General features: G+C 33.0%; 105 protein-coding genes (1 of these 105 running past the window's edge). 69 read left to right on the top strand and 36 right to left on the bottom strand.

Annotated features, from left to right (window positions below; genetic code table 11):
- The 5 genes from GKZ86_RS03670 to GKZ86_RS03690 form a co-directional block, all read left to right on the top strand.
- Nucleotides 1-2,020, top strand: a 2,020-nt coding sequence (locus tag GKZ86_RS03670; RefSeq protein ID WP_154781762.1) for a gliding motility-associated C-terminal domain-containing protein, incomplete at its 5' end; no start/stop codon positions are given.
- Nucleotides 2,021-2,066: 46 nt separating this feature from the next.
- Nucleotides 2,067-2,999, top strand: coding sequence for a type IX secretion system membrane protein PorP/SprF (locus GKZ86_RS03675; RefSeq protein ID WP_154781763.1), 933 nt, complete (start codon nucleotides 2,067-2,069; stop codon nucleotides 2,997-2,999).
- Between the two features lie 11 nt (nucleotides 3,000-3,010).
- Nucleotides 3,011-4,951 carry an OmpA family protein gene (locus GKZ86_RS03680; RefSeq protein ID WP_154781764.1) on the top strand — a complete coding sequence of 647 codons (1,941 nt, stop codon included), beginning with the start codon at nucleotides 3,011-3,013 and terminating at the stop codon, nucleotides 4,949-4,951.
- A 240-nt stretch (nucleotides 4,952-5,191) separates the two neighbouring features.
- Nucleotides 5,192-7,210 carry an NAD-dependent DNA ligase LigA gene (ligA, locus tag GKZ86_RS03685; protein ID WP_154781765.1) on the top strand — a complete coding sequence of 673 codons (2,019 nt, stop codon included), beginning with the start codon at nucleotides 5,192-5,194 and terminating at the stop codon, nucleotides 7,208-7,210.
- A complete protein-coding gene (locus tag GKZ86_RS03690) occupies nucleotides 7,200-7,895 on the top strand; it encodes a hypothetical protein (RefSeq protein ID WP_154781766.1) in 696 nt (231 codons plus the stop codon). The genes ligA and GKZ86_RS03690 overlap by 11 nt, the downstream gene beginning before the upstream one ends.
- On the opposite strand, the gene GKZ86_RS03695 is transcribed toward GKZ86_RS03690, so the two are convergent.
- Entirely contained in the window at nucleotides 7,881-8,792 is a 912-nt protein-coding gene (locus tag GKZ86_RS03695) for a bifunctional UDP-sugar hydrolase/5'-nucleotidase (RefSeq protein WP_154781767.1), read from the bottom strand. The genes GKZ86_RS03690 and GKZ86_RS03695 overlap by 15 nt on opposite strands.
- Before the next feature lie 104 nt (nucleotides 8,793-8,896).
- Nucleotides 8,897-9,676 (bottom strand): 5'-nucleotidase C-terminal domain-containing protein, encoded by a 780-nt coding sequence (locus GKZ86_RS03700; RefSeq protein ID WP_154781768.1) that lies wholly within the window; start codon nucleotides 9,674-9,676, stop codon nucleotides 8,897-8,899.
- Nucleotides 9,677-9,722: 46 nt separating this feature from the next.
- Between GKZ86_RS03700 and GKZ86_RS03705 the strand changes: the two genes are divergently transcribed.
- From GKZ86_RS03705 to GKZ86_RS03785, 17 genes are all read left to right on the top strand, one after another.
- Nucleotides 9,723-10,235: a hypothetical protein gene (locus GKZ86_RS03705; protein WP_154781769.1), complete on the top strand. Its 513-nt coding sequence runs from the start codon at nucleotides 9,723-9,725 to the stop codon at nucleotides 10,233-10,235.
- Between the two features lie 15 nt (nucleotides 10,236-10,250).
- Nucleotides 10,251-11,144, top strand: coding sequence for a 4-hydroxy-tetrahydrodipicolinate synthase (gene dapA, locus GKZ86_RS03710; RefSeq protein WP_154781770.1), 894 nt, complete (start codon nucleotides 10,251-10,253; stop codon nucleotides 11,142-11,144).
- A gap of 124 nt (nucleotides 11,145-11,268) precedes the next feature.
- Entirely contained in the window at nucleotides 11,269-12,063 is a 795-nt protein-coding gene (locus tag GKZ86_RS03715) for an outer membrane protein assembly factor BamD (protein ID WP_154781771.1), read from the top strand.
- A gap of 8 nt (nucleotides 12,064-12,071) precedes the next feature.
- Nucleotides 12,072-12,389 carry a DNA-directed RNA polymerase subunit omega gene (locus tag GKZ86_RS03720; protein WP_007807938.1) on the top strand — a complete coding sequence of 106 codons (318 nt, stop codon included), beginning with the start codon at nucleotides 12,072-12,074 and terminating at the stop codon, nucleotides 12,387-12,389.
- Nucleotides 12,390-12,406: 17 nt separating this feature from the next.
- Complete coding sequence (gene coaBC, locus GKZ86_RS03725) at nucleotides 12,407-13,615, top strand: bifunctional phosphopantothenoylcysteine decarboxylase/phosphopantothenate--cysteine ligase CoaBC (protein ID WP_154781772.1); 1,209 nt, start codon at nucleotides 12,407-12,409, stop codon at nucleotides 13,613-13,615.
- A 72-nt stretch (nucleotides 13,616-13,687) separates the two neighbouring features.
- Nucleotides 13,688-14,575, top strand: coding sequence for a DUF4835 family protein (locus GKZ86_RS03730; protein ID WP_154781773.1), 888 nt, complete (start codon nucleotides 13,688-13,690; stop codon nucleotides 14,573-14,575).
- 57 nt (nucleotides 14,576-14,632) lie between these two features.
- Nucleotides 14,633-16,285, top strand: coding sequence for a DNA repair protein RecN (gene recN, locus GKZ86_RS03735; RefSeq protein WP_154781774.1), 1,653 nt, complete (start codon nucleotides 14,633-14,635; stop codon nucleotides 16,283-16,285).
- A 9-nt stretch (nucleotides 16,286-16,294) separates the two neighbouring features.
- Complete coding sequence (locus GKZ86_RS03740; protein ID WP_154781775.1) at nucleotides 16,295-16,816, top strand: hypothetical protein; 522 nt, start codon at nucleotides 16,295-16,297, stop codon at nucleotides 16,814-16,816.
- Between the two features lie 19 nt (nucleotides 16,817-16,835).
- Complete coding sequence (gene fabV, locus GKZ86_RS03745; protein ID WP_154781776.1) at nucleotides 16,836-18,026, top strand: enoyl-ACP reductase FabV; 1,191 nt, start codon at nucleotides 16,836-16,838, stop codon at nucleotides 18,024-18,026.
- A gap of 123 nt (nucleotides 18,027-18,149) precedes the next feature.
- On the top strand, nucleotides 18,150-19,148 hold the full coding sequence (locus tag GKZ86_RS03750) for a glycosyltransferase family 2 protein (protein WP_154781777.1): 999 nt from the start codon (nucleotides 18,150-18,152) through the stop codon (nucleotides 19,146-19,148).
- A gap of 1 nt (nucleotide 19,149) precedes the next feature.
- Entirely contained in the window at nucleotides 19,150-19,746 is a 597-nt protein-coding gene (gene coaE, locus GKZ86_RS03755) for a dephospho-CoA kinase (protein ID WP_154781778.1), read from the top strand.
- 59 nt (nucleotides 19,747-19,805) lie between these two features.
- A complete protein-coding gene (locus tag GKZ86_RS03760) occupies nucleotides 19,806-21,392 on the top strand; it encodes a sensor histidine kinase KdpD (protein ID WP_154781779.1) in 1,587 nt (528 codons plus the stop codon).
- A 3-nt stretch (nucleotides 21,393-21,395) separates the two neighbouring features.
- Nucleotides 21,396-22,112 (top strand): response regulator transcription factor, encoded by a 717-nt coding sequence (locus tag GKZ86_RS03765; protein WP_154781780.1) that lies wholly within the window; start codon nucleotides 21,396-21,398, stop codon nucleotides 22,110-22,112.
- A gap of 730 nt (nucleotides 22,113-22,842) precedes the next feature.
- Complete coding sequence (locus tag GKZ86_RS03770; protein ID WP_154781781.1) at nucleotides 22,843-24,234, top strand: RtcB family protein; 1,392 nt, start codon at nucleotides 22,843-22,845, stop codon at nucleotides 24,232-24,234.
- Nucleotides 24,235-24,246: 12 nt separating this feature from the next.
- Nucleotides 24,247-24,852, top strand: a complete 606-nt coding sequence (locus GKZ86_RS03775; protein ID WP_154781782.1) for a hypothetical protein — start codon at nucleotides 24,247-24,249, stop codon at nucleotides 24,850-24,852.
- The gene (gene prfH / locus GKZ86_RS03780; RefSeq protein ID WP_154781783.1) at nucleotides 24,840-25,529 is read left to right on the top strand and encodes a peptide chain release factor H; all 690 of its coding nucleotides are present in this window, start codon (nucleotides 24,840-24,842) and stop codon (nucleotides 25,527-25,529) included. The genes GKZ86_RS03775 and prfH overlap by 13 nt, the downstream gene beginning before the upstream one ends.
- A 75-nt stretch (nucleotides 25,530-25,604) precedes the next feature.
- Nucleotides 25,605-26,138, top strand: coding sequence for a hypothetical protein (locus GKZ86_RS03785; RefSeq protein WP_154781784.1), 534 nt, complete (start codon nucleotides 25,605-25,607; stop codon nucleotides 26,136-26,138).
- Between the two features lie 176 nt (nucleotides 26,139-26,314).
- Here GKZ86_RS03785 and GKZ86_RS03790 read toward each other — a convergent pair whose 3' ends face one another.
- The 8 genes from GKZ86_RS03790 to GKZ86_RS03825 all read right to left on the bottom strand — a co-directional run bounded on the left by GKZ86_RS03790 (nucleotide 26,315) and on the right by GKZ86_RS03825 (nucleotide 33,734).
- Nucleotides 26,315-27,061 carry an acyl-[acyl-carrier-protein] thioesterase gene (locus GKZ86_RS03790; RefSeq protein WP_154781785.1) on the bottom strand — a complete coding sequence of 249 codons (747 nt, stop codon included), beginning with the start codon at nucleotides 27,059-27,061 and terminating at the stop codon, nucleotides 26,315-26,317.
- A 58-nt stretch (nucleotides 27,062-27,119) separates the two neighbouring features.
- Nucleotides 27,120-28,040, bottom strand: coding sequence for a tRNA (adenosine(37)-N6)-dimethylallyltransferase MiaA (gene miaA / locus GKZ86_RS03795; protein WP_154781786.1), 921 nt, complete (start codon nucleotides 28,038-28,040; stop codon nucleotides 27,120-27,122).
- 153 nt (nucleotides 28,041-28,193) lie between these two features.
- A complete protein-coding gene (locus GKZ86_RS03800) occupies nucleotides 28,194-29,033 on the bottom strand; it encodes an ion transporter (protein WP_154781787.1) in 840 nt (279 codons plus the stop codon).
- A gap of 30 nt (nucleotides 29,034-29,063) precedes the next feature.
- The gene (locus tag GKZ86_RS03805; protein WP_154781788.1) at nucleotides 29,064-30,425 is read right to left on the bottom strand and encodes an exonuclease domain-containing protein; all 1,362 of its coding nucleotides are present in this window, start codon (nucleotides 30,423-30,425) and stop codon (nucleotides 29,064-29,066) included.
- Between the two features lie 84 nt (nucleotides 30,426-30,509).
- On the bottom strand, nucleotides 30,510-31,187 hold the full coding sequence (locus tag GKZ86_RS03810; protein ID WP_154781789.1) for a YggS family pyridoxal phosphate-dependent enzyme: 678 nt from the start codon (nucleotides 31,185-31,187) through the stop codon (nucleotides 30,510-30,512).
- Nucleotides 31,184-31,771 carry a hypothetical protein gene (locus GKZ86_RS03815; RefSeq protein ID WP_154781790.1) on the bottom strand — a complete coding sequence of 196 codons (588 nt, stop codon included), beginning with the start codon at nucleotides 31,769-31,771 and terminating at the stop codon, nucleotides 31,184-31,186. Before GKZ86_RS03815 ends, GKZ86_RS03810 begins: the two co-directional genes overlap by 4 nt.
- 18 nt (nucleotides 31,772-31,789) lie before the next feature.
- Entirely contained in the window at nucleotides 31,790-32,677 is an 888-nt protein-coding gene (locus tag GKZ86_RS03820) for a 3-hydroxyacyl-CoA dehydrogenase family protein (RefSeq protein WP_154781791.1), read from the bottom strand.
- Nucleotides 32,678-32,768: 91 nt separating this feature from the next.
- Nucleotides 32,769-33,734, bottom strand: coding sequence for a Gfo/Idh/MocA family protein (locus tag GKZ86_RS03825; RefSeq protein WP_154781792.1), 966 nt, complete (start codon nucleotides 33,732-33,734; stop codon nucleotides 32,769-32,771).
- 143 nt (nucleotides 33,735-33,877) lie between these two features.
- Here GKZ86_RS03825 and GKZ86_RS03830 point away from each other — a divergent pair, with 143 nt between their 5' ends.
- Nucleotides 33,878-34,519, top strand: a complete 642-nt coding sequence (locus GKZ86_RS03830; RefSeq protein ID WP_035680659.1) for a protein-L-isoaspartate(D-aspartate) O-methyltransferase — start codon at nucleotides 33,878-33,880, stop codon at nucleotides 34,517-34,519.
- Nucleotides 34,520-34,547: 28 nt separating this feature from the next.
- Here the strand turns inward: GKZ86_RS03830 and GKZ86_RS03835 are convergent, their stop codons facing one another.
- The 3 genes from GKZ86_RS03835 to smpB form a co-directional block, all read right to left on the bottom strand.
- Nucleotides 34,548-35,597 carry a Fic family protein gene (locus tag GKZ86_RS03835; protein ID WP_194632443.1) on the bottom strand — a complete coding sequence of 350 codons (1,050 nt, stop codon included), beginning with the start codon at nucleotides 35,595-35,597 and terminating at the stop codon, nucleotides 34,548-34,550.
- A gap of 83 nt (nucleotides 35,598-35,680) precedes the next feature.
- Nucleotides 35,681-36,319 carry a hypothetical protein gene (locus GKZ86_RS03840; RefSeq protein ID WP_154781793.1) on the bottom strand — a complete coding sequence of 213 codons (639 nt, stop codon included), beginning with the start codon at nucleotides 36,317-36,319 and terminating at the stop codon, nucleotides 35,681-35,683.
- 65 nt (nucleotides 36,320-36,384) lie between these two features.
- Nucleotides 36,385-36,840 carry an SsrA-binding protein SmpB gene (gene smpB, locus GKZ86_RS03845; RefSeq protein ID WP_154781794.1) on the bottom strand — a complete coding sequence of 152 codons (456 nt, stop codon included), beginning with the start codon at nucleotides 36,838-36,840 and terminating at the stop codon, nucleotides 36,385-36,387.
- A 137-nt stretch (nucleotides 36,841-36,977) separates the two neighbouring features.
- Here smpB and GKZ86_RS03850 point away from each other — a divergent pair, with 137 nt between their 5' ends.
- Nucleotides 36,978-37,616 (top strand): outer membrane beta-barrel protein, encoded by a 639-nt coding sequence (locus GKZ86_RS03850; protein ID WP_154781795.1) that lies wholly within the window; start codon nucleotides 36,978-36,980, stop codon nucleotides 37,614-37,616.
- A 95-nt stretch (nucleotides 37,617-37,711) separates the two neighbouring features.
- Nucleotides 37,712-37,939 (top strand): VF530 family DNA-binding protein, encoded by a 228-nt coding sequence (locus tag GKZ86_RS03855; RefSeq protein ID WP_154781796.1) that lies wholly within the window; start codon nucleotides 37,712-37,714, stop codon nucleotides 37,937-37,939.
- Here GKZ86_RS03855 and GKZ86_RS03860 read toward each other — a convergent pair whose 3' ends face one another.
- From GKZ86_RS03860 to GKZ86_RS03870, 3 genes are all read right to left on the bottom strand, one after another.
- Nucleotides 37,940-38,494, bottom strand: a complete 555-nt coding sequence (locus GKZ86_RS03860) for a DUF3575 domain-containing protein (RefSeq protein ID WP_154781797.1) — start codon at nucleotides 38,492-38,494, stop codon at nucleotides 37,940-37,942. It abuts the gene before it with no gap.
- A gap of 134 nt (nucleotides 38,495-38,628) precedes the next feature.
- Entirely contained in the window at nucleotides 38,629-39,177 is a 549-nt protein-coding gene (locus GKZ86_RS03865; RefSeq protein ID WP_154781798.1) for a GNAT family N-acetyltransferase, read from the bottom strand.
- An 8-nt stretch (nucleotides 39,178-39,185) separates the two neighbouring features.
- Entirely contained in the window at nucleotides 39,186-40,037 is an 852-nt protein-coding gene (locus GKZ86_RS03870; protein ID WP_154781799.1) for an aldose 1-epimerase family protein, read from the bottom strand.
- A gap of 188 nt (nucleotides 40,038-40,225) precedes the next feature.
- Between GKZ86_RS03870 and GKZ86_RS03875 the strand changes: the two genes are divergently transcribed.
- The 11 genes from GKZ86_RS03875 to argH all read left to right on the top strand — a co-directional run bounded on the left by GKZ86_RS03875 (nucleotide 40,226) and on the right by argH (nucleotide 53,938).
- Nucleotides 40,226-42,496 carry a M1 family metallopeptidase gene (locus GKZ86_RS03875; RefSeq protein WP_154781800.1) on the top strand — a complete coding sequence of 757 codons (2,271 nt, stop codon included), beginning with the start codon at nucleotides 40,226-40,228 and terminating at the stop codon, nucleotides 42,494-42,496.
- 599 nt (nucleotides 42,497-43,095) lie between these two features.
- Nucleotides 43,096-43,743 (top strand): GNAT family N-acetyltransferase, encoded by a 648-nt coding sequence (locus GKZ86_RS03880; protein ID WP_154781801.1) that lies wholly within the window; start codon nucleotides 43,096-43,098, stop codon nucleotides 43,741-43,743.
- Between the two features lie 56 nt (nucleotides 43,744-43,799).
- Nucleotides 43,800-44,993, top strand: a complete 1,194-nt coding sequence (locus GKZ86_RS03885; RefSeq protein ID WP_056205911.1) for an argininosuccinate synthase — start codon at nucleotides 43,800-43,802, stop codon at nucleotides 44,991-44,993.
- Nucleotides 44,986-45,963: an N-acetyl-gamma-glutamyl-phosphate reductase gene (gene argC / locus GKZ86_RS03890; RefSeq protein WP_154781802.1), complete on the top strand. Its 978-nt coding sequence runs from the start codon at nucleotides 44,986-44,988 to the stop codon at nucleotides 45,961-45,963. The genes GKZ86_RS03885 and argC overlap by 8 nt, the downstream gene beginning before the upstream one ends.
- 80 nt (nucleotides 45,964-46,043) lie before the next feature.
- Nucleotides 46,044-47,177, top strand: coding sequence for an aspartate aminotransferase family protein (locus GKZ86_RS03895; protein WP_154781803.1), 1,134 nt, complete (start codon nucleotides 46,044-46,046; stop codon nucleotides 47,175-47,177).
- A gap of 89 nt (nucleotides 47,178-47,266) precedes the next feature.
- On the top strand, nucleotides 47,267-48,460 hold the full coding sequence (locus GKZ86_RS03900) for a glutamate-5-semialdehyde dehydrogenase (RefSeq protein WP_154781804.1): 1,194 nt from the start codon (nucleotides 47,267-47,269) through the stop codon (nucleotides 48,458-48,460).
- A 163-nt stretch (nucleotides 48,461-48,623) separates the two neighbouring features.
- Nucleotides 48,624-49,382 carry a glutamate 5-kinase gene (gene proB, locus GKZ86_RS03905; RefSeq protein ID WP_154781805.1) on the top strand — a complete coding sequence of 253 codons (759 nt, stop codon included), beginning with the start codon at nucleotides 48,624-48,626 and terminating at the stop codon, nucleotides 49,380-49,382.
- A gap of 84 nt (nucleotides 49,383-49,466) precedes the next feature.
- Nucleotides 49,467-50,414, top strand: a complete 948-nt coding sequence (locus tag GKZ86_RS03910; protein WP_154781806.1) for an N-acetylornithine carbamoyltransferase — start codon at nucleotides 49,467-49,469, stop codon at nucleotides 50,412-50,414.
- Nucleotides 50,415-50,507: 93 nt separating this feature from the next.
- Nucleotides 50,508-51,281 (top strand): acetylglutamate kinase, encoded by a 774-nt coding sequence (gene argB, locus GKZ86_RS03915; RefSeq protein ID WP_154781807.1) that lies wholly within the window; start codon nucleotides 50,508-50,510, stop codon nucleotides 51,279-51,281.
- Nucleotides 51,282-51,494: 213 nt separating this feature from the next.
- Nucleotides 51,495-52,565: a M20 family metallo-hydrolase gene (locus GKZ86_RS03920; RefSeq protein ID WP_154781808.1), complete on the top strand. Its 1,071-nt coding sequence runs from the start codon at nucleotides 51,495-51,497 to the stop codon at nucleotides 52,563-52,565.
- A 92-nt stretch (nucleotides 52,566-52,657) separates the two neighbouring features.
- Nucleotides 52,658-53,938 carry an argininosuccinate lyase gene (argH, locus tag GKZ86_RS03925; protein ID WP_154781809.1) on the top strand — a complete coding sequence of 427 codons (1,281 nt, stop codon included), beginning with the start codon at nucleotides 52,658-52,660 and terminating at the stop codon, nucleotides 53,936-53,938.
- A 75-nt stretch (nucleotides 53,939-54,013) separates the two neighbouring features.
- On the opposite strand, the gene GKZ86_RS03930 is transcribed toward argH, so the two are convergent.
- Complete coding sequence (locus GKZ86_RS03930) at nucleotides 54,014-55,075, bottom strand: polysaccharide lyase family 1 protein (RefSeq protein ID WP_154781810.1); 1,062 nt, start codon at nucleotides 55,073-55,075, stop codon at nucleotides 54,014-54,016.
- Nucleotides 55,076-55,296: 221 nt separating this feature from the next.
- On the opposite strand from GKZ86_RS03930, the gene GKZ86_RS03935 reads away from it, so the two are divergent.
- Nucleotides 55,297-56,298 carry a DUF2157 domain-containing protein gene (locus tag GKZ86_RS03935; RefSeq protein WP_154781811.1) on the top strand — a complete coding sequence of 334 codons (1,002 nt, stop codon included), beginning with the start codon at nucleotides 55,297-55,299 and terminating at the stop codon, nucleotides 56,296-56,298.
- Nucleotides 56,295-57,458 carry a hypothetical protein gene (locus GKZ86_RS03940; RefSeq protein ID WP_154781812.1) on the top strand — a complete coding sequence of 388 codons (1,164 nt, stop codon included), beginning with the start codon at nucleotides 56,295-56,297 and terminating at the stop codon, nucleotides 57,456-57,458. Before GKZ86_RS03935 ends, GKZ86_RS03940 begins: the two co-directional genes overlap by 4 nt.
- A gap of 64 nt (nucleotides 57,459-57,522) precedes the next feature.
- On the opposite strand, the gene GKZ86_RS03945 is transcribed toward GKZ86_RS03940, so the two are convergent.
- Both GKZ86_RS03945 and ytxJ read right to left on the bottom strand, forming a co-directional pair.
- Nucleotides 57,523-58,065: an HD domain-containing protein gene (locus GKZ86_RS03945; protein ID WP_154781813.1), complete on the bottom strand. Its 543-nt coding sequence runs from the start codon at nucleotides 58,063-58,065 to the stop codon at nucleotides 57,523-57,525.
- Between the two features lie 17 nt (nucleotides 58,066-58,082).
- Nucleotides 58,083-58,475 carry a bacillithiol system redox-active protein YtxJ gene (ytxJ, locus tag GKZ86_RS03950; RefSeq protein ID WP_154781814.1) on the bottom strand — a complete coding sequence of 131 codons (393 nt, stop codon included), beginning with the start codon at nucleotides 58,473-58,475 and terminating at the stop codon, nucleotides 58,083-58,085.
- Between the two features lie 208 nt (nucleotides 58,476-58,683).
- Between ytxJ and clpB the strand changes: the two genes are divergently transcribed.
- From clpB to GKZ86_RS03975, 5 genes are all read left to right on the top strand, one after another.
- On the top strand, nucleotides 58,684-61,287 hold the full coding sequence (clpB, locus tag GKZ86_RS03955) for an ATP-dependent chaperone ClpB (RefSeq protein WP_154781815.1): 2,604 nt from the start codon (nucleotides 58,684-58,686) through the stop codon (nucleotides 61,285-61,287).
- Between the two features lie 347 nt (nucleotides 61,288-61,634).
- On the top strand, nucleotides 61,635-62,525 hold the full coding sequence (locus tag GKZ86_RS03960; protein ID WP_154781816.1) for a DUF808 domain-containing protein: 891 nt from the start codon (nucleotides 61,635-61,637) through the stop codon (nucleotides 62,523-62,525).
- A 173-nt stretch (nucleotides 62,526-62,698) separates the two neighbouring features.
- On the top strand, nucleotides 62,699-62,944 hold the full coding sequence (locus GKZ86_RS03965) for a hypothetical protein (protein ID WP_154781817.1): 246 nt from the start codon (nucleotides 62,699-62,701) through the stop codon (nucleotides 62,942-62,944).
- Nucleotides 62,945-62,963: 19 nt separating this feature from the next.
- Nucleotides 62,964-63,230 carry a type II toxin-antitoxin system RelE/ParE family toxin gene (locus GKZ86_RS25595; protein ID WP_194632463.1) on the top strand — a complete coding sequence of 89 codons (267 nt, stop codon included), beginning with the start codon at nucleotides 62,964-62,966 and terminating at the stop codon, nucleotides 63,228-63,230.
- A gap of 106 nt (nucleotides 63,231-63,336) precedes the next feature.
- Entirely contained in the window at nucleotides 63,337-64,224 is an 888-nt protein-coding gene (locus GKZ86_RS03975; RefSeq protein ID WP_059117304.1) for a carbon-nitrogen hydrolase, read from the top strand.
- A gap of 76 nt (nucleotides 64,225-64,300) precedes the next feature.
- Here GKZ86_RS03975 and GKZ86_RS03980 read toward each other — a convergent pair whose 3' ends face one another.
- A complete protein-coding gene (locus GKZ86_RS03980) occupies nucleotides 64,301-65,560 on the bottom strand; it encodes an OmpA family protein (RefSeq protein WP_154781818.1) in 1,260 nt (419 codons plus the stop codon).
- A gap of 232 nt (nucleotides 65,561-65,792) precedes the next feature.
- Nucleotides 65,793-67,316, bottom strand: coding sequence for a choice-of-anchor I family protein (locus GKZ86_RS03985; RefSeq protein WP_154781819.1), 1,524 nt, complete (start codon nucleotides 67,314-67,316; stop codon nucleotides 65,793-65,795).
- Between the two features lie 189 nt (nucleotides 67,317-67,505).
- Here GKZ86_RS03985 and GKZ86_RS03990 point away from each other — a divergent pair, with 189 nt between their 5' ends.
- Together GKZ86_RS03990 and GKZ86_RS03995 are read left to right on the top strand one after the other, a co-directional pair.
- Nucleotides 67,506-68,546 (top strand): agmatine/peptidylarginine deiminase, encoded by a 1,041-nt coding sequence (locus GKZ86_RS03990; RefSeq protein WP_154781820.1) that lies wholly within the window; start codon nucleotides 67,506-67,508, stop codon nucleotides 68,544-68,546.
- Between the two features lie 288 nt (nucleotides 68,547-68,834).
- Nucleotides 68,835-70,019, top strand: a complete 1,185-nt coding sequence (locus GKZ86_RS03995) for an endonuclease/exonuclease/phosphatase family protein (protein WP_154781821.1) — start codon at nucleotides 68,835-68,837, stop codon at nucleotides 70,017-70,019.
- Nucleotides 70,020-70,347: 328 nt separating this feature from the next.
- Here GKZ86_RS03995 and fahA read toward each other — a convergent pair whose 3' ends face one another.
- Nucleotides 70,348-71,631 (bottom strand): fumarylacetoacetase, encoded by a 1,284-nt coding sequence (fahA, locus tag GKZ86_RS04000; protein WP_154781822.1) that lies wholly within the window; start codon nucleotides 71,629-71,631, stop codon nucleotides 70,348-70,350.
- A 108-nt stretch (nucleotides 71,632-71,739) separates the two neighbouring features.
- Between fahA and glyA the strand changes: the two genes are divergently transcribed.
- The 4 genes from glyA (at nucleotide 71,740) to GKZ86_RS04020 (ending at nucleotide 75,538) form a co-directional block, all read left to right on the top strand.
- Nucleotides 71,740-73,014, top strand: coding sequence for a serine hydroxymethyltransferase (glyA, locus tag GKZ86_RS04005; protein ID WP_154782435.1), 1,275 nt, complete (start codon nucleotides 71,740-71,742; stop codon nucleotides 73,012-73,014).
- A gap of 131 nt (nucleotides 73,015-73,145) precedes the next feature.
- Nucleotides 73,146-73,739 carry a tRNA-(ms[2]io[6]A)-hydroxylase gene (locus GKZ86_RS04010; RefSeq protein ID WP_042564406.1) on the top strand — a complete coding sequence of 198 codons (594 nt, stop codon included), beginning with the start codon at nucleotides 73,146-73,148 and terminating at the stop codon, nucleotides 73,737-73,739.
- Between the two features lie 238 nt (nucleotides 73,740-73,977).
- On the top strand, nucleotides 73,978-75,018 hold the full coding sequence (locus GKZ86_RS04015; protein WP_154781823.1) for a GMP reductase: 1,041 nt from the start codon (nucleotides 73,978-73,980) through the stop codon (nucleotides 75,016-75,018).
- Between the two features lie 22 nt (nucleotides 75,019-75,040).
- Nucleotides 75,041-75,538, top strand: coding sequence for a GNAT family N-acetyltransferase (locus GKZ86_RS04020; protein ID WP_154781824.1), 498 nt, complete (start codon nucleotides 75,041-75,043; stop codon nucleotides 75,536-75,538).
- A 78-nt stretch (nucleotides 75,539-75,616) separates the two neighbouring features.
- Here GKZ86_RS04020 and GKZ86_RS04025 read toward each other — a convergent pair whose 3' ends face one another.
- Nucleotides 75,617-76,342 (bottom strand): hypothetical protein, encoded by a 726-nt coding sequence (locus GKZ86_RS04025; RefSeq protein ID WP_154781825.1) that lies wholly within the window; start codon nucleotides 76,340-76,342, stop codon nucleotides 75,617-75,619.
- Between the two features lie 250 nt (nucleotides 76,343-76,592).
- Between GKZ86_RS04025 and GKZ86_RS04030 the strand changes: the two genes are divergently transcribed.
- Nucleotides 76,593-77,114 carry a hypothetical protein gene (locus GKZ86_RS04030; protein ID WP_154781826.1) on the top strand — a complete coding sequence of 174 codons (522 nt, stop codon included), beginning with the start codon at nucleotides 76,593-76,595 and terminating at the stop codon, nucleotides 77,112-77,114.
- Nucleotides 77,115-77,268: 154 nt separating this feature from the next.
- Here the strand turns inward: GKZ86_RS04030 and GKZ86_RS04035 are convergent, their stop codons facing one another.
- Complete coding sequence (locus GKZ86_RS04035) at nucleotides 77,269-77,850, bottom strand: pentapeptide repeat-containing protein (RefSeq protein WP_154781827.1); 582 nt, start codon at nucleotides 77,848-77,850, stop codon at nucleotides 77,269-77,271.
- 193 nt (nucleotides 77,851-78,043) lie between these two features.
- Here GKZ86_RS04035 and GKZ86_RS04040 point away from each other — a divergent pair, with 193 nt between their 5' ends.
- From GKZ86_RS04040 to GKZ86_RS04060, 5 genes are all read left to right on the top strand, one after another.
- Nucleotides 78,044-79,312, top strand: coding sequence for a BamA/TamA family outer membrane protein (locus tag GKZ86_RS04040; protein WP_154781828.1), 1,269 nt, complete (start codon nucleotides 78,044-78,046; stop codon nucleotides 79,310-79,312).
- Between the two features lie 153 nt (nucleotides 79,313-79,465).
- A complete protein-coding gene (locus tag GKZ86_RS04045; RefSeq protein ID WP_154781829.1) occupies nucleotides 79,466-80,140 on the top strand; it encodes a response regulator transcription factor in 675 nt (224 codons plus the stop codon).
- Nucleotide 80,141: 1 nt separating this feature from the next.
- The gene (locus GKZ86_RS04050) at nucleotides 80,142-81,545 is read left to right on the top strand and encodes a HAMP domain-containing sensor histidine kinase (RefSeq protein ID WP_154781830.1); all 1,404 of its coding nucleotides are present in this window, start codon (nucleotides 80,142-80,144) and stop codon (nucleotides 81,543-81,545) included.
- A gap of 77 nt (nucleotides 81,546-81,622) precedes the next feature.
- Nucleotides 81,623-82,342 (top strand): universal stress protein, encoded by a 720-nt coding sequence (locus tag GKZ86_RS04055; protein ID WP_154781831.1) that lies wholly within the window; start codon nucleotides 81,623-81,625, stop codon nucleotides 82,340-82,342.
- 38 nt (nucleotides 82,343-82,380) lie between these two features.
- Nucleotides 82,381-83,328 (top strand): bestrophin family ion channel, encoded by a 948-nt coding sequence (locus GKZ86_RS04060; RefSeq protein WP_154781832.1) that lies wholly within the window; start codon nucleotides 82,381-82,383, stop codon nucleotides 83,326-83,328.
- Between the two features lie 91 nt (nucleotides 83,329-83,419).
- Here GKZ86_RS04060 and GKZ86_RS04065 read toward each other — a convergent pair whose 3' ends face one another.
- Nucleotides 83,420-84,841 carry a PLP-dependent aminotransferase family protein gene (locus GKZ86_RS04065; RefSeq protein WP_154781833.1) on the bottom strand — a complete coding sequence of 474 codons (1,422 nt, stop codon included), beginning with the start codon at nucleotides 84,839-84,841 and terminating at the stop codon, nucleotides 83,420-83,422.
- Between the two features lie 102 nt (nucleotides 84,842-84,943).
- Between GKZ86_RS04065 and GKZ86_RS04070 the strand changes: the two genes are divergently transcribed.
- Nucleotides 84,944-85,852 (top strand): EamA family transporter, encoded by a 909-nt coding sequence (locus GKZ86_RS04070; RefSeq protein WP_194632444.1) that lies wholly within the window; start codon nucleotides 84,944-84,946, stop codon nucleotides 85,850-85,852.
- A 295-nt stretch (nucleotides 85,853-86,147) separates the two neighbouring features.
- Nucleotides 86,148-88,406, top strand: a complete 2,259-nt coding sequence (locus tag GKZ86_RS04075; RefSeq protein ID WP_154781835.1) for an acyl-CoA dehydrogenase — start codon at nucleotides 86,148-86,150, stop codon at nucleotides 88,404-88,406.
- Between the two features lie 90 nt (nucleotides 88,407-88,496).
- Here GKZ86_RS04075 and GKZ86_RS04080 read toward each other — a convergent pair whose 3' ends face one another.
- Entirely contained in the window at nucleotides 88,497-89,243 is a 747-nt protein-coding gene (locus GKZ86_RS04080) for an NUDIX domain-containing protein (RefSeq protein ID WP_154781836.1), read from the bottom strand.
- A 308-nt stretch (nucleotides 89,244-89,551) separates the two neighbouring features.
- Between GKZ86_RS04080 and GKZ86_RS04085 the strand changes: the two genes are divergently transcribed.
- Nucleotides 89,552-92,002: a glycoside hydrolase family 3 N-terminal domain-containing protein gene (locus GKZ86_RS04085; RefSeq protein ID WP_154781837.1), complete on the top strand. Its 2,451-nt coding sequence runs from the start codon at nucleotides 89,552-89,554 to the stop codon at nucleotides 92,000-92,002.
- Nucleotides 92,003-92,153: 151 nt separating this feature from the next.
- On the opposite strand, the gene GKZ86_RS04090 is transcribed toward GKZ86_RS04085, so the two are convergent.
- Nucleotides 92,154-92,498 (bottom strand): 5-carboxymethyl-2-hydroxymuconate Delta-isomerase, encoded by a 345-nt coding sequence (locus tag GKZ86_RS04090; RefSeq protein WP_154781838.1) that lies wholly within the window; start codon nucleotides 92,496-92,498, stop codon nucleotides 92,154-92,156.
- A gap of 200 nt (nucleotides 92,499-92,698) precedes the next feature.
- On the opposite strand from GKZ86_RS04090, the gene GKZ86_RS04095 reads away from it, so the two are divergent.
- The 4 genes from GKZ86_RS04095 to GKZ86_RS04110 all read left to right on the top strand — a co-directional run bounded on the left by GKZ86_RS04095 (nucleotide 92,699) and on the right by GKZ86_RS04110 (nucleotide 98,826).
- Entirely contained in the window at nucleotides 92,699-94,327 is a 1,629-nt protein-coding gene (locus tag GKZ86_RS04095; RefSeq protein WP_228526529.1) for a DUF6377 domain-containing protein, read from the top strand.
- Between the two features lie 208 nt (nucleotides 94,328-94,535).
- Nucleotides 94,536-96,752: a glycoside hydrolase family 3 C-terminal domain-containing protein gene (locus tag GKZ86_RS04100; RefSeq protein ID WP_154781840.1), complete on the top strand. Its 2,217-nt coding sequence runs from the start codon at nucleotides 94,536-94,538 to the stop codon at nucleotides 96,750-96,752.
- Between the two features lie 201 nt (nucleotides 96,753-96,953).
- Nucleotides 96,954-97,604, top strand: coding sequence for a DUF1349 domain-containing protein (locus GKZ86_RS04105; protein ID WP_154781841.1), 651 nt, complete (start codon nucleotides 96,954-96,956; stop codon nucleotides 97,602-97,604).
- Nucleotides 97,605-97,701: 97 nt separating this feature from the next.
- Nucleotides 97,702-98,826 carry an acyltransferase gene (locus GKZ86_RS04110; protein WP_154781842.1) on the top strand — a complete coding sequence of 375 codons (1,125 nt, stop codon included), beginning with the start codon at nucleotides 97,702-97,704 and terminating at the stop codon, nucleotides 98,824-98,826.
- Between the two features lie 215 nt (nucleotides 98,827-99,041).
- Here GKZ86_RS04110 and GKZ86_RS04115 read toward each other — a convergent pair whose 3' ends face one another.
- Nucleotides 99,042-100,148, bottom strand: a complete 1,107-nt coding sequence (locus GKZ86_RS04115) for an NADH:flavin oxidoreductase (RefSeq protein ID WP_154781843.1) — start codon at nucleotides 100,146-100,148, stop codon at nucleotides 99,042-99,044.
- Between the two features lie 6 nt (nucleotides 100,149-100,154).
- Nucleotides 100,155-100,457 carry a helix-turn-helix transcriptional regulator gene (locus tag GKZ86_RS04120; RefSeq protein WP_059117276.1) on the bottom strand — a complete coding sequence of 101 codons (303 nt, stop codon included), beginning with the start codon at nucleotides 100,455-100,457 and terminating at the stop codon, nucleotides 100,155-100,157.
- Nucleotides 100,458-100,791: 334 nt separating this feature from the next.
- Here GKZ86_RS04120 and GKZ86_RS04125 point away from each other — a divergent pair, with 334 nt between their 5' ends.
- The 3 genes from GKZ86_RS04125 (at nucleotide 100,792) to GKZ86_RS04135 (ending at nucleotide 102,292) form a co-directional block, all read left to right on the top strand.
- On the top strand, nucleotides 100,792-101,283 hold the full coding sequence (locus tag GKZ86_RS04125; RefSeq protein ID WP_154781844.1) for a TlpA disulfide reductase family protein: 492 nt from the start codon (nucleotides 100,792-100,794) through the stop codon (nucleotides 101,281-101,283).
- A gap of 173 nt (nucleotides 101,284-101,456) precedes the next feature.
- Nucleotides 101,457-101,798, top strand: a complete 342-nt coding sequence (locus GKZ86_RS04130) for a lysozyme inhibitor LprI family protein (RefSeq protein ID WP_194632445.1) — start codon at nucleotides 101,457-101,459, stop codon at nucleotides 101,796-101,798.
- Nucleotides 101,799-101,818: 20 nt separating this feature from the next.
- Entirely contained in the window at nucleotides 101,819-102,292 is a 474-nt protein-coding gene (locus tag GKZ86_RS04135) for a hypothetical protein (protein WP_154781846.1), read from the top strand.
- Nucleotides 102,293-102,428: 136 nt separating this feature from the next.
- Here GKZ86_RS04135 and GKZ86_RS04140 read toward each other — a convergent pair whose 3' ends face one another.
- The 5 genes from GKZ86_RS04140 to GKZ86_RS04160 all read right to left on the bottom strand — a co-directional run bounded on the left by GKZ86_RS04140 (nucleotide 102,429) and on the right by GKZ86_RS04160 (nucleotide 106,913).
- The gene (locus GKZ86_RS04140) at nucleotides 102,429-103,181 is read right to left on the bottom strand and encodes an SDR family oxidoreductase (RefSeq protein WP_154781847.1); all 753 of its coding nucleotides are present in this window, start codon (nucleotides 103,179-103,181) and stop codon (nucleotides 102,429-102,431) included.
- A gap of 102 nt (nucleotides 103,182-103,283) precedes the next feature.
- Nucleotides 103,284-104,690, bottom strand: coding sequence for a dihydrolipoyl dehydrogenase (gene lpdA, locus GKZ86_RS04145; protein WP_154781848.1), 1,407 nt, complete (start codon nucleotides 104,688-104,690; stop codon nucleotides 103,284-103,286).
- Between the two features lie 185 nt (nucleotides 104,691-104,875).
- Complete coding sequence (locus GKZ86_RS04150; protein WP_154781849.1) at nucleotides 104,876-105,376, bottom strand: hypothetical protein; 501 nt, start codon at nucleotides 105,374-105,376, stop codon at nucleotides 104,876-104,878.
- A 59-nt stretch (nucleotides 105,377-105,435) separates the two neighbouring features.
- Entirely contained in the window at nucleotides 105,436-106,302 is an 867-nt protein-coding gene (locus tag GKZ86_RS04155) for a chromate resistance protein ChrB domain-containing protein (protein WP_154781850.1), read from the bottom strand.
- A 227-nt stretch (nucleotides 106,303-106,529) separates the two neighbouring features.
- Nucleotides 106,530-106,913 carry a hypothetical protein gene (locus tag GKZ86_RS04160; RefSeq protein ID WP_154781851.1) on the bottom strand — a complete coding sequence of 128 codons (384 nt, stop codon included), beginning with the start codon at nucleotides 106,911-106,913 and terminating at the stop codon, nucleotides 106,530-106,532.
- A gap of 224 nt (nucleotides 106,914-107,137) precedes the next feature.
- Between GKZ86_RS04160 and galA the strand changes: the two genes are divergently transcribed.
- Together galA and GKZ86_RS04170 are read left to right on the top strand one after the other, a co-directional pair.
- Entirely contained in the window at nucleotides 107,138-109,966 is a 2,829-nt protein-coding gene (galA, locus tag GKZ86_RS04165; RefSeq protein ID WP_154781852.1) for a beta-galactosidase GalA, read from the top strand.
- A 288-nt stretch (nucleotides 109,967-110,254) separates the two neighbouring features.
- On the top strand, nucleotides 110,255-111,829 hold the full coding sequence (locus GKZ86_RS04170) for a Na+/H+ antiporter (protein WP_154781853.1): 1,575 nt from the start codon (nucleotides 110,255-110,257) through the stop codon (nucleotides 111,827-111,829).
- Between the two features lie 188 nt (nucleotides 111,830-112,017).
- Here the strand turns inward: GKZ86_RS04170 and GKZ86_RS04175 are convergent, their stop codons facing one another.
- Together GKZ86_RS04175 and GKZ86_RS04180 are read right to left on the bottom strand one after the other, a co-directional pair.
- The gene (locus GKZ86_RS04175) at nucleotides 112,018-113,049 is read right to left on the bottom strand and encodes an MBL fold metallo-hydrolase (protein ID WP_154781854.1); all 1,032 of its coding nucleotides are present in this window, start codon (nucleotides 113,047-113,049) and stop codon (nucleotides 112,018-112,020) included.
- 169 nt (nucleotides 113,050-113,218) lie between these two features.
- Nucleotides 113,219-113,803, bottom strand: a complete 585-nt coding sequence (locus tag GKZ86_RS04180) for a Crp/Fnr family transcriptional regulator (RefSeq protein ID WP_154781855.1) — start codon at nucleotides 113,801-113,803, stop codon at nucleotides 113,219-113,221.
- A gap of 214 nt (nucleotides 113,804-114,017) precedes the next feature.
- Between GKZ86_RS04180 and GKZ86_RS04185 the strand changes: the two genes are divergently transcribed.
- Nucleotides 114,018-114,890: an AraC family transcriptional regulator gene (locus GKZ86_RS04185; protein ID WP_154781856.1), complete on the top strand. Its 873-nt coding sequence runs from the start codon at nucleotides 114,018-114,020 to the stop codon at nucleotides 114,888-114,890.
- Between the two features lie 184 nt (nucleotides 114,891-115,074).
- A protein-coding gene (locus GKZ86_RS04190) for a cupin domain-containing protein (RefSeq protein ID WP_154781857.1) crosses the window boundary here: on the top strand, nucleotides 115,075-115,343 show its 5' portion. It continues 148 nt past the right edge of the window; only the first 269 of its 417 coding nucleotides appear in the window; it begins with the start codon at nucleotides 115,075-115,077; its stop codon lies off the right edge, out of view.

Raw genomic sequence — 115,343 nt, forward strand, 5'->3', positions numbered from 1 at the left:
CAATATTCAGGTAAATGAACCAAATGTGGTTTGGTATAGTGCAGCGACAGGCGGAACAGCAATTCCTGCAACAACAGTCTTGGCAAACGGAATATATTACGCGGCCATTTTAGACCCAACAACAGGTTGTGAAAGTTCAATAAGATTAGCGGTTACTGTTACGGTAAATGATCCGGGCACACCAACAACTACAGATAACACTCAGGATTTCTGTTTAATAAATGCTTCTACGGTTGCCAATATTCAGGTAAATGAGCCTAATGTAGTTTGGTATAGTACAGCAACAGGCGGAACTGCCATTGCACCAACAACAGTACTTACAAACGGAGTTTATTACGGAGCTATTGTAGATCCTGTAACAACTTGTGAGAGTGCAGTAAGATTAGCCGTTACAATAAGCGTAACAGATCCGGGCACACCAACAACTACAGATAATACACAGGATTTCTGTATTACCAATTCACCAACAGTTGCCAATATTCAGGTAAACGAAGCAAATGTAGTTTGGTATAGTACAGCAACAGGCGGAACAGCCATTACACCTACAACTGCATTAGCAAACGGAGTTTATTACGGAGCGATTGTAGATCCGGTAACAGGTTGTGAAAGTAAAACAAGATTGGTAGTAACAGTAACGATAAATAACCCTACTGCAACACCAACAACAAATGCACCAACACAAAACTTCTGTTCAATAAATGCACCAACAGTTGCTAATATTCAGGTAAACGAAGCAAATGTAGTTTGGTATAGTACTCCAATAGGAGGAACAGCAATACCTGCAACAACAGCTTTAGCAACAGGTACATATTATGGAGCTATTGCAAGCATTATAGGATGTGAAAATGCTTTAAGATTAGTCGTAACAGTAAATGTAAATACACCAGGTATCGTTACAACAACAAGCACAACACAAACATTTTGTTTATCAAAAGCACCAACAATTGCAGATATTCAGGTAAATCAGCCAAATGTGGTTTGGTACACTACTGCAACAGGAGGAACTCCATTAGCAGCAAATACATTACTTACTGCAACTACTTATTATGCAACCTTACTTAGTAATACAACAAATGGTTGTGACAATGCTACACGTTTAGCAATAACAGTTGGATTTGAAAATGATGCATTGTATCAAATTACTGCAAGTGATAATACACCATGTGTTTTCCAAGGAATTACCTATTCAATTGCAAACGGAAAATCAAATTATGTTTGGTCTGTTAGCACAACAGGAACTATAACTTCTGGTGGAGGTAATGCAGATGGAACAGTAACAGTTTCATGGGGAGATGTTGGAGCCGGAACAGTATCGGTAACATACATCAATACATGTGACGAAACGACTACCAAAACATTAAATGTTACAGTAGCTACCTGTTCAGATCTTACAATAACCAATACAGTTAGTAACCCAACTCCTAATTTTGGAGATGAAATAGTCTTTACAGTAACAGTAAACAACGTTGGTCAGGGAACTATCATTAACACACTTGTTAGTGATTTAATACCAAGCGGATATACTTTAGTATCATCTTCAACATCAGCAGGAGTTTACGATCCTAATACGCAAGTTTGGACAATTCCAACATTAAATGGAGGACAAAGCGAAACACTTCAAATTAGAGTTATTGTATTGCCAAGCGGTAATTATACAAACGTAGCAACAATAGAAATTTCAACTCCTTTAGATGTTGATCCAACAAATAATTCAGCTTCGGCTTTTGTAGAACCAATTTGTTTAACCGTTTATAACGAGTTTACTCCAAATAGCGACGGTGCAAATGATCTTTTCAGAATTGACTGTATCGAATCATATCCAAACAATGAACTAAAAGTTTACAACAGATATGGTGCTTTAGTATACAGCCAAAAGAAATACGAAAATGATTGGGACGGAACAGCCAATGTATCAGGAGTTATAAATAGAGGAGATATGTTGCCTACTGGTACTTATTTTTATGTGATAGACATTGGAGACGGAACGGTTAAAAAAGGATGGTTATCTATAATGAGATAAGCACCATGATTAATCATCTAATTAATTAAACTAAATAAGTATCGTTATGAAACTATATATAAAATCATTAGAAACGTATTTAATCTTAATATGTTCTATTATAACATTTAGTGCGAGTGCACAACAAGATCCCGAGTATACACAATATATGTATAACACAATGGTAGTCAATCCGGCTTATGCCGGGTCTACCGGTAATTTAGAAGCAGCACTTTTGTATCGCTCACAATGGATTGGTATTGATGGCGCTCCCGAAACACAGTCATTTTCTATTCACGGACCACTTTTAAATGAGAATATCGGTTTGGGATTAAGTGTCGTAAATGACAAAATCGGGCCATCAAATGAACTATACCTAGATGGAAATTTTGCCTATTCAATACCGCTTGGATATGAAAAAAGATTAGCATTTGGTCTTAAAGCCGGTATGCGTATGTTAAACGTAGACTGGTCGAAAGGAAGATACTACAACAACAACGACGTTTTATTAAACCAAAACATCGATAACCAAATGAAATTGGCCGTTGGAGCAGGGATTTATTACTATACAAATAGATGGTATTTAGGAGTTTCGATTCCTAGTTTTATAGAAAATAGCTATTATGATGATGTGCAGGAATCGATAGATTATGATCGTTTGCATTATTATTTAATGGGAGGATATGTTTTTGATTTGAGTCCGAATTTAAAATTCAAACCTGCATTCTTAGTAAAAGCAGTAAGCGGTGCTCCGCTTACTGCTGATGTATCGGCGAATTTTATGATTGCAGAGAAATTTGTAATTGGTGGAGCATACAGAACAGATGATTCTGTAAGTTTCCTGGCAGGTTTTCAAATCTCCAGAAGTTTTTACATCGGATATGCATTTGATTATACCGTGAGCGACCTGAATAAATACAACGACGGTTCGCACGAAATCATATTGCGTTATCAGTTTAACAAAGGTGAAAGCAAAATTAAATCTCCTCGATTCTTCTAAAAAACAATCCTATGAAAAAATTATATATACTTAGTTTAGTATTGAGTTTTACGATTTGTTTTGCTCAAAAGACTAATTTAAAAAAGGCCGATGCATTGTTCAAAAACTATGCTTACGCAGATGCTTCTAAAGATTACGAAGAAATTTTACAAAACATAAAAAATCCTTCGACACAAACTTTAAAGAACGCCGCTGACTCGTATTATTTTATTTCTGATTCCAGAAATGCATTGAAATGGTACAGAAAATTATACGAAGCACAAGGAAATAACTTAACTGATATTTACTATTTGCGCTATATTCAATCGATGAAAGCCGTAATGGACTACGATGAAGCGAATCGAGTGACTAAAGAATATCTGGATAAAAAAGGAGATAAAAATGAGATCAACCGATATCTTATTCAAAAATTCCAATTAGATAGTCTCTCTAAATCAAAATCGCTTTATGACATAAAAAATCTAGCCATAAATAGCAGTAAATCTGATTTTGGAGCTACATATTTTCAGGAACAAGTTGTTTTTACCTCGGCAAGAGATACAACAAAGTTTAGCGAAAAATTATACACCTGGAACAATCAGCCTTTTCTGAATTTATATGTTGCCGAAAGAAATCCGGCCGATGCAAGTTTATTCAATGAAAAAGTATTTCTGTCAAATGTAATGACAAAATATCACGAAGCCACAGCAACTTTTGATGCCAGCGGAAAAACAATTTATTATACAACCAACATTGTTAAAAAAAACAAATTGGTCGTAGATCAAACAAAAACCAATAATTTTCAAATTGTAAAAGGTTCAATAGTCGACGGTAATAAATTAGAAAATCCACAAAAAGTGTTTTTTGATAACGATGATTATTCCGTTGGGCATCCGGCATTAAGTGAAGATGGAAAATGGCTCTTCTTTGCATCAGATATGCCTGGTGGATTAGGTGAAACCGATTTATATGTAGTGAAAATTGCCGCTGACGGAACAATGAGTTCTCCACAAAATCTGGGACCAAAAATTAATACTATCGGTAATGATCTTTTTCCATTCTTTAGTAAAGGAACGCTTTATTTTTCTTCAGATGGACATTACGGGTTAGGAGACCTGGATATTTATGAAAGTAAATTTTTATCTGATGGAAGTTTTTCAGACCCAAAAAATCTTGGAGCACCCATAAACAGTAATAAAGATGATTTTGCTTTTGTAATTGATAAAACAGGTCATGCCGGTTATATGTCTTCAAATAGAGAAGGAGGGAAAGGCGATGACGATATTTACTCATTTACAAAAGGAGATCCGGTTTGTAACCAGACTATTTCCGGAATGGCATTAGACAGAAAAACTCGAAAACCGCTTACTGATGTTGTTATTATGGGATATAACTCTTTTAATGATATTCTTGGTCAAACAAAAACCAATTATGAAGGTAAATATGCTTTAGTGGTTCCATGCGGAAAAACAGTTAAAATGATCGCAGCAAAACCGAACTACAGCAGCGATGAAAAAACAGTAGAAACCACAAAAGAAAATGAAGGTGAAATTCCGAATATTAATTTTGAACTAAGCAATTATGATGATTTAGTAGTGAAGAAAAAAGGAGTAGAAAAAGTAGATGTCAATCCAATTTATTTTGATTACGACAAATATGCTATAACACCTTTGGCAATAGAAGAATTGACAAAAGTAGTTTTCATCATGCAAAAATTTCCAAACATCAGAATCAAAATTGAGTCTCATACAGATTCTCGCGGAAAAGATGCCTACAACCTGAAACTTTCAGATAACAGAGCAAAATCAACACGTGATTATATTATTTCACAAAACATTGATGCCTCAAGAATAGAAAGCGCGATAGGCTATGGTGAAAGCCGATTAATAAATAAATGTAAAAATGGCGTAAAATGTACAGAAGAAGAACATTTGCTAAACAGACGTTCTGATTTTATAATAATTCAAAAATAAACATGACTAAATTAACCAACATTATTGTGGGCCTAAATATGAATGTTAAAACCATTTGGAAGTTGGTTTTTGTTTAATTCTTTTTAAGAATATGGACAAGAAGAAAATCAAGTTGCATCTTTTTGCAGCTTGATTTTTGATTTTTTAAAACTTTACGTTTTATTTACTTTTCATTAAAAATAATCTTAATTTTGAGGAGCAGTTTTCTAAATGACAATATCCGCACTATTTTAATATTTTATGAGTATTCAAGAAAAAATTCAGGCCTTACGCGACGAACTTAATCAGCACAATTACAACTATTACGTACTTGATAATGCCACAATTTCAGATTATGATTTTGATATTAAATTAAAAGAACTACAGGATTTAGAAAGCAAACATCCCGAATTTTTCGATGAAAATTCCCCAACGCAAAGAGTAGGTAGTTCTGTTGTTAATAAATTTCAAACTTTTCCACATGAGAATAGAATGTATTCTTTAGAAAATTCATATTCAAAAGAAGATTTATTTGAATGGGAAAAGAGAAATAAGAAATTTTTAGGTATTGATTCAGAATTATCATACGTATGTGAATTAAAATATGACGGAGCATCAATAAGTATTACTTACATTGATGGAAAACTGCATCGAGCATTAACTCGTGGAGACGGATTTCAGGGAGATGATGTTACGAATAACATTCGGACTATAAAAACGGTACCTAAAACACTAAAGGGTAATGATTACCCTTATAAATTTGAGATTAGAGGTGAAATTATTTTACCATTTGCTGGTTTCGAAAAAATGAATAAAGATTTGATTGAAATTGGAGAAACACCTTATTCAAATCCAAGAAACACAGCTTCCGGAAGTTTAAAACTGAAAGATAGTGCTGAGGTAGCTAAGCGACCTTTAGAATGTTTATTATATTTTTTAACAGGAGCTACAAGTGAAGATATGTGTTGGAATACACAGGAACAAGCTTTAAAATGTGCAGGTAGATGGGGATTTAAAGTTCCTAAAGAATTTGAATTTGCATCAAACATGGATGGGGTACTTAAGTTTATTGAAAAATGGGATGAAGCAAGATATAATTTGCCATATGAAACAGACGGTGTTGTAATTAAAGTTAATGATTGTTATTATCAAAATGAATTAGGATATACTGCAAAATCGCCACGTTGGGCAATCGCTTATAAATTTAAATCAGAACAAGTTTCGACCAAATTAAATTCGATAACCTATCAGGTTGGCCGTACCGGAGCCATTACGCCAGTTGCCAATTTAGCGCCAGTACAATTGGCAGGAACAATTGTAAAAAGAGCATCATTGCACAATGCAGATCAAATCGAAAAATTAGATATTAGAATAAATGACACCGTTTTTGTTGAAAAAGGAGGTGAAATCATTCCAAAAATTATAGCAGTAGATTTAGAAAAACGTCCTGAAAATTCAGAACCTACCCAATATATTTCATATTGCCCGGAATGCCATACAGAGCTGGTTAGAAATGTAGGCGAAGCCAATCATTATTGTCCTAATTTTTATGGATGTCCTCCGCAAATTATAGGCAGAATTCAGCATTATATTTCAAGAAAAGCAATGGATATTGAAGGTCTTGGCGGCGAAACAGTGGCACTGCTTTTCAATAACAATTTAGTTCATAATTATGCAGATCTTTATGAATTAAAAGTTGATGATATTTTGCATCTTGAAAGAATGGCAAAGAAATCAGCAGAAAATTTAGTGAATGGCGTAGAGAAATCAAAAGAAATTCCGTTTCAAAGTGTATTGTTTGCACTCGGAATTCGTTTTGTTGGCGAAACCGTAGCTAAAAAATTAGCCAAACATTACAAGAATATCGATGCGCTAAGTCAGGCTTCATTAATGGATTTAATTCTTGTAGATGAAATAGGCGAAAGAATTGCAAAAAGCGTAATTGAATTTTTTGAAAACGAAGAAAATAAAATAATAATAGAACGTCTAAAAAGTTATGGTGTTCAATTTGAAATTGTCGAAAACATAAATCCAGATGCTACAGAAAAATTTATCGGAAAAACATTTGTAGTTTCAGGAGTTTTTGCTCAATTCTCAAGAGACGAATTAAAGAAAACAATTGAAGATAACGGAGGAAAAGTAGGAAGTTCAATTTCTACAAAAACAGATTTTGTCGTTGCCGGAGATAATATGGGACCTGCCAAACTAGAAAAAGCCAGTAAATTGAATATCCCAATATTGTCTGAAGAAGATTTTATAACCAAATTGAATGAAAGCTAATAAGCCGTCGTTAATTCTTTATTTTTTAGCGTTACTGTTTACCATTATTTTTGATTGTATGCAGCACGACTTCTTGGCAGTTTATGCCAAAACAATAGTATTGCCTGCTATTTTCTTCTATTTCTTAGTTAGCAACGATTATAAAATGGGAAAAACTGAAGGATTAGTTTTTCTGTTTTGTTTTACAGGACAAGTTTTCGAATTAATGGATGTAGAGATTTCTGAGATTGGCGGTGTTTTAAGTTTCTTAATTGTCTATATGTTGCTCTTAAGAATTATAATTGTCGACCACGAAAAAATAAAATTCAGCAAAAAAAATATTCTGCCAATTTCAATAGTAATTATTTTTATAGTCTACCTATTAATTTCCGTATTAAGCCTGCAATCAGACAATATGAAAAAGTTTAATTTTATTTATACTTTTTACGGAATTGTACTCAGTCTTTTAAGTTATTATGCCTTTGTAAGTTACATCACCAAAGGCACATACGTCTCTTTTTTAATGAGTTTAATGGCAATTAGTTATATATTTTCAGATATATTCTACATCTTCAACGAATATTTCGCCTATTCGATTGTATTAGTTTTAATTCGCGACGTAACTCAAATTTTGGCCTATTACTTTATGGTCGCTTACTTTCTCGAAAAAGCAAAATCGCATAAAAAACTATTACACGATAATTGATTTTCCTTCATTAGTATGCGCTTTATTTTTGTCAAAATAAAAATCTATTCTTCCTAAATTAATTCCATAACACCCAACCTGATTTACAAGTACTTTTTCACCCGCTTTGTTAGTTACAATAGTTGGTTTATCAAGAAATGTGTGCGTATGTCCGCCAATAATAAGATCAATATCCTGAGTTAATTCAGCTAATTTTAGATCACAAATTTTAGAATCTTCATTACCATATTTATAACCCAAATGCGAAAGACAAATAACCAAATCACATTTTTCATCCTTTTTCAATAACCGCGTCATATCCTGAGCGATTTCAACAGGATTATTATAAACCGTTTCCTTATACATTTGTTTGTCAACCAAACCATCAAGCTCAATTCCCAAACCAAAAACACCAACCTTAATTCCGTTTTTATTGAAGATTTTATACGGTTTCACAAGACCGTTCATTACAGTGTTTTTAAAATCGTAATTAGAATTTATAAATTCAAAAGTAGCATGTGGCATTTGAGCATGCAAACCATCAAGACCATTATCAAAATCATGATTTCCAATCGTAGATGCATCATATTTCATCATGCTCATTAATTTAAACTCAAGTTCTCCACCATAATAGTTGAAGTACGGAGTTCCCTGAAAAATATCTCCCGCATCAAGCAAAAGTACATTCGGGTTTTCTTTACGAATAGCTTCAATAAGTGCAGCACGACGTGATACACCACCTTTATTCGCATTACGAGGATCATCAGCCGGAAAAGGATCAATATGGCTGTGAACATCATTCGTATGTAAAATAGTTAAATGCTTAATATCGTTAGTTTCAAAACTGCTTAATGACAAACCTAAACTTAATAAAGCAGTACTAGCAGCAGTTTTTTCGATAAATTCTCTTCTTTTCATTTTATATATTTTTTGCCGAAACAAGAATGTATTTTGTCGGTAGATTATTTTTTAGCACACACAGAATTGGTGTAAATTACTGTAATTCGTGGCAAACTTATTTTTTATTCCTCAGTAATACGAACATCTTTCGCTACAGGAATTGTATCAACTTCTTTAAAATAATCAATTAATACATCTCGAAGTTTATAGTTCAAATCAAATTTCTGAACACTTTTAGAGAAAAAATTCATGCTGTCGCCGCCGTTAGCCAAATAATCATTTGTAGCAACATAATAAATCTTATTAATGTCGAGAGGTTTTCCCTGAATTAAAATGTTTTTTGCAATTTTATCTTTACCTATTGTAAAAGTCATTCCGGATAATGGCTGCGCTTTTTGTGCCTTAATAATATAAGAAGCGATTTCAAGAATTTGATCTCCTTTTAAAGCCATTACAACCAAGCTGTTTTCAAAAGGCATAATTTCAAAAGCTGTTCTGCTGGTAACATTTCCTTTAGGTAAAATAGCTCTTATACCGCCATGATTCAATAAACACAAGTCGATACTTTTTTTCTCACGTGCGTTAAAAATCAGATTTCCTCTTTCTACACAAACATCAGCCATTAAATTACCAATGGTAGTTTGCCATTTTCCCGTACTTTTGTCTAAAGTTTCAGGACAATATGCCAAAACGCTATCTAGATCTTTATTAATATGCTCGCGATACGGAGCAATAAATTTTTCGATTTCTGGGGTTTCTTGTGCCTTTTCTGTTACCGGAAGCTGCTTTCCTTCTATCTTCGTAAGATTATAATTTTTGGGACTGCAAGAAACTATAAAAAAAAGTGTTAAGAATATAACAAAAAGTTTTAAAACTCCGTTATACTTTTTTAGTTTTACCATTTTAAATGCGACTTAAATAATTAATTTTGTAATTAGTAAAAGTACTATGTTTTTAAATTATACAAAGGAATTTTTTGTAAAAAAATCATTAAAAAATAACTTACATAATGTAAAAAGAGAAGTTTTTACTAGCCGTATACAAACAGTTGGTTTATTGGTAGATGAGAGTAAGTTTAGGCATTCAAAAGAGTTAATCAACGAATTAACCCTGCAGGGAATTGCTCCTGAGAACATAAAGATTGTTGCGTATAGAGATAAATTTGACAAGAAAAAAACGTATTCAAGGCCTACTTTTGGTAAAAAACACATCAATTGGAGAGCTGAGATTGCAGAAGATTTCTTAACTGAATTTATTGAGACAGAATTTGACCTTTTGATTAGTTATTATGAAATTGAAAAATCATTTCTAATGTTAATAACAAGTAAATCAGAAGCGAAGTTTAAAATCGGATTTGCCGCCGTTGATAAAAAATTAAATCGATGGATGATAGATACCGATATAGAGAATTATAAACTTTTCATTTCTGAATTGTTTAAGTATTTAAAAAGTTTAAAATAAAATATAAATTATAATATGCAATCATTAATAGGAACAGGCGTTGCACTTGTAACACCATTTAAAAAAGATTTCTCAATTGATATTGAAGCACTACAGCGAATTGTAAATTTTTCTGTTGATGGAGGAGTAGAATATCTTGTAGTTATGGGGACAACAGCAGAAAATGCAACCCTGACACAAGCCGAAAAAGAATTGGTTATAAAAACAGTAATCGATACCAATAAAGGAAGATTGCCTTTAGTATTAGGTGTTGGAGGAAATAACACAATGCAGGTTGTTGAAGAATTAAAAACAAGAGATTTTTCAGCTTTTGAAGCAATTCTTTCCGTTTCACCTTATTATAATAAACCAACACAAGAAGGAATATATCAACATTTTAAGGCCGTTGCCGAAGCTTCACCAATTCCGGTAATTTTATATAACGTTCCCGGAAGAACTTCAAGTAATATGTTGCCATCGACAGTAATTCGTCTGGCAAAAGATTTTGATAATGTTGTAGCTATAAAAGAAGCGGCAGGAGATGTTGTGCAGGCAATGCAATTGATAAAAAATGCACCAAAAGGTTTTCTTGTAATTTCAGGAGATGATATGATCGCATTACCGATTGTTTTAGCCGGTGGAGCAGGAGTAATTTCAGTAATCGGACAAGGTTTTCCGAAGGAATTTTCAGAAATGATACGTTTAGGTCTGAATAAAAAAGTAACAGAAGCATTTAAAACCCAATACTTTTTATCAGATTGTATTGATATGATTTTCGAGCAAGGAAACCCTGCCGGAATCAAGCAAGTTTTTCAAGCCCTTGGTATTGCTGACAATACAGTACGTTTGCCATTGGTTTCTGTTGACGATTCGTTAGCTAAAAGGCTGAATGAATTTGTTAAAAGCAGCATAAGAGTAGAGCAGGATTAAGGGTATTTTAATATACCAAAAAATATTTTGTAGTAGCTAAATTAATAACTAAATTTGCCACCGGAACTTCGGTGTGATTTTGCTTTGGCATAATTGTCTAAGAAATCATAATAAAAGTAAGAAAATGAAAAAAATAGTATCTCTATTAATTGTTGTTGTCCTTTTTTGTTCTTGTAGTGATTACCAGAAAGCATTAAAAAATGAAGATGTTGCGGCAAAGTTTGAAATTGCAACAAAAATGTACGAAGCAGGCAAATACAATAAAGCCATTCGTCTTTTTGAACAATTAGCACCTACTTATAGAGGTAAACCTCAGGCTGAAAAATTATTTTATATGTTTTCTCAGTCCTATTATAAAACAAAACAATATTACTTAGCAGGTTATCAATTTGAAAGCTTTGTTTCAGGATATCCTCGAAGCGAAAAAGTTCAGGAAGCTGCATATTTAGGAGCATACAGTTATTCTAAATTATCTCCTGTTTATAGTTTAGATCAAACCGATACAGTTAAGGCTTTAGAGAAATTACAGGCTTTTATAGATAATTATCCAAATTCAGAATACATTGTTCAGGCGAATGCGACTGTACAGGTTTTAAACGGAAAACTGGAGAAAAAAGCATTCGAAAATGCAAAAGGATACAATACGATTTCAGATTATAAATCAGCATTAATTGCTTTTGATAATTTCATTGCAGATTTCCCTGGAACACCTTTTAAAGAAGACGCATTGTTTTATAAATACGATTCGGCATACAAATTGGCAATAAACAGTATTCCATCAAAAATGCATGATCGTTTAAATGTTGCCAAAGTAGCGTACAATAACTTATTAAAGTTTAAAAGCGATACAAAATATAAAAAAGAAGCAGACGAAATGAATGCTAAAGTTGAAACAGATTTACAAAAATTTACTAAATAAATAAAGTCATGGATTTAAAAAAGACGAATGCTCCTGTTAATACAATAACTTACAATAAAACAGTTATTGAAGAACCAACAGGAAATGTGTATGAGGCAATTACCATTATGGCTAAAAGAGCAAACCAAATTAATTCTGAGATTAAAAAAGAATTAACTGAGAAATTAGAAGAGTTTGCTACTTATAATGACAGTCTTGAAGAAGTTTTTGAAAATAAAGAACAAATTGAAGTTTCTAAATTTTACGAAAAATTACCAAAACCACACGCTTTAGCCGTTCAGGAATGGTTAGATGGTAAAACTTACCACAGAGGTTCAAACAAATAATAAATAATATAGTATAAATGTCAGTTTTAAACGGGAAAAAAATTTTACTGGGAGTTTCTGGTGGAATTGCAGCCTATAAAACAGCCTCATTAGTACGACTTTTTATAAAAGCAGGTGCACATGTCCAAGTGATAATGACACCTGCTTCTAAGGATTTTGTAACTCCATTAACGTTATCTACGTTATCAAAAAATCCTGTACATTCCAGTTTCTTTAATCAGGATGATGAAGATGCAGTTTGGAACAATCATGTTGAATTAGCACTTTGGGCTGATTTAATGTTAATTGCTCCAGCAACTGCTAATACATTATCTAAAATGACAACAGGAAACTGTGATAATCTTTTAATAGCTACTTACTTATCAGCTAAATGTCCTGTTTATTTTGCTCCGGCAATGGATTTGGATATGTACAAGCATCCTTCTACAATATCAAGTTTTAATGCCTTAAAGCAATTTGGAAACGTAATGATTCCTGCTGAAAGCGGCGAATTGGCAAGCGGTTTGTCCGGAGAAGGCCGAATGGCAGAACCGGAAAATATTATTGCTTTTCTTGAGGCTGATTTAGAAAGTAAACTACCATTAAAAGGAAAAAAAATACTAATTACTGCCGGGCCAACATACGAAGCAATAGATCCTGTTCGTTTTATAGGAAATCATTCTTCGGGAAAAATGGGATTTGATATTGCAAATGCTGCTGCAAATTTAGGAGCAAATGTTATTCTGGTTTCTGGACCAACACATTATAAGGTAAAAAACGCTGCAATTAAAGTTATAGATGTAGTCTCTGCGCAAGATATGTACGATGCCTGTCATTTGTATTTTAACGATGTTGATGTTGCAATTGCAGCCGCAGCCGTAGCAGATTATAAACCAAAAGTTGTAGCTTTACAAAAGATTAAAAAAGCAGCAAATGATTTTTCTATTGAACTTGAAAAAACAAAAGACATTTTAGCTTCTTTAGGAACAATTAAGCAAAATCAATTTTTAGTAGGATTTGCTTTAGAAACTGAAAATGAAATTGAAAATGCTAAGTTGAAAATTCAGAAAAAAAACTTAGATTTGATAGTTCTTAATTCACTGCAGGACGAAGGTGCCGGTTTTAAAAAAGAAACCAATAAAGTTACTTTTATTGACAAAAATTTTAAGATTGAACCAATGGAATTAAAAACAAAAGAATCTGTTGCTGTTGATATTATTAACAAAGTGATTTCTCATTTTTCATAAGCAGCAATAGTCTTAAATCAAAAGTGAAATAAATAGCTGAATCGTATTTCGATAAAGCAAATAGTATCTGATATGAATAATAAAATAGTTACTCTTTTAGTATTTTTAATTTTTGGCTTTACACAAGCACAACAGCTAAATTGTATTGTAACTATAAATACAGAGAGACTTCCAAATCCTAATCAGCAAGTATTTAAAACACTTCAAACATCATTGTCTGAGTTTGTAAATAAAACAGACTGGACAGGATCAGTTTTAAAACAAAACGAACGAATCAATTGCTCAATGTATATTACATTGTCATCTAATAGTTCAGATCAGTTTTCGGGTACAATTCAGGTACAATCTTCAAGATTAATTTATAATTCAACTTATTCATCACCGGTTTTTAATTTTAATGATAAAGATTTCAATTTCAACTATACTGAATACGAACCTTTATTGTTTAATCCCACTACTTTTGAGTCAAATTTAGTATCTGTAGTTTCTTTTTACAGTTATATGATTTTAGGAATAGATGCAGATACGTTTCAAATGGGCGCGGGAAGTCCTTATTTTGAAACTGCACAAAATATTGCCAATGTTGCTCAACAAGGAGGTTCAAAAGGATGGACTCAATCTGATGGCGTTCAAAACCGTTATTTTCTAATAAACGATATGGTTTCACCAACGTATACTGATTTACGTCAAACTATGTTTTTATACCATACAGGTTTAGACGGAATGAGCAATGATCTAAAAGTATCAAAAGAAAAAATTAAATCTTCAGTAATACTTTTAGCCAAATTAAATTCGGTTAAACCCAATGCTTTTTTAACCCGTGTATTTTTTGATGCAAAATCAGATGAAATCGTTTCTATTTTTTCCGGCGGACCAAGTATTTCGGTTACTGATTTAACTGATGTTCTAAATAGGGTTTCTCCATTGAATTCTACTAAATGGTCTCAGATTAAATTTTAATTGATTTTATTCTAATTTTCACTTTCTTCATTAATTTTATATTTACATATTAATTCTATGATTACTTCACTGTCGATTAAAAACTATGCTCTGATAGAAAAATTATCAATAGATTTTTCAAGAGGTTTTTCTATAATTACAGGTGAAACTGGTGCTGGTAAATCTATTATCCTTGGTGCTTTAGGATTGGTATTAGGAAAAAGAGCCGACTTAACTTCATTAAAAAATAAAGAAGAAAAATGTGTAATCGAAGCACATTTTGAAATTTCTAAATATAATCTGAAAGAGTTTTTTGAAGCGAATGATCTTGATTACGAAGATGAAACAATTATAAGACGTGAAATTTTGCCTTCAGGAAAATCGCGCGCGTTTATTAATGACAGCCCTGTAAATCTTCAGGAATTGCAAGATTTAAGTTTGTTTTTGATTGATATTCATTCGCAACAGCAAACACAGGAATTATCAGATGAAAATGTTCAGTTTAAAATAATTGATGCCATTGCAAATAACTTTGATACAATTGCAACCTATCAAAAATTATTAAAAAGCTATAAATCAGAAAAATCAAAACTAAATGCTTTGCTAAAAAAGCAAAGTGATTCAGGAAAAGAGCAGGAATACAATACTTTTTTATTGAACGAATTGGTTTCGGCTAAATTAAAATCAGGAGAACAAGAAGAATTGGAAGCTGATTTTGAAAAGCTGAATAACGTTGAAATTATAAAAGAATCAATAGATAAATCGTTGGTAATTGCAAATGAAGAGCAATTTGGTGTATTTCATAATTTAAATGAAATCAAAACTTCGCTACAAAAAATAGCACCGTTTTCAGTTGAATATCAAACTTTATTTGAAAGAATTACAAGTGTAGCAATAGAATTTGATGATGTTTCAAGAGAACTGCAAAACGCTTCTGAAAAATTATTAAATGATCCTGAAAAATTAGAATTAACCAATCAGAAATTGCAATTGATTTACAATTTGCAAAAGAAACATCAAGTTACTTCTGTAGACGAATTAATTCAGATTCAGGCAAATTTAGAAAATGCGGTTATCGAATTAGGAAATATCGAAGAAGAAATTGCTTCATTATTAAAATCAATCGAAGACAAAACAATAGAATTAGATGCTTTTTCAGCAACAATTCACCAAAACAGAGAAAATGCCATTCCGGTTTTATCAAATCAGTTAATTTCGATTTTAGAAACCTTAGGAATGCCAAATGTTCGTTTCAATATGGAACTTTTACCATCTGAAACCTATTTTCAAAATGGAAAAGACGAATTACAATTCTTATTTTCAGCCAATAAAGGAACTGATTTTGGATTGTTGAAAAAAGTAGCTTCAGGAGGAGAAATGTCCCGTATAATGTTAGCTGTAAAAGCGATTTTAGCACAATATTCAAAACTGCCAACCTTAATTTTTGATGAAATTGATACAGGAGTTTCAGGAGAAATTGCTATTAGAATGGGCGAAATCATGAAAGAAATGAGTACTAAAATGCAAATATTTGCCATTACGCATTTACCTCAGATAGCCGCAAAAGGCGATTCGCATTTTAAAGTTTTCAAATCTACCGTTGGCGATGATACACAATCAGAATTGAAACTTTTATTTCCTAATGAAAGAATTACAGAAATAGCACAAATGCTTTCTGGAGCCAATATTTCTGATTCAGCATTAAATCACGCAAAAGAATTATTAAATTAAGCTATAGATATGGAAAGTTTAAGCTTCTACGAAAATCAATTTATTAAAGCAGATTCGTTAATATCTGAAGGAAATATTGCTGATGGTAAAGAAATGCTTGAGGAAATTTTATCTCAATATCCTGATTTTGGAAAGGCTCACAATCATTTAGGATGGATCTATTATAATAAGTTAAGCAATTATGATAAAGGAATTTATCATTATAAACTGGCTATGAAATTTGATCCTAAATATCCAGCGCCTTATTTAAACTACACTTATTTGTTAATTGATATTGGAAGATATGCTGAAGCAAAAGAGCATATTGAATTTACGTTTAAGAATTTAGAAAACGTTGATTACTCATCATTTAACAGTGAATTAGGTAGAATGGCAGAGTACGAAAGCGAATATACTCCTGCTTATAACTATTATAAATTAGCCAAGAAAAATGCGTTAAACCCAAATTTTATTGACAATATGAATGCCAACATGAAAAGGGTTAAAGATAAAATGAGTATTTTTGAAAAATTAAAACTGAAACTGAATTAATACGATAAATAATTACAAGATGATTATAGAACCTAGAATGAGAGGATTTATTTGTTTGACTGCTCACCCAAAAGGAAGCGAACAAAACGTAAAAAATCAAATAGAATATATAAAATCAAAAGGTCCAATTCAAGGAGCTAAAAAAGTACTGGTTATTGGTGCTTCTACAGGTTTCGGATTGGCTTCAAGAATCACAAGTGCTTTCGGATCTGATGCAGCTACAATTGGAGTGTTTTTTGAAAAACCGCCAGTTGAAGGAAAAACAGCTTCTCCGGGTTGGTATAATTCAGCAGCTTTTGAAACAGAAGCTCATAAAGCAGGTTTATATGCAAAAAGTATCAATGGAGATGCTTTTTCAAATGAAATAAAGAGACAGACTTTAGATTTAATAAAAGCTGATTTAGGTCAGGTTGATTTAATTATTTACAGTTTAGCTTCGCCAGTTCGTCAACATCCTGTAACAGGAGTTTTGCACCGTTCTGTTCTAAAACCAATCGGACAAACGTTTACGAACAAAACAGTAGATTTTCATACAGGAAACGTTACTGAAGTTTCTATTGCACCGGCAAATGAAGAAGATATTGAAAATACTGTTGCAGTAATGGGCGGTGAAGACTGGACAATGTGGATTGATGCTTTAAAAGCTGAAAATTTATTGGCAGAAGGAGCTACAACAGTTGCTTATTCTTATATCGGGCCATCATTGACAGAAGCAGTTTACCGTAAAGGTACAATTGGTCGTGCAAAAGATCATTTAGAAGCTACAGCATTCTCTATTACAGATAGTTTAAAATCTATTGGTGGTAAAGCTTATGTTTCTGTAAACAAAGCTTTGGTAACACAAGCAAGTTCAGCAATTCCGGTAATTCCATTATATATTTCTCTTTTATATAAAATTATGAAAGAAGAAGGAATTCATGAAGGTTGTATCGAGCAAATTCAACGTTTGTTTCAAGACAGATTATACAATGGATCTGAAGTTCCTGTTGATGAAAAAGGAAGAATCAGAATCGACGATTGGGAAATGCGCGAAGATGTCCAGGCAAAAGTGGCTAAACTTTGGTTAGAAGCAACTACAGAAACCCTACCGGCAATTGGAGATTTGGCAGGATATAGAAATGATTTCCTTAATTTATTTGGATTTGAATTTGCAGGAGTTGATTATAAAGCTGAAGCAAATGAAGTTGTTGAAATTGAAAGCATAAAATAATTATAAATTAGTGCCATATATGAAAACCATTCGTCTCTACGAATGGTTTTTTTATGAATATAACATATCTTTGTTAAAATTTTAAAGTTTAAAACAACTGCTACTTAATACGCATATTCCACTATGATTTTTTCTTTAATTATACCCGTGTATAATCGCCCGGATGAAGTTGATGAACTATTAGAAAGTTTGTCAAAATCTGATTATAATGAAGCTTTTGAAATTGTTCTAATAGAAGATGGTTCGTCAATTCCTTGTAAAGATGTTGTAATGACATATCAGGGAAAACTGAATATTGCCTATTATTTTAAGGAAAATTCAGGACCAGGAGATTCAAGAAATTTTGGAATGCAGAAGGCGAGAGGTGATTACTTTATCATTTTTGATTCAGATTGTATCATTCCGCCAAATTATTTGACAGAAGTTTACAAGGAATTGAATAGAAAATATGTTGATTGTTTTGGTGGCCCAGACAGAGCGCTGGCCAGTTTTTCGAATATTCAGAAAGCGATTAATTTTGCTATGACTTCATTTTTGACTACAGGCGGAATTCGTGGAGGATCAGAAAAGATTAATAAATTTCAGCCACGAAGTTTTAATATGGGAATTTCGAAAAAAGCTTTTGAAGCTTCAAAAGGTTTTGGCAACATTCATCCGGGCGAAGATCCCGATTTATCTATTCGTTTATGGAATCTTGGGTTTGAAACAAGACTGTTTCCAGAGGCTTTTGTGTATCATAAACGCAGAATTGACTGGGAAAAATTCTCTGTTCAGGTAAATAAATTTGGCAAGGCAAGACCTATATTAAATAGCTGGTATCCAGAACACAATAAGCTTACTTTTTTCTTTCCGACTGCTTTTTTATTAGGCTTATTATTAGCTTTTTTACTGTTAATTTTCAATATTGATATATTATTACAATTATATTTCGTATATTTCGTTATAATTTTTCTTACAGCAAGTATTCAAAACAGAAGTTTAAGAATTGGGTATTTGTCTGTAATAGCAGTTTGGAAACAATTTTATGGTTACGGAACGGGATTTTTAGAATCATTTATAAAAATTATCCTTCTAAAGAAAAAACCACAAGAAGCTTTTCCTCGTATGTTTTTTAAAGTATAATATGACAAAAGTTATTGGCTTAACGGGCGGAATTGGCAGCGGAAAAACAACAATTGCCAATTATTTTAGTGAATTGGGAGTTCCTGTTTATATTGCTGATGATGGAGCCAAAAAAGTCATGCAGTCTGAAAGTATTATAAATGAAATAAAAAAAGTATTTGGCGAAGGTCTTTTTGAAAATGATATTTTAAACAGAGCTAAGCTTGCCGAAATTGTTTTTAATGATAAAGATAAACTTGCACAATTAAATGCAATCGTTCATCCGGCAGTAAAAAATGATTTTGAGGTATGGTTATTGCAACATAAAAATTACGAATATATAATATATGAAGTTGCTATTTTATTTGAAAGTGGCAGATATAAAGATTGCGATCTTATAATAACAGTTACTGCCCCGGAAGAAACTAGAATTGAAAGAGTCTTAAAGCGCGACAATACCACACGTGAGCAGGTTTTAAGCAGAATGCAAATGCAATGGAGTGATGAAAACAGAATTTCCAGAAGCAATTTTGTTATTAATAACGATAATCTTAAAAATGCCAGAAAAGAAGTTGTTAAAATTCTTAAAATATTGAATATTAAACAAAATCAGTCTTAAATGTTAATATTTGGTTAATGTATTATTTAGTATATTGTTAAAATATTAATTTTGTTTCGATGAATAAATTATTTTTTAGAATACTTGTTTTGTTGATGAGCTTGTCTTTAATCGGGATAATTCTTGTCCAGGTATTTTGGTTCAACTCTTCGTTCAAAAATAATGACGAACAATTTAAATACCACGTTACACAGGTTATTGGCAATGTTGCTGATAAACTTGAACAGCAGGAAGAATACAGTTTTTACGATAAATACAACCGTATAAAAGACAGTACTGGCAAAATTCCTAAAAAAGAAGATCTACTAGAGGTTCTTTATGTTCAGAGAAATACAAAAACAAATAAAACGATTGTATATTCTAATACACTTACTTCTGAAGATTATGATATAAGCGGATCGCTTTTTAATAAAAAATTCAGCAGTGAGAGATTTAAAAATTTCAGTTCAAAACGAGTAACAGAAGTTTACAATAATAATAACGGTATCGATAATAATGCTTTGGGACAAAGTATTATACCAGACTTAAAGATAGAAAAATCCGGTAGTTTAGATATTTTAAATAAAGTTCAGCAACAGATTCAGTATAAGGATATTGCTTCTCTAACTCCTATCGAAGGGAGAATTACAAAAGATAAGCTACATAAACTATTACGTAAAGAGCTGGAAGAATATGGTGTAAAAACCAAGTTTGAATTTGGAGTTCTTAATAGCGGTTTGGCAACAAAGATAAAATCTGATGGTTTTCATTATGATAAAGATGCGAGTTACCATATACCAATATATACTGATAATGAAGGAAATAGTAAATATGAATTATTCATTACGTTCCCTCATAAAAAGAAGTTCTTATTATCAGAATTATTAAGCATAACTATATTATCAATCATTTTTACACTGATTATAATTATAGCTTATACAAGTGCATTGAACCAATTATTACGTCAAAAACATATTTCTGAAATCAAAACAGATTTTATAAATAATATGACGCATGAGTTTAAAACTCCAATTGCGACAATAAATTTAGCGCTTGATGCGATAAAGAATCCAAAGATTATTGAAGATAAAGAAAAGGTTTATCGATATCTTCAAATGATTAGGGATGAAAACAAAAGAATGCACGCTCAGGTTGAAAACGTTCTTCGTATTTCTAAATTAGAAAAAAGAGAACTTGATATTACAAAAGAACCTACTGCAATTCATGATATTATTGATGATGCAATTGAGCACGTAAATTTAATTTTAGAAGACAGACAAGGAACTGTTGTAAAGCACTATAATGCTGCCAGAACAACATCTTTGATAAATGAAGTACATTTTACGAATGTCTTGGTTAATATTTTAGAAAATGCCATAAAATATTCTCCGGATGTTCCTGAAATTGAAATTTTTACAGAGAATGTTAAAGACATGATTCTGATAAAAGTTAAAGATAATGGCCTAGGTATGAGTAAAATTGCTCAAAAAAGAGTTTTTGAGAAATTTTACAGAGAACACACAGGAGATTTACATAACGTAAAAGGGCACGGTTTGGGTCTTGCGTATGTAAAAAGGATAGTTGAGGATCACAATGGTCAAGTATATGTTGAAAGCGAAAAAGGAAAAGGTAGCACCTTTATAATAAAAATACCATTAATAAATTAAAATATGGAAAATAATAACAAAAGAATACTTTTAGTAGAAGATGACCTTAATTTTGGGGCAGTTCTTAAAGATTATCTAATGTTAAATGACTTTGAAGTTACTTTAGCTAAAAACGGTATGGAAGGTTTCGAGAAATTCAAGAAGGACGTATATGATTTATGTATTCTTGACGTAATGATGCCTTATAAAGATGGTTATACTTTAGCAAAAGAGATTAGAGAAAAAAATAGCGAAGTGCCAATTATTTTCTTGACTGCAAAATCTATGAAAGAAGATGTGCTAAAAGGATACAAAGCGGGTGCTGATGATTATTTGAATAAACCTTTTGATTCAGAAGTTTTATTGATGAAAATCAAAGCGATCATTCAAAGAAAATCTGCAGATACAAAAGCAGAACAAGTTCAGTTTGAGTTTAATATTGGTAAATTCCACTTAAATTCTAAACTTAGATTTTTAACTTTCGAAAATGATGAGCCAATAAAATTATCTCCAAAAGAGAATGAATTGCTTAAAATGTTGATTCTTCATGAAAATGATTTAATGCCAAGAGAATTAGCATTAACAAAAATCTGGAGAGATGATAACTACTTTACTTCAAGAAGTATGGACGTTTACATTGCAAAATTAAGAAAATATCTAAAATCTGACGAAGATGTTGAAATTTTAAACATTCACGGTGAAGGTTTCAGATTAGTTGTTAAAAGCAAAGTAACAGAATAAAACAGAAACAAACTAGTTCATCCAAAAAATCAAAAAGCTCTGAGAAATCAGGGCTTTTTTTTTGTGCTTAAAAATGTTTTGCATTTTGTGTCATTTCGACGAAGGAGAAATCACACTAGAAACTCCGCACAGGTTGTCGCCAATCTTTGTAGATATACGAGTGTGATTTCTCCCTTCGGTCGAAATGACACAGATAATGTGGAATTTTAAAAGCCATTTCTTGCTGTCTGAATAATTTTTTTTCTTGGTGAAGAAAAAAAAAAGATATTACTTTTTTAAAGTATAAGTATTTGGTTTGTAGATTTATAATGTGTTTTTTCGAACTCAAAAAACACCTCATTTATTTTTTTACACGAATTTTTTTAATAATAATTTGGAAAATCAAAAAACTATTCTGAATATTTGCAGACGAAAAAAATAATAATAACCCTTTAATAACGAAGAAAATGTTTGTATTTACATCATCATCTCAAAGCTTCACACCAAACGAATTTTGTGCAGCGCTTCTTCGTGGCTTATTTCAATCTTAGAAATTCATTTTTAGATATATAAAAAAGCCCGAAGACATTTAGTTTCGGGCTTTTTTTATTCTAGACACTTCAAATTTTCCCGAATAATCGATTTATTATTTATCCCAAAAGGATAAAAGATTCCGCACGCTTATCTTATTCAAACTATTCAGTTTTGGAAAGCATCAGCTTGCACAACAACAAGAATAATTAAACAATTTATGGGAAATAAATTATCCGGAAAAGACCTGATTAAATTAGGCTTTCCTAAAAACAATTCAATAAACATAGCCTTAGGGCAAATAAACAGATATAGAAAAAGAGAAAAAAAAGAATCTATTCTAACAGAAGCAAAAGAGGTTTTACTGCACCCTGAAAAATTTGAAGGAGACGGAACCTGGGGAAAAGTTGCCGAAGGTTTAATAAAGCCGGTTCAGGTAAGGATGCATCAGCTTAAAACAACAAGAGTTCCTTTTACGATTTTTGGAGAAAATGAAATTGACGAACAAGCTAAGTTTCAATTGTATGATTCATTAAAATTACCAATTTCAGTTGCAGGCGCTTTAATGCCGGATGCACATTCAGGTTACGGATTACCAATTGGTGGCGTATTAGCAACAGATAATGCTGTTATTCCATACGGAGTTGGAGTAGATATTGGCTGCCGAATGAGTCTGTCAATTTTTGATATACCGGCTTCTTATTTCAAAGGAAAAGAGCATCAATTGCAGGCAATTTTAAAAGATAATACCAAATTTGGAATGAATGAAACTCACGCGACAAAAGCAGATCATGATGTTTTTTATAAAAGTGAATTTCAGGATATTCCACTCTTAAAGAACCTTTTACCAAAAGCCTATAAACAATTGGGAAGTTCCGGCGGAGGAAATCATTTTGTTGAGTTTGGTATTGCAAAGATTGATAATCCTGAAAACGAATGGAAGTTGGGAGCAGGTGAGTATTTTGCTGTATTGTCACACAGTGGTTCTCGTGGTTTAGGTGCAAACATTGCTAAACATTACACGTATTTAGCCACTAAACAATGCCCGTTGCCAAGAAATGTGCAGCATTTGGCCTGGCTTGATTTGAACACACATGACGGACAAGAATATTGGCTGGCAATGAATTTAGCAGGAGAATATGCTAAAGCGTGTCATGATGATATTCATAGAAGAATCGCCAAAGCAATAGGAAAAAGAGTAGTGGTAACGATAGAAAACCATCACAATTTTGCCTGGAAAGAAATGGTCGACGGCAAAGAATGTATTGTACACAGAAAAGGCGCAACGCCCGCTGCTGAAGGTCAGCTTGGCATAATTCCGGGTTCTATGACGGCTCCGGGATATATTGTGAAAGGAAAAGGAAATGCAGCAAGTTTAAATTCGGCCTCGCATGGGGCAGGACGTTTGTTTTCGAGATCAAAATGCAAAAGTACTTTCACGCAAAGTGATATTAAAAAAGTATTGAAAGCGAATGATGTAACCTTAATTGGGGGAAATATAGACGAAGCTCCAATGGCTTACAAAGACATTACAAAAGTAATGGGAAATCAAACGGATTTGGTTGAAGTTTTGGGAACTTTTACACCGAGAATTGTTAGAATGGACCGATAAAAGATAAAGATTATGGAAAGATTTCAAGATGAAAACAAATGGTTGGCAAGCTTTGGAAATATTGTAAATATTAAGTGCCCTAAATGTACTTTACAAGCAGTTGTAAAAAGAACATTTGAATCTGAATTTTATTATAGAGATAAAAAAATTTTAGAATGTAAAAATTGCCATTATTCAGTAAAAGAAGGTATAGTAAAATACAGAGCATATGTAGATGCCTATTGTTGTAACAATGAAGATAAAATAAAGTTTAAGTCGCAATTGCTAAATGAAAAGCCACATAAAATTAAATTAAAATGCTTGATATGTAATGAGATTAAAGAGTTTACACCTTATATTGAGGAGGTTCGTTTTGTTTTAAATTCAGATACTGCAGTAGTCAGGGAAGGTTGTTTTAATGCTGAATTATGGTATCAGAAAGAATTTGATGAATCAATTTTTTGGGCATTTAATTTAGAGCATATTAATTATCTGGAAAGATATATTAAAGCAGAATTACGTGAGAGAAGCAATAAAGGAAGTTCTAGCGGAAGCCTAATTTCAAGACTTCCAAAATTTGTAAAAGAAGCAAAAAATAGACAAAAGCTTCTTAAAATTATAGAAAGATGGAAAAAATAATTCAGATAACAGCGGGTCGCGGACCTGCAGAATGCACTTGGGTTGTCGCCCAAGTGCTTAAAAAAGTTTTGGAGGAAGCGCAAGAACAACATTTAGAAGTAATTCTGCTTCAAAGAGAAGTAGGTGACGAAAACGGAACTATTGAAACAGCAACTATCTCTGTAAAAGGAAAAAATGTGGATCAGTTTGTGAGTTCATGGGTTGGAACAATTCAATGGATTGGTCAGAGTCAGTTTAGAAAAATGCACAAACGTAAAAACTGGTTTATTGGCATTTTTGAAATTGAACCGCAAAAAAACGCATCAATTTTAGAAAATGATATTCAATATCAGGCCATGCGTAGTTCAGGCGCGGGCGGACAACATGTTAACAAAGTGAGTTCTGCGATTAGAGCAACTCACATTCCCACAGGAATTGCAGTTGTTTCTATGGACAGCCGTTCGCAACATCAAAACAAAAAACTGGCGACAGAAAGATTATTAAAAAAATTAGAAGACGAAAAATTAATTCAACTTAAGAATCACGTTGGAAAACAATGGGAAAATCAGCTCAATATTGAACGGGGAAATCCGGTTAGGGTTTTTACCGGAAGTGATTTCAAAAAGAATAAAGTTGAGAAAAACTACAAAGGAACTCGTCAGAAATTAAAAAACGATTTACGAAATGAGCATAATTAAAAACTTGGTCACAAAAAACAATGATGATATGCGAATTATATGTGACCAAAAAAACAATAAATATCGACACATAAAATGAAAACAATTGATAAATACCTTTTTCAGGCTTTGGATAACTATCCATATTCGCTTGAAGAAACGATTGAATCTTTAGATTATGCTTTTTCTTATGATGCAAAAAATACAATGGTTTTGTGTTTGTACGGAAGAATTCAGGCAGAACAATTAATGAATTATGAAGAGGCAAAAACCTATTTTCAGGAAGCTTTAGCGATTAATATTCATGCTCTTGAAGTGTATCCGTACTATTTAAAGACATTGATTTTAAATGAAGATTACGAAGAAGCACAAAAATTAATCGATTTTGCTTTGACGGTGAAAGGAATCAATAAATCAGAAATTTATATTAAGAAAGCAATTCTTTTAGAAGCGCAAAACGAATTTAAAAAAGCATTGAAAGAAATTAAAAATGCGAAACTTCATTTGTTGCAATTTAATTATGAATCTGATATTATAGATGTTGAGAAGAGAATTGAAAATAAAATTGATTTGCTTAAAAAGAAGAAAGAGAAGAAATCTAAAAAAGGTTCTAAAAAGAAATCGAAATGATTTTAATAAAAAAACGATGCAAATTGCATCGTTTTTTTATTGATTGCAATTTCCTGCAAGGTTTTCAAAACCTTGTAGGTTTGCCATTTAAATTGTGATATCGAAATTTAAATCAAATGCTTACAAATGTAAATACCTACAAGGTTTTGAAAAACTTGCAGGAATGGGATCGGAATTTATTTCCAATGTAATTCTAAGGCAAAACACGTTTTCTCGCCTTTTGTAATACTGAATATTGCAGTCGTATGATCGTCGTCTTCACTTTCATGAATTACGACATTATCTTTTAAAGAAAGCTCTTTCATGAAATTCATTTCAAAGCTTTTAACTTCTTGTTTTAGAATTCTTTTTGGTTCTACATGATCTAGACACCACTCTAAATATTTTACATTATTAACGTGATTTACAATGTCTAAATCTGATAAATAAACTATTTTTTCAAAAACAGCTTCTTTTTCATGATTGATGTTTATTTTCGAAAACCCTTCTGTTGTAGCTCTTTTTTCAGGAAATAATTCGAAATGTTCGTATGGTAAAGCTAATGCTTCGGGGCGACGAATTTGGGTATTAAATACTGCCCAATACGTTTCGCAGCCTACAATTTTCTTTCCGTTTACATACATTTCAAGCGCACGTACAGAACGTGAATTTTCTAAACTGTTGATCCATGTTTTTACGGTTACAACATCCTGCCATTTTGGTAAAGCGGTGATTTCGACACGCATTCTGCTTAAAACCCAGGCTTGATGAAATTCCTGCATATCAAAAAAACTAATGCCTCCAACTTCAGAATGTGCCGCTGCTGTTAATTGTAAAATATTACATAAATCGGTATATTTTAAATAACCGTTTGGTGTGCATTGCGTGAAATTGATTTCCCAGTCTTTACTTAAAACGGACGTGAAATTTGGAGATATTGGCATTTTTTAATTTTTTTTTTAGAGAATAGAAGATAGAATAAAGAGGATAGATTTTTGATTTTTACTTTAGAATATTTTCTATGTAAGCTATTATTTCTTTTCTGTCTGTCGCGTAATCAAACCATTTTGTGTTTTCGTTTCTTTTGAACCACGTTAATTGCCTTTTGGAGAATCTTCTTGTATTTTTTTTAATTTCTTCTATGGCAAATGGCAACGTGAATTCTTCGTCAAAATAACTAAATAATTCTCTATAACCAACGGTTTGAAGCGCATTTAACGCTTTATTTGGATATAAAGATTTTGCTTCTTCCAGCAATCCTTCGTTCATCATAATGTCAACGCGTTGGTTAATACGGTTGTAAATGATTTCTCTGTCAGCATCAAGACCAATTAGAATAGGAGTGAAGTTTCTATTGTTTTTCTTCTGATTTAGAAATGATGAATACGGTTTTTGAGTTCCGATGCAAACTTCTACAAAACGCATCATTCGTTGTGGGTTTTGAAGTGTTTGTGGATTTTCTACTTTAATTTTTTGATAATATTCCGGATCTAAGTGTTGCAATTGTTCCTGAAGATATTCAATTCCGAGTTTTTCGTAATTTGAATTTACTTCTGATCGTATTTCGGGATCTATTTCAGGAAATTCATCAAAACCTTTTAAAATAGCATCAACATACAAACCGGAACCTCCAATTAAAATTGCAAAATCATTATTTTGATATAATTCTTCTAATTTTAAAAGTGCTTCTTTTTCGTAATCGCCAACGGTATAATTTTCAAAAATCGATTTATTTTGAATGAAATGGTGTTTTGCTGAGTTTAATTCTTGGTGATTGGGAACTGCAGTTCCAATGGTCATTTCTTTAAAAAACTGACGGCTGTCACAAGATATTATTTCGCATTTAAAATGCTGTGCCAAAGCAATACTTAAGGCAGTTTTGCCTATAGCTGTTGGTCCGACAATAGTGATTAAGTACTTCATATTTTTTTAGCCCAGATGGAAGCGAAAACCCCGGACTTATGTTTGTTAGTTTTTTTGGTATAAAAGAGCGACTTTAGAAGCTCCTTTTATGGCTTAAAAAAACAACAAAGATAAGGAGGAGTTGGAGCGTACAGCTGGAAATAGCTCCTTAAATTAATTATTTGGTAGTTCGGTTCCGCATTGATAACAATATTTTGCATTATCAAAATGGAGTTGAGAATTACATTTTTTGCATTGTTTTTTTCCACTTACAGCATTGTTTTTAAGACTGCTTTTTGCGAATTCAGCCGTTACAATTCCGGTTGGAACGGCAATTATTCCGTAACCCAAAATCATGACTAAAGAAGCAACGAATTGTCCGAGTGGTGTTTGTGGCGAAATGTCTCCGTAACCAACTGTTGTTAAGGTTACAATTGTCCAATAAATGCTCATTGGAATACTTGTAAAACCTGATTCCCGGCCTTCAATTAAATACATTATTGAGCCAATTATTACGGTGCTTATAAGTACAAAATAAATGAATACAAGAATTTTTTCTTTACTGGCTTCAATTGCTTCGCGCAGTTGTACTGATTGATGTGATATTTGTGGTATATGCAAGATTTTGAATAACCTGAAAAAACGTAACGCTCTTACTATAGAAAGTATACTTGCTCCGGGAAAAAATATTGATAAATACATGGGTAAAACGGCAAGTAAATCGATAATTCCGTAGAAACTAAAGATGTATTTTACTGGTTTTTGTATTGAAATGATTCGTAAGATATATTCGATCGTAAAAAATACGGTAATAATCCATTCGCAAATAATAAGTTGAGTGTGGTATTTTTGGTTGATTCCCTGAACGGTTTCCATCATTATCAAAATGACACTCAAAAGTATTAATCCCAACAAAACCAAGTCGAACATTCGGCCTAAAATAGTATTAGTACCGTAAAGAACGACTTTGATTTTCTCTCTAAAAATTTCGTATTTCGATTTCATTTTTCTCATAATAACAAAGATAATGAAAGTTTAGGTGTGTTAAAAATGAAGAATTTTAAGCGATTTGCTTTTACGAATGTGATTTTGAATAATGTTCTTAACATCACGATTATTCTGCATCGGAATTAAAATATTCTTCAGAATATCAATATTTGTAATTTGATAATTCAAATCGTAATATGCATAACCTTTATAAACACCGTTTTCGATTAGAATTGCACTTCTTTCGTTTACATTTCTGCCTCTGTCCAACAAAATCATGCTTTTATTTTCAAAACTGTTTTCAGCAATAAATTCCTGTACTCTGGCATTGTAGATTTCCTTGGTAATTTCGCCAATACAAGCGCCGTCACATTCTTTAATTTTATATTGAAAGCATTCTTTTTTAGTCTGGTAAAGCCCGGTTAACTTTTGGCACAAATGGTATTTTGCAGTAAACTTAAATAATGCATTTTTACCTTCTTGTAAGCTGGTGTAAGAAGTAATTTCTTTTTTACGTCCATCTGCTTTTTCCAGCTTTAAGTTTAAATAACCATTGGCATCTTTCTCAACATATAACGCAAACGGAAAATTAGTTTTTCGTTGTGAGCGATTGTATTTTGGCCTGTTTATTTTTATTTCTTCGCTTTCTTTTAATAATGCGAGTAATTCACTGCCGGTTTCATCATAAGTAATGGTAAAAACTTCGGCTTGTATTTTTTTACTTTTGGTTGTAATTCCGGTAAAATGCTGATTGACTCTTTTTTTGATATTTTGACTTTTGCCAATGTAAATTAAAGTTCCACTTTGGTTATGTATATAATATACACCGGTTTTAGCGGGCATTTGACCTACCAAATCGAGTAATTTTGGAGCAATTCCTTTTTCGACTTCTAACTTTATAAAATCTTTTACAATAGTTTTTTCTAAGTCTTTTTCAAGAAGCATCTTGAACAACTTTGTAGTTGCCATAGCGTCTCCGCTGGCACGATGTCTGTCTGCCATCGGAATTCCTAATGCACGAACTAATTTTCCTAAACTATAGGATGGCTGCTCCGGAATTAATTTTTTGGCAAGTTCTACTGTGCAAAGTGTTCTGGCTTCGAAATCATAACCTAAACGTCTAAATTCAGTTCGTAAAATTCGGTAATCGAAAGAAGCGTTGTGGGCTACAATAATACAATCTGAAGTGATTTCTATAATTCGTTTGGCTACTTCAAAAAATTTAGGTGCAGAATGCAACATAGCATTATTTATCCCGGTTAATTTCACCACGAAAGGCTGAATCGGAATTTCAGGATTAACGAGGCTAATAAATTGATCCACTACTTCGTGACCGTCAAATTTATAAATGGCGATTTCTGTAATTCCCTCTTCATTAAACTGGCCTCCAGTTGTTTCTATGTCTAGTATTGCGTACAAATTCAGTATTCAGTCTCAGTTTTAGTAATCAGTTTTGCGTATAGATTCACCGAAGTGTCTCTTACTATAAGTGGTCTTTGATAATCAACGACCTCCAAAAATGCTGCTTCCAATGCGAACCATTGTACTTCCAGATTCTATTGCTAATTGGTAATCTCCTGACATTCCCATTGAAATTGTCGAAAAATTATCTAATGCAGGGGATTGCAGTGTGCTTTTTTGTTGTTCTATTGAATCAAAAATAGATTTTAAATGTGTAAATTCTTTTTTAATCTGGTTTTGGTTTTCTGTGAAGGTCGCCATTCCCATTAAACCTAAGATACGAATGTTTTTCAATTCTATCAACTCTGATGAAGATAATAATTCATTTAATTCATTTTCATCCAAACCAAATTTAGATTCTTCTTCAGCAATATATATTTGAAGAAGGCAATCTATTGTTCTGTTGTTTTTTAAAGCTTGTTTGTTGATTTCCTGTAATAATTTCAAACTGTCAACTCCGTGAATCAAATTTACATAAGGCGCCATAAATTTGACTTTATTTGACTGTACATGACCAATCATATGCCATTGAATGTCTTTTGGCATTTGTTCCCATTTCTCCGTCATTTCCTGGATCTTGTTTTCTCCAAAAATGCGCTGCCCGGCTTCGTAGGCTTGCATTAAGTCTGAAACTGGTTTGGTTTTAGAAACTGCAACTAGAGTTACGTGTTCAGGAAGTGCTGATTTTATTTGAATCAGATTTTGCTTTATTGCACTCATTTTCGATTGTAAATCTTTAATATTTCATTATTTTTTTCGTTCACCCAGCTTTTTACATTAATGAAAGAACTTTTTATTTCTTTTGGATCGTCTAATTCTGCAAGACTCAAGCTGAATGTTTCTGAAATATCTTCTTTATTCTTTTCTGATTTAATAATTCTAATTTTTACATAAAAAAGCGATGTTTTAAAATAATAAAACTCACCATAAATATTTTCAGTATATGCATTTTCGTAGTGAATTCCCTGATGAAATTCTCCTTTTATTAAATTAGTGTATTTATCAAAATTATATCTTCTCTGTTCTATTTGTGATAATGCATTGTATTTCTCTTCATTAAAATGATGCTGATAAAGATCGTATGAGAAACCTCCGCTTCCGTTTAAAATTTTTGTTTTTTTTCTCTTTTCTTTAATTTCTAAAGTTGCGCCTATTTTTCCTTCAGAAATTATATATCTGCCATTTTTTTCAGAGATGCTATCAATTTCATGAATTGTAAACTGTTTATTAGAATTTGGATCTGTGTTTTGAGATATACAAATTGTTACTGTAAAATACACAAAAATTAAAAACAGATTCCTCATAATTGTTTAGATTATTTTCTAAATAAACTGCTTCGAAATTTTCTCTGCTTTTTTGCTTTCGCTGTAATCGTAAAAACCTTCACCAGATTTTACACCCAGCTTTCCGGCTCTAACCATATTTACTAAAAGTGGGCAAGGAGCGTATTTTGGATTTTTGAAACCTTCGTACATTACATTTAAAATAGCAAGACAAACATCAAGACCAATAAAATCAGCCAACTGAAGCGGTCCCATTGGGTGTCCCATTCCTAATTTCATTACGGTATCAATTTCATAAACACCAGCAACTTTGTTGTATAATGTTTCGATTGCTTCATTAAGCATTGGCATTAAAATTCTGTTGGCAACGAATCCTGGATAATCATTTACTTCAACAGGTGTTTTACCTAATTTTTCAGATAAATCCATGATGATTTTAGTGACTTCATCGCTGGTATTGTATCCGCGAATAATTTCAACCAATTTCATAATTGGCACCGGATTCATAAAATGCATTCCGATAACACGTTCAGGATGTGCAACAACGGCTCCAATTTGTGTAATGGAAATTGAAGAAGTATTGGTTGCTAAAATTGTATTGTGAGAACAAGCTTCGTTTAATTGTTTAAAAATGTTCAGTTTTAACTCTACATTTTCTGTAGCAGCTTCAACTACTAGATCAACACCAACAACACCATCTTTTATATCTGTATAGGTAATAATATTGGTGATTGTTTTGGCAACATCTTCTTGGGTAATTGTTCCTTTAGACAGCATTCTGTCTAAGTTTGCGGCAATAGTTGCCATTCCTTTATCTAATGATTTCTCAGAAACATCAATTAGTTTTACAGTAAAACCACTTTGTGCAAAAGTATGAGCAATTCCGTTACCCATTGTTCCTGCACCAATTACAGCTATAGTTTTCATTTGATTTTGGTATTTTAATTTTAAAAGTTAAGGTTTAAAGTGACTTTTTTGCCAACTTTAAACCTTAAAAATAATGAGTTATATTTTTGTATTATTTATCGAAGCAATCTATAATTTGATAGGCTACTCGTAAGGCATCTGTAGCTTGTTCAAGCGTTACAACCGGAGTTGTATTTGTATTTATTGCATGTGCAAAAGATTCTAATTCGTCAAGAATTGCATTGTTTTGCTCTACGTCAGGATTTGTAAAATAGATTTGTTTTTTTACACCTTCCGCATTTTGCAGGATCATATCAAAATCTCCAGGAACTTCCGGAGCATCTTTCATACGAACAACTTCACATTTTTTCTCCAGAAAATCTACTGAAATGTAAGCGTCTTTTTGAAAGAAACGTGTTTTACGCATGTTTTTCATCGAAATTCTGCTTGCCGTTAAATTGGCAACACAACCATTTTCGAATTCAATTCTTGCATTGGCAATATCAGGAGTTTCACTAATAACTGAAACACCACTTGCGTTAATATTTTTAACTTTTGAATTAACAACACTCAAAATAGCATCAATATCATGAATCATTAAATCCAGAACTACAGGAACATCAGTACCACGCGGATTAAACTCGGCCAAACGATGCGTTTCTATAAACATCGGATTTTCGATCATGTTTTTTGTTGCAATAAATGCTGGATTAAATCGCTCGACATGACCAACTTGTCCTTTTACGTTGTATTCTTTTGCTAAAGCAATAATTTCTTCTGCTTCTTCAACGGTATTGGCAATTGGTTTTTCTATAAAGATATGTTTACCTGATTTGATTGCTACTTTGGCACATTTGTAGTGTGAAAGTGTTGGCGTTACAATATCGATGACATCGACAGCGTGTATTAATTTTGCAATTGTGCTGAAGTTTTTATAACCAAATTCTTTTGAAATTCTTTCGGCATTTTCCTGATTTTCGTCGTAAAATCCAACTAATTCGTATTTGTCAGATTGTTGTAATAAGCGTAAATGTATTTTACCAAGATGACCAGCACCTAAAACTCCTACTTTTAACATGAGAATGTATTTTAAACAAAAATAGAATTTATTTGTTGAATGTAAAAATGAATGCAATAAAGATTTAGCGATTTAATAATTAAAAATCAATATTTGATTTCTTTTTTAGTTTCTTATTTTTGCAAAAATAAAACCTGCCCATTTTGAAAGATACCGCAAAACATCAAGGACTTCGTAATCAATTAGTAAGCACTTTAGAACAAAAAGGAATTACTGACAGAGCGGTTTTGGACGCCATAAAAAAAATCCCAAGACACCTTTTTTTAAATTCAAGTTTTGAAGATTATGCTTATCAGGATAAGGCATTTCCCATTGGCGCAGGACAAACTATTTCTCAGCCTTACACAGTTGCTTTTCAATCTCAGTTATTAGAAGTTAAAAAAGAACATAAAATTCTGGAAATAGGAACAGGTTCAGGTTATCAAACTGCTGTTTTGTGCATGTTGGGCGCTAAAGTTTATAGCATTGAAAGACAAAATGAATTGTTTAAACAAACCTCAAATTTGTTTCCGAAATTGAATATTCGTCCAAAACATTTGTCTTTTGGAGACGGTTATAAAGGATTACCAAGTTATGCACCGTTTGATAGTATTATCGTTACGGCTGGCGCTCCTTTTATTCCGCAACCATTAATGGCGCAGTTAAAAATTGGCGGAAGGCTTGTTATTCCGTTAGGAGAAGATGTTCAGATTATGACTTTATTAATCAGGAAAAACGAAACTCAATTTGAAAAACATGAGTTTGGAGAGTTTCGATTTGTTCCTTTATTAGAAGATAAAAATTAAAAAGAAAAGCCCATTGAGTTGGGCTTTTTTATTGTGTCAGCATTGCAATGTATTTTTCTAAACTTTCTTTCTCAGTCTGAGCAATAAAAAGCAAAAAATCTTCTTTATCTTTTTTGGTTTGAGCTGTTTCTAATGCTTGATAATATCGCATTCGATTTTCATAATCTCCTTTTATATTAGCAATTACATAACCTTTTTGCATTAAAATTAAATTCATTATTAATCGGGAAGTTCTTCCGTTTCCATCAATAAAAGGATGAATTGTAACTAATCTTTCATGCATTTCTGCAGCTAAAATTACCGGATGTAATTTGTTTTTATTGATTTCGTACCAAATAAAATATTCTTCTATTTCCTGAGTAACCATCAAAGGTTGTGGAGGCATATAGTTGCTGCCCTGAATCATAACCTGAACTTTACGATAACGACCTGCGTCTTCGGGAATAATTCCTCTCAAAATTAAATTATGAATAGATAGAAGATCACGTTCGTTTAAAGAATTGTTTTTATTCATTAAATCTTTAATAAAAGCAATAGCTTCGTGATGATTTATCGCTTCCAGATGCTCTCTCATACTTTTTCCTGAAATAGTCAAACCTTCATTAATGACCATATCAGTTTCGCGAAGTGTCATTGTATTTCCTTCAATTCTATTGCTTTCAAAGGTATATTCAAGTTCGAATACCTGCTTAATTTTGTCACTGTCAAATTGCTTATAAGAATCTAGTTTATCTTTTAAGGCATCGATCTCTTTTAGGATTTTTTCTAAAGATGTTGATAATTTTAAATTTGATGCAGCTTTGTTGTATTTAATTTCATCTTCTGCAAGTTTTAGTGCTTTCAAAGCAAACTCATCATTGCCAATTTCATAAAGAATTTTTTCTTTAAGCCATGCAATCATCAGAGTTTCATAATCGATTTCTAGAAGTTGAGAAAGTTTAGAAATTTGCTCTCGGGTTGGTTTTCTTGTTCCGGATTCAAATTTGCTAATTAATGCCTGATCAATGCCAAGTATTTGTGCGACTTCACGGGTTTTTAAACCTTTTTGCTCCCGTCCATTTTTTAAAAGTGATTTCACGATGGTAATTTAAGTCTTGACAAAATTAGTCATTATACGATTTCAAAAAAAAGCAATATTCTAGATATTGCTTTTCTATTCTGTTATTTTTTAGGCAAAGAACCGTCTTTTCTCATTTCTGCCACAACTGCCTGCATAATAGCATCTACAGTTTGACCAACATCTGTTACATATTCAGATTTTGTAGTTCCCGTCCAGATAAGCTTATTCTCTTTTAATGAAAATATATTTGTTTCTACCATATATGATGTAGTTTCCTGATAATATCCCGGGTCATAAAAAGTTGGAGAATACATGCCGTACCAATTTCCAAAACCATAACCATACATACCTGTGTACATTCCATCAAAACCTCCATAATACATTCCGGTATATGTTCCTGGAACATAGTTGGTTTCCTTGTCGATACTTACTAATCGCATTGTAATAACGCCATCAAAATTTTCGTCTTGTAAAATTTTTAATTTTTGTTCCTTAGTAAGATTTGAAGTGGTTTCGTTTAAATACTGATAAGATGTTTTGAATATAGCATTACCGGCGGCAATTCTATTTTCAGCGACTCTTCTTGACGCTTCATCTTTTAATAAAACAACAACTAATACTTTTTTAAAATGTTCCTGAGCTACTGTAATTTTAGGATCTCTCCAACTGCTAACAATAGAAGTATTACTGCCGCAACTCAAAAACATAAGAAATACTAATAAAATTAAATACCTTTTCATATCCTATACAATTAAATTGTAGTAAAAATAAGTGTAAAATTCTAAAATACAGGCTGTTGAGTAAATTAATTGTATGCCTTCTTAATTCGGTCTAAGTCGCGTTTAGTGTCTTGTTCTTTTAGAGATTCGCGTTTGTCGTAGTTTTTCTTTCCTTTACAAAGTCCGATTTGCAATTTTGCAAGACCTTTTTCATTTGTAAATAATTTCAAAGGAACAATAGTTAATCCTTTAGCCTGAACACTTTTATGAAGGCTTTTCAATTCTTTTCTATTTAGAAGCAATTTTCTTTCGCTTCTTGATTTATGATTGAACTGGTTTCCAAACGAATATTCTTCGATATAAGTATTTATCGCAAAAAGTTCAAGATTACTAAATTCACAAAAGCTTTCAGTAATATTAGCTTTCCCTAATCTTATAGATTTAATTTCAGTTCCGGACAAAACGATTCCGGCAGTATAGGTGTCGATTATCTCATAATCAAATCGAGCTCTCTTATTAAGTATATTGACTGTTTTTAACATAAGTACAAATGTAAACAAAATTGAAAAACTTTTCAGTTTAAGATAATTAAAGATTTTTATCAATCTATGATTTTAATCATTCTGAAGAAAAAACCTTACTACTAAGTTTGTTAAATAATTTAAAAAATAAAACAGAAATGAAAAAGATTTTAACATTTATTAGCTTTGTATTGGTAGGTTTAACGATGAATGCCCAAGATACAAATCAAGGTCTAAAAGGAGCATGGTTTGCAACATCGCAATTTGGTTATCAGCAGACAAAATCTCCTGAATTAAAAAGTACAAATTTAGCTGTTCTTCCAATAGTTGGTACGTTCATAACTCCATCGGTAGCAGTTGGTGCTGGTATTGGTTATATTAATATTAAAGCAGATTCTGAAGTAGGAACAGTTGCTAAAACAGATTTATTCGTTTTTCAACCCTTGGCAAGAAAATATTGGAATGTAGCTGGTTCATTATACTTCTTCGGACAGGCAGCAATACCAGTAATTACCGGAAAAGAAAAAGAAAGCGGATTAAAAGTTAATCAGGTAGGATTGTCAGTATCAGGAGGTTTTGACTATTTTGTAACAAAAAACTTCTCAGTTGAGTTCTCTTATGATTTGGCCAATTTTACTTCAACAACTCTTAAACCTGAGAATGGGGAAAAAACAACGGTTACAAATTTTGGACTGGCTCATGTTGCAAATGTAGATCCATTTTATAATACGGCTATGGCAGGAAGTAATCCAAACTTAACATCTCCGCTTTCTTTTGGATTTAAATTTATATTCTAATTAATTCCAATTGATTTAGAATTCAATTTACTAATTTTGTAAAAAAACAAAGACCATACTTTTTTGAGTATGGTCTTTTTAATATTATTTATAAAATGCAAAATCAATCTAAAGATCCTTTACACGGAATTACGCTTCAATCTATATTAGAAAAATTAGTAGCGCATTATGGTTTTGATACTTTGTCAGAATTAATTCCGATAAAATGTTTTACATCAAATCCCAGTGTAAAATCGAGTCTTACTTTTTTAAGAAAAACCGATTGGGCACGCAAGAAGGTTGAAGAGTTGTATGTAAAATCTCTTCCTAAACTGACCAATTAATTATAATTTATACGAAAGCATTACGCCGCCACGGTACGGAAGCCATTCGCCGCTTTTGTTCCAATTAGGAGCTTTTTCATACCTTCCGGGAGTTCCATCGTTATAAAGACCATGATAAAAACCTTGGTGCCAGCCGCCGCCTGCAAAAATATCTAACAAGAATTTATCGTTTATTTTAATATTGTATCCTATTGTAACCCCTAATCTGTAACCAAAACCGTGTTCGTACATATTTGAGTTAAAATAATTCCATTTTTGTAATTCATAGACATCAGGACCTGCATGGCCACCTACATAAAATCCGTTGTATTTTTCTTTAAAATGATAACGAACTTCAGGAGTTAAAGTATAAAGTTTCATAGGATGGTGCCCATTGAAAGATTCCCAAAAAGAAGCCATAACATCAACACTAAAAGTGGTTTTTTCTCCAATACTTGTTTCAATTCCTATATTCGGTATTGCAATAAGAGCAGTAGCGGCATTAAATTTTAGATAAGTTTGACTTTGTAATTGAATAGAAAATAAAAGTATAAAGAGAATAGATAATTTTTTCATAAGGTGGATTTTCACTGCAAAAAAATAAGTTTTTAGTTACTTATTTAGCTACAAATATAACGCAAAATGAAAGCTTCTATTGTGAAAAAAGAAGATTTAATAGTCTTTCTACTCTATTAAAAAGTATAAAAATTTTATTTATCTAACAATGAGTAAATTACTTTATCTAAAAAACGGCCTTCGTAAAATTCAGATTCTTTAAAATGAGCTTCTTTTACAAAACCACACTTTTGTAATACTTTTTCTGATGCAAAATTTTCAGGATCAATTACAGCTTCGATCGAATGTAATTTTAAATCATCAAAACCATATCGAATTAATCTATTAACAGCTTCAGGAATAATTCCTTTACCATGAAATTCCGGTAATAACATATAACCAATTTCTGCACGATAATTTTCAGGCTGCATTCTGTAATAACCAATAATACCTAATAATTTCGGATTATCTTTTAAAGTAATTCCCCAATTGATACCAACGTTTGTTACGATTTTATCTTCAATCATAGCGATATGTTCCAAAGCATCTTCAGTATTTTTTACCAAAGGTCTCGGGATATATTTCATGGTTTCAGGATTCGAGCGTAATTCAAAAATTTCGTTTACATCTTCAGTAGTAATTCTTCTTAAAAGTAAACGTTCAGTTTCTATAATTGGGAATGGTGTAAAATTGAATTCTAACATCTTAAATCTTATAATATTTGTATACTGAATTTTGAATTGAATTCCTGGTTGGCATCCAAAAGTAAAACTCCTTCTTTTTCGAATAAATCTCCTGAATTATTGGCTGTATCTGAATAACCGAGCCAAGGTTCAATACATATAAACGGAGCTTGTTCTTTTGTCCAGATTCCCAAACTCGGAAAATCTTCAAAATCTACCTTAATATATGGTTTAGAGTTTTCAAGAATAGTAAGCGAATTCGATTCTAGAGTTTTAAAAATTAAAGCATCATTCTCAAATAATTTATAATCTAATGGAACTAAATTATTAGTAGTTTCTAAAACTTTTGTTTTGTCAGATATTAAATCATTCTCCAAAAGATAATACTTCAGCGTTTCTTCCTTTTCAAATTCAAAAGCATAATCTTCAAAATTTTCAGGCAAAGCAATTGCCGGATGCGCTCCAATCGAAAAAGGCATTTTAGTTTTACTCTTGTTAATTACTTTATATTGAATATCTAAAGTAGTTTCTTGAAGTGTGTAAATAAGCTGCAATTCAAATTCAAAAGGATATTTTTTTAAAGTTTCTTCATTCGATTGTAATGAAAAAACGGCACGATTTTCTGTTTTTTCAATCAATTCAAATTCCATATCACGAGCAAAACCATGTCTTGGCAACTGATATTTTTTTTCATTAATTTTATAAGTGTTGTTTTTCAAAGTCCCAACAATAGGAAAAAGAACAGGCGAGTGTTTTCCCCAGAAATCAGGATTACCTTCCCAGATATATTCTTTGTTTTGATTGTCTTTTAAAGAAAATAATTCGGCTCCCGCATGTTTTATAGAAGCTTTAAGTCTTGAATTTGTTATAGTTGTGTTCAAAATAGTATTAATTGAAAAGAATTAGTTTATTATCCTGATGTAAATATATTTTATAAATTTTATTTTTTTAGGAAAATGGCTTAAATTATTTTTTTGATAAAATTTTGCTAAAACTCAATATAAGCTTTAGTTTTTCTCTGTAAATAGCTTTTTTTTTCATTAATTTGCTACATAAACAGCTAAAAAATATGAAAAAACAATCCTCGAAAGCCTTATTAACCATGGCTTTGTTTGTAGGGATTTCTTCTGTTTGGGCGCAACAAACGCCAGCTACAACAGCAGTAAATCCAGTTAATAATTATAATTATCATGATGCATTTGCACCTCATTTTTATACAAAAAACGGAACTCCAACGCGATCAGCAAGTGGTCAGCCAGGAGTTGAGTACTGGCAAAACAGAGCTGATTATCAGATATCGGCAAAATTAAACGGAACATCTAATGAAATTGTTGGTACAGATGAAATTACCTATACTAATAATAGCCCTGATAAATTAGGATTTGTTTGGTTGAATTTAGATCAGAATTTATTCAAGGAAGATTCAAGAGGAAACGCTGTTGTGCCTTTAACAGGAAGCCGTAACGGTGCACAAGGACAGGTTTTTGATGGTGGAAATAAAATCAAATCTGTAAAAGTTATTTCTGGAGGAAAAAACAAAGTTGAAACCAATGCAAAATTTATAGTTACAGATACCAGAATGCAAATTTTTCTTCCGGAAGAATTAGCTTCAAAAGGAGGATCTGTAAAAATTAAAATAGAATTTTCATTCATTGCTCCATTTGAAGGATCAGACAGAATGGGAGTTTTAGAAACTAAAAACGGTAAAATATTCACAATTGCACAATGGTACCCGCGCATGTGTGTGTATGATGACGTAAGAGGATGGAATACAGCACCATATTTAGGAGCATCTGAGTTTTATTTAGAATACGGTAATTTTGATGTAAAACTTACAGTTCCTGCAAATCATTATGTAGTAGGTTCAGGAGAATTATTAAATGGAGCAGAAGTGTTGCCTGCTGAGCAATTTAAACGTTATAAAGAAGCTTCTCAAAGCGATAAAACAGTTATAATTCGTTCTGCGGAAGAAGTTGCTGCAACTGCAAATACAAATGCTACAGCAGAAAAAACATGGCATTATCAAATTAAAAATGCCCGTGATTTTTCTTGGGCATCTTCTCCGGCTTTTATTTTAGACGGAGCAAAAATAAACCTGCCAAGCAGTAAAAAATCATTGGCATTATCTGCTTATCCTGTAGAAAGTGCCGGTAATGATGCTTACGGACGTTCGACAGAATATGTAAAAGCATCGATCGAAAATTACTCAAAAAGATGGTTTGAATATCCTTATCCGGCGGCTACAAACGTTGCTGGAAACGAAGGTGGAATGGAATATCCCGGAATTGTTTTTTGTGGATGGAAATCTAAAGGAGATGATTTATGGGGCGTAACAGATCACGAATTCGGACACATTTGGTTTCCTATGATTGTTGGTTCAAACGAGCGTTATTTTGCCTGGATGGATGAAGGTTTTAATACGTTTATTAATTCTATCAGTTCTTATGATTTTAATAAAGGGGAATACAAACAAAAACCGACTGATTTGCATGAAGATGCAGAATATTATACAAGTCCAAAATTAGAAACTATCATGAGTTCTCCTGATAATATGAAGGAAGCTAATATTGGTGTTTTATGTTATGCTAAACCAAGTTCAGGATTAATAATTTTAAGAGAACAAGTTTTAGGAGAAGAACGTTTTGATAAAGCATTACGCACTTATGTAGAGCGTTGGGCTTACAAACACCCAACTCCTGATGATTTCTTTAGAACGATAGAAAATGTTGCCGGAGAAGATTTAAGCTGGTTCTGGAGAAGCTGGTTCGTAAACAACTGGAGATTTGATCAGGGAATTAATTCTATTAAATATGTAAAAAATGACCCTGCAAAAGGAGTTATTATTACAGTAGAAAATTTTGATAAAATGCCAATGCCAATTGTTTTGGATGTAAAAACAAAAAGTGGAAAAGTAACCAGAGTAAAATTGCCTGTAGAAATTTGGCAACGTAACAATGATTGGTCTTTCAAACACAATTCTACAGAAGAAATCGAAAGTATAACATTAGATCCTGATCATGCTTTTCCTGATTATAACGAAAGTAATAATGTATGGACAGCGGGAAAGGGAAAAGTTGAAAAAGATATCATTTTAGATGGTTATTTAGGGAAGTTTTCAACTGATAAAGCACCCTTAAAAATTGAATTTACAGAGAAAAATAGTGTTCTTAATGCAGAACTTACAAATTATCCAAAGTTTGCTGTTGAACCTGTAGAAGGAGAAAAAGATACTTTTCAATCGAATAGAGCTGGATTAAAATTCAAATTTAACGAAGCTAAAAATGGTTTTGATATGATTCTTTTAGGAAATGGAAAAGTAATTCCGTTTAAAAGAGACTAAAACTAAAAAATAATAAAATTTTAAAAACCCGATAGTTATTTATAGCTATCGGGTTTTTCTTTTTGGTTTGTTTAAAGTTTCAGGTTTAAAGTTTAAAGTCTTGAAAACGCTAGATTTTTAAAGTTTTTAAACTTTAAATAAAACCCAGAAATTAAAAACCTTAGCACCTTAGCACCTCAGAACCTTTGCGCCTTCAAAAAACAACATTACATTAAAAAAATGTTAGATTTTTATTTTTTTGTATTGTAAATAAAAAAATAGTGTACTTTTGCAACCGATGAATAAAATAAGTTTACATATAACTTCTTTGTCACGGACAAACTCTCCTGTAACTTCTCCCGAAGTACGGATACTATCTCTATAGTATTCACAGAGTTTTTCGCCGCGTATTTATTTATATTCATTTTTCATTTTGAAATCATACAATTTGTCCATTGGGCAAACATATCCTAAAACTACATACTATTTTGTGAATTTTCTGAATCAAGTTTTTGATTTTGAGAATGTTACTTCTATTTTGTTTAATTTTATTGGATTGATTTTTAGATTTCAAACTAAACAGCACGTTTTAATTTATAACTCTAACTTCAACTATTGAAATGAAAATCTCTATTGTTGTTACTCAGGAAGAACACTTCAAATTCGCGCAGGAAATTTGCGATACGATAGAATCATCTGCCTTATTAAGAGGTACGGGGATTGCTAAAAGAACTCCTGAATACATTCAGAAAAAAATGTCGAACGGTGATGCGATGATTGCTCTGGCAGATGGAAAATTTGCAGGTTTTTGTTATATCGAAAGTTGGCAACACGGAAAATTCGTGGCCCATTCCGGCTTAATTGTACATCCGGATTACAGAAGTTTAGGTCTGGCAAAAAAGATAAAATCAAAGGTTTTTGATTATTCTTTGGAAAGATATCCGGAAGCTAAAATATTCGGAATTACAACTGGTTTGGCTGTAATGAAAATCAACTCTGATTTAGGATATAAGCCTGTGCCTTTCTCAGAACTAACAACAGATCCTAGTTTTTGGTCTGGTTGTAAAACATGTACCAATTACGAAATTCTAAAAAGTAAAGAGAACAAAATGTGTTTGTGTACAGGAATGTTATACGATCCGAAAGACAAACCAAAAGGTCCGCCAAGACATCCTTTTAACGAAGCTGTCTTGAACAGATTGAAAAAAATAAAGCAAGCATTATTCCTAAATAAAATATTGTCTTTTATTTTTTTATTTAAAATTTAATCAAAAAGAAATCTCAAACTTGCTATATACGAAAGTATTAGCCTAAATTATAAAAAATGAAAAAAGTTGTATTAGCTTATAGCGGAGGATTAGATACCTCGTATTGTTTGAAATATTTAAAAAATGAAAAAGGATACGAAGTTCACACCGTACTTGTAGATACAGGAGGATTTGATGCTGAAGAATTATCAGCAATTGAAAAAAGAGCTTACGAATTAGGAAGTGCACAACACGCAAACCTGACAATCGTAGATAAATATTATGACAAAGCTATAAAATATTTGATTTTCGGAAACGTATTAAAAAACAATACATATCCGTTATCAGTAAGTGCAGAACGTGTTTTTCAGGCAATTGAAGCAATAAAATATGCTAAAAAAGTAGGAGCAAGCGCCATTGCACACGGAAGTACAGGTGCAGGAAATGACCAAATTCGTTTCGATTTAATTTTCCAGACTATTGCTCCGGAAATCGAAATTATTACTCCAATTAGAGATTTAAAACTTTCAAGACAAGAAGAAGTAGATTATTTAGCACAAAACGGAGTTCATTATTCTTGGGAAAAAGCACAATATTCTATCAATAAAGGACTTTGGGGAACAAGCGTTGGAGGAAAAGAAACCTTAACTTCAGGACAGCCATTGCCAAGTGAAGCTTATCCATCTCAATTAAAAAAAGAAGGCGAAGAAAAAGTAACACTACATTTTGAACAAGGAGAATTAGTTGGAATAAATGGTAAAACAGATAAACCATCAAACAATATAGTTGCCCTTGAAAAACTGGCAAATGCTTACGCAATTGGTAGAGATATTCATGTTGGAGATACCATTATCGGAATTAAAGGAAGAGTTGGTTTTGAAGCCGCTGCTCCGTTAATTATCATCAAAGCGCACCATTTATTAGAGAAACATACGCTTGGAAAATGGCAGCAATACTGGAAAGAACAACTAGGAAACTGGTACGGAATGTTATTCCACGAAGGTCAGTTCTTGGATCCGGTGATGAGAAACATTGAAACTTTCCTGCAAGACACACAAAAAACAGTAAACGGAACGGTAACAGTTTCATTAAAACCATATCATTTCTCACTTGACGGAATAGAATCTAAAAACGATTTGATGAACACAGGTTTTGGTCAATACGGAGAAATGAACAATGCATGGACATCTGATGATGCAAAAGGATTTATTAAGATTCTTGGAAATGCACAAAACATATTTTCATCTGTAAATCAATTAGATCATGATTAATGTCGGAATAATTGGTGGTTCAGGCTATACGGCCGGAGAACTCATCAGAATTTTAATGTATCACCCAAAAGTAAACATCGATTTTGTTTACAGTACCACAAATGCCGGAAAACCACTTTCTGTGGCGCACCATGATTTGATGGGCGATATCGAAATGAATTTTACTGATGTGATAAATCCTGACGTAAATGTGGTTTTTTTATGTTTAGGTCACGGAAAATCTATTTCATTTTTACAGGAAAATCAATTCGCTAGTCACACTAAAATCATCGATTTAGGAAATGATTTTAGATTGAATGCAGCTGCTCATTTCGAAGGAAAAGATTTTATTTACGGTCTGCCTGAATTGAATAAAGCAGATATTAAAAAAGCAAATTATATCGCAAATCCGGGTTGTTTTGCAACCGCTATTCAATTGGCTTTGTTGCCATTGGCTAAAAATAATTTGCTAAATAATGACGTTCATATTAATGCTACAACAGGAAGTACAGGCGCAGGAGTGAGTCTTTCAGAAACTTCTCATTTCAGTTGGAGAAATAATAATATGTCACATTATAAAGCTTTCGAACATCAACATTTGGGTGAAATCGGAGAAAGTTTGGTGCAATTGCAAGACGATTTTGAAAGTGAATTGCTTTTTATTCCGAATAGAGGAGATTTTCCAAGAGGGATTTTTGCAACATTATACACACTTTCTGATGATAGTTTGGAGCAATTAGTTGCTAAATACCAGGATTTCTACAAAGATGAACCTTTTGTAACCGTTACAACGACAAACATCAACATGAAACAAGTGGTGCAAACGAACAAATGTATCATTAGTTTATTGAAAAAAGGAAACCGGGTTTTAATAACTTCAATTATAGATAACTTAACCAAAGGTGCTTCAGGACAAGCGATTCAAAACATGAATCTAATGTTCGGATTAGAAGAAACTACAGGTTTACATTTGAAACCAAGCGGATTTTAAATTGTTGGTTAAGTGGTTAATCGTTTATTCGGTTAATCGATTAAACAAACCAACGATTAAACAATTAAACAAAACAAAAAATGAACTTATTCAACGTTTACCCATTATATAACATAACTCCAGTAAAAGCAGTAGATTGTACAATTACAGACGATAAAGGAGTAGAATATTTAGATTTATACAGCGGACATGGTGTGATTTCTATCGGACACACGCAGCCGGATTATGTAGCAAAACTGAAGAATCAATTAGACCATTTAGGATTTTATTCAAATGCAATACAGAATCCTTTACAGGTTGAATTGGCTCAAAAATTAGGAAAGCTTTCAGGTTTAGAAGATTACGAATTGTTTTTATGCAGTTCTGGTGCCGAAGCCAATGAAAATGCTTTAAAATTAGCTTCTTTCCATAATGGAAAATCGAGAGTTGTTGCTTTTGATAATTCTTTCCACGGAAGAACTTCTGCAGCCGTTGCTGTTACAGACAATAAAAAAATCGTTGCACCTATTAACGCACAGCAAGTCGTTACTTTTTTACCACTTAACCAAATAGAATTAGTTGAAGCTGAATTAGCTAAAGGTGATGTTACGGCAGTAATTATTGAAGGAATTCAGGGAGTTGGAGGTTTAGATCAAGGAACAACTGAATTTTTTCAGGCTTTAGAAAAAGCATGTAAAAAACACGATGTTGTTTTGATTTTAGACGAAGTACAATCAGGATATGGAAGAAGCGGAAAATTCTTCGCGTTTCAACATCACGGAATCAACGCTGATATTATCTCAGTTGCAAAAGGAATGGGGAATGGATTTCCGGTTGGAGCTATTTTAATTTCTCCAAAATTTGAAGCAAGTTTAGGATTATTAGGAACTACTTTCGGCGGAAGCCATTTATCTTGTGCAGCAGGAATTGCAGTTTTGGATGTAATTGAAAAACTAGATTTACAAAAGAATGTAAACGAAGTTTATGAATATTTCTTAGAGAAAATCAAAGAAGTTGATGGCATCAAACAAGTAAAAGGGAAAGGCTTAATGCTTGGCGTTGAATTTGATTTTGATGTTGCAGCTTTAAGAAAAAAACTGATCATCGAAAAACACATTTTTACAGGAAGCGCCAACAACAAAAATCTGTTAAGAATTTTACCACCGCTTACAGTGAAAAAAGCTGATATTGATACGTTCGTAAAAGCTTTAAAAGAAAGTTTAGAAGAGCTATAATGTTAATTCGTTTAATCGTTTAATTGGTTAAGCAAATTAACGATTAACCAGTTAAACGATTAAACCAACTAACCAATTAAAACAAAAAAATGAATCCATTATCAATTGAAAAACGCAATCTCGTTTTGCGGTCTATGGCAAATCTGGTTGAGCAGGAGCGGAATCAAATTATCCTGACCAATCAGGAAGATCTTGCCGATTACGACGGTTCAGATTTAGCGATGGAAGAACGCTTAAAAGTAGATGATAAAAAAGTTGATGAAATGATTTTATCACTAAACCAATTGGCTTCGCAGGAAGATCCGGTTGGAGTGGAGCGTTTTCATTTTACTCATGATAATGGAATTAAAGTTATAAATAAAACCGCTGCTTTCGGAACGATTTTAATTATTTACGAATCTCGTCCCGATGTAACAATCGAAGCAGGTGGAATTGCTTTTAAATCCGGAAATAAGATTTTATTAAAAGGAGGAAAAGAATCTCTAAAATCAAATTTGAAGATCGTAAGTCTTTGGCACAAAGCTTTAGAAGAAAACGGGGTTTCGAAAGACTGGGTTGAATATTTGAATTATAACCGAACGGAAACTCAGGCATTTTTAGAAAAACCAACTCAAAAAGTTGATTTAATAGTTCCAAGAGGCGGAGAAAAACTAATTGAATTTGTAAAAGCACACGCCACTTGTCCCGTAATTGTAAGCGGACGAGGAAATAATTTTGTTTACGTTCATAAAGATGCTGATACAGATTTAGCTTTAAAAGTAATTTTAAATGCTAAAACATCTAAAATATCAGCTTGTAATGCTTTAGATAAAGTTTTAATTGATTCAAAACTGCCAAATTTTGAAGGTTTCACAGCAATGCTGGTTGAAGCTTTAATAGAAGCAAAAGTGGAAGTTATTGTTGATAAATCTTTAGAGAATTTCGAAAATACGGAGACGCTCCAAAACGAAGATATTTGGTACGAAGAATTTCTAGATTATAAAATCGTAATTGGAACAATCGATTCTCAGGAAAATGCGATCGAGAAAATCAATAAATATTGTGGCGGACATTCTGCAGCAATTATTTCAAGAGATAATGATGTAGCACAACAGTTTATGGAAGCGATAGACGCAGCCGCAGTTTACCAAAATGCCTCAACCCGTTTCACAGACGGCGGACAATTTGGTCTTGGTGGAGAATTAGCGATAAGTACGGATAAATTGCATCAACGTGGTCCAATTGGACTTCAGCATCTCGTAACAAACAAATGGTACGTGTATGGAGAAGGACAGGTAAGATAATTTTTGATTTTAGATTGATGATTAACGATTTTTGATTTAAGATTTTAAAGATAAAGCTTTGCGAACTTAGCGTTTGTAAACACAAACAATATAAAAAACCTTGCGCACTTTGCGGTTAAAAAAAACTTAGTGCCTTCGAGTCTTCGTGGCAAAAACAGTAACAATGAAAAAAAGGATTTTATTAAAAATAGGAAGTAATACTTTAACCAAAGAAACCAATCATATTTCGCGGGGAAAGATTGAAGACCTCGGAATGCAAATTGCAGCTTTAAACAAAGATTACGAATTTGTAATTGTAAGTTCCGGAGCAATCGCAGCAGCAAAACAGTTTGTAAAGCTTGAAAGTAAAGGAAAAGAAATTGCGTTGAAACAAGCATTAGCTTCAATTGGCCAGCCACATTTAATGCGGATTTTCCATGAAAATTTCAGCGATTTAGGTTTATTGACATCGCAATGTTTATTGTCTTATTCAGATTTTGAAAAAGAACAATCCAAAGTAAACATTGTCAATACGATAAACGTTTTGGTTGAGAACAATTATATTCCGATTATTAATGAAAATGATACCGTTGCCACAGATGAGATTCGGTTTGGAGATAACGATAAATTAGCGGCTTTGACTGCAGTTCTTTTAAATGTTGATATTCTGATAATTGCTACCAATACAAACGGGATTTACACGAAAGATTCTATTCATGATGAAATTCCGGAAACGATTAAATTAGTTAGTGATTTAAAGACGTTAGAAAAAGAAATAGGAGAATCAAAATCATCACACGGAACTGGTGGAATGCAATCAAAAATAGAAGCTGCAGCAATTGCAAAAGCAGCCAACATCGAAACCTGGATTGTCAACGGATTAAATGATAATTTTATTCTAAAAGCATTAAAAGACGAAATTCCATTTACGAAAATTGTGTAGAAATGTTTATTTGTTTAACCGTTAATTCGGTTAATCGATGGAGCAAATAAACAGTTAAACAAATAAACGATTAAACAAAAAGACATGAATTATATTTCAATAAAAGATATCGACTCATTATCAAAATGGGTAAAAAGCGCGATCAAGATCAAAAAAGACCCGCTTAAGAATAAAAAATTAGGGAAAAACAAAACCTTAGGAATGTTATTCTTCAATCCGAGTTTAAGAACGCGTTTGAGTACTCAAAAAGCAGCTTTAAACTTAGGAATGAACGTTATGGTAATGAACTTTACCAACGAAGGGTGGACATTAGAATTCGAAGACGGAGCTGTAATGAATTCCGGTGCTTCAGAACATATAAAAGAAGCAGCAGAAGTAGTTTCTCAATATTGCGACATTATCGCAATTCGTGCTTTCGCAGGTTTAGTAGACAAAGAAAAAGATTATGCTGAAACCGTTATTTCAGGATTTTTGAAATACGCAACAGTGCCAATCGTCAACATGGAAAGTGCAGTTCGTCACCCGATGCAATCTTTGGCAGACGCTATTACGATGGAAGAACATAAAACAAAGCACAAACCAAAAGTAGTACTTTCGTGGGCGCCACATCCAAAAGCTTTGCCACAAGCCGTTGCAAATTCATTCGTAGAAATGATGCAAATGCAAAAAGATATGGATTTTGTGATTACACATCCGGAAGGCTATGAATTAAGCCCGGAAATTACAAAAGACTGCAAAATAGAATACGATCAAAACAAAGCTTTCGAAAATGCCGATTTCGTTTACGTAAAAAACTGGAGTAACTTCAACGATTACGGAAAAGTAACCAACAGCGATCCGAACTGGACCGTTACAGCCGAAAAAATGGCTCTAACCAACAACGGAAAATTCATGCACTGTCTTCCGGTTCGTCGTAACGTAATTGTAAGCGACGAAGTTTTAGACGGAGAAAATTCAATCGTAATCGAACAAGCGAATAACAGAACTTATTCAGCACAATTAGTTTTACAAAAGATTCTTAAAAAAATGTAATTTTTGAGGTACTAAGGTTCTAAGTTTCTAAGATACTAAGAAACTATGAGTAAAAAACCTTAGTCCCTTAGAACCTTAGCAACTTAGAACCTCATGGAAGTTACCGTAATAAAAATAGGTGGAAACATCATCGACAATCCAGAAGAATTAGAACAATTCTTAACTGATTTTTCTAAAATCGAAGGACATAAAGTTTTAGTTCACGGTGGTGGAAAATCAGCTACAAAAATGGCGCAGAGTATTGGTTTAGTTCCGCAAATGATAGACGGACGCCGAATTACAGATGCTCCAATGCTTGATGTTGTAGTAATGATTTACGCCGGACAAATCAACAAACATATTGTAGCACAATTGCAGGCCAAAGACAATAATGCAATTGGTTTTTCTGGAGCTGACGGAAATTTAATTCAGTCCGTAAAAAGAAATCATCCAACAATTGATTATGGCTTTGTAGGTGATGTAAAACAGGTAAATACCAAATTATTGGCAACTTTATTAGAAACAGGAATTGTTCCCGTTTTCTGTGCCATTACACACGACAAAAACGGACAATTATTAAACACAAATGCTGACACAATTGCGAGTGAATTATCAATTGCATTATCGGAGGTTTTTGATGTTACGCTAACATATTGTTTTGAAAAACAAGGAGTTTTGCAAGATTCAGAAGACGATTCATCTGTAATAACAGCAATAAACGAAACATTATACAATAAACTAAAAGAAGAAAAAGTAATCCATTCCGGAATGATCCCAAAACTAGATAATTGCTTCAACAGTTTATCAAGAGGCGTTCAGAAAATCAAAATTGGGCATCATAAAATGCTTCAGAATCCTGATATTCTGCATACAACGATTACATTATAAAAATGGTCGCCACGAATTTCACGAATTATAATTAATCAAAATAAAAAAATTAGAGAAAATTCGAGTAATTCGTGGCAAAAAAATACAACTACGTAAGTTAGTTAAATATTAATTTAAGAAATTTGCGCAAATTAAAATTGTCACAGATTAATTAAAAACTTTGTGACTTCGTCCCGATAGTTATCGGGATCGTGGCAAAGAACCTACACACCTATGAAAAATATTGCAACGCTTACCCAGGAAGCAATTAGTTTATTAAAAAGCCTAATCGAAACACCTTCATTTTCAAGTGAAGAAGATCAAACGGCACTTTTAATCGAAAATTGGTTCAATCAAAACGAGATTCCTTTCAAAAGAGAAAACAATAATGTGTGGGCTTTCAACAAGTATTTCGACGAAAATAAACCAACACTTTTACTTAATTCACATCACGATACCGTAAGACCCAATCAGGCTTACACCAACGATCCTTTTAAAGCAATTGAAAAAGACGGGAAATTATTCGGATTAGGAAGTAATGACGCAGGCGGTTGTCTCGTTTCATTATTAGCAACGTTTGTACATTTTTACGAAAATCAAAATCTGTCACACAATATTGTAATTGTAGCTTCTGCCGAAGAAGAAAGCAGCGGAAAAAATGGTTTAAACAGTGTTTTACAGCATTTACCAGAATTAGATTGTGCTATTGTGGGCGAACCAACTTTAATGCAATTAGCAGTTGCAGAAAAAGGTTTATTAGTCCTTGACGTAAAAGTAAAAGGAACTGCAAGCCATGCTGCACATCAAAATGACGATAATTCATTATACAAATCAATTCCGGTAATGGAATGGTTTAAAAACTATAAATTCGACAAAATCTCAGACGTTTTAGGTCCTGTAAAAATGACCGTAACGCAAATCAGCGCAGGGAAACAACATAATGTTGTGCCGTCAGAATGTGATTTGGTTGTAGATATTCGCGTAACAGATCGTTACTCAAATACTGAAATTCTTGAAGTTGTAAAAGCAAATGTAGATGCCGAAGTTTCACCAAGATCAATGCATTTAAATGCATCTTCTATTCCAATTGCACACGGTTTAGTTCAGGCCGGAATCGCTTTAGGAAGAACAACTTATGGTTCGCCAACACTTTCAGATCAATCTGTTTTGAGTTGTCAGTCTTTAAAACTTGGACCAGGAGAAACGTTGCGGTCACATTCAGCAGACGAATTTATTTTTGTAAATGAAATTGAAGAAGGAGTCGATTTGTATATCAAAATACTAACCGATTTCTTTAAATTATAAGAAAAGAAAAACCGCCACGAATTCACGAATTTATATATTCAAAGATTATCAAAAATAATTCGTGAATTCGTGGCGAAAAAAAAACATAACCTATGAAACTTTGGGAAAAAGGAATACCAACAGATAAACAAATCGAACAATTCACCGTTGGAAACGATCGTGAACTGGATTTAGTTTTAGCAAAATACGATGCTTTAGGATCAATCGCTCATGCTAAAATGTTGGGTCAAATTGGTCTTTTAACTACTGAAGAAACAACCTCTTTAGTAGAGGCATTAAACGAAATCATCGCTGATATTGTAATTGGAAATTTCGAAATCGAAGACAGCTTTGAAGACGTGCATTCTAAAATCGAATATCTTCTAACAGTAAAACTTGGCGATGCAGGAAAGAAAATCCACACCGCCCGTTCCCGTAACGATCAGGTTTTAGTAGACGTTCATTTGTATTTAAAAGACGAATTAAAAGCAATAAAAGAACAAGTAAAAACCTTGTTTGATTTGTTAATGGAATCAGCAGAAAAACATCAAAATGTATTATTGCCAGGATATACACATTTACAAATCGCGATGCCATCGTCATTCGGAATGTGGTTTTCGGCTTATGCTGAAAGTTTAATTGATGACATTACCATGTTGAACGCAGCTTCAAAAATTGTAGATCAAAATCCGTTAGGGTCTGCTGCAGGTTACGGAAGTTCGTTTCCAATCAACAGAACATTTACAACGCAGGAATTAGGTTTTGAAACCTTAAAATACAATGCTGTTGCTGCACAAATGAGTCGTGGAAAAGCTGAGAAAACAGTTGCTTTTGCCATGAGCAGCGTTGCGGCAACATTATCAAAATTTGCAATGGACGTTTGTTTGTACATGAGCCAGAACTTTGATTTTATTGGTTTGCCGGCACATCTTACAACAGGTTCAAGTATTATGCCTCATAAAAAAAATCCGGATGTTTTCGAATTAATCAGAGGAAAATGCAATAAAATTCAGGCGCTTCCTTATGAAATTACTTTAATTACAAATAATTTACCAAGCGGGTATCACAGAGATTTACAACTTTTAAAAGAAGGATTGTTTCCAGCAATTCAAACCTTAAAATCGTGTTTAGATATTGCCATTTTCTCCGTAAAAGATATTACTGTAAAAGAAAATATTTTAAAAGATAAAAAATACGATTATTTGTTTACCGTAGATACTTTAAACGAAATGGTTGTTGCCGGAATGCCATTTAGAGACGCATACAAAGCCGTTGCAGAACAATTAGAAGCCGGAACGTATCAATCTCCAAAAGAAACAAAACATACGCACGAAGGCAGTATCAATAATTTATGTTTAGCTGCGATTAAAGATAAAATGAAAGCCGCTTTATAAAAACATTTTCATTAAATAAAAAACCGATTTGTATCGAAATACAAATCGGTTTTTTTATGCAATTTGAATTTGCAATTAGCTTTTATTACTGCAACCCGAAGATATAATACCAGTAGAAGTAACCTGAAGTGTTGCTCCCGCACCACATGATTTATTCGCTACAAATTCTTCCACTTTATTAAGAGGAATAGTTGTATAACTGTAATTAGGTTTACTTACTGTTGTACCAAAATCTGCCGGACCTTTACGACAATGATCGAATGCAATGCCAACAGTTCCTCCATCAGTGTCAATATATTCTTTAAATACTTTATCAATTTTTGCAAAATCAGTACCTTCAACATAACAAGTTGCATTTTTTGCTCCTCCGCCTAAACCAATAGCCAAAGAACCAGATTCTGACGTGTTATAATAACAGTTTAAAATATGAATTTCTGCGTTTCTCGCACGTGGCATTCTTTGTTTACAGCCATCTGCCCAATAACAATTTTTAAATGTTATACTATAATGTCCGTCAACAGGAAAATCATTTTTGCCAGAACCAATTAAATCACTAAATCGATGATCTGCAGCTCCGCCTGAACCGCCTGATTTTGGCTCTTTTAGATACGTAAATTTGCACCAGGAAATAGTAACGTTATCTGTTTTTCCTTTATTATCATAATTTCCGTCCTGACCATCCTGAAATTCGCAGTGATCAACCCAAAGATTCGTACAATCAGCCGTTAAATTATCCTGACCATCAATATCATAAGCACCTGGCCCAACAAAAATAAGGTTTCTTATAATTACATTATTAGAACCCGTTTTTAGATATAAAATTCCGGCTCCCGGATTTGATTGGTTTTCGTTTACAAGTTTTGCGCCCGATAACCCAATAATAGACTTGTTTGAAACAATTTGTTGTATAGGTTTACCACTAGGAATTGTAATTGTTCCGGATACTAAAATTACTTCTGGAGAACTGCTTTTAATTTTTGCCAGTAAATCATCATAAGAAGTTACCGTAACAGGAGTTACAGTTCCTCCACCAGTTGTTGCAGCACCAAATCCTTCCGGAGCAGCCATGTAATAATTCTGTGCAAAAAGATTGGATATACTCAATACAAAAAAGAGTAGAAAGAGATTTTTTTTCATTTGATAAGTCAGTTTGTGGTTTTTGTTTAGATAGTTTAATGTAATCGATTACACGAATTTAATTTATTAAAGTTTACAAACAATTATTTTATCAAAATATTATAAGTAATCATAAATAAAAATGAATTATGATAGCTGTTTAGTAAGTTTATTTTTACCGGTAAAGTTTATCCAAAACAAAAAAAGACTATTTTTGATTTGCACATTTATAAACCTAAAGTATGAATAAATTTGATGTTCAGGCTACTAAAGCACTTTTGGATAAAAACCTAATTACCGAAAATCAATATCAGGAAATCAGCTCTTATCGCAATTTGAATATTTTCTCACTAAATGCAGAACTAAAGCTGTTTCTCTATTTATCTGTTTTATTATTTACCTCAGGAATAGGAGTTTTAATTTATAAAAACATTGATAGCATTGGTCATATCGCAATTCTTTCATTACTATTAATTGTCATTGCAGTTTGTTTTTATTTTTGTTTTAAAAACTCAAAAGGTTTTCAGAAATCAGAAGCTGTTTTTGAAAATCCTGTTTTAGAATATCTCGTTTTGGCGGCTAATATTCTCACTTGTATTTTTATAGGATATTTACAATTTCAATACAAACCTTTCGGAACACATTACGGATTAGCTACTTTAATACCCACAATCGTAAGTTTCTTTTGCGCATATTATTTTGATAATAAAAGTGTGCTAGCAATTGCAATTACAGGTTTAGCAGCATACGTTGGGCTTTCGGTAACGCCGCAGGATTTATTAAATAATACCAATTTTTACGAAGATCAAACTTTAAGCTATTCAGCAATAATGTTGAGTGTTTTACTTATTGTTTGGACAATTTATAGTTCAAGAATACAATTAAAAACACATTTTAATATACTATATCTAACCTTTGCTTTGCATATTATAAGCATTGCAACAATTAGTAGTTTAATCAATTATTTTGAAGATATCGTTTGGTTACTTTTTGCGGTGGTTTTAGCTGCGTCTTCTTATTATTTCTACAAAGTTAGCCATGAATATAAAGCAATTTCGTTGTATGTCTTTATGATTATTTACGCTTATATTGGGGTGAATATTTTTTTATTTAGAATTTTATCCAATATTGATTTTTCTGATATCTGGATGTTATTTGTGCTGCTTTTACCGGCCTATTTCATTGGCTCAATAATACTTTTTATTAAACTGATTAAAAACTTCAATAAAGAAATCGCGGCATGATAGTATACGATAAAAATTTATTAGATAATTTAAGTCTTGTCGAAGAAGCAAATTCGTTACATTCGGGAGGTTTTATCAGCAAAGAACAAAAAGACTTAATCAAAAAACAATTACCTGCTTTTAAAAGGCAAAGTAATATTTTGGTGCGATTAGGATTCTTTTTATTAGGATCATTTTTATACTCGTCAATTTGTTCCGTAATTTCATTAGTGGGATTAAGTTCAGAAAGGATTTTTTTTGAAATTTGCTGCTTTATTTTCGCGATAATTGGTTTTGCGGGTGCAGAGTTTTTGACAAAGCAAAATTATTACGAACATGGTTTAGATGATGCTTTTATTTTAGGAGCTATTCTAAACGTAGGATTCGCTATTGGAATAACGACCGAAGGCTATGAAATTGTAATTGCTTTTTTTGTCGCAATAGCTTCGTTTATAGCTTATAAAAGATATTTGCATTTATTATCAATGCTTATTTTCTGTATTTCAGTTTCGGCATTTTTATTTTACGGAATGTTTGAGTTTGGCGACATCGGAAAAGCGATATTGCCATTTGTAGCCATGTTATTTGCAGCAGGTTTTTACTTTTTTACTAAAAAATTAATCAATAATCTTACTCAGAGTTATTACTATAAAGGTCTTTTGTGGGCAAATAGTTTTTGTTTGATTCTGTTTTACCTTTCCTGTAATTATCTTGTTGTAAGAGAGCTTTCTGTATTGCTTTTAGGAAATGAAGTTCTTCCAGGAACCGATATTCCGTTTGCATTTTTCTTTTATGCTTTTACATTTATTGTTCCGGCTGTTTATTTAGTACAGGCTTTAAGAACCAAAGACAGGATTATGCTTTGGTTAAGCTTTTTAGCTATTGCATTCTCTATTTTTACCATTCGATTTTATTATTCGGTTTTACCAGTAGAAATAGCATTAACAGTTGGCGGATTAGTTTTATTCGCAGTAGCGTATTTCTCAATAAGAAAATTAAAAGATAATGAAGTTGGATTGACATTTAAACCAGACAGAATCAATACTTCAAATTCACTTTTAAACGCAGAAGCTTTAATTGTTGCTTCAACTTTTGGTATGAAACCGGAAGTAAAAACAGATTCACCAATGGAGTTTGGAGGTGGCGGTTTTAGCGGCGGCGGATCTGAAGGAAGTTTTTAAATCGTACATTATAAAAAAACGCTGAAAGTTTAACTTCAGCGTTTTTTATTGTCTTCCAGATTTTTTAATCAAGATATTGTTCGTATTCTTCTATTTTTGAGCGTAAACGATTTTCCAAATATTGATTACTGCCGTTTAATTTTTCTAAGATAATTTTGGCTTCTTCTCTGTATTTTATTCTCTTAAGATTATCCCAGCTTTTTGGAGGTTTTTGAAGATTTGTAATTCGATCTGCTAATTTCACAGCCCAAATTTCTTTTTTCTGTTTAGAAATTCTGTCCAGACTATCAAGCATTCTTTCTTCTTTTGGCAAATTGTCATTTTTAGTCAGAGCAGAAACTCCTTCGGCGATTTCAATTCCAAATTCAAGTTTTAATTCTTCAAATGTTGTATTAGTATCTTCTAAAGTATCATGCAACAAAGCAATTTGAGTTGCAAAATTCAAATCAAATCCTTCTGTATTATGCGATGCAATTAAAATTTCCATGGCAACATTACTCAAATGAATAACATACGGAAGATCAGAATCTGTGATGGTCTGATTGATTTCTAAATGTTTTGAAGCTGCAAAAATTATTGTTTTTTGATAAATTGTCTGAACATCCATTTAATCATTTTTAGAAATTACTGCACTTTACTTTTCAATGCTTTAGCATCAATATCGCTGTGCGAAACATCATAAACTGCTTTTCCGTTTTTGATTAAAATAAGCTGAGGCGATTCATGATAAACATTAAATCTGCTTGCAATTTCATTTGAAATATCTCTGTGCGCAATTAAATCTAAAAAATACGCATCAACCGTATCATTCAAATCGTATTCACGTTCAAATTGCTTTAAGGCCATTTTGCTAATACTGCATCTGGTGCTATGTTTGAATATTACAACAGGTTTTTCATTCGAAATTGCTTCTATTTCCTGCAATTGTAATACATCTGTTAATTCAGTCCAGTTTACATTACTTTTAGGAGAATCTGTATTCTCTGAACTTCCGAAGATTGAATTTAAAAAACTCATATTTGACTTGATTTATGACTTTTTGGCGTTAATAATTAGCTAAAAAGCTACAAAAAACGACATTTTGTCTGTAATTTTATTATGGAATATAATTTGAATATTGCAGCAAAGTTATATCATTTAAAGTTAAAAAGGTAATGCAATAAAATCTAATTTTAATGGTATCGATTATCAAACTGAAAAAAGAAAACCTAAATCATATAAAAAAATGAACATAAATAAATTTACAACTAAATCTCAGGAAGCCATTCAGCTATCACAGCAGTTGGCGCAACGATACGGACAACAACAAATAGAAAATGAACACATTTTTAAAGCTATTTTTGAAGTTGATGAAAATGTAGCGCCTTTTATTTTGAAAAAACTCAACGTAAATGTCCCATTGTTTTTACAAATTTTAGATTCAACAATTCAAAGTTTTCCAAAAGTTACAGGAGGCGATATTGTGCTTTCAAGAGATGCAAACAAAGCATTGAATGAAGCTGAAATCATTGCGCAAAAAATGAACGACGAATATGTTTCGATCGAACATTTAATTCTTGCAATTTTTGATTCTAAAAGTAAAGTTGCCCAAATCTTGAAAGATCAGGGCGTTACCGGAAAAGCTTTAAAAGCAACGATCGAAGAACTTCGAAAAGGCGAAAGAGTAACTTCTGCTTCAGCTGAAGAAACGTATAATTCATTAAACAAATACGCTAAAAATCTTAACGAATTAGCGCGTACGGGAAAACTGGATCCTGTTATTGGACGTGATGAAGAAATCCGTCGTGTATTGCAGATTTTAACCCGCAGAACAAAAAATAACCCAATGTTGGTTGGAGAACCAGGAGTTGGTAAAACCGCTATTGCCGAAGGTTTGGCACACAGAATTGTTGATGGAGACGTACCTGAAAACCTTAAAGATAAAATCGTTTATTCGCTTGATATGGGAGCGCTGATTGCCGGTGCAAAATACAAAGGTGAATTCGAAGAACGTTTAAAATCAGTTGTAAAAGAAGTTACAGCTGCAGAAGGCGATATTGTTTTGTTTATTGATGAAATTCATACGCTGGTAGGCGCGGGTGGAGGAGAAGGTGCAATGGATGCCGCCAATATCTTAAAACCTGCTTTGGCACGTGGAGAATTAAGAGCAATTGGAGCAACAACTTTAGACGAATATCAAAAATATTTTGAAAAAGATAAAGCGCTTGAAAGACGTTTTCAAAAGATTTTAATCGATGAACCGGATACTGAAAGTGCAATTTCGATTTTACGTGGAATCAAAGAAAAATACGAAACACATCATAAAGTTCAAATTAAAGATGAAGCAATTATTGCGGCAGTAGAACTTTCGCAACGTTATATTACGAATCGTTTTTTACCGGACAAAGCCATCGATTTAATGGATGAAGCGGCTTCAAAACTTCGTATGGAAATCAATTCGAAACCAGAAGAACTGGATGTTTTAGATCGTAAAATCATGCAGCTGGAAATTGAAATTGAAGCCATTAAACGTGAGAAAGAAGAAAGTAAACTGAAAATTTTACACATGGATTTGGCGAACCTGAAAGAAGAACGCAATGAAATCTACGTAAAATGGAAATCTGAAAAAGACGTTGTTGACGGAATTCAGGCTGTAAAATTAGAAATTGAAGATTTTAAATACGAAGCAGAACGTGCAGAACGTGATGGCGATTACGGAAAAGTAGCCGAAATTCGTTACGGAAAAATCAAAGAAGCACAAGAACGCCTTGATGTTTTATTGAAACAATTGCAAGAATATCAATCCGGACATTCTTTAATTAAAGAAGAAGTAACCCGTGAAGATATTGCTGAAGTTGTAGCAAAATGGACTGGAATTCCGGTGATGAAAATGCTTCAGACTGAAAGAGAAAAACTTTTGCATCTTGAAGAAGAATTACACCGAAGAGTTGTAGGACAGGAAGAAGCAATTGAAGCAGTAAGTGATGCTGTAAGAAGAAGCAGAGCAGGTTTGCAGGATATGAAAAAACCGGTTGGAACTTTCTTGTTTTTAGGAACTACAGGAGTTGGTAAAACCGAACTGGCAAAAGCTTTGGCAGAATATCTTTTTGATGACGAAAATGCGATGACGAGAATCGACATGAGTGAGTATCAGGAACGCCATAGTGTGAGCCGTTTAGTGGGCGCGCCTCCGGGATATGTAGGTTATGACGAAGGTGGTCAATTAACTGAAGCCGTGCGCCGTAAACCGTATTCTGTGATTTTGTTAGACGAAATTGAGAAAGCACATCCGGATACATTCAACATTTTGTTACAGGTTTTAGATGAAGGTCGATTAACAGATAACAAGGGTCGTTTGGCTGATTTCAAAAACACGATTATTATCATGACATCCAATATGGGAAGTCAGATTATTCAGGAGAAATTTGAAAACCTAAAAGGCGGAATTGAAGCCGCTACAGAAGCTGCAAAAATTGAAGTTTTAGGATTATTGAAACAAACTGTTCGTCCGGAATTTATAAACCGTATCGACGAAATTGTAATGTTTACACCATTGACGATCGATAATATTTCTAGAATTGTGAGTTTACAGCTTAAGAGCGTTACCAAAATGCTGGCTTTACAAGGCATTACAATGGATGCGACGCCTGAAGGAATTAAATATCTTTCAGACAAAGGTTTCGATCCGCAATTTGGTGCAAGACCTGTGAAACGTGTTATTCAAAGAGAAGTTTTAAATCAGTTATCAAAAGAAATTCTGGCAGGAAAAATCACTACTGACAGTATTATTTTGATTGATGCCTTTGATGGAAAATTGGTTTTTAGAAATCAAACGCAACCTGTAGAATAATTTTTACATGTTAAATATTTATAAAAACACCAGTCGAAAGTCTGGTGTTTTTTTGTTTATAAGAGTATTATCCGTGAATAATGAAACATTTTTGAAAAGTATTATAAAAGAAATCTTAGCTAAGTTCTCATCTTTACATTAAAATTTAACGAACTAAAACTAATATAATATGAACAATTTATTTAGAGGATTATTGGCAGGCTACGGTGCAAAAAAATTAGGAGGCGGATGCTTCGGGACAATTTTTGTTTTTATTATTATTTGGGTACTTTTAGGTCAGTGCAGTCATTAATTTGTAGGAATTAATTAAATAAAAAAGTATTAAATTCGCAGAAAATTAAAACAAAATGGCATCAGGTTTTTTCGTACTATTAGATGATATCGCAGCAATTATGGATGATGTTGCAGTAATGAGCAAAGTTGCAGCAAAAAAAACTGCGGGTATTTTAGGTGATGATCTTGCCGTAAATGCCGAAAAAGCTTCAGGATTTGCTTCATCAAGAGAACTTCCGGTATTGTGGGCCATCAGTAAAGGTTCGCTTCTTAACAAAATCATTATTTTGCCCATTGCATTTTTATTAAGTGCATTTTTGCCTGTTGCAATCATTGTAATTTTAGTACTCGGAGGACTTTTTCTGGCTTATGAAGGAGCCGAAAAAATCTACGAATTTATATTTCCTCACGAACACGAAGAATCAGAAGGTATAACAACAGAAGAATTTACAGAAGAACAAATTTTAGAAGCCGAAAAAGGCAAAATAAAATCTGCGATTGTAACTGATTTCATATTATCTGTAGAAATTGTAATTATAGCTCTCGGAACCGTAATTGGACAACCTATTACACAACAAATAATAGTAACTTCTATAATTGCCGTAATTGCAACTGTTGGTGTTTACGGTATTGTAGCTCTTATCGTTCGAATGGACGAAGCAGGTTATAAGCTTATTAAATTTAGCAAAAGAGAAAAAAGTATATCAAAATTTATTGGTAATATACTAGTAAAAGCGCTTCCGCTGGTTATTAAAAGTTTAACTGTAATTGGTACAATCGCGTTGCTATTAGTTGCCGGAGGTATTTTTGTACATTACATTCCATTTTTTCATCATTTAGTACCTAAAATCCCAATCCCTACAATTCTAAAAGAATTTGTAATAGGTTTAGCATTAGGATTTATTGTTTTAGGATTTGTAAACCTATTTAAACTGATCTTCAAAAAGAAAGAGAAAGCATTATAAAAAATAATCAAAACATCAATCGCAAGGTTGATGTTTTTTTTAAAGCAGAAATTATCATTTTTATTAAGTCACTTGTTTTCTGTTTATGAGTTTAATACAAAATTGTTTTGTCAACAGGCTTTTTAAAATAAGATCGAAAATAACTACCTTTGAAGGAATAAAAGAATATTAATATGGGAGCTTTAGAGTTAAGAGATAGTGTTTTGCAATATATAAATACTGCAGATGAACGACTTTTAAAAGTTGTTAAAGCAGTTATTGAGAGTTATCAAGAGGAAGAAATAGTTGCTTTTTCAGTTGATGGAAAACCAATTACAAGAAGTGTTTATAAAGCTGAATTGGCTCAGGCAAAATTAGAAATTGAAAAGGGAGAAATCACTTCACAGGATGATTTAGAAAAAGAATCTGAGAATTGGTAAATGAGTAACATAAAAAAAAATAGTTTGGACAAATGTTGCCAAAGATCAGTTAAAGACAATTTACTATTATTACAAAGAGAAATCTCAGCAGGGAGCAAATAGTATAAAGAATGATATTTTAAAAATTACTAAAAACATTCATTTTAGTGAGCAATATCAAAAGGATGAAATTGAACCCGAATATCGAAGAATTATTATTAGAGATTTTAAAATATTATATTTGGTAGAGAATGAGATTGTTTTTATTGTTAGAATATTTTCAACAAAACGAGATTCAATAAAATAGTTATAAAAAAGAGCTTAGTTAGCTCTTTTTTATATTTAGGTTAGGTAATAACCCACTTTGTCATTCCTCTAAAAATTACTATTTTTGCACTCTAAAATTTTATGTCATGCCGAAAAGAAAATATAAAATAGCCGTTGTTCAGTTAAATCTTAACGACGTAGCCGAAAATAATCTTAAAAAATGTATCAGTTGGGTAAAAGATGCTGCCAACAAAGGCGCTGAAGTTATCTTACTACCGGAATTATATAGCAGCCATTATTTTTGCCAAAGCGAAGATGTAGATAATTTTGCATTAGCAGAACCATTATACAGCACTTCATTTATTGCTTTTAGCGAATTAGCAAAAGAATTGGGAGTAGTAATCATCGTTCCGTTTTTCGAGAAAAGAATGGCAGGAATTTACCACAACAGTGCTTATATCATCGATACAGATGGTACAGAAGCAGGTTTATACCGTAAAATGCACATTCCGGACGATCCGCATTTCTACGAAAAATTCTATTTCACTCCGGGCGATTTAGGGTTTCAGGCAATTGAAACTAAAAAAGGAAAAATCGGAACACTTATTTGTTGGGATCAATGGTATCCGGAAGCAGCGCGTATTACAGCATTAAAAGGTGCTGAAGTGTTGTTTTATCCAACCGCAATTGGTTGGCATCCAAAAGAAAAAGAACAATACGGAGAAAATCAATACGGAGCCTGGATGAATGTTATGAAAGGTCACGCTGTTGCAAACGGAGTTTTCGTTGCGGCTGCAAACCGAATTGGTTTAGAAAAATACATTGAAGGAACTGAAGGAATTCAATTTTGGGGAGCGTCATTTATTGCTGGTCCACAAGGAGAAATTTTAGCTCAGGCATCACACGATCAGGAAGAAATATTAATCGCAGAAGTTGATTTAGATCTACAGGAAAATGTTCGTCAAAACTGGCCATTTTTCAGAGACAGAAGAATTGATGCTTTTGGAGATATTACAAAAAGAGCAATCGACTAATTTCGGTTGATTTACAATTAAAAAAGGCTGCTTCAAATATTTGAAACAGCCTTTTTTATTATATTATCACAGTAATTTATTTCACCTGGAAAGTTACTCTTCTCACGATTTGACGTGCTTCTTTAGAATTTTTATTCACAGAAGCATCTTCACCGTTAGCAATTACATTCAATCTAGAGGCATCAATTCCTGCATTTACCGCTACTTTTTTCACAGCTTCAGCTCTTTTTCTTGATAATTCAGTATTGTAATTAGAACTTCCAATTTCATCGGCATATCCAATAATATCTGCAGATTTACCAGGATTGTTTTTTAAATATTTAACTAAGAAATCAACCCCTGAAAGCGAAGCATTTGTTGGTTTTGAAGAATTAAATTCAAAATAAACATTTACATATCCTCCATTAATTAATTCTTCTACAGTACTATTTGTAACGCCTTTGCCATTTTGACCATACGTTTTTTCTAAGTAGCTTTCTAATTCATCCGGAACTCCATTTAGGTTATTATCAATAGATTGTCCTTTTGTGTTTACTGCAACTCCGGCAATACTGTTTGGTTCTAAATCATACAAATCAGCAACACCGTCTTTATCAGTATCCAAAAGACCGTTTTCAATAAGATCAACCCTGTTTTCTAATTTATCTAATCTTTCATTTTCCTCTGCATACCAGTCAGCATGTTTTTCATTTTTACCTAAGTAAAATGTTAAACCAATCGAAGCATTTAATAAACCTCCATCAAATGCACCAGTCCTTGCCTGGCTCTTTCCGTCAAAATTCCAGTTTTGTCTTCCATTTACAATTCCGGATAAATCTCCGGTTAAGGCAATACTATTGCTTAATTTAATTTGTCCGGTTAAGCCTAAAATGCCATGTCCCATATAATCTTCTCCGTCAAATCCATTGTCAGCGCTTAATTGCGAAACACCTATACCGCCATGAACTAATACACCAATCGTATTTGTCCATGTTTCAAAATTTAAAGCCCTGCTAATATTTATAACACCTTGCAAACTTGCTCTCACATATCTGCTTTCAAATTCCGGGGTATCATCACGTTCTTGAAATTGATCATAACCAACATCGAATTTTACACCAAATGTTGGACTAAACATATATCTTACACCTAAATCAGCGTGAAAGGGATTAAGTGTTGCGGTAGAATAACCGGGAGTCATGGTTCTGATGGGGTTGTTTACACCACCATTTAATTCAATTGACCATTTGTTATAGGCAGGTTCAACAGAAGGCTGAGCCAATGTTGTTGCCATATTTTGGGCACCTGCTGCAAATGATAATACTAAAAACGATACGGAAGCTAGTTTCTTTTTCATGATATCTAAGTATTAAGTTTGATTTGATTTATAAGTTTTTTAGTGAACTTTTTTGCAAACTTAAAATAGGATATTGAGAATTTGTTCCGATTATAATATCGTATTTTTATATAATTTCCATATTTTAACTCCTTTACATGGGAATTCAATACAGGAATATGAAATTTTGTAAAAAAGGAAAGGGAGCAAATAAAAAATTTGCTCCCTTTTTCTGTATTCTAATAAAAATTGATTATTTCAAATCTGGCTGATAGATTTTTATAGTTCCGTCGCCTTCGCTGCTTACAACAAGTAAACTTCTTTTCGTTGGACTTTTAGAAGCCGGAATAAATAATACACCTTCTGGTGCGTCACCTGTTTTTACAGTTTGTAAATATTGTGGCGATGCAGGATTTGTAACATCATAAGTCATAAAAGCATCAGATCTTTCTAAACCTACAAATAAAATATTCTGATTTCCCATTTTAGCTACAACAACAGCTTCTGGCTCAGAGCCTTTGTCATCGCTTCGTTTGTCATCATAAGTTCCTAATTCATTTGATTTTTTGTCAGCATCATTTTTACTGTCATAAACAATTTTTCCAGTATTTCCATTCCAGATAGAAAAAGAACGCGCTCCAAAACTAACCAATTCATCTAAATCTCCATCTCCGTCAGTATCTCCCATATCAGCAACAAGATTAAGTCTTCCTAAATTAGTTTCTAATTTTAAAGTAGCTGCATCAGGAAAAACGGTTGCATCTAACGTCATATCTTTCATTCTTTTAAAATCAGTATAAGCCGTATATTCTCTTGTATCACCTTCATTGGCAGTAACAAAATAAGGAACATTGTTAGCAGAAAAATGACTAATAGCATCCGGCATAAACATTCCTTTTACTTTCCACGGATTAAAAGCAACCTTGTCATCCTTATCGCTTACATCAATAGCATTGTCAGCAGTATTATAATCTTTAAAACCTAAAGGATAAATAGCTGTAATAGTTTTAGAAGTTAAATCTACTTTTGCAACACCATTATTTTCTTGTAAAGTAACCCAAGCCATTTTAGAATCATCAGAGATAGTTACATATTCAGGTTCAATATCCTGAGCAAAACTTTTTGCAATTTTTGAAATTCTAAATCCGTCTTTTTTCAAAGTTTCGGCCTGACCGCTAAAAGAACTGAAATCTAAAGTTGTAACTGTATAATTGTTAGTTACGTCGATAATAGAAATTGTTCCGTTAGGATCTTGTAAATAATCAGTACTTGGTTCACCTTCATTAGCTGTCATAATAAATTTTCCGTCTGGCGAAAAAGTAACCATATCAGGCAATGCGCCAACAGTAACTTGTTTGATTAAGCTGTAATCTGTAGTATTAAAAACAACAACTTTTCCGTTTCCTTGTTTGTTAACCGTAGATTCTAAAGCAACAGCCAATTTACCATCAAAAATAGAAACACTATTAGATGCACCTTCATAAGGAGTTAAATCAATTTTACCAATTTTTGTTGGTTTTGTCGGGTCAGAAATGTCAATTACATCAATTTGGTTTGTTCCGCTATTGTTTACGGTAAAAAGTCTTTTGGTTTTTTCATCATAAGCTGAAATTTCTGCTGCTGCTTCTCCGCCAATAGTTATAGAACCAATTTCCTTAAAAGTAGCAGGATTTTCGTTTACAACAACTTCCGGTTCTTCGTTGTTAGAATTTTCATCATTATTACAACTTGCAAAAATTGTAATTAAGGCCAATAATGAAAGACTTAATTTTTTCATATTATTTTAGTTTTTAGTTTCGCCAAAAGTAATTCGCGGATGTGGAGTGTATATTAAGAGTGTATTATTTAATCTTTAACTTAATTTTTATAAGATATATTCTCTTAAATTGACATGATTTTAGTTCAGCTATTTTATAATCCTTACGAATGCTTATCTTTGTGCTCTTTCAAATTTTAGAACCTTTATATGTCAACAAATAATAGAAGATTTCCAGCAGAATGGGAAAAACAACAAGGAATTGTATTGTGTTTTCCGCATAATGGTAACGACTGGCCGGGAAAATACGAGGCAGTTCAATGGGCATTTGTAGAATTTATAAAAAAAGTAGCCACTTTTGAAACCGTTTTTTTGGTCGTAGCCGATGAAAACTTAAAAGAAAAAGTAGCAGAAATGCTTGAAAGAGCCCGTGTAAACATTAAAAACGTTTCGTTTATTATTCATAAAACAAACCGAAGCTGGATGCGTGATTCAGGACCAATTATTGTAAAAAATGGTTCAAAAAGAGAAGCGTTGAATTTCAATTTTAACGGTTGGGCGAAATACAAAAACTATCAGTTAGATAAATTTGTTCCTTCTAAAGTTGCCGATTTTATTGATGTTCCTTTAACGCAAGTTATGTATAAAGGAAAACCGGTAATTGTTGAAGGCGGTGCAATTGATGTAAACGGAAAAGGAACGTTGTTAACTTCTGAAGAATGTTTGATGCACCCAACAATTCAGGTTCGAAATAAAAATTTTACCAAAGAAGATTACGAAGCAGTTTTTAAAGAATATCTTGGAGTTACAAATGTAATTTGGCTTGGAGACGGAATTGAAGGTGATGACACGCACGGACATATCGATGATTTATGCCGATTTGTAAATGAAGATACAATTGTAACAATTGTTGAAACTGACAAAAATGATTCTAATTACAAACCGTTACAAGACAATTTGAAACGCTTGCAAAACGCAAAATTAGAAGACGGAAAATCGCCAACAATCGTAGCGTTGCCAATGCCAAAACGTATTGATTTTGAAGATTTAAGATTACCTGCAAGTTATGCTAATTTCTTAATTTTGAATAAATGTGTTCTTGTACCAACTTTTAATGACAGCAATGACAGAGTTGCATTAAATATATTATCAGAATGCTTTCCAGACAGAGAAGTAATCGGAATTAACTGTATCGATTTTATTTGGGGATTTGGAACTTTACATTGTTTAAGCCAGCAGATTCCGGCTTAAATTGTCCACAGATTAAAAGGATTTTACAGTTTTTTTACTTTTGTCAGGCTGAGCGACCCCGAGGTTTCGGGAGAAGCCCGCAAAGTTTTTAAGTTTAAATTTATTCAATAACCTCCAGTTTTAACTGGAGGAAAAATAAAGTCACTATTAAGGGCTTTAGCCAAAACTCGCATTTTGACTAAAGCTTTTTTTATTGACATATACTTAACATACTGCTTGCCGAGTGTACGGAACAACCTTCTTATATTCGTCTATTCAACAATGCAGAAATGCAGATTTAATTTTTATATGAATAAAATATTTTTTACCCTCTCAATGCTTTGTGCAGGAGTTCTTTTCTCACAGTCTAATCCACAAAAAATAACCGAACTTACATTTGCTACCTACAATGTAAGTATGGAATCTGAAAATTATTTTCCAAGAGGAACAAAGGGAAATTCGGAGCAGGTATTGATTAATGAGCTTAAATCAGGAAATAATGTTCAAATCAGAAATATCGCCCAGATTATTCAGACCGTAAGACCAGATGTTATTCTGCTAAACGAGTTTGACTACATTAAAAAACCTAAACTTGGTGTAAAGGCGTTTATTAAAAATTATTTAAAAATCAGTCAAGGCGGAGCAACGGCCATTGATTATCCTTACTATTATTACTCAACCGTGAATACCGGTCAGCCAAGTCCTTACGATTTGAACAATGACGGAAAATCTGAAAATTTTGGAAGTGACGCATGGGGATTTGGTATGTATCCCGGTCAATATGCGATGATGATTTTGTCAAAATATCCTATTGATGTTCAGGCTGTTCGCACTTTTCAACATTTTAAATGGAAAGATATGCCGGGAGCATTACTCGCCAAAAAGGAGGATGGGTCAGATTGGTATAGCAAAGAGGCGTGGGAGCAATTTCCATTATCTTCCAAATCTCACTGGGACGTTCCTGTTAAGATCGGTGAGAAAACAATTCATATTTTAGCCAGTCATCCTACTCCTCCTTCTTTTGATGGTAGCGAAGATCGTAATGGCAAAAGAAATCATGATGAGATCCGATTCTGGAGGGATTATATTTCAGGCAATTCCGCTTCGTATATTTATGATGACAAAGGCATAAAAGGCGGTTTGCCAGCAAATTCTCAATTTGTTATAATGGGAGATCAAAATGCTTCGTCGGTTGAAGGAAACGCCATCGCGGAAGGTATAAAATCATTACTTGATCATCCGAAAATTAATAGCGAGCCTACACCTGCCAGTAAAGGCGGAGCTGAATATAGTCCTCAAAATCCTTTTGGAATTAATCATACTGCCTTTTGGAGAATGCGCGCTGATTATGTATTGCCTTCCAAATTTGGTTTTACGGTTATCAATAGTGGTGTGTTCTGGCCTGCCAAAGGTGAACCAATGTCAGAATTGGTTGAAAAACGTGAATCAAGTTCGGATCATCGTTTGGTTTGGGTAAAAGTGGTTTTAGAGTAAAATTTCTTGAATTGCCTCTCGCTTTAGGAGGTTAAAATAAAATCAATAAAAAGGCTTTAGTTAAATTCTTATTTTGGCCAAAGCCTTTTTACTTCCATTATAAATACCTCCAGCTAAAGCAGGAGGCAATTCAAAATAACATCAATAACAATATCAATATCAATATCAAAGCATTATCTGTTAAACTCAAAAACTCAGAATAAATCAGCTTAATCTGCAAAATCTGCGTGAAAAAATAAAAACGCTATTAGATTAAAACATAAAAAAAACCTTGTTAGCAATAACAAGGTTTTCTATTTTATAAATCTTCAGATACTTTATCTGCTCTTCACGGTCTGATAAAAGGAGGTAATAATTGGCTGGAAACTTCTCCAAAACCAATTCTGACTTCATTGCTTTCACAGAAACCTCTAATGATTACAGTATCATTATCTTCGATGAATTTACGTTCGCTTCCGTCTTTTAATTTCAAAGGATTTTGTCCTCCCCAAGTCAATTCTAACATCGAACCAAAACTATCCGGAGTTGGACCTGAAATAGTACCTGAACCCATCATGTCACCAGAATTTATACGACATCCATTTGAAGTATGATGCGCCAGTTGCTGTGCCATTGACCAGTATAGATATTTAAAATTCGATTTAGAAACGATAGTTTCTTCTTGATTTTCAGGCTGTATTGAAACTTCTAAATGAATATCAAAAGCTTTTTTTCCTTTAGTTTGTAAGTAAGGAAGCGGCGACGGATCTTGTTTAGGACCTTTAGTTCTAAAAGGCTCTAAAGCATCCATAGTCACAATCCACGGAGAAATTGATGTAGCAAAGTTTTTCGCTAAAAATGGTCCAAGCGGCACATATTCCCATTTCTGGATATCACGCGCGCTCCAGTCATTCAGTAAAACCATTCCGAAAATATAATCTTCGGCCTCATACGTTGGGATGTTTTCTCCCATGATGTTTACATCAGTTGTAATAAAAGCAGTTTCCAATTCAAAATCTACTAAACGAGACGGACCAAAAACCGGATATTTTTCTCCAGCCGGCAAGGTTTGTCCCATTGGTCTGTGAACCGGAATTCCGGACGGAACAATAGTAGAACTTCTTCCGTGGTAACCAACCGGAATGTGTAACCAGTTTGGTAATAAGGCATTTTCAGGATCGCGGAACATTTTTCCAACGTTCGTTGCGTGCTCCTTACTAGAATAAAAATCAGTATAATCACCAATTAAAACTGGTAATTGCATTTCTATATCATCGATATTAAAAATAACAATATCGCGATCTTTTGTTGAATCTCTAAGCTGTGAGTTGGTTTCGTCGAAAATATCAGCGATACGATTTCGAACCAAACGCCATGTTTTTTTTCCATCAGAAATAAAATCATTTAGCGTATCCTGCATGAACATATCATCAGTTAAATCTATTCCTTCAAAATAGTTCAATTGTTGTAAAGCCCCTAAATCTATAGCATAATCGCCAATTCTTGTTCCTACAGTAACGACATTTTCTTTGGTAAGAAATACACCGAAAGGAATATTTTGAATAGGGAAGTCACTATGTTCTGGTACTTCTAACCATGATTTTCTTTTGGTATCGTTGGCGGTTATTGGCATGTGAATGTTAATTATTTGTTGAAAAATTGTATGTCAAATATATCATAATCTAACAGTATGACAAACGTTTTTTTGTATTTTTGCAGGAAATTAACGAAAAACGAAAAAATGCAACGCGACGAACAAATTTTTGACCTTATACTAGAGGAACAAGACAGACAGATTCATGGATTAGAACTTATCGCTTCTGAGAATTTTGTAAGTGATGAAGTAATGGAAGCAGCTGGTTCTGTTTTAACTAATAAATATGCCGAAGGATATCCAGGCAAAAGATACTACGGCGGTTGTGAAGTAGTTGACGTTATTGAACAAATTGCAATTGACAGAGCAAAAGAATTATTTGGTGCTGAATACGCAAACGTACAGCCTCACTCAGGTTCTCAGGCAAATACAGCAGTATATCACGCTTGTTTAAATCCTGGTGATACTATTTTAGGTTTCGATTTATCTCACGGAGGTCACTTAACTCACGGTTCTCCTGTAAACTTTTCAGGTCGTTTATACAAACCTGTTTTTTACGGAGTAGATGCTGAAACTGGTCGTTTAGATTATGATAAAATTCAGGAAATTGCTACTAAAGAGCAACCAAAATTAATCATCGCAGGAGCTTCAGCTTATTCTCGTGATATGGATTTTGCACGTTTCAGACAAATCGCTGATAGCGTTGGAGCAATTTTATTTGCGGATATTTCTCATCCTGCAGGACTTATTGCAAAAGGATTATTGAATGACCCGATTCCACATTGCCATATTGTTTCTACTACAACACACAAAACTTTACGTGGACCACGTGGAGGTTTGATTTTAATGGGTAAAGATTTCGAAAACCCACAAGGATTAAAAACTCCAAAAGGAGAAATCAGAATGATGTCATCTTTATTAGATCTTGCAGTTTTCCCTGGAAATCAAGGTGGACCTTTAATGCATATCATTGCTGCCAAAGCAGTAGCTTTTGGTGAAGCTCTTAAAGATGAATTCTTTACTTACGCTATGCAATTGCAAAAGAATGCAAATGCTATGGCAGATGCTTTTGTAAAAAGAGGATACAATATTATTTCTGGCGGAACTGATAACCACATGATGCTTATTGACTTAAGAAACAAAAATGTTTCTGGTAAAGAAGCTGAAAATGCATTAGTAAAAGCAGAAATTACAGTAAATAAAAATATGGTTCCGTTTGATGATAAATCACCATTTATCACGTCTGGAATTCGTGTAGGAACAGCTGCAATCACAACTCGTGGTTTAGTTGAAGAAGATATGGAAACTATCGTAGCGCTTATCGACAGAGTACTTGCTGATCATACAAATGAAGCAGTTATCGAAGAAGTAGCAAACGAAGTAAATGAAATGATGAGCGAAAGACCAATTTTCGTTTACTAAAATCAGTCATAAAGTCTTAAAGTCGAAGGTCGAAAGTCTTAAAATAGAATGTAAAACACTATTTTAGTTTTGATCTTCGACTTTTTTTTGACTTTACAATTTTCGACTTTACAACTTTAAGACTTAAAAGAATGGGCGTACTAAGATTACAATTGCCAACCGACCCAAGATGGGTAAATATCGTTGAAAAAAATATAGAAGAAATCTTGACAGATCACGCTTGGTGTGAGCAAAAAGCAGCAACAAATGCGATTACGATAATCACCAATAACTCTGAACATCAGGATTTGGTTAAAGATTTATTGGCGTTGGCCAAAGAAGAAATCGACCATTTTGAGCAGGTTCACAATATAATCATCAAAAGAGGATTAAAATTAGGACGCGAACGCAAAGACGATTATGTAAATGAATTGTATTTATATATGAAGAAAAGCGGTGACGGAAGTCGAGTTTCTGGTCTTGTAGAAAGATTATTATTCTCAGCTATGATCGAAGCCAGAAGCTGCGAACGTTTTAAAGTATTGTCTGAAAACATTCAGGACGAAGAATTAGCAGTTTTCTATAGAGATTTAATGGAAAGCGAAGCCGGACATTACGTTACTTTCATCACATACGCCCGTAAATACGGAGTTGGAATAGACGTAGAAAAGCGCTGGAGAGAATGGCTGGCATTCGAAGAATCAATCATTACAAACTACGGAAAAGGAGAAACGATTCACGGGTAAGTTTTTTGCTTCAAGTTTTATTAGTTTCAGGTTTCAAGTTTCAGGTTTGTCACGTTGAGCGAATCCGAAACACGTTCCAATTGGAAAATTTTTTAAAATAAAAAATCCGTATAAAATCCGCGTTTTCGCTTTAGCGAATCTGCGTCATCCGCGTTGAAATAATCGCAAAGTTTAATCTAAAATCCACAATCCAAATTCTAAAATTCCTTACATTTGAAAGTAACCAAAATGTAAAACCATGAGAATAGAAACTGATCTTAAATTAGGATTTAAAGACGTAATGATTAGACCAAAAAGATCAACGCTGAAAAGCAGATCTGAAGTTTCTTTAGATCGAAATTTTAAATTTTTGCACAGCACATTAAATTGGACAGGAATTCCGATTATGGCGGCAAATATGGATACAGTTGGTACTTTTGAAATGGCTCAGGTTTTGGCAAAAGAAAAACTTTTCACGGCCATTCATAAACATTACACTTTAGAAGAATGGAATAGTTTTCTAAAAAAAGTAACACCGGATTTCTACGATTATATTGCCATAAGCACCGGAACAGGAAAAGAAGATTTTGATAAAATCGGAAAAATAATAACCGCAAACCCGTTACTGAAATTTATTTGTATTGATGTAGCAAACGGATATTCTGAACACTTTGTACAGTTTTTAAAACAAACACGTAAACAATATCCCGATAAAGTTATTATTGCCGGAAATGTTGTTACAGGCGAAATGGTTGAGGAACTTTTATTGGCCGGAGCCGATATCGTAAAAGTCGGAATTGGTCCCGGATCTGTGTGTACAACACGTGTAAAAACCGGAGTTGGATATCCACAGCTTTCTGCTATTATCGAATGTGCAGATGCTGCTCACGGTTTGGGAGGACATATTATTAGCGACGGTGGCTGCAGTACTCCTGGCGATGTTGCCAAAGCATTTGGTGCAGGTTCAGATTTTGTCATGTTGGGCGGAATGTTAGCCGGACATTCAGAAAGCGGAGGAGAATTAATCGAAATTGACGGTCATAAATTCAAGCAATTTTACGGAATGAGTTCTACAACAGCAATGGACAAACATGTTGGCGGCGTTGCAGAATATCGAGCGAGCGAAGGTAAAACCGTTCAGGTTCCGTTTAAAGGAAATGTTATTAATACCGTTTTAGATATTTTAGGTGGTTTACGAAGCACTTGTACGTATGTTGGTGCCTCAAGATTAAAAGAATTGACTAAACGTACGACTTTCATCCGCGTAAGCGAACAGGAAAATCAAATTTTTACAAAATAATAAGAGTAGTTTTTAATATAATATGATTACAATTTCAGAAGCAGGATTAGAAGATATTAAAGTGATTCAGGAAATTACAAATATAACGTGGCCAATTACGTATGGTGAAATTTTATCTCAAACGCAGTTAGAGTATATGTTAGGATTATTTTATTCTGATGAAGCTTTAAGAAAACAGATCGAAAATAAAGAACAATTATTTTATTTAGTATCAGATTCAGAAGCAACAATTGGATTTATCGGAATCGAGCATAATTATAAAAATGGATTGGCAACAAAAATTCACAAAATATATCTTCTGCCGGAAACACAAGGAAAAGGAATTGGAAAAATAGTTTTTCAAGAGATTGAAAAATTAGCTTTAGAAAATAATTCAACTGCATTATCCCTAAACGTAAATCGATTTAATAATGCATTACGTTTCTATCAAAAATTAGGTTTTGAAGTTACGGATGAAGTCAATATTGATATTGGAAACGGATATTTAATGGAGGATTATGTGATGGAGAAACGATTGTAATTATTTAGGTTATAAAAATAAAAAAGACCCGATTTTATCATTAAATCGGGTCTTTTTTTTAGGTAATATTTCAGGAATTTACTTATCCAAATTATATTCCTCATTAATCTGTTTGATAATAGTTTCTCCAGACTTAATTACATTATTATAACGCTCATAAATCTGATTCCACGGAATAAGATTTTTTGTCATTTGTTTTCCTTTTGGTGTCGTTAACAAATTCCAGTTATCAGAAATACTTTCAGGATTATTTAAATTTTCTTCTAAGTAATTCTGTAACTTTTTTTGACGTGACATCCATCCGGACTCTGATGAATTTACTTCAGAAAGAGTTTGCTGATAGTATTTTAAAATATTTAATGAAAGCGAATCATTCTCAATATTTCCAATTCTCCCAGAAGATACAAAGCCATTAAATCGATAGATACTTGGTCTTAAATAAGTATTAATATTAATATAAGGCAATTGTTTCTTTAACTCTTCTTGATTGTAAGGTTTGTTTTTATCTAAATTACTAAGAGATTCGTATGTTTTTCCAAAATCCTGATATTGTTTAATAATAGCTTTACTATCATTAACATCACTTTGGATATCTGATTTTAATCCAAGTAAAAACTTCTTAACTTGTTCCTGTTCGTGGTTGTGTTCGCTCCAACCGTGCAGCCAAATCGATAAGGAAACCGCAAAAACAATAATGAAAATTTCTAAACCAATTTCTTTTACTTTTTCTACAAAACTATGTTTTTTGCTTGTTGCTACTTCATGCATTTTTTTGGTATGTTTTATTACTTCTAATTCTGCCATTTTTTCTATGTAAATTTGGTTTAGTCCTTGCAAAAATATGTTAAATGGAGTTAAAAGCTTACAATATTTTAAAATTATTTAATAAAATTTAATTTTTGAGATTGCATACTTCAATCAGAAATTATTCTAAATATCTGCAATTTTAAATATGAAAAATGATGTAAGTTTTCAATAATTAATTTATTTTAAAAATAATATTTTACTTGTTAAATTTAAATATACCTTTGCTTAAATAATTATAAATTTAAACATGACTGAGATAATTTTAGGTATAATAATCAGCATTGTCACTGGCGTAATATCATCGTATTTATTTTTGATGTATTTTTTGAATCGGAAAAGAGCAAAAATAGAAATATCATCTCATATTAGTAAAGTTACCTTTGAAGGACAAACAAATTACTTTTTCAAATTTGTAAACAAAACCAATTGTGAAATTTTCGATATTAGAATTGAACCTACATTTTACAAACAAGTTGGCGGCGTTGGAGGAATGAATATTCAAGGAAAAGATATCGTATTAAAAGATAACTTCATTTCTTATATTCCTTGTAAAAAAAATGCTGATACAAATAGCCTGCATGCAATGAGAATTAGAACCGTAGAGGATTTAGAAGCAAATTGGAGTGATTCATCTTCATATATTAGACTGACAGTAATCGCAAAACATTCACTTTCTGGTTTTACAGATATTTTTGTCAAAGATTTTTACTCTAAAGATGTAATTACTAGTAAAAAATTTAAGTCAGGAGATGATTTAGATGTTGGATAAGATTTAACACATTAAACTTGTGTAAATAGCAATTATTCGATAATATTGTTATATAATTAATTTAAAATTATTTATCATGAAAAGAGATGTTATAGTAGGTTAATTCCAAACAAAAAATATATCAATAGCCAGTTTTATACTGGCTTTTTTTATTTTACAAACTCACAATAACATCATGCTTAAACAATAAACCTTTTACTTCTTTCAAAGCAAAAACTGCTTTCTTTAGTTTAGTTTTTGATGGATCAATCGTATAATTATAACTTGTTTTAAAATCAGCTTTGTTGGCAATTGCTTTATCAAATTCAGAGCGGTATAAATCGCAATTTTCAAAAAGAACACTTGTTAAGTCTGTTGCCATAAAATCGACCGCAATTAAGCTACAATTTGTAAATGTAGTTCCTTTTATTTTCAATGTATAAAACTTAGAAAAATCGAGAATGCAATCGTGAAAATGAACTTCGAAAATAAGTTTATCGCACATGGCAAAATTCACTTCCTTAATTTCACAACGATTAAAATTAGCCGTTCTAAAAGCCACATAATTGATTTTTGCTTCACTAAAAATGCAATCATTAAAAACACAATCAATAAAAGTAACCGCTAAAAAAGTACAAGCCGAAAAATTACAATTATTAAAAATACAACATTCAAAATCCTTAAAATTAAGATCATCTCTACCATAAATTTTGGTGTCGTATTCTTTATCCAGGAAATATTCAGACTCTTTTTTCAATGTTGTTTTAAAGATTATTTAAGACCGAAAAGATAATAATTAAGCCAGATAATTAAAGTCTTTTTCCAGACTTATTTTTAAAAATATAAGAACGTTGATTATTTATTTTATAAGAATATATATCTAAACTATTGATAATAAGGTTTATATTTACAGTAAGGTTGCTTATTGTTTCAAAAAAATAAAACTTGCAATGGTAGAACTTTTAAAAAATAATTGCTTTCAGAATAGATTTAAAATCTTTGGGTTATTATTTTTTATACCGTTTAGTTTAATTGCTCAAAACGATTCTATTAACGCAGAATTTTGCCCTCCTAACACAATATTCGAAATCTTCAAAAAGAAAGACTCCATTTATGTTGTTAAACCCGTTAAAAACAGTTTTTTTCTCGTTATTCCCGTAATTGGTTCTCAGCCTGCCACAGGATTTGTTTTTGGCGCCGTTGCCCAATATACTTTTAAAGGAAAACAAAAAACAGATAAGTTTTCAATTGCCAATGTGGGAATCACGTATACGACTAAAAAGCAATGGTTGGTGAATATTAAAAACAATATTCTGCTAAAAAACAACAGGATATTTTTAAGTGGAGATTATCGATTGTATATTTTTTCGCAACCCAATTATGGCTTAGGAACCAATATTATTCCAAAGCGTAGAGAAGATGACAATTTTAGTATTGATTCTATTGCACAACCTATGGATTATAATTATTTTAAGTTTCACCAAACCGCTTCTTTTGAAGTAAGAAAAAATTTTTATGTGGGCGGCGGAATCAATATCGACTGGTATTCAACCATTAAAGACAAAGAACTCGATGTTGCCAACGGAAACTTGACGTATCATTATAACTACAGTCAAAAATATGGGTTTAATGATTTAGAATATTTCTTAACCGGAATGAGCCTCAATTTAATTTATGATTCAAGAGATAATCAGGTAAATACCAATCACGGATGGTTTGCCAATATCAACTATCGTTTTAATCCTGTTTTCTTTAAAAATCAGCGTTATAGCAACGTTCTTTATACAGAATACCGCAATTTTATTCCCCTTTCTCAAAAGAACAAACATTATATTTTAGGAATTTGGGCTTACGGACAATTCATTACCAGAGGAAAAGTTCCGTACCTAAATTTGCCTGCCATTGGTTGGGATCAGCGAAGCAGGAGCGGAGAAGGTTATACACAAGGCTTGTTTAGAGGAACAAATTTAATTTATCTTTCTACAGAACTCAGGTTTCCAATTACCTGCAACCAAATGATAAGCGGCACTGTTTTTACCAATTTTGTAACCACGAGCAATCCGGAAACAAATACAAATCTTTTTGAATACGTTCAGCCTGCAATTGGTGTTGGCTTGCGTATTTTGATAGACAAAGCCACAAGAACGAACTTAATTGTAGATTATGCATGGGGAAACAGATCAAAAGCCTTCTATTTAAATGCCGGCGAAACATTCTAAAAAAAGACTTCGGTAATAGTTTAAAGGTTAAAAAACATAAAATTCAATTTTCTTACTTTAAATTGTTTTCTTCATAATAAATTCATAATTCTAAATTATTGTAATTCGTTTTTAAAACTCAATCCTTATTTTTGTTACTAATACCTTTTTCAAATGAAGTTACTTATAGTCGAAGACGAGCCCAATCTATTATCTATTTTACGCAAAGGATTCGCTGAAAATAACAATGAAGTCAGCGTTGCTCTTGATGGTAAAACGGCTTTGGAAATGATTGAGAATTATACTTTTGATGTGGTAATTTTAGATGTAATGCTGCCGGATATTAACGGAATCGAAATTTGCAGAAGATTACGTGCCGGCAAAAATTTTGTCCCTGTTTTACTTTTAACAGCACTTGGAACTTCAGAAAACATTGTAACAGGATTAAATGCCGGTGCCGATGATTATGTTGTAAAGCCTTTTAAATTTGGAGAACTCGATGCAAGGGTAAATGCCTTAAACCGAAGAGCCAATCAGGAAACTGAAAAAGTAGATACAATAGTGATCAGCGATTTAGAAATAAATGGAAAAGCTAAAACTGTTAAAAGAGAAGGAGAATCGATTGTTTTAACCGCCAAAGAGTTTAAATTATTGTATTATTTGGCCAAGAATACAGGCAGAATTGTTTCAAGAGACCAGATTTTAGATAATGTCTGGGACATCAATTTTGATATGAACACAAATGTTGTAGATGTTTATATCAATTATTTAAGAAAAAAAATAGACAAACCTTTTACAACCAAACTTATTCATACCATGAAAGGTTTAGGTTACGTTATACAGCCATAAAATGGATATCAGAAAGAAAATTACCTTTACTTACGTTGCCCTTTCTACCTTTAGTACGCTGTTATTGTGTATTATAGTTTTTGTATTGTTCCGTGAAAATAACAGATACCACTTTTTAAAACGATTAGAAGACAGAGCAAAAATCGTCTCTTCCATACATTTTCAGGACGATCCCGAAAAGATAAAATATTACAGTAATCTTAAAAAAAATGGACTCGAAGAACTTATCGAAGAAGAAGAATATGTTCTTAAAATAAACAGTGCCAATAGTTTTGATTACAATACAAAATTAAATTTACCCAATTCATTCTATTCTAATATTCTGGCAACAGGAAAAGATTATTTTGAAATTAACAGCAAATATTATTTAGGACAGGTTTTTACAGAAAACAATCAAAAATACATTGTAATTGTTGGCGCGCGAGACCGAAGAGGAAAAACCACAACCATTTATATTGTAAAAATATTGATTTTTGGAGGGATTGGTTTTATATTCCTGGCGTTCTTTTTGGGGCGTTTTCTGGCCAAACGTGTCATAAATCCGGTTGCAAGAATTACCAAAGAAGTAAACCGAATAAGTGCATCAAACCTGCATAACAGATTACCGGAAGTGAAGAATTCAGATGAAATTTCAGATCTTACAGCAACTTTCAATGATATGTTAGATCGTTTGGAAACCTCTTTTGAGATCCAGGCTAATTTTATTAATAATGCTTCTCACGAATTAAAAACGCCAATTACGACCATAATTGCTGAGTCTGAAATAATGCTTTTAAAAGAAAGAGCAGTTCCTGAATATATAGAATCATTACAAAATATTTACGGTCAGGCTTCAAGATTAGGAAATTTAACCGAAAGCTTACTGAAGTTGACCCAAACCGGTTACGACGGAAAAAAACAAGTGCTTGATATTGCCAGAATTGATGAATTATTAATGGAAGTAAAATCTGATTTAGATAAAATTTATCCTGATAATCGCGTAAGCATCAAACTTAATTTTGCTCCAAAAGATTCTAATCTGCTTTTAATTCCGTGCAATAAACCGCTTTTAGAGCTGGCGCTTAATAATATCATTACAAATGGGGTGAAATACTCTGACAATAATGAGGTTTTTGTAACGCTTTCTGCAAATAGTGATTGGATTAAAATTAGTATCAACGATATCGGAATCGGAATTCCGCCAGAAGATATTCCACATTTGTATGAACCTTTTTTCAGAGGAAAAATTGCAGCTAAATATATAGGTTACGGTTTAGGACTTCCTTTAGCTTCTAAAATCATCAGAATGCACGATGGCGAAATCCAGGTGCAATCAGAACAAAACAAAGGAACCATTGTTACTATTATTTTCAGAAAAGACAATACTAAAAAAGTCAACATTAGAAATTCTAATGTTGAATCTTAGGAAATTCTAATTTTAGATTAATACCCTTCTAATTTGCGCGGTGTTATTTTGTATGTATAAACTAAACGATTATACTTATGAAAAATTTCCTTATACCCACCACACTAGAAGAAGATACAATTAATGCTGTAAAATCAGCTGTTAATCAGGCAAAAAACACCAATTGTGAAATCATTTTAATGATGGTTTCTGAAACTCCGGATGCTTTTTCTTCTGTACAATTTTTACGCGAAATGAGAACGGCGCTAACCTCAAGCCAGGAAGAAGTTCTTGAAACGTGCAGATACATTATAGAAAATACTGCGAATTGCAAAATTAAAGTACATAATCAATACGGAATTTCTGCACCTATTTTTAAAGGAATTATTGATGCTTTTGATGTGAAATTGGTTGTTTTGACAAATTCATACAAACAAGAAACAAAACGAATTCATCAATATTTAGTAAAATTAGCAGGAAACCAAAAATGTCCAATTTTACACTTAGGTTCAGAAGTTGCAAAAGATGATTTCAATAAAGCACTTTACATCGAAAATGCCAAAGCAAATATGCATGTAAAAGATGTACAGCAGTTTTTGAGCCAGAATTTCTCTTATGAAATTGTAAGTCAAACAGCCAATTTTGATGACAATTACGAACAATTTGCCCCTTATTTATCAGAAGCCATTTCTAAATATGACATCGATTTATTAGTAGAAACCCGTAAAGGCGAAAAAATAAATTTCAAAAAAACTAAAAAAGAAAACACCAGCGATAAATTAGGACTTCCTGTTTTATCACTTTACGAAATGGCGTAAATCCAACTTAAAAAAGAGTTTAATTTAAAACCGAAAATATGTTATTAAAGAAAAGAATCCCAATGAAGTACGTTCTCGGAAAAATTAAAGTAGAATTAGGCCTCGTACTGGCTTACACGATTTTGTTTGAAATTTTCCATAATTATTTTATAAACCTTCCCGTAGATATTCCAATTGCGATACCAACCATGATTGGTACAATTATATCCTTATTATTAGCTTTTAAGTCTAATCAGGCTTATGACAGATGGTGGGAAGCACGTATTGTTTGGGGTGCAATTGTAAACGATTCCAGAACATTAATCCGTCAGGTATTAACCTTTTATAAAGATCCTGATTTTTCTGTTGAAGCAAGCGAATTCAAAGAAAATTTTGCTAAAAGACAAATTGCATGGTGTTATAGTTTAGGTCAGGCATTAAGAAACAGAGATGCCATAAAACCAATTGAAGGTTTAATTAGTGAGGAAGAATTGCGTTTTATAAAAAACCATCAAAATATACCCAATGCTATTTTAATGCTTCACGCCAAAGACCTTCGAAATGCTAAAAACACGAAGCACATTAATATGTACCAGCAAGTAGAAATTGATAATACGTTGTCAAGATTATGTGATCATATGGGTAAATGTGAAAGAATTAAAAACACAATTTTCCCAACGACATACAGTATGTATATCAGATTGACTTTGTGTTTATTTATTTTACTATTGCCTTTCGGATTAATCAGCGTATTAAGCTGGTTTGCAATTCCGTTGATTACCGCAATTGCCGGAGCATTCTTTTTAATTGAAAGAATGGCAATTCACTTACAGGATCCTTTCGAAAACAGACCTACAGATACACCTGTAACCGCTATTTCGAACACAATTGAAAAAAATATCATGCAGATGTTAAACGAATATCAAAGCGAATTTGATATCATTAAAGAATTTAATCTAACTACTGAACCTGCAAAAGTAGATAAGAACACATACTATGTTTTATAATTAATTTTAGTCTATTTTAATTGTTGGCCAGACAGCGCATTTATTTGTGTTGTCTGGTTTTTTATTTGCTGTAATTCGTGGCAAACTTTTTTTAATAAGAATGAAGCAATCTGCCCAAAGTTTGAATCGATTGTCGCAATTCATTTGTCCACGGCAAACCAAAACTCAATCGCATACAATTCGAAAACTGATCCTGAAACGAGAAAATTCGGCCCGGTGCAATGCTAATATGATGTTTCATCGCCAAATGATAAAAAGCAGCCGTATCTATTTTTTTGTCTAATTCGATCCAAAGAAAAAAACCGCCTTGAGGCTGACTCACTTTTGTTCCCTTCGGAAAAGATTCTAAAACCGTATTAATATAATTGTTGCAATTGCAAATCAGGATATGGCGAATTTTGCGAAGATGATTTTCATAACGTCCGTTTTTCAGGAAATCACCCACAACTTCATGCGTAATTGTAGCCGGTGACAGCGTATGATAAATTTTGTTCCTTAAAATATCCTTTTTAAATTTTCCCGGTGAAACCCAGCCAACGCGATAACCCGGTGCCAAAGTTTTAGAAACAGAACTACAGCAAAGTACAATGCCGCTTTCGTCATACGTTTTGCAATTCGTTGGTCGGCTTGAGCCAAAGTACAAATCGCCATGAATATCATCTTCAATTAACGGAATATTATAAAACTCCATCAATTTTACCACTTCCTTTTTATGTTCAACCGGCATCATACTTCCAGACGGATTACTAAAATTACTCATCAATAAACACAACTTTACTTTTTTAGTAGAAAGTGCTTTTTTTAATGCTTCAAGTTCTATTCCCGTCGTCATATTCGTAGGTAATTCCATAATATACAATCCCAATGATTTTGCCAATTGCAGGACACCAAAATACGCCGGACTTTCTGTAATAATAGTATCGCCCGGTTTTGTTAAAGTCATCAAACAATGTGATATGGCACTTGTACAGCCGGGAGTTGTTATTATATCATCTTCAGTTAAAGATCCGCCCCAACTAAAAGACCAACGTGCAATTTCTTTTCTTAAATTCGGATTGCCCTGAACTTCTTCATAATTCGTCCCGCTATTAGGCAACTGACGCATAGCCTGAACCATTCCCTTATTTAATTTAGCAATAGGCAAAAGCTCATTCGACGGAAAACCTAAAGACAACATCGTAATATTTTTATCCGTCATATTACCGTAAACCTGATCGATTAAATCCTCGCGATCAACATTTTCGCATATTAAAACAGGTTTACTTGACGAAGGTTCAGGAATCGTTCTGGCCGAAATATTGCTTACATAATAACCGGATTGCGGCCGTGATTCAATCAAAGACCGGCTTTCGATTTCATAATAAGCTTTGCTAACTGTACTCATGCTGTAGCCCGTTTCGGCAACCACTTCACGAATAGAAGGCAACTTATCACCAACGTTTAAAACACCCGATTTTATTTGCTTTTCAATTCGGTCCGCAAACTGCAGATATAAGTAATTTGAATTTTTCATAAAAAAAACTGTTACGGTGCAATTTACAAAAACTGTATCTGTATTGCTGTATTATTTTTTAGAAATTTGCTTTATAATATTCAAACCAAAAAACCAACTTCCGTGAAAACAACAAAATACTACATCGCCGCGATTACCGCATACACCATTTGGGGATTCTTCAGCTTGGTTTTAAAGCCAATTCATGATTATCCATCGTTAGATATTTTATTCAACCGCGTTTTTAGCTGTAGTATTTTAATGTTACTGATTGTTTTTGCTTTCAAGCGAAAAAAAGTAAAAGAAACAATCGAGATTTTTAAAGCATTGCCCAAAGCCGAAAAAAGAAAAGCAATATTACTGAATATTGGTGGAAGCGTTTTTTTAATGGCAAACTGGTTTACATTTATTTATGTAATGAACCATGTTAGCGTAAAAGCAACATCTTTAGCCTATTTGGTTTGCCCGATTCTAACCACTTTATTAGCGTATTTTCTTTTGCATGAAAAACTTAGCAAAACACAATGGATTTCTGTCGGATTAAGTATTTCAGGCTGCTTATTATTGTCTTATGCTGATATTATGGATATGGTTTTCAGTATAATCATTGGACTTACATACGCCTGTTATTTAGTAAGCCAACGTGTTAATAAAGGTTTTGATAAGTTTATCATTCTAACCTTTCATATTACATTGGCAGCGTTGTTTTTATTGCCATTTTATCCGGCTTACAGCGGTCCGGTTCCAACAGAATTTAGATTCTATTTCTGTATCGAAACCATTGCGATATTATTTACGATATTCCCGTTATTCCTGAATTTATATGCACTTTCAGGCATCAATTCATCAACAGTTGGAATGCTTTTAAACATTAACCCGATGATTGCTTTTGCTTTGGCAACATTCGTTTATCATGAACAAATTGGCGTATTGCAAATTGCAGTATACAGCATTATTTTTATAGCTGTAATCATCTTTAATTCGCATCTTTTTGTGAGTTTAAAACAACGATATATTCCCGTTTCAAAATAATTTCAGGCACGATTTTTTTGCCACGAATTTCACGAATTTGCACGAATTTTATTTTTTAATTTGTAGAATTAGACAAAACTCTAATTCGTGTAAATTCGTGAAATTCGTGGCAAACTTTTTTTTAAGACATTTTCAAATAGTGAAAATTTGTGCAATTCGAGGCAAACCTTTTTCATAAAATTACCAGAATCTTAACAGCATGTTTAAACAGGAATGAGTATTTTTCATTTCTGTTTTTTTGTTTAACAGAAGGACAGTTAAAAATTCAATTTCCAAACCGATTCAATATTTTTATATGAAAGCTACCAAACTTCAAGCCTTTATTCCATTATTTTACTTAGTGTGGTCCGATGATTTGTTAACTCAAAAAGAGTTTACAACTTTGCAGGAATTCATTACTTCACAAACGTTACTTTCGCCGGAAGAAAAACAATTTCTTCTTTCTAAAGTAGATATTTCAAATCCGCCTTCGCGAAATGAACTCACACAATGGAAACTGGATATTGAAAAAAGCATCAAAGACAAATCATCCATAAAATCAATATTTGATATTGCCGTAGCACTTTCTGAAAAAGACTTGGATATTTCATCTTTAAAAGCAGATTTTACAAAGCTGGAAAACGATTTGGGAGTTTTAGGCGAAGAAGTAATTCAGAATTTTAAAACAAAAGAAAATTCCTTTACATCCAATTCTCAAACAACATCTAATTTTGACATTCAAAAAATAACAGCACTTCTTGACGGAAAAGAAGCTGCGATAATCAAAAAAGTAAAATCGGTAATTTCAAGACCTGAATTTGCTTATGAAACTTCAACAGATATCAATGTATTTCGCCAAACGGTATACAATTGGTGTAAAATTTTAGCCAAAGAAAACCTTGGAAACATGGCCTATCCAAAACGATATGGCGGAGGAGAAAACATCGCCGATTATTTTGCGATTATGGAAACCTTAAGTTATCACGATTTAAGTTTGGTGATAAAATTTGGTGTTCAGTTCGGACTTTGGGGAATGAGCGTACAATCGCTTGGAACAGAAAAACATTACGCTAAATATTTAAACGATATTGGTTCGCTAAAATTACCGGGCTGTTTTGCGATGACTGAAACGCATCACGGTTCGAACGTAAAAGGCTTAGAAACTACAGCAACTTACAATCATAACGATCAAACGTTTACGATTCATACACCCAATAAAAACGCCCAAAAAGAATACATTGGTAATGCAGCCGTTCACGGGCAAATGGCAACCGTTTTTGCCAAACTTATCATTAACGATCACGATTACGGCGTAAATGCATTTGTAGTTCCGTTGCGTGATACAAACGGAAATACGATAAACGGTGTTACAATAGGCGATTGTGGCCATAAAATGGGATTAAACGGCGTTGATAACGGAACAATTAGTTTTGATCAGGTTGTGATTCCGAAAGAAAATATGTTAGACAGATTTGCTTCTGTAAATGATAAAGGAGAATTCGAAAGCCCGATTCCGAGTGATAACAGACGTTTTTTTACCATGTTAGGAACTTTGGTTGGAGGAAGAATCGGAATTCCGCGTTCAGCTTTGGCGGCAGCAAAATCAGGTTTAACAATTGCGATTCGTTACAGCGACCAACGCAGACAATTTGGTCCTGAAGGCGGTTCTGAAGTTCCGATTTTAAATTACAGAATGCATCAAAGAAGATTACTTCCGCATTTAGCGAAAACTTACGCCGTTCATTTTGCTTTACAATATCTTACCAACCGATTCCTGAATAAAACAGAATCAGAAATGCAGGAAATTGAAGCTTTGGCAGCCGGAATGAAATCCTATTCGACCTGGAGTACAAGAGATATTTTACAGGAATGTCGTGAAGCTTGCGGCGGAAAAGGTTATTTATCTGAAAACAGAATCGACGCTTTAAAAAATGATACTGAAATCTACACAACTTTTGAAGGTGATAATACCGTTTTGATGCAATTAGTGGCTAAAAATCGTTTGTCTGAATTTAGAAAAGCATTCGGAGAAATGGGTTCTTTGGGAATCATCAATTATGTGTATGAAAATGCAAAAGTGGCTATTGCCGAGAAAAACCCAATTGCAACAAGAAGGGCAGATGATGAACATTTACTTGATTCAGAATTTCATTTGCAGGCTTTCATCCACAGAGAAAAAACAATTTTGGCATCGGCAGCAAGACGTATCAAAAAATTGGTTGATGGCGGTTTAGAACCTTACGACGCATTCAATGTTGTTCAGCATCAAATGATCGATGTTGCTCAGGCTTATTTGGAAAGAATTGTTTTAGAGCAATTTCAGGAAGCTATAAAAACGGTTGAAGACGAAAATTCAAAAGTTATATTGACAAAATTATACCAATTATATGCGCTTTCACAGATAGAAAAAAATAAAGCGTGGTATCTTGAAGACGGTTATATGGAAGCCGTAAAAACCAAAGCAATTCGTAAAATCGTAAACCAACTTTGTTGGGATATTCGCCCGGATGCCGTTGCATTGGTAAATGCTTTTGATATTCCGGAGAGTTGTCTGGCGGCGCCAATTGCAGTTTAGATTATAAGATTAAATGATTGAAAGATTGAAAGATTTATTAATTCATTTTTTAATCTTTCAATCTTTCAATCATTTAATTTTTTAATTGTTCTACCAATTTCCCTTCAAACCTTCTTTTAAAGCATTGTTATATTTCTCCAAATCAAAACTATACAAATCAGGAGCTTTATGAGCGCCGCCTTTGCGCGATTCATCTAATTTGGTAAGAATATCATAGCGAAGAATTTTTCGGTAAAAATTACCGCGATTTAGCTTTTTACTTAAAATCGCTTCATATAATTTTTGAAGTTCCGGCATTGTAAACTTCTCAGGTAAAAGATTATAACCAATTGGATGATTGTTTAATTGCTCACGAAGCGTAAGCAAAGCTTTATCGAGAATAGTTCTGTGATCCATCATAAACGACGGTAAATCATCAATAGATTTCCATTCAACGGCGTTCGAATATTGATCAATAACCAATTTTACTTTCGAATGTTCGGCCAAAGCATAATATCCAATAGAAACAAAACGCTGTTTGTTCCAAATACGATCATCATAAGCCTCAAAAGCACTTTCTGATCGTTTTAGATTTCCAAAAGTATAAAATTGCTGCAGATAAATATCTTCTGTTCCCGTTCTGTCTTTTAAAATTCGAACCGCCGCATCATCAACGTTTTCCTCTTTTTTTACATATCCTCCCGGAAGTCCCCAAGCATCCTGGTCCTTCATTCTTACCGTTAAAACATGCAGGGAATTTTCATGAAAGCTAAAAATAACGCAATCAATAGAAAGCGTCGGAATATATTTTTCAAACGCTTCTTCAGACTGTTGTTCAAGTAATTTCTTAAATTCCATTGTATTGATTTGTTTTCAAATTTACTCTTTTTGAAAATTATAAATCAATGTAATTCCTCAAAAAAATACTTTTTTCTTTTAAAATCAATGCTTTTAGAGGTTTTTGGCTTCTGCTTAATTTTCAATTGAATATTTATCTGACTAAGAATATGTTAAGTTTATTAGTTCCTGATTATGATAAATGAAAATTTAAGCGAATTTATTTGTTGATATGAAAAAAAGTAATTAATATTGCTTCATAATGAAGCAATGAAAATATCAAATATCACAACTTTACTATTTATCAACCACATTCTAAATTTCCACTTATGAAAAAAACAATTATAAAAACAGCGCGAGTATCACTTTTGACGGCGTTGGTTATTTCTAATGTATCATGGAATACGCTTCCAAGTGATGAAACGAATCCACCGCTTGTAACTATTAAAGGTTTTACGTTTCAAGATTTTAACAGAAACGGAAAATTAGATCTTTGGGAAGATACACGTCTTTCTGTAAATCAAAGAATTGATGCGATTATCAAAGAAATGACGAATGCAGAAAAAGCAGCATTACTTATCGGAACCGGAATGCCGGGAATCGAAGTTTTGACTGGTCCTGTTGGTGATTCGAAACAAGGTTTAGTTCCTGGAGCTGCGGGCGGAACGGAAGCTTTCGAGCGATTTGGAATTCCTGCAACTGTTGTTGCTGATGGTCCTGCAGGTTTAAGAATTGAACCTATCAGAGAAAATGATTCAAAAACCTATTATGCAACGGCATTTCCGGTTGGAACTGCTTTAGCTTCAACATGGAATAAAGCGCTTTTAGAAGAAGTTGGAAAAGCAATGGGGAATGAAGTAAAGGAATATGGTGTTGATGTTTTATTGGCGCCGGCTTTAAATATCCACAGAAATCCTTTGAACGGAAGAAACTTCGAATATTATTCTGAAGATCCGTTAATTTCAGGCAAAACCGCTGCAGCGATTGTAAACGGAATTCAGTCTCAGGGAGTTGGAACTTCAATCAAACATTTTGCTGTTAATAATGAAGAAACAAATCGTTTAACAATAAATGCTCACGTTTCTGAAAGAGCGATCAGAGAATTATATTTAAAAGGTTTTGAAATCACGGTTAAAGAAGCACAACCGTGGACTGTAATGTCTTCCTATAATAAAATAAATGGCGAATATACTTCTGCCAGAAAAGATTTGCTAACTCAGGTTTTAAGAGAGGAATGGGGTTTTAAAGGAATTGTAATGACAGATTGGTTTGGAGGTTTTCCTGGTTTTGAGAGCATACAAAACGGTTCTAGTTCTGATGTTGTACTACAAATGAATGCCGGAAACGATCTTTTGATGCCAGGAATTCCAGTTCAGAAAAAAGCATTAATTGAAGCTTTAAATTCTGGTAAATTATCTCAGGAAGTTGCCAATGCAAACGCAAAAAGAATTTTAGAATATATCTTTCGTACGCCAACTTTTGCAAAATATAAATACAGCGACAAACCAAACTTAACTAAAAATGCTGAAGTAACCAGAAATGCTGCTGCTGAAGGAATGGTTTTGCTTAAAAATGAAAAAAATGCATTGCCTTTTGCTGACAAACAAAAAGAAGTTTCTTTATTTGGAGTTACTTCGTATGCCTGGATTACAGGCGGAACAGGAAGCGGAAGCGTGAACAATAAACACACCGTTTCTCTTTTAGAAGGTTTAACAGCAGCAGGTTACAAATTAGATAAAGAATTGGTTGATTTGTATAAACCGCACGCTGAAAAAGAGGTTTTAGCTGAAAAAGAAAGAAGAAAAGCAAGAGGAATTTTGGCTTTGCCTGAAAGACTTCCTGAATTGAAAATGGACGATGCTTTTATTGCTAAAAAAGCAGCAAGCTCAGAAATTGCATTCGTGACTTTAGGAAGAAATTCCGGAGAAGGCGGAGATCGCGTTGTTGATAATGATTTTAATATCGCTACAGAAGAGATCGAAATGCTGGATAAAATTTCGAAAGCGTTTCATGAAAAAGGAAAAAAAGTAGTGGTTATTTTAAATATTGGCGGTGTAATTGAAACAGCATCGTGGAAAGATAAAGTAGATGCTATTTTATTAGCCTGGCAGCCAGGTCAGGAAGGCGGGCATTCTGTTGCAGATGTCGTTTCCGGAAAAATAAATCCGTCAGGAAAATTAACAATGACTTTTCCTGTGAAATATGCTGATACACCATCAGCTAAAAATTTCCCCGGAATTCCTGCTGATAATCCAAAAGAAGTGACTTATGAAGAAGGCGTTTATGTTGGATACCGTTATTATAATACTTTTAATGTAAAACCATCTTATGAATTTGGTTTTGGGAATTCGTACACCACTTTTGATTATACAGATGTAAAATTGAGCTCTTCAACATTTACGGATAAATTGACAGTTTCAGTTACAGTAAAAAATACCGGAAAAGTTGCAGGAAAAGAAGTGGTACAGGTTTATCTTTCTGCACCATCAAAATCTATTGACAAACCAAAAGAAGAATTAAAAGCTTTTGGTAAAACCAAAGAATTAAAACCGGGTGAAAGTGAAACTTTAAAGCTCACTTTATCTCCAAAAGACCTGGCTTCATTTTTAGAAAATAAAAGTGCCTGGATTGCAGAAGCAGGAACTTATAAAGTTTTGGTTGGTGCTTCATCAGAAAATATTAAGAAAACAGCTGAGTTTTCTGTAGCAAATGAAATTGTAGTAGAAAAAGTTAAAAAGGCTTTTGAGCCTGACACTAAATTTACAGACTTAAAGCCTTAATTAAAATAAGATCCGTGGTTAGATAAGAATTGTATTAAGGTAATGGTTTCACTTGAAAATTCATTTTTTGAATCTAAAGTGAAACCATTTTTTTTATATCAAAATTAACATGTAATCATTTTATTTATAACAATAAGAACCAATCTATATTTTAAATCATGGTTTTATTAAAATAACTAGCCTTCTCAAAATCTTTTATATTGATCGAAATTACCGGAACTTCAGGAAGTATTTTATTCAGTTTTGTTACAATAGCTTTTGATAACGTAGCTTTTTGATCTGTATTTCGGCCTTCCATAATATAGCCAAAAACATGAATAAAATCGTCTAAGGAATTTCCGTTATTATAATATGTAAAAGGATTAATGCGCACTTTAATTTCAGACGCAATAAAAAGATCTGTTGATACGGCCGAATCAAAAACTTCCTGCATTATTTCGTCAGCAGATTTTAAGCGGATTACATTTTCAGAACAATCAATAATAAAATGCGGCATTGGTTTGTGGTTTTAGATTAGGAATTCAGTTTTAAACAAAACTATAAAAACATTTCCCGGATTCGTTCAAAATCTATTTTTTATGAATTAAATTTTCTATTCATTAAAATATACGAAATCATAAATAATTCACATTTATATTTACACTTTCTTATATTTGTAAGTCTCATTTATTTTTAAGTAGTTTGAAAAATTCATTCTTGTTTCTTTTAATTGTTCTCTTTGGCTTTCCTGTTTACGCAGCAGATAGTACCGATACTATTTTAGATAAGCTTAATGATGCTCTTAGAAATAAGCAGCGTTATGTTCAAATGAAAGAAGAACGTATTTTGAACTTCAAAAAAATTAAATCGGCAGATTTAACGAAAGAGCAAGAGTACAATTACAATAAAACTTTGTATGCTGAATATCAAAAATTCAATTCAGATTCAGCTATTTTTTATGTAAAAAAGAACCTTAAAATTGCTGCAGAACTTCAAAATAAACCTTTATTAGATTTAGCAAACCTGCAATTGGTAACGCTTTATTCATCTTCAGGAAAATACCGCGAATCTGAAGCTATTTTAAAAAGTATTGATAAAAAAACATTATCAAAAGCATTACTTCAAACGTATTATATTGCATATCGTGAATTCTTTGAGCATTATGCTGCAAATAGTTACGATGTAAAATACCTTCAGCAAATTCGAAAATACCGCGATTCCTTATTAACGGTTTTAGATCCGAATACTTTAGATTATCAGATCAATAAAATTCAGCAGGGCATGTCTAAAATGAGATTTGGAAATGCACAAAAACAGTTGATGGAATTATTGAAAAATGCAAAAGATGATAATCCGCAATATGCGATGATTACCTATCTTTTAGGAAGTATTTATGAAACCACGCATCAATTAGAATTAAGAAAAAAATACTACGCACTTTCGGCCACTGCAGATATTAAAAATGCGAATAAAGACAATGCATCGCTTCAGGAACTGGCTTTGGTTTTTTATGAAGTTGGCGATGTCGATATGGCTTATAAACTAACACAATCTGCGATTGAAGACGCTCTTTATTGCAATGTACAGTTTCGTACGCTTTTAATGTCTGAGGTTTATTCGATTATAAATACGGTTTATTTAGAAAGAGAAGCCAAAAGAAAAACAGAGCTTCAATTGTATCTTTTATGCATTAGTTTACTTTCGTTATTTCTGATTGTAGCGGTTATTTATGTCTACAAACAAATGAAAAAAGTATCCAGGATTCGTGGAGAACTTTATGAAACAAGCCAGAAATTAGCCGAATTAAACAAAGATATTACCGAAACCAATAATCAATTGCAGGAACGTAATTCGCAGTTATCAGAATCTAATCACGTTAAGGAAGAATATATTGCGCATTTTTTTAATCTTTGTTCCGCATACATCAATAAATTAGAAAATTACCGCATTATTTTAAATAAAAAAGCGACCGCAAAACAGTTTGATGAAATTTACAAAATGCTGAAATCGACTACGTTGGTTGATAATGAATTGGAAGAATTATACAAGAATTTCGATATTATCTTTCTGAATTTATATCCTACTTTCGTAAAAGACTTTAATGAATTGCTGATTAAGGAAGAACAAATCGTTTTAAAACAGGGTGAATTACTTAATACGGAACTTCGCATTTTTGCCCTTATTCGACTTGGAATTACCGACAGCGTAAAAATTGCAGCCTTTCTTCGTTACTCTTTAAGCACAATTTATAATTATAGAACCAGAGCTCGAAATAAAGCCGCAGTTTCGCGAAATGATTTAGAAGAAATGGTCATGAAAATTGGTTTAATTTCCTTGATAGTATAACGATTTATTTTAAATTCACTACTTTTTTTACATCTAAAAATTAATTAAATATTTGGTAATCAATATTTTAATTTTTTATTTCACTACTTTTTTTCGTTTAAAAATCCAAAGCATACTATAACGTTTTAGCTTTACAATATTATTAAAAGGTACTTTTGACTTGAAGTACTTTGATGTGAAATTAAATGCTTTAAATAAATTAATAGTTATGTTTAAAAACGTTAAAACAATTCTTGTTTTAGTTTTATTGAGTTCATTCGGTTTGAATGCACAAAATAAAGTTCCGGTTTATCTTGATGATAAAAAGCCAATAAATGAACGTGTAGAAGATGCACTTTCTAAAATGACAACTGCTGAAAAAATTGCCATGATTCATGCGCAGTCAAAATTTAGTTCACCGGGCGTGCAACGTCTGGGAATTCCTGAAAACTGGATGACCGACGGACCACACGGAATTCGTACCGAAGTAAAATGGGACGAATGGGACCAGGCAGGCTGGACAAACGATTCTTGTATTGCGTTTCCGGCTTTAACCGCACTTTCTGCAACATGGAACAAAGATTTAGCTTCATTATACGGAAAATCAATTGGTGAAGAAGCGCGTTACCGTAACAAAAATGTATTATTAGGTCCTGGAGTAAATATCTACAGAACACCATTAAACGGTCGTAACTTCGAATATATGGGAGAAGATCCGTTTTTAACTTCAATAATGGTCGTTCCTTATATTAAAGGAGTTCAATCGAATGGAGTTGCGGCTTGTGTTAAACACTTTGCTTTAAACAATCAGGAAACGAATCGTAATGCCGTAAACGTAATTGTTGATGATCGTGCATTGTACGAAATTTATCTTCCAGCTTTTAAAGCTGCTGTTCAGGAAGGTGATGCATGGGCAATTATGGGTTCTTACAACAAATATAAAGGACAACACTGTTGCCATAACGAGTTTTTATTAAATGATATTCTTCGTGGAGAATGGGGCTTCAAAGGTGTTGTAGTTTCTGATTGGGGAGGAGTTCATGATACAAAACAAGCGATTCATAATGGTTTGGATATGGAATTTGGTTCTTGGACAAACGGACTTACATGGGGAACCAGTAATGCGTATGACAACTATTATTTAGCGAAACCATATTCTGAAATGATTAAAAAAGGTGAAGTTGGAACTAAAGAATTAGATGATAAAGTACGTCGTATTTTGCGTTTAGCTTTTTTAACTACAATGGATAAAAACAGACCTTTTGGATCTTTCGGAACTAAAGAACATGCTGATGCAGGTTTGAAAATTGCAGAAGAAGGAATTGTATTGCTTCAAAACAATAATAACGTTTTACCAATTAACCTTTCTAAAACGAAAAAGATTGCTGTTATTGGAGAAAATGCGATCAAAATGATGACCGTTGGTGGAGGAAGTTCTTCATTGAAAGCAAGATATGAAATTACACCGCTTGAAGGATTAAAGAAAAGAATTGGCAATCAGGCTGAAATAGTATACGCTCGTGGTTATGTGGGAGATCCTACAAGTAATTATAACGGCGTTATTGCGAAAGTAAGTTTAGAAGAAAAACGCTCTCCGGCTGAATTAACTGCAGAAGCTTTAAAAGTAGCAAAAGATGCTGATATTGTACTGTTTATTGGAGGTTTGAATAAAAGTCCAAACCAGGATGATGAAGGACATGACCGTAAAGAATTAGAGCTTCCGTACAATCAGGATAAATTGATTAGTGAGTTAGCTAAAGTAAATAAAAATGTAGTTTTTGTAAATATTTCAGGAAATGCTGTGGCAATGCCGTGGGTAAAAGAGGTTCCGGGAATTGTACAAGGTTGGTTTTTAGGTACTGAAGCAGGAAATGCTTTGGCTGCAGTTTTGGTTGGAGATGTAAATCCATCTGGAAAATTGACATTTACTTTCCCTGTAAAATTATCAGATAACGGTGCACATGCTTTAGGAGAATTTCCTGGAGGAGACGAAGTTACTTATAAAGAAAGCATTTTTGTTGGATACCGTTATGCAGACAAACAAAAAGCAAAACCATTATTTTCTTTCGGACACGGTTTAAGCTACACGACTTTTGCATACGGAAATGTAACGGCTGATAAAAAACAAATGTCAGCTGGAGATAAAATTACATTTTCTGTAAAAGTAAAAAACACAGGAACTAGAGAAGGTTCAGAAGTTGTTCAGTTATATATTAGCGATTTAAAATCTTCATTGCCACGTCCGATAAAAGAATTAAAAGGTTTTGATAAAATTTCGCTTAAAGCGGGAGAAGAAAAAACAGTAACTTTTACAGTTGATAAAACAGCTTTAAGCTTTTTTGATGACAAAAAACACGACTGGGTTGCAGAACCAGGAGCTTTTGAAGCTATCGTTGGAGCATCTTCGACAGATATAAAATCTAAAGTGGGATTCTCACTTCAATAATTTCATTATTTCTAAATTGGTTGGTTGTAAAGCTGCGATTGTAAAAAGTTGCAGCTTTGCTTTTTAAAATTAAGTTTTCTTTTTACCATTAAGCTATTAAGTGTATTAAGCTTTGAACTTAATCTTAATGGTTTAAAAGTTTAGTAAACACACGGCTTAATTTCTCATAATCTCTTAATGGTTCAATAAAAAATAAATGACATGAAAAATATTCTACTTATTGTTTTTACATTATTTGTCACACAAAATATTTCGGCACAAAGTCTGAATAAAATGCAATGGTTTAATGAACCTGAAAAATGGGAAATTAAAAACAATGCCTTAATCATGAATGTAACCGCAAACAGCGATTACTGGCGTATTTCGCATTACGGATTCACTGTTGATGATGCACCTTTTTACTATGCCAATTACGGCGGTGAATTTGAAGCCAAAGTAAAACTGACAGGAAATTATATTGCCCGTTTTGACCAAATGGGATTAATGATTCGTGTTGACGAAAAAAACTACATCAAAACCGGAGTTGAATTTGTCGACGGAAAATTTAATATCAGCACCGTTGTAACACACGACAAAAGTGATTGGAGCGTAACAACCCTTGAAAAAGCACCGCCGTTTGTATGGATAAAAGTCGTGAGAAGACTAGACGCCATTGAAGTTTTCTTTTCGCTTGATGATAAAAATTATATTTTGACAAGAAATGCGCCTTTACAGGATAATACACCAGTTATGGTTGGTTTAATGGCCGCATCGCCGGACGGAAAAGGTTTTGAAGCTAAATTCGAAAACTTTAAAGTAACACATTTACCGGATCAACGCAGATTAGAGTGGCTTAAAAATCATCAGGAATAATTATTTGATTATTAATGGTTAATTATAAATTATCAATTAGCCATAAACCATAAATAATTAATTATCAACCATTAACAATTAATAACTAACCATTAATATGACCGATATTAAACCTAAAAAACATTATGAAATTTTAGACGGTTTGCGTGGAGTAGCGGCAATTTTAGTTGTTGCTTTTCATATTTTTGAAACCTTTTCAGGTGGAAATCGTTTTGTGCAAATCATCAATCACGGATATTTAGCCGTTGATTTCTTTTTCCTTTTATCAGGATTTGTTGTCGCTTATGCGTATGACGATCGTTGGGGAAAAATGACGCAATGGGAATTTTACAAAAGACGTTTAATTCGCTTACAGCCCATGGTTATTATGGGAATGATCATTGGAGCTATTTTCTATTATTTTCAGGCTTCGGATATTTTGTTTCCGATGATTGGCGGAATGGAAGTTTGGAAAGTGATTTTAACGATGATCATTGGATTTACATTATTACCAATTCCGCCATCATTAGAAATTAGAGGCTGGGCCGAAATGCATCCTTTAAATGGTCCGGCATGGTCGCTTTTCTTTGAATATATTGCAAATATCTTGTACGCCTTATTTTTTCGCAAATTTTCAAACAAAGTGCTATCGGTTTTCGTACTGATATTTGCCGGACTGTTAATTAATTACACCGTTTTTGGCCCAAAAGGAGATGTTATTGGCGGTTGGTCTTTAAATCTGGAACAAATGAATGTTGGTTTTACACGTTTGTTGTATCCATTTTTTGCGGGGATTTTGCTTTCCCGTTTAGGAAAATTGATTCACATAAAAGGCGCTTTCTGGGTTTGCAGTCTTTTAATAGCCATCGTTTTAGCGTTACCAAGATTTGGAGATGAAAACAGTTTATGGATGAATGGTTTATACGAATCGTTTTGTATTATTCTGGTTTTCCCTTTAATTGTTGCCATTGGTGCGGGTGGAGAAGTAGGAAATCCATTTTCGGCTAAAATATGCAAACTTCTAGGCGATATTTCATATCCAATTTACATAACACATTATCCGCTAATTTATTGGTATACTGCTTGGGTTGTCGATAATAAAGTTTCTTTAGCAGATGGCTATTTATGGGGAATCGGACTTTTAATTGCGACTATTGTCATGGCTTATTTATGTTTGAAATTATATGATGAACCAGTTAGAAATTGGCTTCAGAAGAAGGTTCAAAGGAGCAAAGTAGCATAGTACAAAGGTAAAAAAAGGTGCAAAGGTTCAAAGGAAACCTCTGTTCCTTTGCATCTTTGCCTCTCTAAACCTATAAAAAAAATGATTTTCTATTTTGTTAGTTATAGAAATCAAAAAAGGGATGAAACTTTATGAGTTTCATCCCTTTTGTATATTTGAACAAAGTTCAAAGAAAACCTTAGTATCTCAGAATCTTAGCACCTCAGAACCTTAGATTATTCTAAAACCAATTGTCCCAAAGCTTCTTTGCTAAAACCTTTCAATTCTTCTGTTTTACCGGCTTTAATTTTTGCAACCCAATTCGGATCAGATAAAAGAGGTCTTCCAACAGCAACCAAATCAAAATCACCTCTGTCGAAACGTCTGTTTAATTCTTCTAAAGAAGTTGGTTCAGAACTTTCTCCTGAAAATGCTCCAAAGAAATCTCCTGAAAGTCCAACAGAACCAACAGTAATAGTTGGCGCTCCGGTTACTTTTTTAGCCCAACCTGCAAAATTTAAGTCAGAATCTTCAAATTCAGGTTCCCAGAAACGACGTTGAGAACAATGCAAAATATCAACTCCGGCATCAACAAGAGGCGTAAGCCATGCTTCTAATTCTTGTGGATTTTTAGCCAGTTTATAGTTGTAATCAGAAGGTTTAAATTGAGAAAAACGCATGATAACAGCAAAATCGTTACCCACTTGTTTTCTGATTTCTTTTATCACTTCAATAGCAAAACGGTTACGTTCAGGAAGCGTTTTTCCACCATAAATATCAGTACGTAAATTCGTTTCAGCTCTAAAAAACTGATCGATTAAATAACCGTGTGCACCGTGAATTTCAATCGTATCAAAACCTAATCTTTTGGCATCAGCAGCAGCTTTTCCAAAAGCAAGAATAGTATTTTCAATATCTTTCTCCGTCATGATATTTCCATTGCTGAAATCAGGTCTGTTTAATCCTGATGGTCCTTCAAAAGGAACTGGCGGAACCCATCCAGAATGATGATTATCCATAATTCCCATATGCCAAATTTGTGGTCCCATTGAACCTCCGGCAGCGTGAACTTCTTCGATCACTTTTTTCCATCCTTTTAGAGATTGATCTCCATAAAAATGAGGAACATTTCCGTCGTTTGATGATGAAGGTCTGTCGATAACAGTTCCCTCAGATAAAATTAAACCAACTTCGCCTTCAGCTCTTTTTTGATAGTAAGCAGCTACTTCATCAGTTGGAATTCCGTTAGGAGAAAATGAACGCGTCATTGGCGCCATTACGATTCGGTTTTTAAGATTTAACGTTTTTAAGTTAAATGGCGAAAACAGGTTGTTTGTACTCATAGTAATTTACAAATTAGATTGAATTAATTTACTGAGTGCTTCAAAGGCACCTTCGTTGCGTTTATAGTAAGTCCATTGTCCAACGCGCGTTGCTTCTATAAAGCCTGCACGCTGTAAAATAGATAGATATTCAGAAACTGTCGATTGTGTTAAGCCAGCCTTGGCTTGTATTTGTCCAACACAAACTCCGTGTTCAAATCCTGCATGTTGCAGTTGTTCCGGAAAGTTTATTTCGGGATTTTTTAACCATTCCAGCATTTGCAATCTGGATTTGTTAGACAATGCCTTAAAGATTTCTATATTTTCCATGCTGCAAATATATCGACTTTTCCCGATATACCAATTTAAAGAAAAATTTTTAGGATAATTTTAAGATGGAGAAGAAGAATGTTGAAAGATTTAATAAAGAAAAATTATATTTGCTTGTAGATTAATCTTGCAAGACTTTGTTTTGAATTGCCTCCTGCTTTAGCTGGAGGTATTAAAAATGATAATATAAAGGCTTTAGCCGAAACCCATATTTTTGGCTAAAGCCTTCGAATCTGGTTTATGATGACTCCAGCTAAAGCAGGAGGCTAGTCAACTAGTAAACGGTATCATTTTGCGAGATTAAAAAGCCCCAAATAAATAAACTTAATCAATTATGAAAAAAACTTTACTCATTGCAGCATTTTTATGTTGTGTAATAACAAGTTCAAAAGCTCAGGTTGTTGGAACCGATGTAGGCGATATCGCTCCGGAAATTGATCTTCCGGATACAAAAGGAAATAATGTTGTACTTTCTTCTTTTAGAGGAGAATTGGTATTGGTAGATTTCTGGGCTTCTTGGTGTGGGCCTTCTATTAAAGAACAACCCGAATTGATAAAATTATACAATACTTATCCGGATAAATTCACGATCTACAGTGTTTCTATGGATACTAAAAAACCGCTTTGGCTTGCTGCCATTGCAAAACAAAAATTACCATGGACGCAAGTGAGTGATCTTAAATATTGGAAATCTCCGGTTGTTGGTGATTATATGCTTCAGTCAGTTCCACTAAATTTTCTAATCGATAAAAACGGAATTATTTTGGCTAAAAACATTCATGGAAATGCTCTGAATGAAATGGTGAAGAGTTTGCTTGGTCAGTAATTCTTTTGTTTCAGGTTTTCTTTGTTTCAGGTGTTTTGAATTTAGCGGATAAGCTGGCTAGGATTTACGCAACGATCACAAAGTTTATTTTCTAATTTATTATGAGAATTATGATTCAAAAAATAATCCTATCACTCTTTATTCTGTTTTCATTTCATTGCACTGCACAAACGATGAAAACCGTTACTAAATTAGAAATAGCGCATCAGGATTGTTTAGACACTGGGATTGGTATGAAGAATTGTTCGATTACATATTATTACCAATCAGATAGTTTGCTAAATCTTGCCTACAAGAATTTAAGATTGAAATTGAGTTCTCAAGAAAAATCTAAATTAAGAACAGAACAATTAGGCTGGTTAAAGAAACGAGATCAATATTTTAGAAAAGTATATATTGATACCAAAAAAGAAGGCTATTTTGAAGAAGGAAGCAGTGATTTTGATATGGTTATTTTTGATCTGAAAGCAGATTATGTTTTTGTTAGAGTAAAAGAACTTATTAAAAGAATTTAAAGAGTTTTAAAAAATAATTAATGGAATCAAAACTTACTTTATCAGAATTCCGCGCAAGATTAAAAAACAATACTGAAATTGGTTCTCTAAAAGTAAAATTAAATCTGTTTAGACTATTTCCTAAATTTGGTGGAATAAAACCTTTTTATGGACTTTTTGATGATGCAAGTTTTCGATTAACCATAAATTCAACAACATCACCAACACATTTTATTGTAAAAGGGAATTACAAAAACGTTAATAATGTACTTAAAGTAAATTACGTTGTTGAGTCCAATAATAGATTTCAATCACTTTGGGTAGAATATTCTCCAGTAATTGGTATAATTGGAATCAATATATTCTTTCTTTTTTTTGCACGAGGACTTAGAAGAGCATCTACAATTGTTAATTTGTTTTTGCTTTTTGTAGCTTTCTATTCAAGATATAAAGAGGAAAGAAAAAGGAAAAAACTAGAGCAAAAGTTTATAAGGATTTTTGAAATTAAAAAATAAAACTAGTTTTAAGATGTAGTTTGTCATTCCGAGGAACGAGGAATCTCCGCAAGCAGCTCGACATAGATTGTGTTAGTTTCTTGCGGAGATTCCTCGTCCTCCGGAATGACAATATTGCGTAAAAAATCAAAAAACCTTATCGATTCGCATTCATAGCCTGCAAAGCATTTTCTGGCGAAGACAAATACAATTTATAAAAATCGGCAGTTCCGCCCACGTGAATTTCGTAAGTATTGGTTTCTAAACCTCTTTTTAGTTCTAACGCCACTTCGATCGGACTAATACCATTTTCGCCGCCAATAGCTTTAGAGAATTCTGTATTAACAAGCGGCGGCATTAATTCAAAAACTTTAACGATTGGTCGTTTCTCATGTTTTTCAAGAGAAACTCTCAGCACTTGAGAATAGGAGTGAAGTGCTGCTTTACTTACCGCATAACCCGGAAGTGTATATCCTGGAGAAAACGCTGCAATAGACGAAACATTTACAAAAGCTGCTTCGGGTTGTTTTTGCAATAAAGGCAATAATTTTTCGGTTAATCTTACAATAGAAAGATAATTCGTTAGAATCTCATCACTCGCTTTTTCAAAAGCATTGGCATTTTCATCCGTCAATTTAAAATAGTTTGCCAGTCCCGCATTATTAATGACAATATTAAGATCCGGAAAATCTTTATTAAGTCGTGATATAAGTTTTTCTATATCAGAAGCATCATTGATATCAGAAACAATTGGAGTAACGTTTGGTAAACTCGAAGCAGCCTTCTCTAGTTTTTCGGCATTTCTTCCTGTAATAATTACTTTATTATCAGCAGCAAAAAGCTTTGCAATTTCATATCCAATTCCTGATCCGCCGCCGGTTATAAGGATAGTGTTGTTTGAAGTTTTCATAGTTTTAAGGTTTTTGTTTCAGGTTTCAGGTTTTCTTTGTTTCAGGTTGCTTTGCGGTTAAACTTGAAACCTGAAACAAACAAAAACTTGAAACATTTTTTTTTAAATATTTATTGCTCCTTGTCCGGAAGCGATCATATATGCTTCTTTTAGCGTTTCAGAATACGTTGGGTGCGCGTACGAAATTCGGAACATATCTTCGTCCGTTACTTCGTATTCCATTCCTATGACACCTTGCGCGATTAAATCGGCAGCTCTTGGACCAATAATATGCATTCCCAGAATTTCACCGTATTTAGGTTCAGAAAGTATTTTAGAAAATCCATCTTTTTCCATTGCCGCTCTCGCTCTCGCACTTGCCGAAAAAGGAAATTTCCCAACACGATACTCGATACCTTTTTCTTTCAGTTCTTCTTCAGTGTAGCCTACAGAAGCAACTTCTGGCCAGGTATAAACAACACCGGGAATTAATCTGTAATTGATATGTGGTTTTTGACCGTTGATTGTTTCTGCGACAAATATTCCTTCTTCTTCCGCTTTATGCGCCAACATGGCTCCGGCAACAACATCGCCAATAGCATAAATATTTTCAGATTTGGTTTGGAGTTTTTCGTTCGTTACAATTCTGCCTTTCGAATCTGTTTCTACAGCTGTATTTTCTAATCCTAAACCTTCAGTATACGGTTTTCTTCCTACGGCAACCAAACAATAATCTGCCGTTATTTCCTGCGCGGCATTATTAGAATCAAGAAAACTTACTGTTGTGTTTTTACCATTATTTTTGGCCGACTGAACTTTATGACTCAATAAAATCTTGATATTTTGTTTGGTAAATATCTTTTTAAGCTCTTTTCCTAAATCTTTATCCATTGTTGGAATGAGGCTGTCAAAATATTCAATTATTGTAATTTCAACTCCAATTCTGGCATAAATCGAAGCCATTTCAACACCAATAACGCCGCCGCCAATAATGACCATACTTTTTGGTTTGTCGGGAAGCGAAAGTGCTTCTGTCGAAGTAATAATTCTTTTTTTATCAATTTCAACACCGGGAATTGTAGCTGGTTTAGAACCTGTTGCAATAATATAATACGTAGCAGAAATAGTCGTCGAAGAACCGTCATTTGCTTTTACGCTAATTTCTTTATCATTCAAAAAAGAACCAAATCCTTCAAAAACTTCAATCTTATTTTTCTTCATTAAAAAATTAAGACCGGCAATATTTTGCTCGACAACTTCTGATTTTCTTTTAATGAATTGGGCAAAATCCAAACTTAATTTTCCCGTAATAATTCCGTGAGTTGCAAATTTGGTTGCCGCTTCATGATAATGTTCAGTACTATCGAGCAATGCTTTTGTGGGGATACAGCCAACATTGGTGCAAGTGCCGCCAAGTGCTTTATATTTTTCGACAATTGCAGTTTTATAACCCAATTGCGAACATCGAATGGCCGAAGCATAGCCGCCAGGACCTGAACCAATAACAATAATATCAAAATTTGTCTCCATATATAAATATTTCAGTTGTATTTCAAAAGAATTATTGCTCAACATAGACATAAAATAAACAATGAATATGTCTTTGTTTAAGTTGTTGAAATATAGTGATTTATATTTATATATGAAGTATGATTTATTCTATTTCATTAGTTTATTTTATTGAATTAGTAGTATTTAAGTCAAAATAGAAAATTTTAGAAAGCAATTCCAAATTGAAAACCAACCGTAAAAGTAGCAGGATGATCGTTGCCGAAACGAACGGGCAAAGGAACAGCAACAAAATAGCTGCAATTATCACTCTTAATTATGGTTTTATTAATTACAGGCGTTACACCATATCTTCCGCCACTTTCAAAAGCAAGTCTTCCCGCAAATGTATAACCGTTTCCTAAAGCGACCAGAACGCCGGGATGAAACAGTATATTGGTTACTTTATCATGTCCGTCTTCATCTTTAATATTCGGTACAATTTCAAAAGAAAAACCAATTTTTTGATTCTTCCAAATGTTGATTCCGGTTGGAAAACCTACCGCATAATAATCTCTGAAATTTAAGTTGGTTTGTTCATTACTAACCGTTACAATAGGATGAAGGATTCCAAAATATCCCGTTATTTTTGGATACATAGTTTGAGAAAATCCGGTTGCACTAAAAGCAAACAGAGCAATTGATGCAATATGTTTTAAAGAATTCATGATAGTTTGGTTTTATTAAAAAACAAAACTACAGATACTTGAAAGCGATAAATAGAAGGCTATTTACCTTTTGTATCTGAATTACTTTTTAGTGCATTTTTTCTGTATGAAGAAGGATTTTTTCCGGTATGCAGTTTAAATATTCTGGTAAAATGACTTTGATCTGAAAAGCCCGTCATATAAGCAATTTCGGTAAGTGTATAAGTTGAATTTTGAATGAGGTTTATGGCTTTTTCGATGCGAAGTTTTCTAACATATTCGCCAAAATTTAAATCTTCAAAATATTTAGAAAACTCTCTGGATAAATAAGAAGGATTGAGTTCTAAATCACTCGATATTTTCTTGAGATCAAAAGCAAATTGTGTGTCTATTTGATCCTGAATCATTTCTTTTAAATCTTTGACCCACGAAGGCGTTTTTTTATTTGATTTTTTCTCAGATAAAAACTTGTTGTAAACTTCATGAAGTAAATTTTCAAAAGGACTATTCTGCAAATGCTTTTGCTTGTATAAATGAGTTGCCCAACTGTAGAGCGCGTCATAAATAATCATTCCGTTTTTTAATAATTCAGCATCATCTGTAATATTGTGCGAAAGTCCGGCAGAAATTGCCCAAAGTCCGGCAGATTCTTTGGCAATATCATGTCTGTCAGTATCAGCACCGCGAACAATTTTAGCCATAATTAGAACTGCCGGATCGACAATTTTATACTTTTTTATGATGTAATCAAAAGTACATTCTTCGTTATAATGCGTAAATTCTACGTTTGGAATATCAAACGGAATCGCATCTAATTCTTTCGCTTTATTTAAAACCTGATCAAAAGGCACAAAAATGAATTCAGCATCAAGATCAACAAATTTCCTGATCAGCCACGGACAGGCAATTCGGTCAATTTTTGGTCTTTCTCTGGTAATCCATTTCATTTTGAAAAGTATTTTTAACCGCAAAGTTCGCAAAGATTTTGCGCAAAGGTTACAAAGTATTCAATGATTAAAGAATACAATATTCGCAAAGCTTTGGGATAATTATTAATAAAATAATTAGTGTAGATTAGTAAAATTCGTGGCAAAAAAAAGATAAAGCATAGTTAGAATTTTACTTTTGGAATACAACGATACTTATCAAACTATTACATTTTTACAAACCAAAGTTAATTCATTCCATCAATAATATTCCGAACACCGCCAAAACTTGTTTTCAGCATTTCTCTAACCTGAAATTGCGTTTTATTTCTGGTAACGGCATTCCATTCCTTAAAATCATAAATATGAATGTTTTGCGCATACGGATTTGTAACGAATGAAAGTCTTGAAATAGAGTATTTAAAGAATTTTAATTCGTGCGAAATATGTCGGTCCGGAACAACAATGAGTATCGTTTCCCATTTCAGGAAATCTTTTGGGACATCGGCTCTGTCAGTTAATCCAAGATGCTCAAAAAAGGCAATTATCTTTTTATCGTTTAGCTTATCAATCTCTTCATCTATACGCTTAATAGTGCTAAGAAGCGTATTTTCGTCTTTTATAACACTCATATAATACTTGGTTTTATTGGTTTTCTATATAAAATTACATCAAAAGAATAATATTTCGTAAAGAAGGGCTGATAGAATGATTCTAAATTTTTTGATGCTTAATTATCAGTTATAATTATCAGACAGAAACAATCATATTTTGATGAAATACTATTATTTTATTCGGCTTAAAAACAATATTTTTATCGCTATTTCCAAAACCAAATTCGTTAACCGCTTTATTTATGAAAACTATTTCTCCAAAAGGAATTCTGTTCTGTTTTATTTTTTTGATATCGTGTTATGCTTCAGCACAAAACAAATCAGAAAGAGAACTAACTTTAATCGATAAAGACTGGCGTTTTTCGTTTGGACATTTGTATGATACTCAAAAAGATTTTGGGCACGCAACCGGATATTTTTCTTATTTGACTAAAACCGGATTTGGCGACGGACCTGCAGCAGCGGGATTTGATGATCGCGCCTGGAGAAAATTAGATCTTCCGCATGATTGGGCAGTTGAACAATCTTTTAGTGAAAAAGCCAGTTACAGCCATGGATTTAAAACAGCGGGAAAAAATTTTCCTGAAAAAAGTATCGGTTGGTACCGAAAAAAAATCAACATTCCGGAAAGTGATAAAGGAAAAATAATCTCTTTAAAATTTGATGGCGTTTTTAGAAATTCGAAAGTGTTTTTTAATGGATTTTTTCTCGGAACAGAAGAAAGCGGCTATAACGGATTTGAATATGATGTTACAGCTTATGCAAATTATGGTGGAGAAAATACAATAGTTGTTCGTGTTGATGCTTCGATGGAAGAAGGCTGGTTTTATGAAGGCGCCGGAATTTACAGACATGTGTATTTGCAAAAAACGAATCCGCTTCATGTTGTAACCAACGGAACTTATGTAACCTCAGAAATAAAAGAGAATAATGCTGAAGTTACGGCAGAAGTTACGATTGAAAATAAAGGAAATTATAAAGGTCAGTTTGAAATACTTCAAACTATTCAGGATGCAACAGGAAAAGAAGTTGCTACAAATACAGAAAATGCAACAGCTCCGGATTTCTATAAAACAGCAACATATACTTCAAAATTAAAGGTTCAAAATCCGTTATTGTGGGATATTGAATCGCCAAATTTATACCGATTAATTACTCAGATTAAGCAGGACGGTAAAATAATTGATCGTTATGAAACGCCGTTCGGAATTAGAACGATTCGTTTTGATGCTGAAAAAGGATTTTTTCTTAACGGAAAATCGGTAAAATTAAAAGGAACCAATAATCATCAGGATCATGCTGGAATAGGAACGGCTTTGCCGGATGAATTGCAATATTACAGAATTAGTAAATTGAAAGAAATGGGTTCAAACGCTTATCGTTGCTCACATCATCCGCCAACGCCTGAATTATTGAAGGCTTGTGATGAATTGGGAATGTTGGTTATTGATGAAACCCGATTGATGGGCATTAACGATTATCATTTGAATGATTTAAAAAGAATGATCGAACGTGACCGCAATCATCCGAGTATTTTTTGCTGGTCTGTTGGAAATGAAGAATGGAACATCGAAGGCGGGATCGTTGGTGAACGCATTACGAATGTTATGCAGGGATTTACGAAAAGTATTGATGCGACAAGACCTGTAACGGTTGGAATTAGTAGCGGTTTTAAAAGTGGAATTTCGTCTGTTGTTGAAGTTATGGGATATAATTATCTTGGAAACGGAGATATTGATGCGCACCGAAATGAGTTTAAAAACCAACCCGGAATGGGAACGGAGGAAGGCTCGACTTTTGCAACGCGCGGGGTTTATTTTACGGATGATGCCAAACATTACCAAAGCGCTTATGATAAAAAACCGCGTCCGACTTTTTACAGTATTGAAGAAGGCTGGAAATTTTATGCCGAAAGACCTTATTTGGCTGGAATGTTTATCTGGACTGGTTTTGATTATCGCGGAGAACCTACGCCTTATGGCTGGCCATCTGTAACGTCTTATTTTGGAATGATGGATGTTTGTGGTTTCCCGAAAGACAATGTGTTTTATTTGAAATCATGGTGGGGAAATGAACCTGTTTTACATATTATGCCGCATTGGAACTGGAGTGGAAAGGAAGGAAAAGAAATCGATGTTTGGGTGCATTCGAATTGTGATGAAGTAGAACTTTTCCTGAACAAGAAAAGTCTCGGTAAAAAGAAAATGGAAGTAAACAGCCATTTAGAATGGAAAGTGAAATACGAACCGGGAACGCTGGAAGCTGTTGGTTTTAAAAACGGAAAAAAGATCCTGACTGAAACTCAAAAAACAACCGAAATTGCTGAAAATATAAAACTTACGGTTGATAAGGAAAATGTTGCGAATGGTAATGTAGCTGTTGTAACGGTAGAAATTACAGACAAAAAAGGATTGCATGTGCCAACTGCAAATCATGAAATTACGTTTGCTATAAAAGGTGGGAAAATTCTCGGTGTTGGAAACGGAAATCCGACTTCGTTAGAAAAAGATCAGTTTTTTGAGGAAACGGAGTTTGTTCCGATTACTGATTTTGAAGAGAAAAAACTGGCTTCGGTTGATCTTCCAAATCAAATTTCTGATTCTGAAAATAACTGGAAGGAAGCTTTTAAAGACAGGGATTATAAAAATCAGGCTCCGGCGTATGTGTACAGAGGGAAATTTTATTTGAAAAACAATTTAAAATCAAATACGGTTAACTTCTTTTATAAAAAAATTGGAGTAAATGCAGTCGTTTTTGTCAACGGAAATAAGATTGCGCCAAGTGCAGAAGATCCTGAAAAATATGTTTTTAACGCTGTTGTTTTAAAACAAGGTCCGAACACGATTCAGATTATTGCGCCGCCTTTGCAAAAAATAAAAGACTGGGATGTTATGAATACTGATCCGGGAATTATTCAGGTAATAACGCCATCTGAACCTTGGAAAAGAAAGCTTTTTAATGGTTATGCACAAGTAATTATTCAGAAAGATGCATTAGAAAATGAAGTTGTTTTATCGGCTTCGGCCAAAGGCGTAAAACCGCAATCTCTTGTAATTTTGAAAAAGCAGTAAACTTTTAAATTTCAGGTTTATTTTTATATAGAATATTTCTTATATTACGCATTGAGTATAATTATTTTTAACACATAGAAACATAGTTTTGATTATGAATAAAAGCCGTTTCACTTAAAATAAAACTCATAGCTATGTGAAAAATCTGGATTTTTAAAATGATCTTCAACATTCGATTTTAAACCTATGTTTCTATGTGTTAATTTTTTTTTTTTGATAATTACATTCAATATGTTTTTTATTGATATTCAAACAAATAGAATTTTTAATTTTAAATAATACTTTTAAATGTTAAATGATCTCGCGTTTTATTTAGGTATTGTCATCGTCATACTTTTATTAATTATGGTAAGCAACAAGATCAAAGTTGCTTATCCGGTTTTATTGGTTTTAGCGGGATTAGCGATCAGTTTTATTCCGGGAATTCCAGTTTTAAAAATTGATCCCGAACTTATCTTTTTCATTTTCCTGCCGCCATTATTATATGAAGCTTCCTGGAAAATTTCATGGAAAGAATTATGGCGTTGGCGACGTATTATAACCAGTTTTGCGTTTTTGGTTGTCTTTTTTACGGCACTTTCGGTTGCGCTTGTTACCAATTATTTTATACCCGGATTTTCATTAGCATTGGGTTTTTTATTAGGAGGAATTGTATCTCCGCCTGATGCCGTGAGTGTTGGTGCTATTTTAAAATTTGTAAAAGTGCCTCGTCGTATGTCTTCTATTTTAGAGGGCGAAAGTCTTTTGAACGATGCATCTTCGCTTATTATTTTTCGTTTTGCATTAATAACCGCAGGAACGGGACAATTTGTTTGGTACAACGCCGTAACCAGTTTTGGATGGATGGTAATTGCAGGCGTTGGAATAGGTTTGGCAATTGGATTCGTTTTTATGAAACTGCATAAATATTTGCCTACAGATGCCAATATAGATATTATACTTTCTATAGTAACGCCCTATATTATTTATCTCGCTGCCGAAGAAGTTCATAGTTCAGGAGTTCTTGCTGTAGTAAGTGGCGGTTTGTTATTATCAAACAACAGACTTTCTTTTTTAAGCAGTACTTCGCGATTGCGGGGTGTTAATGTTTGGGAAAGTTTCTGCTTTATACTCAACGGATTAATATTCATGTTTATTGGTCTTGATTTACCTGAAATTACATCAAGTCTGGGAGAAGTTAGTCTTCCGTCAGCTATTGGTTATGGACTTCTTGTAACATTTGTTTTGATCATTGCCAGAGTAATATCAACTTATGTGGCAGTAATTGTAACACTGATTGCCAGAAATTATATTACTGTTGCAGATAACAGACATCCGGGTTACAGAGGAATTTTACTTATTGGCTGGTCCGGTATGCGCGGGGTTGTTTCGTTGGCGGCAGCATTATCTATACCCGTTCACGCTCAGGGCGGAGTAGATTTTCCGCAGCGAAACCTTATTCTTTTTATCACATTTGTTGTCATATTAACGACATTATTATTGCAGGGACTTACTTTGCCGTGGCTGATTAAAAAACTGCACATGACTGATTATGATCTTATTATGCCTGATGATGAAATGTATAATAAATTAAGAAGATTACTTGCTCAACAAGCTTTAGACTATTTAAAAGGAAATTATAGCAAACAACTTGAAATAGAGCCTGTTTTACAACAATTAGCCACTAAATGGGAACATGCAAGCGTTTCTAACAACGATGATATTTTGATGACAGATGAAGCTAAAAAAGTCTATAGGGAAATATTAAATATGCAAAGACAATGGCTTACTGAAAAAAATAAAGACCACAGAATAGACGAAGAAATTGTTCGAAAACATATTCTGCACCTTGATCTTGAAGAGGAGAAGCTACATTTTTTATAGTTTGTTTTGTTTCAAGTTTCAGGTTTCAGGTTTCAGGTTGAAATGAGAAATTAACCACAAAGTGCATAATCCCGAAACCTCGGTATATACAAAGTTCGCAAAGTTTTAAAACAAAGCTTTGCGAACTTTGTGGTTAATTTTTTTTATTCTCATTTCAACCTGAAACCTGAAACTTGAAACAAAACAAACTAATTAACCTGTTTATAAACCAGTTTCCAAATTCCTTTTTCTTTAGAATAAGTTTCTGTTACAGAAGCAGTTTTGGCGTCTTTTCCATCAGCTTTACTTGTTTCTAAAAACGTCATTACGGCTGTATTTTCATTAGCATAAACAATTCTGAAATCTTCAGCAGCTAAATTTGATTCTTGTTTTGATAAAAGGCGCAATAACGGTTCTTCTTTAATGTATTTTGTTAATTCATAAGTGGTTACCGGACCATTATGCGTTGGGTAAACCGTTTTTATTTTATTTTCAATAGCAATTTTCTCAATAACTTTTAAATTTTCATCTGCGAGTTTTTTGTTTTCATGATAGAAATGTTCTCTAACGTGATGACCGTCAGGAATTAATCCGCCGCCTTGCGCTTTGAATGTTCCCAAAAAGGCATCTCCCACAAAAAGATTTTCTCCAATAAGTATTAATAAATCGCCAGACGTATGTCCACCTTTAATCGGAATTATTTTTCCGTTTACGCCATATTTTTCAAGATCAATAGTATTGTTTTCAACAATAATATCCGGTGTAAAAGGCGTATAACTTAAATCAGTATAAGGTCTAAGTCTTGTTCCCCAAATACTAACATCTTCAGATTTTGATAATTCGGTTTTACCCGAAGTAAATTTATCAAGATCAAATTTGCTTCCCGCAATTTTAATTTTAAAAGTCTGTTGAAGAAATCTGGCATTTCCTGCGTGATCTCCGTGTCCGTGCGTAACAATTGCCAAACTAATATTTTCAGGTTTAAAGCCCAGCTTTCTAATAGAATTCACTAAACTATCCTGATATCCCGGAACAGAAACTCCGGTTTCTATCAAAATTAATTTTTCGCTATTTCCTTTTACCAAATAAGCCTCTGAAAAGTAATTCTGAATGTGAAAAATTTGAGGTTTTTTGCCATCAGTTTTATTTTGTGCAAGAATACTTAAAGGGAAAGTTAATACTAATAAGAACAACAATAAAGAAAACATTCTTAGATTGTTGGTGTAAATTGTCTTTTTCATTTTTATTGATTTAAATTATTTTGTCTTTATTGACTATGCAAATTTGAGACAGAATAGAAACAATAAAAATGAACTGGTTTAGGAAATAAGGTTGAACCAGTTTAACTTTTTGAGATTTTAAGCATGTATTTGAAATCTTAGAACCTTAGCAACTCAGAGCCTCAGAACCTTATTTAGAAGTTTTTCGATTGCGAATTTTACTTAAATATTCAGTACTAAAACCAAGATAAGAAGCCAACGCATATTGCGGAACACGCTTTGCAATTGCCGAATATTTGTTCATGAATTCGTCATAGCGTTCTTCGGCTGTTTTAGTAAAATTTGATAAAAGTCTTTTTTGATGAAAAGCCAGAGAACGTTGCGTAATAATACGTTCGAACTTTTCGAGTTTCGGAATTTCAGCAAGAAACTTTTGTTCGTCTTCGTATTCAATCTGAATCAAAACCGAATCTTCGAGCGCTTCTACAAATAAAGTTGCAGGTTCCTGATAAATTAAACTGCTGTAATCTGAAATCCACCAGTCTTCGATGGCAAATGATAACGTATGTTCTTTACCTTCATTATCGACCAAATAACCTCTGAAAGCGCCTTTTACAACATAACTTTTATGTTTGCACACAAAACCCGGTTGTACAATAAATTGTCTTTTTTTGACTTTGGTAATCTTCAAAAAAGTAGCCAGATGATTTTTTTCATCCTCAGTCAAATCAACATATCTTGATATATAATCTATAACGGGCAGCAAATCCTTCATGAAACAAAGATAAATATTTTTGTTTCAGGTTTTAAGTTTCAGGTTTCAGGTTTCAAGTTTTTAACATTCCTGATAAAAAAACCTTGCGAACTTTGCGGTAAAATTTGTCCTAATTTCAACCTCAAACATGAAACCTGAAACTTCACACATGAAACCTGAAACCTGAAACAAAAAAAACTTCCTCAGTTTTATTTGATTTTCATAACTTTGCAGAATGAAAGATCAAGTAGATTGTCAGGTTTCAGATTTTGGTTTAAGCGATTTAAAGCTAAAAGGCTTTAAAGTTTATGAAATTAATGAAGATGTTACTAAAATTCCGACCTATAACCGCAGGGATTTTTATAAAATTTGTATTAATACAAGCAAAAGTTTAATTCACTACGCTGACCGCGGAATAGAAACTGACGGGACGATTTTATTTTTTGGCAACCCGCATATTCCATATTCATGGGAAACTATTTCGCCTTCTTTTAATGGTTACGCCTGTGTTTTTACCGAAGAATTTTTAAAGGTTAATGATCGTTCAGAAAGCCTTCATGAATCACCTTTGTTTAAAATAGGCGGAACTCCAATTTTTGCATTATCACCTGAACAAAAGGTGTTTATAGATTCTTTATTTCAAAAAATGATCGAAGAACAAGCCACAGATTATGTTTTTAAAGATGATTTAATGCGCAATTATATCAACTTGATTATTCATGAATCGATGAAAATGCAGCCTTCAGAGAATTTCTTCAAACATAAAAATGCATCTTCAAGAATTACTTCATTATTTCTGGATTTATTGGAAAGACAATTTCCAATAGAAACCAAAAATGAACCGTTGATATTAAAGACGCCACAAGATTATGCACAAAGTCTTTCTGTACACGTAAATCATTTAAATCGTTCTGTAAAAGAAATTACCGGAAAGCCTACCACGGCTCATATTACGGATAGAATTATTGGTGAAGCAAAAGCATTGCTGCAACATACAGACTGGAGTATTTCAGACATTGGATATTCACTTGGATTTGAATATCCGAGTTATTTCAATAATTACTTTAAAAGGCTTACAGGAACAATTCCGAAATCATTACGAATGTAAATTGTTTCATATTCTTAATTTTTTGTTTGATTATTGTTATCCGGGTTCTTCTTTACTATAGTAAATTTGCGCCCAAATAATGAGTATTAATCACTTATCGGTTTTTAGCGAACTAAATAATACTTCTAAAAGCGCATCTTGCTTTCCTGATTTATTTCAATGCTGATATTAAAAACAAACAATTATGAAAGCATCAGAAAACCAATTAAATGAAACCATTTTTCCAAAAGGAGATTTAGCTCCGGCAGATTACTTTACAGGAAAAGCGTGGATTAAAATGCTGGTTCCGAATGATCCAATTTTAAATACAGCTGTAGGAAATGTTGTTTTTGAAGCTGGCGCAAGAAACAATTGGCACACACATCCGGGAGGACAAATATTAATCGTAACGCACGGAACGGGTTATTATCAGGAAGAAGGAAAACCAATTCAGTTGATTCACGTGGGCGATGT

The sequence above is a fragment of the Flavobacterium sp. LC2016-13 genome (genome assembly GCF_009707955.1).
Lineage (GTDB): Bacteria > Bacteroidota > Bacteroidia > Flavobacteriales > Flavobacteriaceae > Flavobacterium.

Excerpts from the sequence above, each read along its gene's own strand:
- GKZ86_RS03675 (WP_154781763.1), top strand. The coding sequence starts at position 2,067 with ATGAAACTATATATAAAATCATTAGAAACGTATTTAATCTTAATATGT.
- GKZ86_RS03680 (WP_154781764.1), top strand. The coding sequence starts at position 3,011 with ATGAAAAAATTATATATACTTAGTTTAGTATTGAGTTTTACGATTTGT.
- ligA (WP_154781765.1), top strand. The coding sequence starts at position 5,192 with ATGAGTATTCAAGAAAAAATTCAGGCCTTACGCGACGAACTTAATCAG.
- GKZ86_RS03690 (WP_154781766.1), top strand. The coding sequence starts at position 7,200 with ATGAAAGCTAATAAGCCGTCGTTAATTCTTTATTTTTTAGCGTTACTG.
- GKZ86_RS03695 (WP_154781767.1), bottom strand. The coding sequence starts at position 8,792 with ATGAAAAGAAGAGAATTTATCGAAAAAACTGCTGCTAGTACTGCTTTA.
- GKZ86_RS03700 (WP_154781768.1), bottom strand. The coding sequence starts at position 9,676 with ATGGTAAAACTAAAAAAGTATAACGGAGTTTTAAAACTTTTTGTTATA.
- GKZ86_RS03705 (WP_154781769.1), top strand. The coding sequence starts at position 9,723 with ATGTTTTTAAATTATACAAAGGAATTTTTTGTAAAAAAATCATTAAAA.
- dapA (WP_154781770.1), top strand. The coding sequence starts at position 10,251 with ATGCAATCATTAATAGGAACAGGCGTTGCACTTGTAACACCATTTAAA.
- GKZ86_RS03715 (WP_154781771.1), top strand. The coding sequence starts at position 11,269 with ATGAAAAAAATAGTATCTCTATTAATTGTTGTTGTCCTTTTTTGTTCT.
- GKZ86_RS03720 (WP_007807938.1), top strand. The coding sequence starts at position 12,072 with ATGGATTTAAAAAAGACGAATGCTCCTGTTAATACAATAACTTACAAT.
- coaBC (WP_154781772.1), top strand. The coding sequence starts at position 12,407 with ATGTCAGTTTTAAACGGGAAAAAAATTTTACTGGGAGTTTCTGGTGGA.
- GKZ86_RS03730 (WP_154781773.1), top strand. The coding sequence starts at position 13,688 with ATGAATAATAAAATAGTTACTCTTTTAGTATTTTTAATTTTTGGCTTT.
- recN (WP_154781774.1), top strand. The coding sequence starts at position 14,633 with ATGATTACTTCACTGTCGATTAAAAACTATGCTCTGATAGAAAAATTA.
- GKZ86_RS03740 (WP_154781775.1), top strand. The coding sequence starts at position 16,295 with ATGGAAAGTTTAAGCTTCTACGAAAATCAATTTATTAAAGCAGATTCG.
- fabV (WP_154781776.1), top strand. The coding sequence starts at position 16,836 with ATGATTATAGAACCTAGAATGAGAGGATTTATTTGTTTGACTGCTCAC.
- GKZ86_RS03750 (WP_154781777.1), top strand. The coding sequence starts at position 18,150 with ATGATTTTTTCTTTAATTATACCCGTGTATAATCGCCCGGATGAAGTT.
- coaE (WP_154781778.1), top strand. The coding sequence starts at position 19,150 with ATGACAAAAGTTATTGGCTTAACGGGCGGAATTGGCAGCGGAAAAACA.
- GKZ86_RS03760 (WP_154781779.1), top strand. The coding sequence starts at position 19,806 with ATGAATAAATTATTTTTTAGAATACTTGTTTTGTTGATGAGCTTGTCT.
- GKZ86_RS03765 (WP_154781780.1), top strand. The coding sequence starts at position 21,396 with ATGGAAAATAATAACAAAAGAATACTTTTAGTAGAAGATGACCTTAAT.
- GKZ86_RS03770 (WP_154781781.1), top strand. The coding sequence starts at position 22,843 with ATGGGAAATAAATTATCCGGAAAAGACCTGATTAAATTAGGCTTTCCT.
- GKZ86_RS03775 (WP_154781782.1), top strand. The coding sequence starts at position 24,247 with ATGGAAAGATTTCAAGATGAAAACAAATGGTTGGCAAGCTTTGGAAAT.
- prfH (WP_154781783.1), top strand. The coding sequence starts at position 24,840 with ATGGAAAAAATAATTCAGATAACAGCGGGTCGCGGACCTGCAGAATGC.
- GKZ86_RS03785 (WP_154781784.1), top strand. The coding sequence starts at position 25,605 with ATGAAAACAATTGATAAATACCTTTTTCAGGCTTTGGATAACTATCCA.
- GKZ86_RS03790 (WP_154781785.1), bottom strand. The coding sequence starts at position 27,061 with ATGCCAATATCTCCAAATTTCACGTCCGTTTTAAGTAAAGACTGGGAA.
- miaA (WP_154781786.1), bottom strand. The coding sequence starts at position 28,040 with ATGAAGTACTTAATCACTATTGTCGGACCAACAGCTATAGGCAAAACT.
- GKZ86_RS03800 (WP_154781787.1), bottom strand. The coding sequence starts at position 29,033 with ATGAGAAAAATGAAATCGAAATACGAAATTTTTAGAGAGAAAATCAAA.
- GKZ86_RS03810 (WP_154781789.1), bottom strand. The coding sequence starts at position 31,187 with ATGAGTGCAATAAAGCAAAATCTGATTCAAATAAAATCAGCACTTCCT.
- GKZ86_RS03815 (WP_154781790.1), bottom strand. The coding sequence starts at position 31,771 with ATGAGGAATCTGTTTTTAATTTTTGTGTATTTTACAGTAACAATTTGT.
- GKZ86_RS03820 (WP_154781791.1), bottom strand. The coding sequence starts at position 32,677 with ATGAAAACTATAGCTGTAATTGGTGCAGGAACAATGGGTAACGGAATT.
- GKZ86_RS03825 (WP_154781792.1), bottom strand. The coding sequence starts at position 33,734 with ATGTTAAAAGTAGGAGTTTTAGGTGCTGGTCATCTTGGTAAAATACAT.
- GKZ86_RS03840 (WP_154781793.1), bottom strand. The coding sequence starts at position 36,319 with ATGAAAAGGTATTTAATTTTATTAGTATTTCTTATGTTTTTGAGTTGC.
- smpB (WP_154781794.1), bottom strand. The coding sequence starts at position 36,840 with ATGTTAAAAACAGTCAATATACTTAATAAGAGAGCTCGATTTGATTAT.
- GKZ86_RS03850 (WP_154781795.1), top strand. The coding sequence starts at position 36,978 with ATGAAAAAGATTTTAACATTTATTAGCTTTGTATTGGTAGGTTTAACG.
- GKZ86_RS03855 (WP_154781796.1), top strand. The coding sequence starts at position 37,712 with ATGCAAAATCAATCTAAAGATCCTTTACACGGAATTACGCTTCAATCT.
- GKZ86_RS03860 (WP_154781797.1), bottom strand. The coding sequence starts at position 38,494 with ATGAAAAAATTATCTATTCTCTTTATACTTTTATTTTCTATTCAATTA.
- GKZ86_RS03865 (WP_154781798.1), bottom strand. The coding sequence starts at position 39,177 with ATGTTAGAATTCAATTTTACACCATTCCCAATTATAGAAACTGAACGT.
- GKZ86_RS03875 (WP_154781800.1), top strand. The coding sequence starts at position 40,226 with ATGAAAAAACAATCCTCGAAAGCCTTATTAACCATGGCTTTGTTTGTA.
- GKZ86_RS03880 (WP_154781801.1), top strand. The coding sequence starts at position 43,096 with ATGAAAATCTCTATTGTTGTTACTCAGGAAGAACACTTCAAATTCGCG.
- GKZ86_RS03885 (WP_056205911.1), top strand. The coding sequence starts at position 43,800 with ATGAAAAAAGTTGTATTAGCTTATAGCGGAGGATTAGATACCTCGTAT.
- argC (WP_154781802.1), top strand. The coding sequence starts at position 44,986 with ATGATTAATGTCGGAATAATTGGTGGTTCAGGCTATACGGCCGGAGAA.
- GKZ86_RS03895 (WP_154781803.1), top strand. The coding sequence starts at position 46,044 with ATGAACTTATTCAACGTTTACCCATTATATAACATAACTCCAGTAAAA.
- GKZ86_RS03900 (WP_154781804.1), top strand. The coding sequence starts at position 47,267 with ATGAATCCATTATCAATTGAAAAACGCAATCTCGTTTTGCGGTCTATG.
- proB (WP_154781805.1), top strand. The coding sequence starts at position 48,624 with ATGAAAAAAAGGATTTTATTAAAAATAGGAAGTAATACTTTAACCAAA.
- GKZ86_RS03910 (WP_154781806.1), top strand. The coding sequence starts at position 49,467 with ATGAATTATATTTCAATAAAAGATATCGACTCATTATCAAAATGGGTA.
- argB (WP_154781807.1), top strand. The coding sequence starts at position 50,508 with ATGGAAGTTACCGTAATAAAAATAGGTGGAAACATCATCGACAATCCA.
- GKZ86_RS03920 (WP_154781808.1), top strand. The coding sequence starts at position 51,495 with ATGAAAAATATTGCAACGCTTACCCAGGAAGCAATTAGTTTATTAAAA.
- argH (WP_154781809.1), top strand. The coding sequence starts at position 52,658 with ATGAAACTTTGGGAAAAAGGAATACCAACAGATAAACAAATCGAACAA.
- GKZ86_RS03930 (WP_154781810.1), bottom strand. The coding sequence starts at position 55,075 with ATGAAAAAAAATCTCTTTCTACTCTTTTTTGTATTGAGTATATCCAAT.
- GKZ86_RS03935 (WP_154781811.1), top strand. The coding sequence starts at position 55,297 with ATGAATAAATTTGATGTTCAGGCTACTAAAGCACTTTTGGATAAAAAC.
- GKZ86_RS03940 (WP_154781812.1), top strand. The coding sequence starts at position 56,295 with ATGATAGTATACGATAAAAATTTATTAGATAATTTAAGTCTTGTCGAA.
- GKZ86_RS03945 (WP_154781813.1), bottom strand. The coding sequence starts at position 58,065 with ATGGATGTTCAGACAATTTATCAAAAAACAATAATTTTTGCAGCTTCA.
- ytxJ (WP_154781814.1), bottom strand. The coding sequence starts at position 58,475 with ATGAGTTTTTTAAATTCAATCTTCGGAAGTTCAGAGAATACAGATTCT.
- clpB (WP_154781815.1), top strand. The coding sequence starts at position 58,684 with ATGAACATAAATAAATTTACAACTAAATCTCAGGAAGCCATTCAGCTA.
- GKZ86_RS03960 (WP_154781816.1), top strand. The coding sequence starts at position 61,635 with ATGGCATCAGGTTTTTTCGTACTATTAGATGATATCGCAGCAATTATG.
- GKZ86_RS03965 (WP_154781817.1), top strand. The coding sequence starts at position 62,699 with ATGGGAGCTTTAGAGTTAAGAGATAGTGTTTTGCAATATATAAATACT.
- GKZ86_RS03975 (WP_059117304.1), top strand. The coding sequence starts at position 63,337 with ATGCCGAAAAGAAAATATAAAATAGCCGTTGTTCAGTTAAATCTTAAC.
- GKZ86_RS03980 (WP_154781818.1), bottom strand. The coding sequence starts at position 65,560 with ATGAAAAAGAAACTAGCTTCCGTATCGTTTTTAGTATTATCATTTGCA.
- GKZ86_RS03985 (WP_154781819.1), bottom strand. The coding sequence starts at position 67,316 with ATGAAAAAATTAAGTCTTTCATTATTGGCCTTAATTACAATTTTTGCA.
- GKZ86_RS03990 (WP_154781820.1), top strand. The coding sequence starts at position 67,506 with ATGTCAACAAATAATAGAAGATTTCCAGCAGAATGGGAAAAACAACAA.
- GKZ86_RS03995 (WP_154781821.1), top strand. The coding sequence starts at position 68,835 with ATGAATAAAATATTTTTTACCCTCTCAATGCTTTGTGCAGGAGTTCTT.
- fahA (WP_154781822.1), bottom strand. The coding sequence starts at position 71,631 with ATGCCAATAACCGCCAACGATACCAAAAGAAAATCATGGTTAGAAGTA.
- glyA (WP_154782435.1), top strand. The coding sequence starts at position 71,740 with ATGCAACGCGACGAACAAATTTTTGACCTTATACTAGAGGAACAAGAC.
- GKZ86_RS04010 (WP_042564406.1), top strand. The coding sequence starts at position 73,146 with ATGGGCGTACTAAGATTACAATTGCCAACCGACCCAAGATGGGTAAAT.
- GKZ86_RS04015 (WP_154781823.1), top strand. The coding sequence starts at position 73,978 with ATGAGAATAGAAACTGATCTTAAATTAGGATTTAAAGACGTAATGATT.
- GKZ86_RS04020 (WP_154781824.1), top strand. The coding sequence starts at position 75,041 with ATGATTACAATTTCAGAAGCAGGATTAGAAGATATTAAAGTGATTCAG.
- GKZ86_RS04025 (WP_154781825.1), bottom strand. The coding sequence starts at position 76,342 with ATGGCAGAATTAGAAGTAATAAAACATACCAAAAAAATGCATGAAGTA.
- GKZ86_RS04030 (WP_154781826.1), top strand. The coding sequence starts at position 76,593 with ATGACTGAGATAATTTTAGGTATAATAATCAGCATTGTCACTGGCGTA.
- GKZ86_RS04040 (WP_154781828.1), top strand. The coding sequence starts at position 78,044 with ATGGTAGAACTTTTAAAAAATAATTGCTTTCAGAATAGATTTAAAATC.
- GKZ86_RS04045 (WP_154781829.1), top strand. The coding sequence starts at position 79,466 with ATGAAGTTACTTATAGTCGAAGACGAGCCCAATCTATTATCTATTTTA.
- GKZ86_RS04050 (WP_154781830.1), top strand. The coding sequence starts at position 80,142 with ATGGATATCAGAAAGAAAATTACCTTTACTTACGTTGCCCTTTCTACC.
- GKZ86_RS04055 (WP_154781831.1), top strand. The coding sequence starts at position 81,623 with ATGAAAAATTTCCTTATACCCACCACACTAGAAGAAGATACAATTAAT.
- GKZ86_RS04060 (WP_154781832.1), top strand. The coding sequence starts at position 82,381 with ATGTTATTAAAGAAAAGAATCCCAATGAAGTACGTTCTCGGAAAAATT.
- GKZ86_RS04065 (WP_154781833.1), bottom strand. The coding sequence starts at position 84,841 with ATGAAAAATTCAAATTACTTATATCTGCAGTTTGCGGACCGAATTGAA.
- GKZ86_RS04075 (WP_154781835.1), top strand. The coding sequence starts at position 86,148 with ATGAAAGCTACCAAACTTCAAGCCTTTATTCCATTATTTTACTTAGTG.
- GKZ86_RS04080 (WP_154781836.1), bottom strand. The coding sequence starts at position 89,243 with ATGGAATTTAAGAAATTACTTGAACAACAGTCTGAAGAAGCGTTTGAA.
- GKZ86_RS04085 (WP_154781837.1), top strand. The coding sequence starts at position 89,552 with ATGAAAAAAACAATTATAAAAACAGCGCGAGTATCACTTTTGACGGCG.
- GKZ86_RS04090 (WP_154781838.1), bottom strand. The coding sequence starts at position 92,498 with ATGCCGCATTTTATTATTGATTGTTCTGAAAATGTAATCCGCTTAAAA.
- GKZ86_RS04100 (WP_154781840.1), top strand. The coding sequence starts at position 94,536 with ATGTTTAAAAACGTTAAAACAATTCTTGTTTTAGTTTTATTGAGTTCA.
- GKZ86_RS04105 (WP_154781841.1), top strand. The coding sequence starts at position 96,954 with ATGAAAAATATTCTACTTATTGTTTTTACATTATTTGTCACACAAAAT.
- GKZ86_RS04110 (WP_154781842.1), top strand. The coding sequence starts at position 97,702 with ATGACCGATATTAAACCTAAAAAACATTATGAAATTTTAGACGGTTTG.
- GKZ86_RS04115 (WP_154781843.1), bottom strand. The coding sequence starts at position 100,148 with ATGAGTACAAACAACCTGTTTTCGCCATTTAACTTAAAAACGTTAAAT.
- GKZ86_RS04120 (WP_059117276.1), bottom strand. The coding sequence starts at position 100,457 with ATGGAAAATATAGAAATCTTTAAGGCATTGTCTAACAAATCCAGATTG.
- GKZ86_RS04125 (WP_154781844.1), top strand. The coding sequence starts at position 100,792 with ATGAAAAAAACTTTACTCATTGCAGCATTTTTATGTTGTGTAATAACA.
- GKZ86_RS04130 (WP_194632445.1), top strand. The coding sequence starts at position 101,457 with ATGAAAACCGTTACTAAATTAGAAATAGCGCATCAGGATTGTTTAGAC.
- GKZ86_RS04135 (WP_154781846.1), top strand. The coding sequence starts at position 101,819 with ATGGAATCAAAACTTACTTTATCAGAATTCCGCGCAAGATTAAAAAAC.
- GKZ86_RS04140 (WP_154781847.1), bottom strand. The coding sequence starts at position 103,181 with ATGAAAACTTCAAACAACACTATCCTTATAACCGGCGGCGGATCAGGA.
- lpdA (WP_154781848.1), bottom strand. The coding sequence starts at position 104,690 with ATGGAGACAAATTTTGATATTATTGTTATTGGTTCAGGTCCTGGCGGC.
- GKZ86_RS04150 (WP_154781849.1), bottom strand. The coding sequence starts at position 105,376 with ATGAATTCTTTAAAACATATTGCATCAATTGCTCTGTTTGCTTTTAGT.
- GKZ86_RS04155 (WP_154781850.1), bottom strand. The coding sequence starts at position 106,302 with ATGAAATGGATTACCAGAGAAAGACCAAAAATTGACCGAATTGCCTGT.
- GKZ86_RS04160 (WP_154781851.1), bottom strand. The coding sequence starts at position 106,913 with ATGAGTGTTATAAAAGACGAAAATACGCTTCTTAGCACTATTAAGCGT.
- galA (WP_154781852.1), top strand. The coding sequence starts at position 107,138 with ATGAAAACTATTTCTCCAAAAGGAATTCTGTTCTGTTTTATTTTTTTG.
- GKZ86_RS04170 (WP_154781853.1), top strand. The coding sequence starts at position 110,255 with ATGTTAAATGATCTCGCGTTTTATTTAGGTATTGTCATCGTCATACTT.
- GKZ86_RS04175 (WP_154781854.1), bottom strand. The coding sequence starts at position 113,049 with ATGAAAAAGACAATTTACACCAACAATCTAAGAATGTTTTCTTTATTG.
- GKZ86_RS04180 (WP_154781855.1), bottom strand. The coding sequence starts at position 113,803 with ATGAAGGATTTGCTGCCCGTTATAGATTATATATCAAGATATGTTGAT.
- GKZ86_RS04185 (WP_154781856.1), top strand. The coding sequence starts at position 114,018 with ATGAAAGATCAAGTAGATTGTCAGGTTTCAGATTTTGGTTTAAGCGAT.